Source organism: Kitasatospora sp. NPDC004723 (assembly GCF_040609255.1).
Taxonomy (GTDB): domain Bacteria; phylum Actinomycetota; class Actinomycetes; order Streptomycetales; family Streptomycetaceae; genus Kitasatospora.
Map to the genome: position 1 here is coordinate 1 of NZ_JBEXJT010000008.1, position 115343 is coordinate 115343.

The window sequence follows — 115343 nt, forward strand, 5'->3', positions numbered from 1 at the left end:
AGGCCGGGGCGGCTGGGGTCGCGCAGCGAGTAGGAGCTGCCGGAACCCGTGGTGTTGATGGTCGGGTTCGGGCCGTTCCACTTGGAGTTGAGCGTGCCGGCGCGGGCGTCGTCGTAGCTGTCGACGACCTCGCCGCTGCGGGCGTCGACGAAGACGTGCAGGGTGCTCGGGGCGCTGCCGTTGCTGCCGGTGAGCACGGTCTCCCAGGCGAGCCGGCCGGCGCCGTCCTGGACCCGGACGACCAGGCGGCGGGACTGCACGCCGTCGACCTCGGCCAGCTTGGTGCGCGCGGTCTTCTCCGCGTCGGCGGCGCTGACCAGCGCGGTGGTGGGCACGCCGACCGGGCCGGAGGAGGCGGACTGCAGCCCGCGGACCTTGCCCTGGCCGTCGGCGAGCACGACGGCGTCGCCGCCGACCACCGGCAGGCCCTTGTAGCTGCGCTGGTAGGCGACCGAGTAGAGACCGCCCAGCCAGGGGGTCACGGACTGGCGCTCATAGGTCTCGTCCGGGCCCTTGGCCAGGGCGTCCAGGCCCGCCGCGGCCGCCTGGTCGGCGGCGTTGACGGCGGCGGCCAGGGCGCTGGGCGGCGCCGAGACGGCCGGGCCGGGGTCGGCGGCGGCCTGGCCGACCGCGGTGGCGGTCAGCATGCCGGCCACGACGGCCAGGGTGGTCCCCGCCGTCAGCAATCTGCGTTTCATTCCGAGGCTCCTCGAACGTGGGGGTGCTCGATCGCGGACGGTGTGCCGTCAGGGCGCTCACCGCGGGGCCGTTTGGGGGGCGGCTGGGTGCGGGCGTCCGCGCTCGGGTGCCGGAACCCTCACACGCCGTCATGGCCCGGTCAACGGTCCGGGCGTGCGCTGCGGACGGTTGGCAAGTTCCGTCAAGTGACGTCAGGAACCTTTTCCAGGCCGGGAATTGAGGCCTGACGGGGCGTCCGGGCAGGTCGGAGGCGGCGGCCCGGCCCGGCCCGGGGCGGCGGGGGAGGTCGGGGCCGGCGCCTGGAGAGGTTGAGACCAAAGGGGGAAGAGGTAGAGACCAGTAACCGAAAGTGGTTGAGACCATCTCATGTACGCCGGAGGCCCTCGTCCAGTACCGTCCTCCTCAGCGGACCTCCCTACCGGGAGGGCCCGGAACGCACTCGGGAGGGCAGCCCCGTGCACCGGAACCGGGCGTCGACCAAGCCCGCCGAGGACGAGGCCTGGCGGGCCTTCGGGCTTCGCCTGCGCCAGTGGCGTCGTCGTGCCGGTCTCACCCAGGCCCAGCTCGGCGCCGAGATCGGCTACGACCACACCGCGGTCAGCAAGCTCGAACACGGCACCCGCCGCACCAGCCCCCGGATCGCCGACCGCCTCGACGACCTGCTGCTCGCCGGCGGCGAACTGCGCGACGCCTGCCGGCGCGCCGAGGAGGGCGCGCTGCCCGTACCGGCCGGGCCGCCGGCCGCCCCCGCCCCCGCCGAGCCGCCGACCGCCCCCGGCGACTGGACCCGCGCCCCGCTGCCCGGCCCGCCCGTCGCCGCCCTGGTCCCCGCCCTGCCGCCCGGCCTCGCCCCCCAACTGCCGGTCCGCCTCCCCGACTACGGGCTGCTCTGTCCGCTCCACGACGCCGCGGGCTGCGACGTCCCCCCGCCGGCCGACCTCGCCGTCCTGCACGCCGCCTTCCGCGCCGCCGACCCGGCCGCCGCGCCACCGCTGGACCCCGACACCGTGCACGCCCTCGCCGGCCTGCTCGCCGCCCACCTGCGGGCCGGCGACGGCCCCGGCACCCCCGGCACCGAGGCCGTCGAGGACACCCTGCGCGTCGTCCTGCGCCGCCTGGCCGTGCACCCGGCCGGCCCCACCCGCCGCCCGCTCGCCCGGCTCGCCGGCGAGTACGCCCACGCCGCCGGCGCGCTGCGGATGCAGGACGGCCGCAACGCCACCGCGATGGCCTGCTTCTCCCGCGCCCTCGGCTGGGCCGAACTCGCCGAGGACGCCGCCACCCAGGTCGCCGCGCTCAGCGACATGAGCTTCCTCGCCCGCCTCGACGGCGACCCCGGCGCCGCCCTCGGCTACGCCCACGAGATCGTCCGGGTCGCCCCCGCCCGGCACTGGGCCGGCGCGATGGGCCAGATCGGCCTGGCCCGTGCCCACGCGATGACCGGCGACGTGCGGTCCACCGTCCGTCACATCGCCCGCGCCCGCCACCATCTCGACCACATCGGGGTCCACGACGAGTCCGACGCCGCCTGGCTCTCCATCGCCTCGATGCGGCTGCGGGTCGAGGCGGGCACCGCCGCCGCCCTGCGCGACGCCGCCGCGGCGGTCGACGACCCCCGGCTCGCCCGGCGCGCCGTGCACGCCGCCGAGACCGCGCTCGCCCTGCTCGCTCCCGACCAACTGCCCTCGTTGCGCCTGCTGTTCACCGTCCGGGTGGCCGACTGCCACCTGATCGCGCACGACCCGCGGGCCGCCGCCGAACTGGTCCGGTCGGTCCTGGCGGCGGGCGACGGCGAGGCCGGGCTGCCGCCGCTGGTCCGGCGCGAGCTGGCGGGCCTGCGCAGCCGCCTGGTCGGCCACGGCCTCGCGGGCTGAGCGGGCCGGGGACTCCCGTCACCGCTGCCGGCCACGTCGGGGCTGTCGCGAAGGGGAGCGTTCGGCCGGCGTCCCCGGTTCGATCGGCCTGCTGCTCGGCGGCACCGTCCTGGCCGTCGGCGTGCCGGCGAGGTCCGTCACGGCGAGGACCGGCGGGCCCTGGGCCCCCGAGGACCTTCCGGGCGCGCCCGCCGGGTAGGCCTTCCTTCAGAGGGCGGCGAGGAAGCCGTCCAGCTCGCGTTCGAAGAGGTCGGGGCACTCCAGCGGGACCATGTGCGCGGCGCCGGGCAGGACCAGCTCGCGGGCGTGCGGGGCGCTGTCGGCTATGGCGCGGGCGTTGGCCAGGATGTCCGCGCCGTCCAGTTCGCCGGTCAGGACCAGCGTCGGCGCCCTCAGCTCGCCGAGGCGCCCGGCCGCGCCGGCCTCCCGCGGGCGCCCGGCGCCGAAGCCGGCCGCGTGGCGCAGCACGTTGGCGGTCACCGAGGCGCGCAGCCGCTCCCGCAGCGCGCCGTCCACCTGGGCGGGGGAGCGGTGCGGGCCGTCCGCCCACATCCGCAGGAAGTGCTCCACAAACCGGCCCACGCCCTGCTCGCCGCCGGCGCCCAGTGCGGCGATCTGCTGCTCCGTGTGGTGGGTCACGAAGGGGTCGGTGAACGGTCGTCCGCTGACGCCCGGCGCGGTGAGCACCAGGCCCGCCACGGACGCGGGGTGGGTGAGCGCGGTGTCCAGGGCGATCCGGGAGCCGAGCGAGAGCCCGACCAGTACGGCGCGCGGCACGTCCAGGTGGGCGAGCAGGGCCCGCAGGTCGTCGGGGTGGGCGTAGTCGCCGCCGACGGTGGAGGAGCGGCCGTGTCCGCGGGCGTCGTAGCGCACGACGTGCCGGCCGGCGGCGGCGAGCCGGGTGAACTGCTCGTCCCAGCTGTGCCGGTCCAGCAGGCCGCCGTGCAGCAGGACGACGGCCGGTCCGGCGCCCTCCGCGACCTCGTAGGACAGCTCGCCGTCCGTGACGGGTACGGTGCCGGTGCGCGCTTCGGTCATGTTCCGTCCGCTCCTTGATCGTTCCGGTCGTTTCGATTGCGCTTCTCGGCCGCTCGCTCCAGTTCCTGGAACACCTCGCCGAGCCGGTCGAGCACCCGCAGGGCGGTGGCGACCTCGTCCGGGTCCAGATCGCCGAGGTGGCGCCGCAGCGCTCCGTGCTCGGCTTCCTGGACGCGGGCGAGCACGCTCTCGCCCCGCGCGGTGAGCCGCACCAGCGAGGAGCGCCGGTGCTCCGGATTGGCGACGGTCTCGGCCAGCCCGAGCGCCTTGGCGTCGTTCACCAGCCGCTGCACGGGCTGCCGGTCCAGGTCCAGCGCCCGCGCCAGCTGCGGCACGGTCCGCGGCCCGCCGCGCCGCAGCGCGTCCAGCACCGCGTGCTGCCCGGCGGTCATGCCGGTCCCGGCCAGCCCGCGTTCGACCGCCCGCAGGACCACCCGGTGCACCGGCCACAGCCGCCGGATCACCTCGTGCAGCAGCCCCTCCACGGCCGGACCGCCGCCGTCGACCCCCTGACTGACACTCATGGTGTCATTGTGACATCAACGGTGTCATCCGTGAACCCGCCGCGGCTCACGTGACCGGGATCACGTCTCCTCGAAAACCGGCGGGCCCGTCCGTCCGTCTAGCAGGTGTGAAACGCGCCAAGGCGGCACCGCCGCAGGAACTGGACGAGGAAGGCCTCCTCCGCCGGGTGGCCCGGGGGGACCGGGTCGCCTTCGAGGAGCTGTACCGCCGTACGTCGCCGTGGCTGGCCGTGCGGCTGCGCCGCCGCTGCGCCGACGAACAGATCGTCGCCGAGGTCATGCAGGAGACCTACCTCGCGGTGTGGCGGGCGGCCGGATCCTTCACCGGCACCCGCACCGGCGGCACGGCCGTCGGCTGGCTGTGGACGATCGCCGCCCGCCGCCTGGTCGACGCCTTCCGGCGCCGCGCCCACCACGCCGAGCCGCCGGCCGCCGCCGCCCCGCACCGGGTGGCGCCCGCCGCCGAGGAGGAGGCACTGGTGGCGACCGTCGGCGGTGACGTCGGGGACGCCCTGCGGCGCCTCGCGCCCGAACTCAGGGACGTCCTCCAGGCGATGGTGCTCGACGGACTGTCCGTCCGGGAGACCGCGGTGGTCCTCGGACTCCCCGAGGGCACGGTCAAGACCCGCGCCCGCCGGGCGCGGACCGCGATGCGGGAGGCACTGGCATGAGCAGCACGGAACACGCGTCGGAACGGCTCATCGACGGCTACGCGCGCGGCGCCGCCGGCCTCGCCACCGACGAGGTGTGGGCCCTGGAGGCCCACCTGGAGGCCTGCCGGACCTGCCGCGACCGACTGTCGGCCGCCGTCACCACCGGGGCGCCCGCCGTGGCGGCGCTCACCGAGGCCGTCTGGGACGGGCTCGCCCCACAGCTGGACCGGGCCGTTCCCGCCCGCCGCCGCCTGACCGCCCGTCTCTCCCCGTGGACGACCCCCGCCATGACCCCGTGGCTGGCCATGGTCCTCGCCGTCACCCTGCTCGCCCTGCTGCTGGACCTCACCGGCCCCGGCTCCGGCCGGATCTCCCTGGTTCTGCTCCTGGCCCCCGTCCTGCCGGTCGGCGGCGTGGCGCTCTCCTGGTCCCGCGGCCTCGACCCCGCCCACGAACTCACCGCCGCCACCCCGAGGGCCGGCCTGCCACTGCTGCTGCGCCGCACCGTCGCCGTGCTCGCCGTGGTGATCCCCGCCCTGTTCGCGGCCGGCTGGGCGACGGGGCTGACGGCCGCGCAGTGGCTGCTGCCCTGCCTGGCGTTCACCTCCGCCGCCCTTGCGCTCGGCGGGCTGATCGGCATGACCCGCGCCGCCCTCGCCCTGACCGCCGCCTGGGCCGCCGCCGTGTCCGCGCAGGCCCTGGCCGCCGGCCACACGCCCTCCGTCCTGCGCGCGGAAGGCCTGCCGCAGTGGGGCTGGGGCCTGCTCCTCGCGCTCGGCGCCGTCATCGTCCTCACCCGCCGGGGCGCCTACACCGCACAGGGGCCGAACCGTTGAACCTCCGGAAGAACAGGAGCCGCACGATGCCCGCAGTGAGCACCGCCGACCTCGCCCCCACCCGCCACGCCTGGCAGATCCGCGCGAACGGACTGAAGGTCAGGGCCGGCCGCCGACGGATGGCCGTCGACGGCCTCGACCTGACCCTCGGCACCGGCGTCCACGGCCTGCTCGGCCCCAACGGCGCGGGCAAGACCACCCTCATCCGCGCCCTGGCCACCGTGCTGCGCCCCGCCGGTGGCGAGCTGGAACTGCTCGGGCAGTCCCTGGGCGGGCCGGGCGAGTACCGTGCGCTGCGCCGCCGGATCGGCTACCTGCCACAGGATTTCGGCTACTACCGGCGTTTCACCGTACGGGAGTTCGTCGAGTACATGGCCTGGCTGAAGGAGGTTCCCGCGGCCGACGTCCCGGCCGCCGTGCAGCGCGCCGTCGAGCGGGTCGGCCTGGCCGACCGCGCCGACGAGCGGATGAAGGCGCTGTCGGGCGGCATGGTGCGGCGGGCCGGCATCGCCCAGGCCATCGTCAACGACCCGGCGGTGCTGCTGCTCGACGAGCCGACGGTCGGCCTGGACCCGGCGCAGCGGCTGCGGCTGCGCCAGCTGCTCCAGGAGCTCGGGACGGACGCCTGCGTGGTCGTCTCCACCCACCTCGTGGAGGACGTCGCAGCCGCCTGCACCGACGTGGTGCTCTTCGCCGAGGGCCGTCTGGTCTTCCAGGGCACCCCGGACCGGCTCGCCGCCGCCGGTGGCCCGGAGCACGCGGGCGACAGCCCGCTGGAGCGCGGCTACTCGGCGCTCCTCGCCGCCCCCGCGCCGACGGGGGGTGCCTGGTGAACCTCCCGTCGCGGGTGCTGCGCACCGAACTGCGCCGCTCCGTCGCCCCCTGGGCCGGCGCCGTCGTCCTGGCGGCCGCACTCGCCTTCCTGGAACTCGCCCACGGGCCGTGGTCGACGGGCACCACCCGCTGGACGGCCCAGTGGACGTCCATGGCCCTGTGGACCCGGCACCTGCTGGTGTTCCTGTGGCCGCTCGCCCTCGGCCTCGGGGCCCTCCAGGGGTTGCGCGACCACCGCTCGGGGACCGTCGAACTGCTCGCCACCACCCCGCGGCCGGCCCGCCACCGTGCCGCCGCCCTCGTCGCCCCGACGGCCCTGGCCGTCGCCGCGGCCTTCGGGGTGCTCGTCCTCCTCGGCGCGGTGCGGGTGCTCGCCGGCGGCGCCGCGTCCACCGGCGCCGGCTGGCTGCCGATCTCGCTCGTGGGCGCGCTCGCGCTCGCCGCCGGGGCGGTCCTCGGCGTGGGGGTCGCCCGGACCCTGCCCTCGGCCCTCACCCCGCCCGCCCTGGCCGTCGCCGGCTTCGCGCTCACCAACGTCCTGCGCCAGACGACCGATGCCGCCGTCCCGGCCTCCGCCGTGCCGAACCGGCTCTCGCTCCTGTCGCCGACCGTCGCCGACGTCCGCCAGACCCTCTTCACCCTCTCCGCTCCCGTGCACCTCGGACAGACCCTCTGGCTGCTCGGCCTCGCCGGGACGGGCCTCGCCCTGCTGACCGCCGGCACCCGGCGCGCCCGGCTGCTCGCCCTCACCCCGCTCCTCGCGGGCGCGGCGCTCGCCCTGCCCCTGCTCCCGGCCGACCCGCGCGACACCTACGTCCTCGACCGGGCCGCGACGACGCGGGTGTGCGACGGCCCGGTGTGCGTGACGGCGGCCCACCGGGCCCGCCTCGACGAGCTGGCCGGCCCCGGCCGGGACGCCCTGGGCCTGCTGCGCGGCGCCCTCGGCGACCGGGCACCGGCCACCGTCCACGAGACCACCACCCCGCGCGCCATCGGCGACACACCGGAACGCCCGTACGAGGCACTGCTCGTCGACTTCGACGACGCGGTGATCGGCGCCGCCGGGGGACCGGAGCTGACCCGGGCGCTGGTCGGCCAGGGCATCGCCCCGCTCTGCAGCCCCCGCGGCGACCGGGAGAGCGGCACACTGCCGGAGACGGTCGCCCAGAGCATCGCGGCGGCCTGGGCCCTCGGCGACGAACCGCGGCCGCTCGACGGGACGATGCACCGCGCGCAGGACCAGGCCGAGCTGGCGGCCCCGGCCTGGCGGGCGTTCAGCGCGCTGCCGCCCGCGGAGCAGCGGCAGCGGATCGTCGCCCTGCACACCGCCGCCGTCGCCTGCACGGACGACCCGCTCGACGTCCTGGCCGGCGGTGCGTCCCGGTGAGATGGCCGATCCTGTACGCGCGCTCGCGCCGGCTGCCCGCCGCGCTCGCCGCCCTGGCTCTGTCGGCCGCCCTCGCGCGGCTCGGCGACGCCGACCCGGCGAGCCCGCGGCTGTCCACCCTTCTCCTCGCCGCCGGGGCGATGGCGCTCTCCGCCGGATTCGGCGGCCCGGACCTCGCCCTGGACCGCACCGCCGCCCTGCGCTGGGCACCCCGCCGGGCGGCGCACGTCCTGCTCGCCATCGTGCTCGTCGCCGCCGTGCTGCCGCCCGGCCCCCTCGCCGTCACCGTCCGCGACAGCGCCGGCCTCACCGGCCTTGCCGCCCTCGGCGCCGCCTGCTGCGGGCGCCCCTACGCCTGGCTGTTCCCGTTCACCGGGCTCGCCGCCTCCTTCGTCGTCCCGCCCGCCCCGGACCTCGCGACCCGGATCCTCACCTGGCCCCTCCTCCCGCCCGACGCGACCCCCGCCACTGTCACCGCCCTCACCCTCGCCGCCACCGGCACCGCCGCCTACGCCCTGGCCGGCCCCCGGCGCCGGTGACCTGAGCCGGTGACCTGAGCCGGAGATTCGCCGGCCGGAGCCGGCGGCCCTGCCGGGGATCCGACACCTGAGCGGCGTGCCACCCCGCTCAGGCGTCATGCCCATGAGCATGCCCGCGCCCGGGGGTTGTCCTCCCGGCGGTGACGCGGCCCGCTATAGCCTGTGCGACACGTCCCACCAGGCCCATCCGCACCATCGGGCAGAACCGGCGGGACGGTGGCGTGCGTCCAACGGCTGGACGCGTCAACAGGCGAACTGAGTGGAACGGGCGATGAGCGGCGAGATCTACTTCAGCAACAACTACCGGGACCTGAGCGAGCAGCACGGGACGGGAGCCGGGTTCCAGTTCGAGTTCTCCTGCGCCCGGTGCTACGACACCTGGCGCTCGCCGTTCGAGGCGTTCACCACCGGCCAGATGGCCGGCTGGCTGAGCAGGGGCGTCAGCGCGGCCTGGAACCTGATAGGCGGCACCGCGAGCAACAGCATCTCCAACGCCGCGGACGGCCTGGCCGGTGCCAACTGGGGCACCTCCAGAGACGCTGCCTTCCAGCGGGCGATCAGCAACGCCGAGGCGCACTTCAACCGCTGCGCGCGCTGCACCCACTACGTGTGCGGCCGGTGCTGGAACAGCGCCCAGGGCCTGTGCCTGGGCTGTTCGCCCGATACCGCGGCGGAGGCCGTCGCCGCCCAGCAGCGCGGCCTGAACGACATGGTGTCGCAGCAGGCGTACCAGGTCGGCCAGCAGGCGGGGCAGGCGTACGACGTCACCACTCCGCGCCAACTGGTCTGCCCGCAGTGCCGGGCGGAGTCGCGCGGGACGGCGTTCTGCGGGGCCTGCGGGTTCCGACTGGCGCAGCCGTCCACCTGTCCCGGCTGTCACAACGAGGTGCCGGACGGGTCCGCCTTCTGCCCGACCTGCGGGACGCGCCGCTGACCGGTGCCGACCGCCGTTGACCGGCCGCTCGCGGCGGTCGCGTTGACCGGCCGGTCGGCGCGGCCTTGTCGCGGCTCGGCGGCGTCGACCCGCTGGTGCCCGGAGCGGGAAGTCGGCGGATCCGACGTCCCGCTCCGGGCACGCGGTGCGGCCTCAGCCGGCCGACGGGGTGGGGACAGGGCTCACCGAGGGCGCGCAGCCGGCGGCGCCGAACAGGACGCCGGCCTCCAGGCCGCCGAAGTCACCGCCCGGTCCGGGCTGGGCGGCCGGGAAGTGGAGGAGCAGTTCCCCTCCGGCATCGAGCCTGCTGCGGTCGATGGAGTAGACGGTCCTGCCGTCGCGGGTCGACGCCTCGATGAACACCGGGGACACCGGGGACACCGGGTTCTTTCCCGCGGCGTCCTTGGGAACGGGCGTGACCATCGACTCCAGGGACCCGCAGCCGGGTTCGTCGCCGAAGACCCGGGTGCGGATGCCGAGCCGGTCGAGGTCGCGCTTGAGCCGGCCGGTGTCGACGGGCGTCGTGCTGTCGAGAACGACGATCGTGATGCGGTCGTCGGTCTTCGCGAGCTCGTAGGTGGCGTTGGTGATCCGCTCGAGCGGGCTCGGCGAGGCCGCGGGCGACGTGGTGGCCGGCACGGCAGGCGCCGCCGCGGACCCGCCCCGGCCGGCCGGGTCGCCGGGGAGGGAGCTCAGGGCGATACCCGCCGCCGCGACGGCCAGCCCGACCGGGAGCGCCAGGCGCAGGGCGAGCCCGCGTCGACGGACCGCCGGGGCGGGGAGCGCGTCCTTGGTGAGGGCGTTCATCAGATGTTCCTTCCGTAGGAGGTGGCGGTGCGGGGAGAGCCCCCGGGCCGCCGCGGCCGGCAGCAGCCGGGCCAGCTCCTCCCGCTCGGCCTGCTGGGACAGGCCCTCGGGTGTGGCGTTCATCGGGAAGTCTCCTTCGTCGACCGGGCCGCGAGCGCGCGGCCATCTGTGAACTGTCCGCCGCCGCCCGGGCGTTGCAGCAGAGCTGCCGAACGGGCGGAGCGCTCCGAGCGGGACGTCGCCAACTCGCGCTCCGTCAGCTCACGCAGCCGCGCCCGGGCGCGCGAGAGACGCGAGCGGATCGTCCCCACCGGCCGGCCCAGCGCCTCGGCGACGGCCGCGTGGTCCAGCCCCTCCCACACGCAGAGCGCGAACACCTCCCGGTCGGCCGGGCGCAGCCGCTCCAGCGCGGCCTTGGCCGCGGCGAGCTGCTCCGCGTCCACCAGCCGGCCCGCGACCTCGGCGGCGAAGTCGGGCGTGGCGTCCGGCGGTGGCAGCTTGGCGAGGGTGTTGCGGTGCCGGCGCGCCGCCCGCCGGGTGTTGCGGATGACGTTGGTCGCGATGCCCAGCAGCCAGGGGCACAGGCTCCCGCCCTCCGGCGCCACCCGCTCGCGCAGCCGCCACGCCTCCAGGAAGGTCAGCGACACGATGTCCTCGGCGGCGGCCCAGTCGCCGGTCATCCGGAGCGCATGCCGGTGCACGGCGCCGGAGTGATCCTCGAAGATCTGCCCGAACGTCGCCGCGTCGCCGGCGCGCACCCCGGCGCGAATCGAATTCTCCACAGCCATGCCCTGTCCCCCCGCGCCGCGCCGTTGCCGTGACCCGCGCCACATTCCCTGGCGCCTGTGCCGGGCGCCGGCGAAACCCACTTGCTCCCGAGGACGCGATCACGTTGGCTGGGCGGCATGACCGACCTGCACACCGACCGCCTCCTGCTGCGCCGGTGGCGTGACGCCGACCGCGAACCGTGGGCGGCGATGAACGCCGACCCCGAGGTCCGCGAGCACCTGGGCGAGATCCTCACCCGCGAGCAGAGCGACGCCTCCGTCGCCCGCTTCGAAGCCGACCTCGACCGGCGCGGCTACGGCTGGTGGGCCGTCGAGGTCCGGGCCACCGGGGAGTTCATCGGCTTCGCCGGCCTGGACGACGTCGACGACGGCCTGCCGTTCACGGGCGTGGAGATCGGCTGGCGGCTCGCCCGCCCGGCCTGGGGTCACGGCTACGCCACCGAAGCGGCGCGGGCGGTCCTCGCCTTCGGCTTCGAGACGCTCGCCCTGCCCGAGATCCTCGCCGTCACCACGGCCGGCAACCTCCGCTCCCAGGCGGTGATGCGCCGGATCGGCATGACCACCGACCCGTCCGAGGACTTCGACGACCCCGGCGCGCCCGAGGGTCCGCTGCGCCGCAACGTCCTGTTCCGCATCGCGCCGCCCCGGTTCTGACGGGTCGCTCGCATCACGCGGGTCACTCCGCCGCCGGTCACTCCGCGGCCGGTGGCTCCTCGGCCGTGAGGATCGCCAGCAGCCCGGGGAAGCGCTGCTCGATGTCGGCGCGACGGAGGGTGGCCATCCGGCTGTTGCCCCGGTCGACCTGGCGGACCAGCCCGGCCTCGCGCAGCGTGCGGAAGTGGTAGGTGACCGTGGCCTTGCCGACCGGCAGGGCGAAGGAACTGCACGTGCGCGCGCCGTCCTCGGGTCCGGCGGCCAGCTCCCGCACGACACGCCGCCGCAGCGGGTCGGCCAGTGCCGCCAGGACGCGGCCGAGCTCGATCTCCGCCGTGTCCGGGTGCCCCTCGTCGTCGGGCATCGTCGTCCACCTCCCAGGTATGACTTGCATCGTACCTCCCAGGCCGCCTAACGTCCCGAGGTACGAGATCACTCGTACCTCCCGAAAGGACCCTTCGTGACCCAGCAGCCCTTCACCCTCGTCGGCACCGCCCGCCCCAAGCCCGAACGCGTCGACGACCTGCGCCGGCTCCTGCTCTCCTTCGTCGAGCCGACCCGCCAGGAGCCCGGCTGCCTGGAGTACCACTTCCACGAGGACCGCGACGCCCCCGGCGTCTTCGTCTTCTACGAGGCCTGGCGCAGCGAGGAGGACCTGGACGCCCACCTCGCCCTGCCCCACATGCGCGACTTCTGGGAGCACCGGATGGACTACCTGGAGCAGGACCTGGAGATCCGCTGGCTCACCATGCACAGCCCGTACGAGTCCCCCGAGCGGCGCACCGCCCCGGTACGCTGACGCGATGCTGCTCCCCGCCGTCCCGCGCATCCGTCTGCGGCCGCCGTTCCGGCCGACCGTCGACACGCCGTTCGGCCCGCTCGCCTTCGAGACGGACCTCGGGGACGCCGCCCTCCTCCCGGCGCGGCCCGACGAACTCTTCACACTGCCCGGCCCGGACGGCCGCCTGATCGCCCGCTGGATCCGCCCCTCGGCCCGCGTCGAACTGCTGCTCACCGCGTACGACCCGGAGCTGGACCCCGGGACCTGGGGGCCGCTGACCGACTGCCGGGCGGCTGTCTGGCGGATCGACGCCCGGGTGCCGCTGCGGCGGGTGCGGTTCTCGGCGTCGCTGCCCACTCCGCTGCCCGCCGGCGCCGACTCGGGCTGGGACGGCGGCCAGGCACTGGCCGCGTTCACCGTCGAGGGCGAGCGGACCCGCCTCACCGTCGGCGGTCACGACGAGGAGGCGATCTGCGGGGCGGCCGCGACGCGCGAGGCCCCCCGGCGGTGGACGGCGCTGCTCGACGAGGTGTACGCGCGTTCGTTCACCACCTGGGGTGTCGACGCCGGCGGCGGCCCCGACATGACGTGGACCCTGCCGCCCCTGGAGCCCGGCGACCACTGCGAACTCCCGGTGGTGGCCGCCTGGGCGCCGGTCGAGGACGACACCGCCAACACCTGGTACGCGGTCATGCCGTCCTCGACGGTGGTGCTGCGTCAGGTCGCGGCCACGGTCCCGAACGGCCCCGCGCAGCGGCCTTGATCGACCGCCCGCCCCGGCCCGCCGCGGCAGGCTAGGCTGCGACGATGGACCGCTTGACCGACGCGCCCGAGACCCCCGCCGAGCTTGCCGCGGAGCCGCCCGCCGAACTCTCCGTCGAGCCCGAACTCTCCGTCGAGCCCGAGCTGCCCGCCCCGGCCCGGGTGAACGACTACGACGGCTTCGCCGAGGCGTTCTCGGCGGAGACCGAGAACAACCTCCTCAACGCCTACCACGCCCGGCCCGCGATCCTCGCCCTCGCCGGGGACGTGGCCGGCCGCCGGATCCTGGACGCGGGCTGCGGCTCCGGCGCCCTCTCCGCCGACCTGCGCGAGCGCGGTGCGACCGTGGCCGGCATCGACTCCAGCGCCGGCATGCTGGAGCTGGCCCGCCGCCGCCTCGGCGAGGACGCCGACCTGCACGTGGGCGACCTGGGTGACCGACTGCCCTTCGAGGACGGGGCCTTCGACGACGTGGTCGCCTCGCTGGTGCTGCACTACCTGGAGGACTGGGGGCCGACGCTCGCCGAGATGCGCAGGGTGCTCAGGCCCGGTGGCCGCCTGATCGCCTCCGTCCAGCACCCGTTCGTCGACTACGCGATCCAGAACCCCCGGCCCGACTACTTCGCCACCACCAGCTACACCGACGAGTGGACGTTCGACGGCCGGACCTACCCGGTGACCTTCTGGCGCCGCCCGCTGCACGCGATGACCGACGCCTTCACCGCGGCCGGCTTCCGCCTCACCACCCTCAGCGAACCCCAACCCGACCCGGCCGCCCGTGAGTTGTTCCCCAAGGACTTCCATCACCTCTCGACCAAGATGAGCTTCCTCTTCTTCGTCGTCGAGGTCCCGGAGCCCGTGCGGGCCGTGGCCGACTGACCCCGCACCGCCCGGAACGGGGGGCGGGTCGAGGCCGAAAACGATCGTGCACGACCCGGGCGGTCGCGAAGCCGGGCCTAGGATGTGGGGTGGATCATCGCCCCCAGTGGGAGGTTTCGCACGGATGAGTGGCACGGTCGCCGCGGTCAGCGGCAACGGGGAGTACTCCTTCACCAAGCCGAACCGCGACAGCATCACGCTGCTCGCCGGGCTCGGGGTGGAGGGCGACGTGCATGCGGGGGTGACCGTCAAGCACCGGTCACGCGTCGCGAAGGACCCGACGCGGCCGAACCTGCGGCAGGTCCACCTCATCCACGAGGAGCTGTTCACCGTGGTGGGGGAACAGGGATTCGCCGTGGCGGCCGGGCAGTTGGGGGAGAACGTCACCACGCGCGGCATCGACCTGCTCGGCCTGCCGACCGGCACGCTGCTGCGGATCGGCGCGGAGGCGGTGGTCGAGGTCACCGGCCTGCGCAACCCGTGCCTGCAGATCGACCGCTTCCAGGCCGGCCTGCTGAAGCAGGTCCTCGGCCGCGACGAGGCCGGGAACGTGGTGCGCAAGGCCGGGATCATGGGAGTGGTCCGGGAGGGCGGGCCGGTCCGCCCCGGCGACACGATCGAGATCGAGCTGCCGGAGGGACCGCACCGCCCGCTCGAATGCGTCTGAGGCAGGGCCTGGCGGACGACCTTGGGAACCGGGCGCGCGTAGCCGCGGTCCGCCGGGGCGAGCGCGGTGGCGGGACCGGGCGCGCCGCGACTCCTGGTGGCACGGGCGCCGTTCCCGCGCTGAGCAGCGGGTTTCCCCCGGGCCGCGTCCGGCCCGGGGGAAACCTCAGGTGTTCACGAGGCCGGCTCAGGCGAGCTGCAGGCCCCAGGTGTTGTAGATGTCGACGACCTCGGTCCAGCGGATGGTGGTCCCGCCGCCCCAGCTGTTGATGCCGCGGGCCTGGCGGGTGTCGCCGGTGATGCTGAACACCAGCCCGCCGCTGTCACCGCCCTGGATCGCGGTGTAGCCGCTCACCTGGGTGCCCTCGACGCCGCGGTGGCCGACGCCGTTGCTGCCGGTCCAGGACTTGTCCTGGTCCACGACCTTGATGCCGCACATGACGCCGGTGGTGTAGCCGTCCTGGCAGACGAAGTCACCGTTGTACGAGTACGCCGAGCTGGTCAGCGTCAGGGTGAAGGAGTTGTTGACCGGGCCGTCCCACTCACGGCCGGCCGTCCAGCCGGTGCCCTGGACGTCGATCGCGATCGCGTCCCACTGGTCGGCGCGTGCCACGACGTTCCCGAGGTAGTTCCGGCCGCCGTTCTCCCACCCCGTGTAGACGGAGGCCCCGTCGGAGAAGCAGTGCGCGGCGGTGATCAGGAACGAGCGGTTGTCCGACTTGCGCCGGGTGGGCACGCCGGACGTGCACTTGTGCCCGCTGCCCCAGCCCGCGTCGGTGAGGGCCTCACCCGCGATCCACGCCGGGGTGTCCCGCAGCCGCGACATGTCGGAGCCCTCGGTGGAGGGTTCCAGGACCGTGTCGACGCCGGCCGGGTCGCTCGCGGTCAGTGCCCGGCTCGCAGCCGCCTTCTGCTTGGCGCGCTCGACGTTCTTCACACCGATCCGCAGCCCGCTGCCGTCGGACGGCACGGAGACGCTGTCGAGCTCGTTGCCGTACTCGCCCTTCGCCCCCAGGACGCGATCACGGGCCTCGTGCAGCGCCTGGCGCGTGTACTTGGCCTGCTTGATCCGGGCCAGGTTGGTGTCGATGCTCGGGTCGGCGGCCTTGGCCGCCGCCAGGAACCGCTTCGCCTCGCTCCGGTCGGTCAGGTAGACGTTGACCGTGTGCGCCCCCGCGTTGAGCTCGACACCGGCGTAGACACCGGCCAGATCCGCCTTGCCGACCGCGTCGGCGGCGCTCGCCAGCGCGCGCAGCGGGTTGAGCAGCTTCGCCTGCTCGGCCGGCGCCATCGAGGCGATCTGGATGTCCGACAGCGACGGCAGCGGGCTCGCCGCGAACGCGGAGCCCGGAACCACAGCCGTGACCGTCACCACCGTGGCAGCACTGACCAGGGCAGCCTTCAGCGACCTCTTCATACGTCCCCCCTAGGAGTATCACCGAGTGCGAACGTCTGTTCGCTGGAGGAGAACCTAGCCGAATCGCGCTGCGCGGAGGAGGGGGTTCGGAAAGGTTCCCGGAAGATCCGAGGTGCTCCCCACTTGCCGGAATCTGCCATGAATTGACGGCCATTCATCTATTTCCGGCGATGGGGGAGGGGAGTGGAGCGCAGAGAAAGGCGACGCCCCCCTCCGTCATGGACATGCTGTATTCGCGTTCTCGCAGTTCAGGGCCGACGGGCGGGCTCGGCCATTCCGGCATGTCGATGACGAACACCGCGAGACCGGGTATTTCCGGGCGTGCCGGTTCCCCCACCCGTGGACGCCGGTTCGGCGTGAGCCCTCCGTGAGCAGGAGAGCCCCCGCCTGTGCGACAGTGGATTCCGCTTCGGTGCGCGAATGATGAAACCCGCTACCGCGCAAGGTAGTTGTGGAGGTGCGCGGCGGCGTTCAGCATCGCCAGGCCGCGGTCCGTCAGGCGTTGCTGCCAGCCTGCGAGGGTGGCGGCGAGGGCGCTGGTGCCCCCTGCTGTGCGGATCTGCTCGACGACCGCCGCGATGTCCTGGAGCCGGTAGCCGCCGCGGCGCAGCAGGTGGGCGAGGTCGGCGTCGCGAACGTCGCTCGCGTGGAAGACGCGGTAGCCGGTGGCGGGGTCGCGGGCGGGTCGGAGGATGCCGGCCGCCTCCCAGGTGCGCAGGGTGGCGGGGGTCAGCCGGAGGCGGTGGGCGAGTTCGCCGATGCTGCGGGGGAGGGGGCCGGCGGGGTCTCCGGTGACGGGGACGGTGACGGTGGCGAGGTGGTCGACGGCTGCGCGGACGGCGGTGAGGGTTTCGCGGTCGCGGAGCAGCTGGGTGTGCCCGCCGTGGACGGCGGTCAGGGCGTCGTCGGTGCGCCCGTCGTGCACGGCGTTCATGATCGCGCCGGCGGTCCGGTGCCCGTAGGCCCGCACGAGCGCGAGGAAGGTGCGCAGCGCCGTCGCGTGCAGCTCGGTGTAGATCCGGTATCCGGTGGCCGTCCGCTCGGCGGGCGGGAGGAAGCCGTCCTGCTCGTAGTTGCGGACGGCCTGCGGGGAGAGACCGTGCTCGCGTGCGAGGTCGGCGGGGCGCAGGGTCGTCCGTTTGCTGCCGGGGTTACCGGGGTTACCGGGGTTGCTGACCACTTTGAGACTTTATAAGAGATTCCTCGAGTCGAGAACCGCAAAAGTCTCAACCGCTCTTTCAGAGATACGCTTGAGGCTCATGACACAGGACATCCGAGACTTCCTGCCCTCGTCGTGCGGCCTGGTGGCGTACGGGGAGCCGACGCACCAGGAGCCGGCCTTCGGGCGGGCCCGCAACGAACTGTTCGCCCAGTTGGTCGGGCACGGCTTCCGTTCGATCGTGCTGGAGACCGACCGGGTGGCGGCGCTGACGGTCGATGCCTACGTCCGGGAGGGGGTGGGGTCGCTGGAGGACGTGATGCGGGACGGCTTCACCCACGGCTTCGGCGAGCAGGAGCCGAACCGGCGGCTGGTGGCGTGGATGCGCGAGTACAACCGCACCCGGCCGGTGGAGGAGCGCCTGGCGTTCCACGGCTTCGACGCCCCGACCGAGAACGCCTCGGCCCCGAGCCCCCGCCCGTACCTCGAACACGCCCGTGACTACCTGGGGATCGACCTGGACGTGGTGGCCCTGGTCGGCGACGACGAGTGGTGGAGCCGGACGGAGGCGGTGATGGACGCGGCGATGTCGCCGGGCGCCTCGGCGGAGGCGGACCGGCTGCGGGCGGTCGCCGACGATCTGCTCGGCCGGCTGCACGCCCGCGCGGCGGAGCTGATCGCGGCCACGTCGAGGGCGGAGTGGGAGGTGGCGAGGACGCATCTGACGGCGGGGGCGGGGCTGTTGAGGTATCACCGGCAGGCGGCGCGGCCGATGGAGCCGAGCGATCGGCTCGCGGGGCTGTTGGGGGCCAGGGACGAGATCATGGCCCGGAACCTGCTCGACATCCGGAGCCTGGAGGCCGGGAGGGGTGGGACGTTCGTGTTCGCCCACGACGCCCACCTCCGGCGGAACCCGAGCGTGTGGCGGATGGGAGAGAAGGACGTGACCTGGAACGGAGCCGGCCGGATCGTGGCCGCGTTGGTGGGCGGGGAGGACTACTTCTTCGTGGCGGGAGGCCTCGGCCGGCCGGGACCGTGGCGGCTGGAGCCGGTGGGGGAGGAGCATCCGCTCGCCGACGCCGATCTGCTGCTGGAGGTCGAGGGCGGTGGTTCCGAGGCGGGCTGAGCCGGTTGTCGGAGGCTGCCACTACGGTGAACACCCATGAGCTACGACGTGTCCTTCCTCGACCTGCGCCGGTATCCCCTGTGGGAGGCGATCGCGGCCGACGGCAGCGACCAGCGGACGACCGTTCCGCAGGACCTGGTCGACGCATGGCAGCGGATCACCCCGAGGGCGCTCGAGCTGCTGGGTGACGCGGAGGTGGGCGGGAACGAGCGGTGGCTCGGCCTCGACCACCACGCGTCCGGCCTCCAGCTGTCGGTGCGCGGCGGGGACGTGATGATGAACGTGCCCTACTGGCACCAGGGCGAGCAGGCCGAGCGGGTGATGGCGCTGGTGCACGCCCTGGCCGCGATCGTGGAGGAGGAAACCGGCCTGAGCGCCTACGACCCGCAGACCGGCAACCTCCTCACCGGATCCCCGACTCAGGAGGCCGCCGAGGTGATGAACAGCACCGCCGCCTGGGTCGAGCGTTACTGACGGAGACGGTCGAACTCCCCGGCGCGGGTGGCGCGCCCCGCATGCCCGGACCGGCCTCCACCGCAGCGACCTCTTCGGTGCCCGCCTCGCCGACCCGCGCGACCTGCCCACCCTCCTCAGCCCCGCCCACAACGCCCGCACCCAACAGGCCCCTCGCCACCCTCGGCCGCACCCTCCCCCTCCTTACCCACGGCCAACACGCCGCCCCCTGGCCGGGGCCCTGGAGCAGGAAGTCGGCGGGCCCGACTTCCCACTCCGGGGTCGTTCGCCCTCAGTCGACCGTGAGTGGTTCGTCGGCGGGGCCTTTGGTGTAGTCGTCCACCCACCGGAGCTCGTGCTCGCAGTTGCCGTAGGCGTGGCCACGGGGGTTGAGGCACTGGTAGCGCCAGTAGCCGCTCACCGGTCCGCTGTAAGGCGGCCACCGTGGCACGTCGATGTCGGCCGTGTCGAAGTCGGGGGTGAACTCGGCGATGCCATAGGCGTATTCGAGGCCGTCGAGGCCGTCGAGGTCGTCAGGATCGTCGGGATCGTCGGATTCGTCGTCGGCGGTTCCACGGGCGACGGCGACGGCGATGACGCCTCCGACCACCGCGGCGGCCACGCCGATCAGACGCGCCCGTTCGGCGGGCCTGAGGTTCTTCCACTGGTCGGCGATGCGCCGACCCAGGGGCTTTCTCCTGCCACCTTCCTCCGGCGGCGGGTCGGACGGCGGCTCGGGCGCTGGTGGCTCGTCGGTCATGTGTCGCCCTTCGCGGGGAGTTGCCAGGGCCGCCCAGTCTGCCAGGGCCCAAGCCCCTCCTCACCCACGGTCAACACGCCGCCGCCTGAGCGGGTGTGACCTTCTCTGCGAGGATGGCCGGATGCCGCACTTCACGTCATATGACGGAACGACGTTGTTCTATGAGGTCACCGGGACGGGCCCCGCGCTGCTCTGCCTGGCGGGCGGGCCGGGTGCGGACGTCCGCGACCTCGGCAGCCTCGGCGGACTGGACGCGTTCCGCACGCTGATCATGCTGGACGGCCGGGCCGCCGGCCGTTCCGAAACCCCGGCGGACCGGGCCGGTTGCGCGTTCACCGCGCAGGCCCGCGACCTGGAGGAGCTGCGGGGGCGGCTGGGGATCGAACACCTGGACGTGCTGGCCCACTCGGCCGGCACGCTGACCGCTCAGGCGTTCGCGGCCGACCACCCGGAGAACACGGGCCGGCTCGTCCTCGTCACCCCGGCCGGCCTGGTCTCCCGGGAGGCGGACGAACCGGACGTGGCGGCGATCCGGGCCCGGCGCGCCGCCGATCCGGGCACCGCCGAGGCGGTGGCGGCCGGGGCGGAGCCCTGGCACTACGGCGCCTGGTCGGAGGCGGCGCGTCGGCACCACGAGGCCGGGGGCGACTGGCCGCAGCCGCCGTCGTGGCTGCGCGAGGCCTTCTACGTGCGGCCGGCCTCCGAGGCGGCCGCGGCGACCGAGGCCGCCCGACGGGCCGCCGTGCGGTGCCCGGTACTCGTGGTCGCCGGGGCCGAGGACGGGGTGGCGGGCGTCGACAAGCCGCGCCACGTCGCGTCCTGCTACCCGGCCGGACGCCTGGAGGTGCTCACCGGGAGCGGACACTGGCCGTGGGTCGACGAGCCGACGGCCTTCCGTGGCCTGGTCACCGGCTTCCTGGCCGACTGACGGCGGTCACGGAGCCTCGACCAGGCGGAACGCCAGGCAGACCACGGGGGTGCCGTCCTCCACCCGGCTGCCCTCGCGCTCCCAGAAACCGCGGTGCCCGGCGCGCCACTCCTCCAGCGAGGCGTCGCCCTCCCCCTCCGCCCGGGCATGCTCCCAGTCGACCTCGGCGAACGGCTTCACCTCCACCCCGGTGATCTCGATGACCCCGACGGGCCGTCCGTCGTCGTCCAGCAGCACCAGCCGCTCACCGGGGTGCTCCAGGTCCTCCGCCTCCTCGGCGTACTCCGCCAGCAGGCCGGTGGTGGCGGTCTTCCGACCGGCCAGGGCCAGGGAGTTCAGCTCGGCCCGAAGTCCTCCAGGAGTGCCGAGTTCCATCGACCGCATGCCATTGACCCGTGGCCACATTCCGCCATCGCCCCTTCCGAGTGCCGCCGACCGGTTGATCGTCTCCACCTGACGATAGGGGGTCCGGGGTGGCGGCTGGGGACGAACGCCTCGTTAGATAGGTTAGCCTTACCTAAATCAAGGTGAGAGGAGACGGCCCTGACCAGCACCAGCGCCCCCGCGCGCTTCCTGCTCTTCCCGCTCCAGGTGGTCCGGGCCACCCGGATCACCCCGCACATGGCCCGCATCACCCTCGGCGGTCCCGCCCTCGCCGGATTCGTCAACGGCGGCCTCGACCAGCGGGTGAAGCTCCTGCTGCCCCTCCCCGGGCAGACCGAACCCCTGGTGGTGCCCGAAGGCGAGGAGGAGTTCGGCTGGTACCGGAGCTGGCAGGCCATGGACCCGGCCGTCCGCCCGGTACCGCGCACCTACACCGTCCGCGCGCGGCGTCACGACCCGGACGAGGTCGACATCGACATCGCCGTCCACGGCGACCACGGACCGGGCTCCCGCTGGGCCGTGACGGCGGCGCCCGGCGACCGGGTGATCGTCTACGGGCCGGCGGTCGAGGAGGCCGGCGGCGTCGAGTTCCGGCTGCCCGACGGGGCGGACTGGGTGCTGCTCGCAGGGGACGAGTCCACGCTGCCCGCCGTCGCCGCGATCCTCGGCGAACTGCCCGCGGGCCTGCCGGTGAAGGTCTTCGCGGAGGTCGAGGGGCCGCGGGAGCACGCCTATCTGCCCGCCGGCCGGCCGGGCACCGACATCACCTGGCTGCACCGGGGCGCCCCGGGGACCCCTACCCTCCCCGACGCCGTCCGCGCGGCCGAACTGCCCGGCGGCGCGCCGTACGCGTGGATCGCGGGCGAGGCGGCGGCCGTCCGTGAGCTGCGCCGCCACCTGGTGCGCGAACGCGGCTACGACCGGCGCGCCGTCTGCTTCATGGGCTACTGGCGGCTCGGCCGCACCGAGGACCAGCGCGCCGACGAGCCGGTGGAGGCGGACACGGAGTGAGGCTGGCGCGGAGTGGGGCGGGCACGGCCCGAGCGGCCCGGCGTGGTCGAGTCCGGATTCGAGGAGCGTCGAAGGGCTTTGCCCGGCCGCCCCGCGCGCGGTGAGACTCTTCGAGGCAACCCGCCACCAGGAGAAGTGACCTGAGGAGAGTGTCCGTCATGAGGATCGCGCGTTCCCTCGTTCCCCGCACCGGTGTCGCCCTCGGTGCCGTGCTGATGGCGGCCGGACTGCTGGGCGGCACCGCCGCCCAGGCCGCCGACGGCGCCCCGGCCGCGAGCGCCCCCGCCGCCACCGCTGCCGCCGCGGTGTCCGACGCCGATCAGACCGTCATCCAGGGCACCGCAGGTCTGAACCGCGGCGAGAGCTGGTCCTCGCCCGACGGCAGCACCGTGCTCTTCCAGCAGTGGGACGGGCATGTGGTGCTGTACAAGAACAACGTCGCCATCTGGACGGCCGTCGGCACGTACGGCGTCGGCACCTACCTCTACATGCAGGCGGACGGCAACCTCGTCGCGTACGACGCCGCCATGCGCGCCGTGTGGAACAGCCGGACGCCGTACCACCCGGGCGCCTACCTCGCCATCCAGAACAGCGGCAACCTGGTCATCTACTCGGGCAGCACCCCGCTCTGGTGGTCCAACTACCGCCCCGGCGGCTCCGACCCGACCGACCCCGAGTGCCGCCCGGGCCGCCTCTGCCCGTGACCGCGACCGTGACCGCGAGACGACGCGACCGCGTGCCCGCGTAGCCGGGCAGCCGGGCAGCCGGGTGGCCGGGTGGCCCGGAAGCGCGGCAACCCGAGGACCCGCCCCGCCCGGCCCCCGTCCGGGCGGGGCGGCACCCAGCGCGTCGTGCACTTTGCAAAGTCTCACACTTTGCAAAGTGTAAAGTCCGAGCCCCACCGGTTGCGTTGGCGCGCTGACCTGGAGGTATCCGTCAGAACTTTGCAAAGTGACACTTTGCAAAGATGCGGAGGGGACGGCGGAAGCGGGCGATCGCTGGAGGCCGGTGAAGGCCGGTGAAGGCCGAACCGGCCGGCTTCCGCCACGCCCCTACTGGCGCGGCGGGTCGATCCGGGTGCGGGCCGGGGCGAGGAGGCGGTTGAGCAGTTCGGCACCCTCGGCGGTGTCCAGCGCGACGGGCGCCGCGCCCGTCGGCTTGACCATGGCGGGCGCGTCGCCGCGCTCGTAGAGGATGCAGGCGCTGCTCCCCAGGTCCCGCTTGGACGGCCACCGCAGCCCGTGCGCCCACGGCGCCTGGCCGCGGATCCAGGCCGCCCAACGGCGGGTGCGCGGGTAGGCGTCGGGGGTGGAGTGGATCAGCCATTCGTCCTGGTGGACGGCCGCGAGCTGGTCGAGCGTCATCAGGCCGACCAGCGGGATGTCGCAGGTGGTCTCGATCCGCGACAGCACCCTGCTCCGCACCGCGGCACGCCGGATCCGCCGCCAGCCGCGCTCGTCGAACGGGACGCCGCGCACCAGGGTCTCCATCACCGCCGTCCGCTCGGAGAACCCGGCGTACAGGTACGGCAGGTGGGCGCCGTCGCCCTGGTAGGAGCAGAACCGCCCGCCCTCGTAGTGGGTGTCGGAGGGGTTCGGGTTGAACGCGGTGGCCGGGTACGCCGCCAGGTGCACGCGGTGCAGGACGGTACCGGCGGGCAGGACGTCGCGGTGCGGGGTGGCGCGCACGGTCGGGGCGGGGACCTTCACGTCGGGCATGCCCTCACCACTCCGCGATCTCGGCGCGGGCGGCGGCGAGCAGCGTGTGCTCACCGGCGGTTCCCAGCAGACGGGCGGGCACGGTGTCCAGCCAGGCGTTGGCGCCCAGCCACCAGTCCGCCACGCCCCACGGGTCGTCGTCGGCGTCGAGCAGGCGGTTGACGGCCACGACGACGGGCAGCGGGCGGCCGGAGTCGCCGTCGAACTGGAACGACGGCAGGCGGACGGTGCCCTGGCGGTCGGTCAGCCGGATGAGGTCGGGGTCGGCAGGGTCGTGCCCGCCCGCCCGGTAGTCCGCGGCGGTGACGGAGTCCGCGGCGAGCAGCCAGTCGTCGGCGTCGTCGGGCGGCGCGGGCGGGCCCAGGAGCAGCGCCCCGAGGTTGCCCACGCCGACCGCCAGGGCGCCGGACGCCGTCACGTCGCCGCCCCGGGCGTAGCGCACGTTGTCGTCGAGGAGCTCACGCACCGGGTGCCCGTCGGGAAGGGCGGCGCGCACGAGTCGCTGGACCTTGCGCGCGATGCGCTCCGGATCGCCGCTCGTGTCCGCGGCGAGCGCCCGGAGTCCGGCCCGGGACGGTTCGTCGAGGAGGTCCCAGATCTCGTCCCAGTGCTCACGCAGGGCTGCCAGCACGTCCTCCGGCACCATCGTCCCTCACCCCCGCCCGCTCCCGCTCCCGGCCCGATCTGCCGCGCGCCTGTCGGCCGTCCGCCAGGGTAGCGCGTGGCGGCGTTCCGCGGGCCGTGATCTCGGATTCGCAAAGGCAGGACGGATCAGGCCAGTTCTGCGGCATGATGGTCGTTCAGCAGCACCTCGGGGGCGGTGCCGGTCTGCGAGCGGTCGTTCGTCATGTGGCGTGTTCCCGGTTCGTGCCGCAGGTCACGACTCGCGCCAGGAGGGCGGCCGGTGAGCAGTTCTGCGGGATACGGGTGGTCCTACGTCGATCAGGAGGCTGAGCGCCGGCGGCAGTTGCGCGCCCGGTTGGCCGCCGAGGCCCAGCGCGCCGAGAACCTCCGGAAGGCCGAGGAGGCTCGGGCCGCGCTGCGGGCCAAGCTCAATGAGCTGGGCGAGGAGGCGCAGGGGCTGCGCGGCGAGGCCGGGCGGTTGCGGCGCGCGTACCGGACGGGCCGGGTGACCGTGGAGACGGTCACCGTCCGGGCGGGGGCGGACGAGGCCGAGCTGACGCGGGCGATCGAGCGGGCGCGGGCGGCCAACGCCCGTGCGGCGCGGGAGCTGGAGGAGGCGGTCCAGGACGTCTGGTCGGCGGTGCTGCCGGAGGCGGTGGCCGAACCGGAACGCCCGCGTCCGGCGCGCTCGGGCCTTGGTGCCCCGGCCGATGCCGCCCGCGCGGTGGCGGAGGCCGCCGAGGCCGCCGAGCGCGAACGGGCCGAGCGGATCGAGCGGGTCCGGTCCGGCGCCCTCGTCGAGGCGCAGGCGATCCTGGACCGCGACGTGCCGCGCTGCGACCCGGCCGACCTCGAACGGGTGGCCGGCCTGGTGCGCACCCTGAAGGCGGCCGGCACCGTCTCCGACGTACGGACGACCCTCACCGACCTCGCCGCACTCGTCCAGCACTCGGTGCAGCGCCGCACTCGCGAGGAGGAGCGGGCCGAACTGCGCGCCGCCCTGGTGGAGCTGGCCCAGGACGCGGAGCCGGCCGACCGGGACCGGCTGGTCGCCGACCTCGCCGCCGCCGAGGACCCGGCGTACCTGCGGCCCGCCGTGGAGGCGGCGGTGGCCCGGGCGGACGCGCGCCGCCACCGGGCGCCGGTCGCGGCGGCGCTCGCCGAGGTGCTGCGCGAGCGGGACTACCAGGTGGGCGCGGACTTCGCGGACCTGCTCGCCGAGGAGGGCGAGGTGGTGGTGCCGTTCGGCGATCCGGACCCCGAGCGGACGGTGACACCCGGCACGGGGGAGGCGGACGACGAGCCGCCCGCCGCCGGCTACGGGCTGCGGCTGGTGCTCGCACCGGACCGGGCGACCCTGTCCACGGCGATCGTCCGCCGCGACGACGCCCGCACCGCCGACGGGGAACACGGCGCGCAGGAGGAAGAGGAGCGGGACGAGGCCGTCCAGCAGTGGTTCTGCGACGAGCAGTTGCCCGCCATCGAGGACGGCATCCGGCAGCGCGGCGTCCAGGTGCAGCGGACGTCCGCGATGCCCCCGGGCGTGCTGGCGGCCGGACTCGTCCCGGGCGGCTGGTGGCCGCAGCCGCCGTCCGAGGCCGCGCCGCCGCGCCGCCGTCCGAAGCCGGGGAAGCGCGACGCCAGGACCGAGTCGACCGGCTTCCGCGCCAAGCCGCAGGAGCGCCGCCGTGACCGCTGAGCCCCCTCCTGAGGACCGCGCGGACCTGCGCAAGGACGCCCCGGCGGCGCCGGACGAGGACAACCCCACAGCCGGCACGCCCAGTTGGATCCGCGAGCTGGACATGGCGCTCACCGTCTACCCGCAGGTGCTGCTCACCGGCAACGTCCGCGACCAGTACCTGCTGCCCGACGACCACGCCGCCGGCAGCAGCGAGACGCTCGCGCCGTACAGCCTCGGCGGCGTCGTCGAGTCGCTCTGCGCGGCCCGCGGGTACGGGGCGATCGCGTTTGTCGACCAGGTCAACGACCGTATCGCCCTGCTGCGGCTGAGTGCCACGGTGGAGCAGATCCCGCGGGTGATCCGGGAGTTCGTCGAGCGCGACGAGCGGTGGCGACGCGGCGGCGGCGGTCCAGGGTCGGACGGCTCCGGTGAGGGTGGTTCCGGCGAGGAGGACGACGGTGAGCCCGACATGCTGGACCGTCTGCGCGACGCGATGGTCGCCGTCGTCCAGCACCCCGGCCCGCCGATCGCCCTGGTCGTCCCGTACGCCGGCCGGCTGGGCTCGCCGCAGGCGCCCGTCGCCGGTGAGGCCGCCAGACTCTTCGCCGCCGCCGAGGAGTTGGGCCACACCGCGCGGCCGGTGCAGGGCGCGACCGCGGTCACGCCGTACAACACGGTGGTCTGGGTGGTGGAGCGGCAGGAGGAGCTGCCCAGGGAGTTCGCGGTCGGCAGCCGCGCCCTGCGGGTGATCAACGTGCCGGAGCCGCCGCACGACCAGCGGCTCGCCGCGGCGCGGCACGTGGTCGGCGGACTCGCCCGCTACCAGGCGGCGACCGGCGGACCGTCCCTCACCGCGGAGGAGACCGCGGCGGCGGCCAAGGCACTCGCCAACTCCTCGCACGGAATGGGCAGTTCCGAGGTCATGGCGATCGGCCGAATGGCCCTGGATCGCGGCCTTCCGGTGCAGCGGCTCGACGAGGCCGCCCGCCTCTACCGGATCGGCGTGCTCGACAACCCGTGGGCGACCGCCGAACTGCGCGAACGCATCGTCGACGGTGAGGAGTTCCTCAACAGCAAGGTGATCGGCCAGCCGCACGCCGTCCGTCGCACCCTGGAGATCTTCATGCGCTCGGCGGCCGGGCTCAACGGCGCCCAGGCCTCCAGCTCGCCCAGCCGGCCGCGCGGCACGCTGTTCCTGTCCGGCCCGACCGGAGTCGGGAAGACCGAACTCGCCAAGGGCGTAGCCGAGATGATCCTCGGCAAGGACGCCCGGCCGATCCGGTTCGACATGAGCGAGTTCGCCGAAGAGCACGCCCGCGACCGTCTGATCGGCGCCCCGCCGGGCTTCGTCGGCCACGACGCGGGCGGTGAACTCACCAACGCCGTCAGGGCCAACCCGATGAGTGTGCTGCTCTTCGACGAGATCGACAAGGCGAACCCGCGACTGTTCGACCTCTTCCTGCAGATCCTGGAGGACGGGCGGCTCACCGACGGGCACGGTGCCACCGTCTACTTCACCGAGTGCGTACTGATCTTCACCTCCAATCTCGGCATCACCGCGATGGTGGTGGGCGATCCGCCGAACGGCGGGGCCAAGGCGGGCGGCGACGAGCCCGGCGGCGAGGCGGCGGTCGCGGACGGGAGCGCCGGGCCTCGCACGGTCCGACGGGAACTCAGCCGTCACGACGATCCGGTGGCGGTTCGGCAGGCTCTGCGCGACGCGTTCGACGTCTTCTTCAACGACCAGATCAAGCGGCCCGAGCTGCGCAACCGCTTCGGCGACAATTTCATCCCGATGGACTTCATGCAGGAGAAGTGGGTGCCGCAGATCCTCGACAAGGCCATCGCCTCGGTGGCGTCCCGCGTCCAGGAGGTCCACGGCGCCGCACTCACCCTCTCCGACGACGCCTGGGAGGTGCTGCGGGTCGAGGCCACCCGACGGCTGGACCATGGCGGTCGCGGCGTGCTGACCGCCGTCGAGTCGGCACTGGTCAACCCGCTGGCCAGGGAGATCTTCCGGACCCCGCCCCGGCGCGGCGACCGGATCGAGGTGGTCGCCGTCGAGGGCGACGAGGACGGCGAGGGCTACCGCCTGGAGGTCGAACGGTGGCCGGCCTGAGCGCGGACGGCGCGGACGGCGTGGACGGCGTGGACGGCGTGGACGGCGTGGACGACACGGACAGGCCGGTCATCCCGGCCGCCCTGGTCGCCCAGGTCTCGCGGCCGGTGACCGCGCTCGGCCCCGGCCGGCGGCTCGGCGTCTGGTTCCAGGGGTGCACGCTGGCCTGCCCCGGCTGCATGTCCCGGCACACCTGGGACCCTTCCGCCGGGCGGGAGTTGACGGTCGACCGGTTCGCCGCCCTGTGGCGTGCCGCGCTCGCCGACGGTCTCGACGGCCTCACCGTCAGCGGCGGCGAACCCCTGGAGCAGCCCGTCGCGCTCGCCGCGCTGCTCGCCTCCGCCGACGCGGAGCGCCGCCGGGCCGGAGCCGTGGCCGATCTGCTGGTGTACACCGGCTGGGAGCCGGAGGAACTGGCCGCCGACCCTGCCACCGCCGCCGCCCTGGACGGGGCGGACGCGGTGATCACGGGCCGCTACCGGGCCGGGCAGCCGACCCGGCTGGCCTGGCGCGGCTCGGCCAACCAGCGGCTCGTCACCCGCACGGCGCTCGGCCGTGAGCGGTACGCGCCCTTCCTGGAGCACCGGCCGGAGCGGCCCGAACTCCAAGTGCACGTGAGCGAGGGCGAGGTCCGGGTGATCGGGGTGCCGCGCCCCGGGGACCTGAGCCGGATCGAACGCGACCTGGTCCGGCGCGGCGTGACACTTCGGGAGAACTCTTGGCGACCGTGATCTACCGCTGCCCGGTGGGCGCGCCGGGGGAGTGTCCGACCTCGGCCACCCGGGGGTACTGCCAGGTGCACATGTTCCAGCAGCTGGAACGGTACGACCCGGCCGAGGACACACCACCGCCCTCGCCGCCCACACCGCCTGCGCCAGCCACCTCGCCGGCACCACAGGCTGCACCGCCTGTCGACACCGCGGACCGTGAGCCCGAGCCCGGGCCGGTGACCCGTTCGGCGCGTCCTGCCCGTCCGGCCGGTCCGGCCCGGCAGCCGGTGGTCCGGCTCGCCCTGGTGATCGCCGGGGCTCTGCTGCCCGTCCGCGCCGAGAGCCGGCGCGGGGGCGGCGGACTGGCCGTCGGCCGCGACGAGCCCGAATGCGCCGCCGTCCCCGGCCTGGCCGCCCTCGACCAGCTTTCCCGCCACCACGCCCGGCTGCGTTGGATCGACGGCGCGCTGCACGTCGAGGACCTGGACTCGACCAACGGCACGTTCGTCGACGGCCGCCGGATCACCATCCCGACCCGCGTCTGGCCGGGCGTGCGGCTGCGGTTCGCGCTGGACGTGGACGCCCAGGTGGTCGAGATCGACGAGTTCGGCGCGCCCCGGTGAGCGGGGGACGTGAGGAGGAGAACGGCGCGATGGCCGACATACCGCCGGAGCCGAGCCCGGCCACCCGTAAGCAGGGCGGCGGGCGGGCGAACGGCCGGGGCCGCGCTGCCGGCCGGCCCCCGCAGCCGGACCCGGGGGACGGCGACACCGCCACCGCCGAGAGCCCGCGCACCCGCGTGCAGCGCGGCGCCCCCACCCGCGTCCAGCGGCCGGGTGGTGCCGTCGACCCTGGCGAGCCCGTCACCCCCGTCACCCCCGCCGCCAACCAGGCCGCCGACCCGGCTTCCGACCCGTCCGGCGCCTTCCCCGCCGCCCTCACCGACCGCTACCACCCCCTGGGCCCCGTCGGCTCCGGCAGCGAGGGCACCGTCTGGCACGTCCGCCGCGCCGACGGCGCCGGCGAGGCGGCCGTGAAGGTCGGCAATCCCGGCGTGCGGGCCGACACCGAACTCCTCGCCCACCTCGCCGGCGACCCCGCCTTCCGCCGGCACGTCCCCGAGATCCTCGGCCACGGCCAGGTCGAGCACGCGGGCGCGCTCTGCGACTGGATGGCCATGGAGTACCTCCCGGTCACCCTCGCCGACCACGTCGACGAGCTGCGCACCCGGCGCCGCCTGGACCGGCGCGGCGAGAGCGAGCGGATCATCCGTGAACTGGTGGACCTGCTGGCCTTCTGGCAGAGCACCATCGCGCGCAACCCGGTCGACTTCAAGCCCGCCAACATCCTGGTCCGCCCCGCCGGGACGGACGGCCGCTCCGCCGCCCAGTTCGTGGTGGCCGACTTCGGCGGCGTCGCCAAGCTCACCGCCAGCCGCCGCTTCTCCGCCGACATGCAGGTCACCGTCGCCTACATGGCGCCGGAACAGCTCGCCGGCCACAACCACCCGGCGGGCCCGTGGTGGGCGCTCGGCACCATCCTCTACGAGGTGTTCACCGGTGCCGGCCGCTACCGGCGCGCGGACGGCGGGCTGATCAGCGACGAGGCGCTGCAGATCCGGCTGGTGATGGACGCCGAGGTGGACGTCTCGGCGGTCGCCGACGAGCGCCGCCGACTGCTGCTCCAAGGCCTGTTCACCAAGGACCCCACCGACCGGTGGACCGCGGACCAGGTGCGCGCGTGGCTGACCGGCGGCAGCCCGGAGGTGGTCCGCAGCCGGATCGACCCGCCGCGGCCCGAGCCCGCCCCGACCGCGCCCACGCACCGTCCGATCGCCTTCCGCGGCCAGGACTTCCGCGATCCGGCCGCGCTCGCCGAGGCGCTGCTCGGACGGTCGGCGGACGCGGCGGCATGGCTGGTCAGCGGTGGTGCGCGGCGGCTGCGCGACTGGCTCCGGGACGAGGTGAAGGACACCGTCCTGGACCTGCACTACCTCGAGGACGTCGAACGCGGCACCCCGGCCGACACGTCGGCGGCGGCCTCCCGGGCGGTGCTGGCGCTCGGCGTGGCGTTCACGCCGGAGGCCGTCCCGTACGTGCGGGACCGCCGGGTGGACGCGGCCGGGCTCGCCCGGCTGGCGGGGGAGGCCGACGGGCCGGCGTTCGCCGAGGAACTGGTCACCGCCGGGCTGGTCGGGCTCGCCGCCCGTTTCCACTGCGGGCACGCCGACTGCCCGGAGGGGGCCTGCGCCCGGCTGCTCGGGCTCAGCGGGATGGCGGCCGTGCTGGACGCGGTCGAGCGCGAGGCCCGCACCCTCGGCGGGCGCACCGGTGGTGGTGGGCTGACAGCGAACGAACGGGCGGCCGCGCGGCGCTGGGTGCTGCTGCTCGCCCTCCAGCCGAAGCAGCAGCGGCGTGCCGTCGTCCGGCGGCTCTCCCTGCTGCCGGGCCCGCTGGCGGCGTTGCCCGCGGGGGTCCAGCGGGTGGCCGCCGCCGTCGAGGCAGTGGTGGGGACCGTGGCGGCGCGGGTGCGCGTCGGTGATCGTGACGGGTTCCGGCGGTGGTCGGACCTCAGGCGCCGCGCGCTCGCCGCCGATCCGACGACGGCCGACGGACGGGGCGTGCTCGCGGCGGCGGCCGTGCTGCAGGTGCGCAGGCTCCGGGCAGGCGGCGCAGATCGCGGGCGCGCCCGCGGGGAGCGAAGGGTGGACCTGCGCGCCTGGTGGGGCGGCGCACGCACCGCGCTGCCCCGGCGCGCGGTGGCGGCCGTACTGCTGTTCTTCGCGCTCGGCCTCACGCTCTGGTCGGGGGCGGTGCTGCGGTCCGCCGTCGACTTCGGCGCGGGCGGGCGGCTGCTGCCGGGCGGTCCCTTCGACGGCCCGCTGCGGACGGTCGGCGAGGCCGCGGCGCTGGCGACGTCCGGCCGGCTCGGTGCGGCGCTGGTCGTGGCGGTGGCGGTGGTGGCGTTCCCGGGCCGGGTCGGGCGGCGGATGCTGTTCCTCGTGGTCGCGGCCTCCTTCACCATCGGCTATCTGCACCTCGGACCGCCGATGACGGTGCTCGAAGCGCCGCAGCCGGTGGTCGAGCGGGTGGTCAGGTTCGGTGGCGGAATGGAGAACTGGACGGGCGTCGGCGCGCTGGTGGCGATCGTGCTCGCGCTGTACCTCAACAACCGCCCGGTGACCTGGCTGCTCACCTCCGCTCACGCGGCCTCGGAACGGGCGGCCGGCGACCGTCGGCTCGCCGAGGCCCGCCGCCGCGCCGCCCGCGGGGGCGGGGCCGCCGACTTCCGCGACCGGCTGCTGTTCTGGCTGGGCGGGACCCTCGTGCTGACCCTGCTGCTGTGGTCGGCGGTCGAGGTCCGGATCGCCGTGGTCGACCGGGACCGCCACCTCACGCCGGAGTCCTGGGGCACCGGCCGGATCGGCGCCGCCTACCAGGCCGACTACCTGCTGCTCCTGGCCTTCCTCGCCTTCCTCGCGGCCTGCGCCACCCCCGGCGCGGCCCGCCGCCTCCTCGCCGGCTCCGCGGTCGGCACGGCCGTGCTCGGCGCCTGGCCCCCGCCCCTGGGCCCCTTCGAAGCCCTCCGCATCCCCGTCCTGGGCCCCTGGTTCCGCTCCCTCGCCACCCTCTGGGGCCACGCCGCCTTCTGGGCCGCGGTCCTCCTCATGCTCCCCCTCGCCTGCCACCTCGCCCGCTGGACCACCCGCCGCTTCCCCACCCCCGCGGTGGAGTAGAAAGTCGGACCGGCCGACTTCCCACTCCACCCGCCCGCGCAATCTATGCGCGTAGATGCCCCGGGGGTGGGTGGTGGATGGCCTTCAGAAGTCGGGCCCGCCGACTTTCTGTGCCGCCTGCGCTGGCCCGCGGGTGCGGGTGCGGGTGGCGTGTGGGAGTGGGAAGTCGGGTCGGCCGACTTCCTGTTCCGCCGTGCGCTGTGCGGTGCGTCGCGCCCGCCTGCCGGCGATCGGGCGCTTCGCGCAATCTATGCGCATAGATGCCCCGGGGGTGGGTGGTGGGTGGGATGGAAAAGTCGGACCCGCCGACTTTCTGCTCCGCTTCCGTCGATCCATGTGCGCGCGGGAGCGGGAAGTCGGACCGGCCGACTTTCTGTTCCCGGCTCGGGCTCAGTGCGGGCGCAGGCCGTCGAGGAGGACCGTCAGGACGTGCTTGCGGGCGGCTGGGTCGGGGCCCAGCTGGTCCAGGGCGGTGGTGGTGCCGACGAGGAGGGCGAGGAGTTCGGGCAAGGTCAGCTCGGGGCGGGCGGTGCCGGCGAGTTGGGCGCGCCGCAGGAGGTCGGCCAGCAGCTCGCGGATCGCGGTCGAGGGGGCGCGCAGGGAGGTGTGGACGTCGACCCCCGCCGCCGTGAGTGCCTGGGCGAACGCGTTCTTGCCCGCCGACTGTTCGGCGATCAGCCGGAAGCAGGCGGACAGGGCTTCGGCGGGCGCGGATTCGGCGGCCACCCGGGCCGCCCCGGCGGCGATCGCCTCCAGTCGGCGCACCATCACCGCTTCCAGCAGCGCCTCCTTGGTGGGGAAGTGGCGGAACAGCGTGCCGACCCCGACCCCGGCGGCGCGGGCGATCTCCTCGGTCGGGACGCCGACGCCCCGGGTGGTGAACACCTCGGTGGCGGCGTCCAGCAGTCTGGCCCGGTTGCGGGCCGCGTCCGCCCGGAGCGGGCGGTCCTGAGTGCCGGTCAACTCTCCAACTCCCTTTCCTCGTCGGCGGGAACGGCGGACGTCCGGCCCTGGACAACCGGAGTGGCCAGTCCGTATGGTCTAAACGGAGTCACTGGTCCGGTTCCGGTGGCGCAGATGTCGTTCCGGGGGTTGATCATGTCCGAAACACGCTCGCCGCGCGAGGTCTTCCACGCGCTGCTCGACGGCATCACGGCCGGTCGGTTCGCCGAACTGGCCGGGCTCTACGCCGAGGACGCCGTGGTGGAAATGGTGTTCGAGCCGGTCGGCCCGCGTCGGTTGGAGGGGCGGGCGGCCCTGCGGGAACGTTTTCTCACCGTCGGCGAGCACTCACCGCTGGACCTGGGCGCCCGCAACGTCGTGGTCCGCGCGACGGACGACCCCGAGGTGGTCGTCGGCGAATGGGACTACGACGTCCGCCACCGCACCACCGGGCGGGAGCTGACCGTCGCCAACCTCCAGGTGCTGCGCGTGCGCGACGGCCTCATCGTGCACAGCCGCGACTTCCACGACCACCTCGCCCTCGCCGGCCTCCTCGGCTCCCTGCCGCGACCGGCCGCGCGGTAGCCGCCGCCGTCGGGGTACTCAGCGCGCGAGGATCCGGCGGAGCCAACGGGTCCGGGCGTCGCGGGCGTCCCGGCTGAGCGCCGCCTCCGGCGCGAAGGTGTCGAAGCCGTGGAACGCGCCCGGCCAGACGTGCAGTTCGGCCTCGCCGCCGGCCCGCCAGATCCCGTCGGCGTACGCCACGGCCTCGTCGCGGAAGGTCTCGGCCGACCCCACCTCGACGTAGGCCGGGGGCAGTCCCGACAGGTCCGCGGCCCGCGCCGGGGCCGCGTACGGCGGCAGGTCGGGGGCGCCGTGGAGCCCGCCGAGCGCGGCCCGCCAGGCCGTCGCGTTGGAGGTCCGGTCCCAGGTGTCGTGGCCGGCCGACTGGCGGGCGGAGAAGCTGTCGTTGCGGTCGTCGAGCATCGGGCTCAGCAGCAGCTGCCCGGCCGGGACCGGTCCGCCGCGGTCGCGGGTCAGCAGGGCGAGCGCCGCGGCGAGGCCGCCCCCGGCGCTCTTGCCGCCGACCACGACGCGCCCGGCGTCGATGCCCAGCCGCTCCGCCCGGTCGGCCGTCCAGCGCAGCCCGGTGAAGCAGGCCTCGACCGCAGCGGGGTACGGCGCCGCCGGCGCCAGCGGGTACTCGACGGAGACCACGGCGATCCCGAGCGGCTCCGCCAACTCCCGCAGCAGACGGGGGAGCACGGACCAGGCGTTGCCGGTGATCAGCCTGCCGCCGTGCAGGTAGTACAGCAGCGGCAGCGGGCCGCCCGCCCCGGCGGGCCGGGCGCTTACCAGCGGCACGCCCGACGCGTCGAGCTCCGCCACCTCGAACCGCCCGCCGTCCCGCAGCGCCTCCACGGTGGGGCGGGGGCGGACGGCGGCGTCCCGCTCCTGCCACGCGGCGAGGTTCTCCGGGGTCACCGGCCCCCGTGCCACCGCGCCCGCGGCCGTCAGCGCGGCACTCAACTCCGGATCGAACGGCGGGGGAGCCGCAGCCCCGGCGCCCTCGCCACCGTCCCGGCCGCCGTCCCCCATGAAGACCGCCCGCCCCTCGTCCCGTCGCCCCCGTCGGAGGCCCCGACCGGCCCAGCTTGCCAGGCCGGGCCGCCCGCCACCCCGCCGGAGTGGAAAGTCGGCCGGTCCGACTTCCCACTCCGCCGCCCGGTTCCCGGCCTCGGGGCTACTTGCCCGGCGGGATGTCGTAGATGTGGTCGGGGGTGATCACGCTCGTGATGGCCCGGCCGAGCAGGGTGCTGGGTTCGGAACCCTCGGACGAGATGTCGGTGTTGAGCAGTACGACCAGGGTCGCGCACTCCTCCGGCAGGTAGATGGTCAGGCTCTCGTAGCCGGGCAGCGAGCCGTTGTGGCCGATCCACCCGTTGATGTCGAAGATCCCGAGGCCGTAGCCCGCGCCGGGGACGCCGGTCGGCAGGACGGCCAGGCGCTGGGCCTGGGTGCCGGGCGACAGCAGGGTGCCGGTGGCGACGTCCTTCGCCCAGCGGCCGAGGTCGTGCAGGTCGGAGACCAGCGCGCCCGCCGACCAGGCCCACGAGGGGTCCCAGTGCGTGGAGTCGGCGACCGCGCCGCTGGGGGTCTGGTCGGTGTAGCCGTGGGCGTATGGCTCGGGGAGGTCGGTGCCCCGGGGGAAGAGGGTGCGCCGCAGTCCGCTGGGCTCGGTGATCCGGTCGTGGACGAAGGCCTCCAGGCTCCGGCCGCTCACCCGCTCGACCAGCAGGCCGAGCAGGATGTAGTTGCTGTTCGAATACTGGAACTGCGAGCCCGGCGCGAACTCGTTCTCGTGCTTGTAGCCGTATGCGAGCAGTTCGTCGGGGGTGAAGACGCGGTCGGGGTCGGCGAGGAACGCGTTGACGAAGTCCTCGTCCGAGCTGTACGGGAAGAGGCCGCTGCGCATGTCGAGCAGGTCGCGCACCCGGATCTCCTCGCCGGACGGGACGCCGTCGAGGTACTTCGCGATCGGGTCGTCGAGGCCGATCAGGCCCTCGTCCACCAGCTGCAGCACGGCGGTGGCGGTGAAGGTCTTGGTCTCGCTGCCGATCCGCATGTTCAGGCGGTCGGTCATGGGCGCGCCGGTCTCCTTGTCGGCCACGCCGAACGCCCGCAGGTAGCCGCCCTGACCGGGGATCCACAGGTCGACCTGTACACCGGGGATGCCCGCCTCCCGCATCACCTGCTGGATCGTTTCGTCCAGCTGCGCCTGGAGCTCCGGGCTCAGCTCCCGGGCCTCGGCGGAATCCTCGCCGGCCGTCCTCACGGCCACGGGTGCGGCCACGGGTGCGGCGGCCGGCGCGGCGCCGAGCGTCAGCGGGAGCAGCCCGACGACGGCGAGCGCCGCCGCGCCGAGCGTACGGGCCGGGGAACGTCTTCTCATGGTGCGGGGCCTCTCTGCGGTCCGGAGGGGGGTCTGCTGGGCCGATCGTCGGCGACGGGGGCCCGGCCGACCGCCCACCCGATCCGCAGGCCGGGTGAAAAGACTGATGATCCATCCGATCGGCCCCGCCACCCCTCACCCGCCCGGAGCCGGAGCCGCGGCCGGTTGTCGGGGGTTCCACGCCCCGTGGGACGGTGGCTACGACGCCTGAGGACGCCCGCTCCCGGGTGGCCGGGGCGGCGTCGTCCGGCACGGGTGCGTCCGGTCCGCCGGTGGCCCGGTGGCGGCCCAGGTGGCCAGGGCGGTGAAGTCGGCGGTGGTCAGGCCGGTGCGCGGGTCCACGTGGTGGAGGAGGGCGGGGCCGTCGTGGTGGGTGCGGACCCAGGCGTGGTCCGCGGCGGTGATCTGGTCGTCGACCCAGGCGAACGGTTGGCCGCGCGCCCAGGTGACGATGTCGGGGGTCTTCCAGAACACGCCGTCCGCGGGTTGCGGCCGGGGCTCGGACCAGGTGATGACGGGGAGTGCGGGCAGTCCGAGCAGGGGTGCGAGGAAGTCGTTGGCTTCGTGTTCCCAGGTCGTCGCCCAGACCAGATCGAAGGGCAGTGCGGTGAGGGACGGACCGTGTTCCGGGTTGAGCCAGACGCGCAGGGGTTTGGCGGGTCTGTCGGGCAGTCCGTACGCGGTCAGGCGTCGGCGTTCGGAGGCCTCCCAGTGCGGGGTGAGGAGGCGGTGCGTGGTGTAGCCCTCGGGGCGGCGGTGCGGCTTGGCCGCGTAGGGGTTCAGGGGGCCGTCGACGTCGATCAGCAGCAGCGGCCGCATCGGTCTTCTTTCCTGGTCGGTGCCGTGGTGTTCAAACCACTCGAACGAAGGATCGGACGGGGTGGTTCCGGCGGTTGGCGGCGGGGATTGACAAGGTGTCGGCGGTGCGGTCGCCCGTCGTCCGAGATCGTGGTGCGGGGAGGGGAGGACCGGTGGCGGTGGTGGACGAGGCGCAGGTGCTGGTCGGGCGTGGTCGGCGGCTGCTGGAGGAGTACGACGCGGCGCCCGATCGGCGGCGGGCCGGCCTGGCGCTGTCCGGGGCGCTCACCGCGTTCTCGGCGGCGCGCACCCAGCTGGAGGAGGCGGGTCCGGAGGTGCCGCCGGGGGCGCTCGCCGAGGCGCGCTACCTGGTCGGGCTGACGCTGTCCGTGCGCTACTGGTGGGCCGCCGGACAGCCGGAGTTCGTCGAGGACGAGGAGCTGCGGCCCGCCGTGCTCGCCGAACGGGCCGAAGCGGCGGAGCTGTTGGCGTTCACGATGGCCGCGTTCGACCGGGAGGCGCCGGAGTGGGCGGAGGCGGCGTTCCGGCTCGGGCTGCTGCTGCACGCGCGCTTCGAGGACGGTGCGGTCGTCGGCGTCGCCGACCCGGCGGCCCGCCCGGAGGACCTGGACCGGGCGATCGACCTGCTGCGGCTCGTCTGTCCCCTCCCGGTGCCGTCCGATCCCTGGCGGGCCGAGGCCGGGGACGTCGCGGCGGAGGAGGCGGAGGCCGCGTACGACGCGCAGCACCACGTGGCACTCGTCACCCTCGGCCGCGCCCTCGCCGACCGGGCGGAGCGCGACGGCGTCGACCGCGACGGCAACGACAGCGACGGCGACGACAGCGACCGCGCCGCCGCTGAACGAACGGCTGCCGAAGCCGTGTTGGAGAGTCTGCTCGAACGGGTGTACCCGGAGCCGTGGAGCGAACCCGGGGAGCCGCCGTACCGCCCCGACGCCGAGCCGGGACCGGACGAGGTCGCCGACCCGATCGAGCTGTTGGCCCGGGAACGCCTCGCCCGGCTGCTGCTGGACGGGCCGGGCGACCCGGACGAGCGGTGCACCGAGCGCGCCCTCACCCATCTGGAGGCGATCGCGGCCACCGCCGCGCCGGACTCCCCCTTCCGGCTGTTCGCCGCCCTCCGGCTGGTCGACCTGTACGCCGCCCGGGGCGACGGCGGGGGTATCCGCCCCGAGGACGCCGCGCACCGGCTCGCCCGCCTTCGCGAGCTGCGCCGGCTGCTTCCGCCCGAGCACCCGCAGGGCGGGACCGTGCGCTGGCTGCTCGGCAACACCCTCTCCGCCCTCGCCCGCCGGCGGGGCCACACCGTCAGTGCCGAGGCCCGGGAGGCGGTCGGGGTGCTGCGCGAGGGCGTGGCCGGCATGGCCGAGGACGACCCGGTGCGGCCCCCGTCGCACGCGGTGCTCGGCTCGCTCGTCCACACGCTGGGCCAGCACGACCCGCAGACGTACCGCATCGAGGACGCCGTCCACCACCTCACCCGGGCGGCGGACACCATGGAGGAGGGGGAGCACGGCGTCCTGCGCGGCGAGATCCTCCAGCACCTCGCCGACGCATCCCTGTCGAGGACGGAGTTCTCCACCGACCGGGCCGAGCTGGACCGGGCGATCGACCTGCTCGAGTCCGCCCGCTCCGCCCGCGACCGGCCCTCGGACACCCTGTGGTCGGAGGAGCAGCTGCACGGCTCACTGGCGGCGGCGATGGCCAAGCGGTTCGCGCTCACCAACGCCGTCAGTGACCTCGACGCGGCGATCCGCCACCAGCGCGCCGCGTTCCGCCGGGCGGCGCCGGACGACGTCAACCGGGTGGTCTACCTGGAGAACCTCGCGGGCAGCCTCTACCAGCGCTACCTCGTCGGCGGTGACCACCAGGACCTGGAGGCCTGCCGCCGCTACATCGACGAGGTGGTCGCGCACCTGTCGGTCTCCGAATACCCGGGCGTGGAGCGGCTCCTGGCCACCCAGCGGCCGGCCCTGGAGCGGACCCGGCTGATGCTGGACCTCCAGGTGGCCGTGACGACCGGTGACGTCCCGTCGATGGCCCGGACGGTGGCCGCGCTGGAACCGCTGGTCGCGGCGATCCCCGAGGACGACCCCCTGCGGCTGCTGGCCCTCGGCGACTTCGGCTCGGCCATGTTCGTCCTCGCGCTCCACGGGCCGATGGACATGCTGCCGCGCGCCGTCGCACTGATGGTGGAGGCGGCGGAGCGGACCCCGGCCGGGCACCTGCACAAGGGCATGCTCACCATGCGGGCGGCCAGTGCGCTCGGCGGCCTCGCGCTGTTCTCCGTGTCCGCCGCCTTCTCGGAACGCCAGGTCGAGACCGCGCTGCGGTACCTCGACACCTTCCTCGCCGAAGCGGACCCCGACCCCGCCAGCAGGGAGGGCATCCGTGCCCAACTGCTCCGGGCCGTCCTGCTGATGCTGCGCTACCGTACCGCGCGCCGGCCCGCCGACGCCGTCGACCTGCTGGCCACCGCCGGGGCCCTGCGCGAACGGCTGCGGCGCGGGACGCCCACCCAGGTGCTGGCGGCGGTGAGCCGGCTCACCGCCGACGCCCACCGCGCGCGGCTGGGGCCGGGCGACCGGCGGGCGGGCCGCGAGGCCGGGCTGGCCGGGCTGCGCGAGACGGCCGCGGCCACGCTGCTGCAGGCGGCGGCGGCCCCGGCGCTCGTGGTGGCCCGGGAGAGCGCGGCGCGTGCGCTGACCATCGCCCGGTGGTACCTCGCCGACCGGGAGGAGGAGCCGGATGAAGCGCCGGAGGAGACGCCGCAGGAGACGCCGGACGGGGCGGCGCCCGGCGGCGAGCCGTACCTGCGCGCCGCCGTGGAGGCGCTGGAGCTGGGCCGGGGCCTGGTGCTGCACGCCTCCACCGCCACCACCGACGTCCCGGACCTGCTGCGCACCACCGGACACCCCGAGCTCGCCGACTCCTGGCTGGCCGGTGGCGCCCCCCAGGACGGCCCGGCCGCCGACCCCTTCGACTTCGACGCGTTGCTCGGCCTGCCGGGCACCCTGCTCGACTCCCTGCCCGACGGTGCCGGCATCCCCATGCCGGACGACCTGCGCCGCCGCGCGCTCACCGCGCTCGCCGCCTCCCCGGCCGGGGAGGCGCTGATGGCCCCGCCGCCGCTCGACGAGATCGCCCGCGGCCTGCGCGCGGCCGGCGCCGACGCCCTCGTCTACCTGCTGCCGCCCGGCACCGGGCGCAGCGGCGAGGCGGTGCTGGTCACGCCCGGCGAGGACGGCGCGGGCGCCCTGCACCTGCTGGCGCTCACCCTGGTCCGCGCCGACGCGGTGCGCTCCGCCGGGCGCGGTCCGCTCGCCGCCTACCGGCAGGCGCACCTGGACCGGCAGGCCACCCTGGACGGTCTGCCGCCCCGGCACCCGCGGCGGGTCGCCGCCCGGCGCCGCTGGCGGGCCACCCTCGCCGAACTCTGCGACTGGGCCGGTACCACCGTGCTGCGCCCGCTGCTGCGCCATCCCGCCCTGCGGGCGGCCGTTCACCGCGGCCCGGACGCACCGCCGCGGCTGGTCCTGGTGCCGTTCGGTGAACTCGGCGGCGTCCCCTGGCACGCGGCGCTGCTCAGCAGCGGGCTGCGGGACGGCGGCCGGCCGGTGCGGGCCGTGGAACGGGCGGTGATCTCGTACGCGGCCTCCGCGCGGCAGTTCTGCGAGGTGGTCCGGCGGCCCCGGCTGCCGCTCGCCGAACGGCCGGTGGTCGTCGGCGATCCGACCCGGGAGCTGATGTTCGCCGAGGCCGAGGCCGAGTACCTGCACGCCGCCTACTACCCGCACGGCACGCTGCTCGGCTACGTCGAGGACGCCGAGGGGGAGGGCACCCCGGCGGAGGTGCTGGCCGCGCTGCCCGCGCCCGGGCGGGCCGGGGCGTCCGTCCTGCACCTGGCCTGCCACGCGGTGCCGTCCGGGGAGTCGCCGCTGGACGCCTATCTCGGGCTCGCGCCCGGCCCGCGCGCCGGGGAGCGGTCGGGCCGGCTGCCGGTGGGCGACATCCTGCGCCAGGCCCAGGGCCGCCCGCCGGACTCCCCGGGCGGCCTGGTCGTCCTCGACGCCTGCGTCAGCGACCACACCGGCGGCGACGTGGACGAGGCGCTCACCCTCTCCAGTGCCTTCCTCGCCGCCGGGGCGACGGGGGTGGTCGGCTCGCGCTGGGAGGTGGTGGACGAGATGGTGTGCGTGCTGATGTACGTCTTCCACGGCCGCCTCGCCGCCGGTGACCCGCCCGCCGAGGCGCTGCGCCGCACCCAGCTGTGGGCGCTCGACCCCGACCGTCGCCTGCCTCCGGACGCGCCACCCGAACTCGTCTCCCTCGCCTGCCGTGACCCCGACGCCCTCGACGTCTGGGCGGCCTTCGCCTACCAGGGCAGCTGACGGGGGCACACGGCGGTCGGCGGGCCCGGCGGGCCGGCGGCTCGGGGGAGGGTGGACGGGGTTAGGGAAGGTCGAGGTCCTTGCGCGCCTCGGTGATCTGGCGCAGGATGCCGTGGGCCTCGGCGGTCGTGGCCAGTTCGGTCGCCTCGGCGAGGACGGCTGCGGCGTCCTCGCGCCGGTCCTGCTGGGCGGCGAGGTAGCCGAGGCCGACCAGATTGGCGGCGACACCGGGCAGGAAGCCCAGCTCCCAGCGCAGACGGGTGGACTCCTCCAGCCGTTCGCGGGCCTCGGCGAGCCGCCCGCCGGCGTGGGCGGCGATGCCGAGGTGCCGCAGCGCGTAGGACTGGGTCAGCAGGTCGTCGGCGCCGGTGGCGAGGGCGAGCGCGCGTTCCAGGACGGGGAGCGCGGCGGGCGCGTCGTCCCGGACGACCTGGTGGAACGTTCCGGCCCAGAACAGCGCCTCGCCCTCGCCCCGGGTGTCGCCGAGCTCCCGGTAGAGCGCGGCGGCGCGCTCGAACAGCTCCAGCGCGCGGGGGTCCTCGACCCGGTCCGCCAGGAACCGGGCGTGCAGCAACCGCCCCCGGGCCAGCGCCAGGTCCGCCTCGACCCCGTCCAACCCCTGCTCCGCCGCTGCCAGTCCGCTGCCGTCGCCACCGAACACGGCGCTCTCGTAGTGGAGTTCGGCCTGTTCGATCCGTGTGTCCCTGGTCATGCGCCGATCCTAGGGCTTGCGGCGGAAGAGCGCGGAGAGCGCGCCCGTCCCCGGTGCGTGTGGGGTGCTTCGGGCCGAGCCGGGCCGGGTGGAGACGTTCACGGGGCCTGCGGCGGCGGCACCGTGGGAGCGGCCGGCCGCAACCACCGGTGCTCCGCGAACGTGCGGGTCGAGCCCATCGGCTCCCCGCTGACGGCATCTCGGGAGTGCGGGGAAACGCGCGCTGCTTCGCCAACGGTCCGAGTTGCGGATGCTCGGTGCGGAGCGAAGGCTGGAGAACAGACGTATCGGGTGACTTGCCGGACCGGAAGCCGCACGCGCCGGTGGGACGGACCCCGGCCGGCCGGTGCGGTGGGCAGTCGTCTCCGGACTCAAGGCGATGAGGGGAAGATGGCATGGCAACCTTCGAGACGTCCAACGACGCCGCCACACCTGCCGTCGAGGGAGAGAACACGGCGGGAGGCGACGCGCGTTTCGGGCAGGCGGCACCAACCGGCCGTGGTGTCGTCGGAGTCAGCGCGGCCCACACCGCCGTTGAGGGGAACACCAAGACCGGCTACGGGGTCCTGGGCACCGCGGACGGACCCAACGGCCGCGGTGTTGTCGGCACCAGCATCGAGCAGGCCGGGGTCGTGGGTTCCAGCCGGAATTCCGTCGGTGTATGGGCGGAGACGAAAAACGCGGATCAGCCGGCCTTGCTGGCCAAGAATCCGACCGGATACGCCGGAAGGTTCGAGGGAGACGTCGTCGTCACCGGCACCTTTGTCAATCCGCAGGTGGATCAGCGCCTCACCCAGTTGGAGAACGAAGTGGCCGATCTGCAGAAGACCGTTGCGGTGCTGGTCGGCATGGCGCATCCGCAGGGAACCGGGTGAGGCTTGTGCGCCGGTTGCCTCGCCGGTTGCCTCGCCGGGTTCCGCGCCGGATGCGCAACGTTGAACGCCGAGTTCAGAGTTCGGCGCAGGAGGGCGGGGACCGCTACGTCGTGCGCATGGCGGCGATGGCGGTCATCCGGGCGACGCGGCGGGCCGGAAGGACGGCGGCGGCGAGGCCGGTGAGGACGGTGAGGGCGAGCGCGGCGAGGACGGGGAGCACGGGCGGGCCGCCGAGGGTGCCGAGGGTGGCGGTGACGGAGCGCGCGCCGGCCCAGCCGTAGCCGATCCCGAGGGCGGTGCCGAGCAGGGCGGTGGCGAGCGAGAGCAGCAGTGCCTCCAGGGTGAGCATGCGGCGCAGCCGGCTGCGGGACATCCCGACGGCGCGCAGCATGCCGATCTCGCGGGAGCGTTCGTTGATGCTGAGGACGAGCGCGGCGGCGACGCCGAGGCCGGCGATGACCACGGAGAAGCCGAGCAGGGCCATCGAGATCAGCATCATCCGGTCGAGCAGCGAGCGCAGGCTCTCGGCCTGGGCGGCGGTGTCGGTGACGGTGAGTCGCGGGTGGGTGGCGAGGGCGCGGTCCATGGCGCGGCGGGCGGTGGGGCGGTCGGTGCCGGCGGCGGGGGTGATCCAGACGGTGGTGGCGGGGGCGCCGGGGGCGATCCGATCGAGGGTGGCGGGGGTGACCAGCAGGGTGGCGTCGGTCTGGAGGGTGAACGGGAGGGGGCTGCGGCCGGGTTCGACGCGCAGGGTGGTGTCGGGGCGGCCTGCGGTGCCGGTCACGGTGAGGGTGCGGCCGCCTTCGATGCCGCCGAGGGCGGTGCCGTCGGTCAGCGCGCGGGCGCGGTCGACGTCGTCGGCGGTGGGGTTGAGCCCGGTGGGGTCGACGGCGGCGACCACGGTGTCGCGGCCGTCGACGCGCACGGTGGCCGAGCGGACCGGCGTGACGGAGAGTTCGCGCTCCCCGGCGAGTGCCGCGAGCGCCCCGGCGGGCAGGGCGCCACCACCGGCGCCGTCACCACCGGCACCGTCACCACCGGCGGCCGTCGCGGAGAACACGCCGGGCTGGCGGGCGGAGAGCGCGGGCACCAGCGAGTGGGAGGTGATCGACAGGGCGGTGACCGCGCCGACCATCACGGTCACCCCGAGCAGCAGCGCGGAGCCGGTGGCGCCGGTGCGCAGCGGGTTGCGGCGCAGTTGCTGGGTGGCGAGCCGGCCGGCGGTCCCGCCGAGGCGGCGGGCCGGGCCGCCGAGCAGGGCGACCGCGGCGGGCAGCAGCCGGTGGGCGAGCCGCAGGACGCCGAAGAAGCTCGCGATGGCGCCCACGGTGACGGCGAGCAGCGAGAGCGGCGGCGCGGTGAGCGTGCCGAGCACGACCAGGGCGGTGCCCGCCACCAGCAGGAACACCGCCCACACGGTGGCCCGGACCCGCGCGCCGGTGCCGCCCGCCCCGCCCTGCCCGGCGCCGTGCCCGGTGCCGCCGAGCGCGGCGATCGGCGGGACGGCGGAGGCGGCCTTGGCGGGGCCGCGGACGGCGAGCAGCGTGAGCAGGATGCCGAACAGCGCGGCGAGGGCGCAGACCAGCGGCGAGGGGGCGAGCGAGAGGTGGACCGGGCCGAGGTCCGCACGGGCCGCGACGGCCTGGCCGGCGGTGCAGACGCCGAGGCCGAGCAGCACGCCGGCGGCGGAGGCGCCCGTGCCGAGCAGCAGGCCCTGGCGGCGGATCAGCCGGCGGACCTGGACGCGGTCGGCGCCGATGCAGCGCAGCAGCGCCAGCTGGCGGGTGCGCTGGGCGAGGACGACGGTGAAGGTGTTGCCGACGACCATCCGGGCGACCGCGAGCGCGATCAGCACGAAGGAGAGCGCGGCGACCAGCACCACGCCGTACAGGGTGCCGCTCGACCGGGTGGCGTCCCGCACGGAGACCTCCCGGGTGTGCACCTCGGGCGCGGGGGCGGTGCCGCCGGGCGCCCCGCGCAGTGCCTCGCGCAGCGTCTCGACGGTACGGGTCGGCGAGGTGCCGGGGGAGAGGCGGAGGTCGAGCCGGGTCGCGACGGCGCCGACGGCGTACCGGTCGACGGCGTTCTCCGGGACGGCGATGACGGGGTGTCCGGAGAGGCTGGGCGCGCCGCGGCCGTCGAGGGTGCCGGTGAGCCGGGCGGTGGCGGGCGTGCCGTCGGCCCGGGTGAGCCGGACGTCGGCGCCGGGTCCGAGGCCCAGACGCTGCGCGGTGTCGGCGTCGAGCATCACCTCGTCCGCTCCGGCGGGCCACTGCCCGGACTTGAGCAGCTGCCAGCGCAGGCCGGGGTCGGCGGCGACGGAGCTGACGACGGCGGCCGCGTCCAGCGGGCGCCCGTCGGCGGTCAGCAGTCCGCCGCGGCCGGTGAGGCGCGGGGCGAGCGCGGCGACGCCGGGCACCTGCCGCGCCCGGTCGGCGGCGTTGGTGGCGGTGGCGGCGGCAGTGTCCGGCGTGCCGGCGGCCGGGAGGGTGATCTGCACGTCCCCGGGTCCGACCTCGGCCGCGGCGCTCTGGCTGAACGAGTCGACGAGGGCGCCGCTGCCGCTGACCGAGGCGATGAGGAAGGCCACGCCGAGGGCGATGGCGGCGCCGCTGAGGAGGAGCTGGCGCAGCTGCCCGCGGAGTTCGGCGAGGGTGTGGCGGTAGGTGGTCATCGTTCCCGGTCTGTCCGTGCGCGGCCGGTGTCCGGCTCGTCGTCGCTGGTCACCGGGGGTGTTCCCGATGATCGACTTCGAGCGTAGGAGGCGGGTGACGCCGGTTCGGTAGGCATGAGGTCGTGTTCATGTTCACACCGGCGTCGGAAGGCGGGCCCGCCTGTCTCCTCCTTGGGAGGTACGCCGACCCCGAGGGGCCGGTTGTCCCGGGGCGTCCCCGCTCGTCCCATTGGTCACCCCGGTCCCACCGGCCAAACTGGTCCAGACCATTGACGCTGCAAGGGGGGGCTTCCTAGCATGATCGACGTTGCGGCGGCCATACGGGGGCCCGCCGCCGATCCGCCGAGCGCGCTACTCCCTCCCACCCCGCGGGCATGTGGCCGGGCGTTGTCCGAGACTGCCGTTCCGCCGTGAGGCGAGTGCCGAGGAGTGTCATGTCCACGACCTTCCAGGAGTCCGTCCACGAACCCGGCCGGAGCGCCGAACCCGCACAGGAAAGCGCCCTGACCGTCGGCCAGGAACGCCTCTGGTTCCTCGACCAGCTGGACCCGGGCGACCCCTCCTACAACATCCCGCTGGTGCTGCGCCTGACCGGCGAGCCGTCGACCGCGTCGCTGCGCGCCGCCCTCGACGCCGTGGTGGCCCGGCACGAGGCGCTGCGCACCCGCTTCCCCGCCGAGGACGGCCGGCCCGCCGCCGTCGTCGACGCGCCGACGCCCGTCCCGCTCGACCTCGCCGACCTGCGCGGACGCCCGCAGGACGAGGTGGCCGCCGCCCTCGCCGAACGGGTCAACCGCGGCTTCGACCTCGCCGCCGGACCGCTGCTGCGCGCCGCCCTGCTGCGCACCGGCGAGCAGGAGCACGTGCTCTGCCTCGTCCTGCACCACATCGTCGCCGACGGCTGGAGCCTCGGCCTGCTGCGCACCGAACTCGCCGAGCGCTACGCCGCCCACCGCGCCGGCGGCCCCGCGCCCGAGCCGCCCGCCCCACCCTCCTACGCCGCCCACGCCGCCGCCGAACGCGCCTGGCTGGCCGGGCCCGAGGCCGCCGAGGCGCTCGCCTACTGGCGCGAGCGGCTCGCCGACGCGCCCGCCCTGGACCTGCCGCTGGACCGGCCCCGGCCCGCCGAACCGAGCAGCGCGGGCGCCTTCCACACCCGGATCCTGCGCGGCCTCGGCCCCGAACTCGACGCCTTCGCCCGCGCCCGCCGGCTCACCCCGTTCATGGTGCTGGCCGCCGCCTACCAGGCCCTGCTGCACCGCTGCACCGGCCAGGACGACTTCTGCGTCGGCGTGCCCACCGCCGCCCGCACCACCGTCGACAGCGAACGGACCGTCGGCTACTTCTCCTCCGCGCTCGTGCTGCGCGCCGACCTCGCCGGCGCCCCCACCTTCGACACCCTGCTGCGCCGGGTGCGCACCGACTGGCTCGGCGCGCTCGGCCACGGCCGGGTGCCGTTCGAGCAGCTCGCCGAGGAGCTGCGCCCGGACCGCGACCCGGGGCGCACCCCGCTCTTCCAGACCCTGCTCACCGTGCACACCCAGGACGGCGGCGCCCTCGGCGAGCACGCCTTCGCCGACCTGCGCTGCGTCGAGATCGACGGCGGCCACACCGCCGCCAAGTTCGAACTCGCCCTGGACGTCCGCCCGGACGGCGACGACCTGCAGGCCGTCTTCGGCTACCGCGCCGACCTGCTGGACGAGCCGTGGGCCGTACGGCTCGGCCGCCGCTTCGACACCCTGCTGCGCGCCGCCCTCGCGGCCCCGGACACCCCGGTGCACCTGCTGCCGCTGCTGGACGCGGAGGAACGCGCCGAGGCGGCGGCCGGCTCGGCCGGGCCCGCGCTGCCCGCGCACCCGGCGACCGTGCTCGACGCGATCGACCGGGCGGCTTCCGAGCAGCCGGATGCCTCCGCCGTCGAGGGGCGGGACGCCGACGGACGCGACACCCGGCTCACCCGCGCCGGACTCGCCGACGCGTCGCGCGCCCTGGCCGCGCGACTGACGGCGGCCGGGGTGCGGCGCGGCGACCTGGTGGCGTTCTGCCTGCCGCGCGGACCGCGCGCCGTGGTCGCCATGCTCGCCGCCTGGCGGGCCGGCGCCGGCTACCTGCCACTGGACCCGGAGTACCCGGCGGCCCGGCTCGCCTTCATGCTGACCGACAGCGGCGCCACCGCACTGGTCACGACGGACGGCGCGCCCGTCGAGGGACTGCCGGCCGCCGTGCCGGTCCTCGCCGTGACCGGGGGAGCGGACGCCCCGCCCGCCGCCGCAGCCGACGACGCGGCCGCCGGCCCCGACGACCCCGCCTACCTCGTCTACACCTCCGGCTCCACCGGAACCCCCAAGGGCGTGCTCGTCCCGCACCGCGCGCTCGCCGCCCGGGTCGCCTGGATGCGCGAGGGCTACCGCCTCACCGCCGCCGACCGCGTCCTCCAGTACGCCTCGCTCTCCTTCGACACCTGCGCCGAGGAGGTCTTCCCGGCCCTCGCCGCCGGCGCCACCCTGGTCGTCGCGCAGGCCGGCGCCGCGCTGCCCGACCAGCTCGCCGAGCCCACCGCCGCCGGCCTCTCCGTCCTCGACCTGCCCACCCCGTACTGGCACCAGCTGGTCGCCGACCTCGACGCCACGCCCTGGCCGGCGAGCCTGCGGCTGCTGATCCTCGGCGCCGACCAGGTCCGCCCGGAGGCCGTCGCCGCCTGGCGGGCCCGGTTCGGCGACATCGTCCGGCTGGTCAACTCCTACGGGCCCACCGAGACCACCGTCATCGCCACCACCGCCGACCTCGGCGCGGCCGACACCGCCCGGCGCCCCCCGATCGGGCGGCCGATCGGCGGCACCACCGTCGCCGTGCTCGACCGCCACGGCCGCCCCGTGCCGCCCGGCACCCCCGGTGAACTCGTGGTCGGCGGGGCCGGCGTCACCGACGGCTACCTCGGCCGCCCGGGCGCCACCGCCCGCGCCTTCGTGCCCGACCCGGACGGTCCGCCCGGCGCCCGCCGCTACCGCACCGGCGACCTGGTGCGCCGGCGCGGCGACGGCGCGCTGGAGTTCCTCGGCCGGATCGACGCCCAGGTGAAGGTGCGCGGCTACCGGGTCGAGCCCGGCGAGGTCGAGTCCGCGCTGCTCGCGCAGCCCGGCGTCGGCCAGGCCGCCGTGCTGGCCCGCGCGGACCGCCTGCTCGCCTACGTAGTACCGGAGGCCGACGCCCCCGCCGACGCCCACGCCCCCGCCGACGCCCCCGACCCCGCCGCGCTGCGGGCCGCGCTCGCCGCCACCCTGCCCGGCCACCTCGTCCCCAACGCCGTCCTCGTGCTCGACGCCCTGCCGCTCACCCCCAACGGCAAGCTCGACCACCGCGCGCTGCCCGACCCCGGCACCCGCCCCGAGCTGCGCGCCGCCTACCTCGCCCCGCGCACCGAGGCCGAGGAACTGGTCGCCGAGGTCTGGCAGGAGGTCCTGGGCCTCGACCGGGTCGGCGTCCACGACGACTTCTTCGACCTCGGCGGCCACTCCCTGCTCGCCACCCGGGTCGTCGCCCGCATCCGCGCCGCGGCCGACCTCGCCGTGCCGCTGCGCACCCTCTTCACCCACCGCACGGTGGCCGCCTTCGCCGACGCCGTCGAAGCCGCCCTGGTCGCCGAACTCGACGCGCTGTCCGACGACGACGCCGAGGAACTGCTCGCCGCGCAGGACGCCCTGGAAGGGACCGCTACGCCGTCATGAGCACCGACACCGCCCCCGCCGCCACCCCCTCAGGATCCTCCGCCGGGCTCACCGCGGCCAAGCGCGAACTGCTCAGCCGCCGCCTGCGCAGCCGCACCGCCGCCCGGCAGACGATCGCCCGCCGCGCCGCCGACGCGCCGGTGCCGCTCTCCTACGCCCAGGAACGGCTCTGGTTCATGGAGCAGTTCGCCCCCGGCACCGCCGCCTACAACATCCCGGTCGTGCGCCGGCTGCGCGGCCCGCTCGACGTCCCCGCCCTGCGCCGCGCCCTGGACGCCTCCCTCGCCCGGCACGAGACCCTGCGCTCGCGCTACCCGGCCACCGACGACGGCCGTCCGCTGCTGGTCATCGACCCGCCCGGCCCGGCCGACCTCACCCTCGCCGAGGCCGACGACGCCGCGCACGCCGAACGGCTGGTCGACGAGGCCGCCGCCGTCCCCTTCGACCTGGAGCACGGCCCGCTGCTGCGCGCCCACCTCGTCCGGCTCGCCGCCGACGACCACGTGCTGCTGCTGGTCGTCCACCACAGCGTCAGCGACGGCTGGTCCAGCGAGGTGCTGCTCGGCGAGGTCCTGCGCGGCTACACCGCCCACGTCGCGGGCCAACCCGACCCGCTGCCCGAACTCGCCGTCCAGTACGGAGACTTCGCGATCTGGCAGCGCGAGCGGCTGAGCGGCGACCGGCTGGCCGCCGAGGTCGCCCACTGGGCCCGTGAGCTGGCGGGCGTCGAACCCCTCGAACTCGCCTGCGCCGCCCCCCGGCCGCCGCGCCAGACCTTCGACGGCGCCGGCTACGGCTTCGAGGTCGACCGCGCACTGCTCGACCGGCTGACCGCCCTCGGCAAGCGGCACGACGCCACCGTCTACATGGTGCTGCTCGCCGCCTTCCAGGCCCTGCTCGCCCGGTTCAGCGGCCAGCGCGACTTCGCCGTCGGCTCACCCATCGCCGGCCGACCCGAGCCCGAACTCGAAGCGCTGGTCGGCATGTTCGTCAATGTGCTGGCGCTGCCCGCGCGGCTGGACGGCGACCCGACCTTCACCGAGCTGCTCTGCCGCACCCGGGACACCTGCCTGGAGGCCTACGCCCACCAGGAGCTGCCGTTCGCCCAGCTGGTCACCGAGCTCAAGGTCCCTCGCGACGTCAGCCGCCCGCCGGTCTTCCAGGCCGTGCTCGCCGTGCAGAACTACGCGGTCCAGCGCGAGGCCGCCACCTCCGGCGAACTCCCCGTCGAGGTCGAGCCGTTCGGCGTGCGCGCCAGCGGCACCCGGTTCGACCTGGAGCTGTTCCTCCAGGAGTGGCCGCAGGGCCTGCTCGGCTCGTTCAACTACAACACCGACCTCTTCGCCGAGGCCGACATCGCCCGCCTCGCCGAGCACCTGGGCCGGCTGCTGACCGCCGTCGCCGACCGCCCGGACGCCCCGCTGTCCGCCCTCGACGACCTCCCCGAAGCCGAACGCGCCTTCGAGATCGAGCGGTTCAACGACACCGCGACCGACCGGCCGGCCACCTCCCTGACCGCCCTGGTCGCCGAGCAGATCGCCCGCACCCCCGAGGCCGTCGCCGTCTCCTTCGAGGACGGCGCGAGCCTGACCTACCGTCAGCTCGACGCCGCCGCCGACCGGATCGCCGTCCGGCTGGCCGCCGAGGGGGTCGGACCCGGCAGCCTGGTCGCGATCAGCGCCGAACGCTCGCCCGAACTCGTCGCCGGCCTGCTCGGCGTGCTGCGCACCGGCGCCGGCTACACCCCGCTGGAACCGGGCTACCCCGCCGAACGGCTCGCCTTCCTGCTCGCCGACAGCGCCGCCCCCGTCCTGCTCACCCAGCGCCGGCTGCCCGTCCCCGACGGCTGCACCGCCCGGGTCCTGCTCCTCGACGACCCCGCCGAGTGGCCCAAGGTCCGCGCCAAGACCCCGCGGCCCGCCGGGCCCGCCCCCGACGACACCGCCTACCTGATCTACACCTCCGGCTCGACCGGCCGTCCCAAGGGCGTGCCCAACACCCACCGGGCCATCACCAACCGCCTCCAGTGGATGCAGGACACCTACCGGATCGGCCCCGCGGACCGCGTCCTGCAGAAGACCCCGGCCGGATTCGACGTCTCCGTCTGGGAGTTCTTCTGGCCGCTGATCACCGGCGCCCGGATCGTCCTCGCCAAGCCCGGCGGCCAGAAGGACGCCGGCTACCTGCGCGACCTGGTGGTGCGCGCCGGCGTCACGGTCGCCCACTTCGTGCCCGCCATGCTCACCGTCTTCCTGGCCGAGGACGGCATCGAGCGCTGCACCACCCTGCGCCGGGTGGTGTGCAGCGGCGAGGCCCTGCCACCGGACACCGCACGGGAGTTCACCACCCGCCTGCCCGCCTGCGCGCTCGCCAACCTGTACGGGCCCACCGAGGCCGCCGTCGACGTCTCCTCCTGGGAGTGCGAGGGCCCGCTGCGGGTCGTCCCGATCGGGCTGCCGATCGACAACACCCGCCTGTACGTGCTGGACCGCGCCCTGCGGCCGGTGCCGCCCGGCGCCCCCGGCGAACTCCACATCGGCGGCACCGCCGTCGCCCTCGGCTACCACCGCCGCCCCGGCCTCACCGCCGCCCGCTTCGTCCCCGACCCCTACGGTCCGCCCGGCTCCCGGCTCTACCGCACCGGCGACCTCGCCCGCCGCCGCCCCGACGGCACCCTCGAACACCTCGGCCGGATCGACCAGCAGGTCAAGATCCGCGGCCTGCGCATCGAACCCGGCGAGACCGAGGCCGCCCTGCGCGCCCAGCCCGGCATCGCCGACGCCGCCGTGGTGGTCCGCGAGGACCGGCCCGGCGACAAGCGCCTCACCGGCTACCTCGTCCCCGCCCCCGGCGCCGACGAGCCCGACCCGGCCGCCCTGCGCGCCGCCCTCAAGCGCACCCTGCCCGACCACCAGGTGCCCGCCGCCTTCGCCGTCCTGCCCGCCCTGCCGCTCACCCCCAACGGCAAGCTCGACCGCCGCGCCCTGCCCGCGCCGCGGATCCGCCGCGACGCCGGGGCCGCCAAGCCCGCGACCGAGGCCGAACGGGTGCTCGCCGCGATCTGGGCCGAGGTGCTCGGGCTGCCCGAAGTCGGCACCGACGAGGACTTCTTCGACCTCGGCGGGCACTCGCTGCTCGCCACCCAGGTGGTCGCCAAGGCCCGCAAGCGGCTCACCGAGGCCGGCGCCCGACCGGTCAGCGTGATGGACCTCTTCACCTGCCGCACCGTCCGGGACCTCGCCGCCCTCGCCACGCTCGACGAGCAGGACCGCGGCCCGCGCCGCCTGCTGCACCGGCTCACCCGGCCCGTCCCGGTCGAACGCCGCCGGCTCACCCTGGTCTGCGTCCCGTACGGCGGCGGCAGCGCCGTCGTCTACCAGCCGGTCGCCGACCTGCTGCCCGCCGACACCGAACTGTGGGCCGTCGCGATCCCCGGCCACGACATCGGGGTCACCGAACAGCACCTGCCCTTCGACGAACTGGCCGAGCAGCTGGCCGCCGAGGTGCGCGAGCGGGTCGACGGGCCGGTCGTCGTCTACGGCCACTGCGGCGTCGGCACCGCCCTCGCCGTCGCCACCGCCCGGCTGCTGGAGGCCTCCGGCCGGGAACTCGAAGCCGTCTACGCCGGCGCCCAGTTCCCGTTCGCCAAGCCGCGCAGCAAGGTGCTCACCGCGCTCAGCGGGATCGCCGCCCTGGAGCCGTTGCTCGGCGACCGGGTCTACCTCAACTGGCTCACCGGCATGGGCGTCGACACCTCCGAACTCGACCAGGAGCAGGTCCGGTTCATCGTCGGCAACATGCGTCGCGACTCCAAGGCCGCCGAGGCGTACTTCACCCGCGCCATCGAGGAGGTCGACGCCGGCGCACCCCGGCTGCGCGCCCCGCTGGTCTCGCTGGTCGGTGACCACGACCCGGCCGCCGACTTCTACCAGGAGCGGTACCGCGAATGGCTGCTGCTCGCCGAGCGCTCCGCCGTCGCGGTGCTCGACCAGGGCGGGCACTTCTTCGTCAAGTACCGTGCGGCGGAGGTCGTCGAGGCCGTCACCACGGTGCACCGCGCCGTGCTCGACGGGCGGACCGACACCCTGCCCGCGCGCGGCCCGGACAGCTCCTGGTGGTTCCACGGCGAGACCGGCGCACCGGTCCGCGAGGAGGAGGCCCGGGCGGAGGGGTCCGCTTCGACGGGACCGGCTTCGGCGGGGCCGGCTTCGACGGGGTCCGTTCCGGAGGGTCCGCAGCCCAGCATGGGCCGCTTCCTGGCCGTCGCCGCGGGCCAGTTGGTCTCCATCACCGGCTCGGCGCTCACCGAGTTCGCGCTGCCGATCTGGATCCTGCTGGAGACCGGCTCGATGGCCCGGTACGCGCTCTACGCCGTCATCGCCATGCTGCCCGGCATCGTCGTCGGCCCGCTGGCCGGCGCCCTGGTCGACCGACTGGACCGGCGCAAGGTCATGCTCGCCGGGGACATCGGCGCCGGGGCCACCCAAGCCGCCATGCTGGCCCTGCTGCTGGCGGGACAGCTGCACTCCTGGCAGGTCTACGTCCTGCTCGGCGTGCTCTCCGTCGCCCTCACCTTCCAGCGCCTCGCCTACGCCTCCGCGGTGCCCCAGATCGTCCCCAAGCAGTACCTGGGCCATGCCAACGGCGTCGTCCAACTCGCTTTCGGAGCCGCACAGTTCGTCGTGCCACTGGTCGCGGTCGCACTGCTCGCCGCGATCGGCCTGCGCGGCATCTTGATCATCGACGTGGCCAGCTACACCGTCGCCGTGGGCATCCTGCTGGTGGTGCGCTTCCCGCGCACCCTGCCGTGGACCAGGCGCGAACCGCTGGTGGAGGAGATCAAGCAGGGCTTCGGCTACTCCTGGCGCCAGCGCGGCTTCCGCTCGATGCTGCTCTGGTTCGCCGGCCTGAACGTCTTCCTCTCCCCGCTGTTCCTGCTCACCACCCCGATGGTGCTCGCCTTCTCCGACCTGAACGGCGCCGCCCGGGTCGCCGTCGCCGGCGGCGCCGGGGCCCTGCTCGGCGGCATCGCCATGGGCTTCTGGGGCGGACCGCGCCGCCACCGGCTGCGCGGCATGCTCGGCCTGGCCGCCGTCCTCGCCCTGGCCGGCGCCGTCACCGGCCTGCACGCCGGACTCTGGGTGATCGCCGCCGGCGCGTTCGGGATGTCCTTCGCGCTCTCCCTGGTCAACGGCGTCTACTCGACGATCGTCCAGGTCAAGGTGCCGCAGCGGTTCCACGGCCGGGTCTTCGCGCTGAACACCCTGGTCGCCTGGTCCACCCTGCCGCTCGGCCACGGCGTGATCGCCCCGCTCGGCTCGGCCGTGTTCGGCCCGCTGATGGAGCCGGACGGCGCGCTCGCCCCGGTCTTCGGCCCGCTGATCGGCACCGGACCCGGGCGCGGCATCGCCCTGATGTACGTGCTGTTCGGGCTCGCCATGCTGGTCCTGGTCGCCGTCGGCCTGCGGCTGCCCGCCCTCGCCCGCTTCGACCGCGAGGTGCCGGACGCCGAGCCGGACGACCTCGTCGGCCTGCGCGAACGCGCCCGCGTGGCAGCCGCCCGCGCCGCCGCCCGCAGGACCTCGGACGCCACCCGGGAGGCCGCGTGAACCGCGCCGTCCCCACCGGCCTGGCCCAGCTGCTCGCCCACCGGGCCGCCGCCCACCCCGAGCGGACCGCCGTCGTCAACGGCGCCGACCGGCTCGACTTCGGCGCCTGGCAGGCCCGCTCCGGCGCCCTCGCCGCCGCCCTGTGCGGCGCCGGACTGCGCCCCGGCGACCGGGTCGGCCTGCGCCACGGCACCGCCGACTGGGCGGCCTACGCCGTCGCCCACCTCGCCGTGCTGCGGGCCGGCGGCGTCGCCGTCCCGCTCTCCGACCGGCTCGCGCCCGCCGTCACCGCGCACGCCCTCGCCGACTCGGGCGCGGCGCTCCTGCTGCACACCGGAAGCACCCCGGACGTGCCCGGGGTGCGCACGCTGACCGAGGCCGACGCCGCCGGCCACCCCGCCGAGCCGGACCTGCCGCCCGTCGACCCGGGCGCGCCCGCCCAGATCCTCTACACCTCCGGCACCACCGGCACCCCCAAGGGCGTCACCGCCACCCACGCCAACCTGGCGTACGGCTGCACCCTCGACGAGCGCCGCCGCCCGCTGCGCCACTCCCGGGCCTTCCTGCACGCCTTCCCGGTCGGCACCAACGCCGGGCAGACCATGCTGGTCAACGCGCTCAACGCGCACGCCACCTGCGTGGCCGCCCCGCAGTTCACCCCGCTGCGGTTCGTCCGGCTGATCGCCGAACACGGCATCGGCAGCGTCTTCCTGGTCCCCGCCATGGCGATCGAACTGCTCGCCTCGGCGGCCCTGGCCAAGGCCGACCCGAGCGGCGTGCGGCTGGTCGGCTCCACGGCCGCCGCGCTGCCCCAGCCGGTCGCGCTGGCGCTCAGCAAGGCCTTCCCGCGCGCCCAGATCGCCAACTACTACACCTCCACCGAGGCCGCCCCCGCCCAGATCACCCTGCTGTTCGACCCCGAGCACCCGGACTCGCCCGGGCAGCCCGCCTCGCTCGCCGACCTGCGGATCACCGACGCCGACGGCCGGCCGCTGCCGCCCGGCGAGGCGGGCGAGCTGTGGCTGCGCTCGCCCACCGCGCCGCGCGGCTACCTCGGCGAGCGCGACGGCGCGGTGTTCCAGGGCCGGTGGGTGCGGATGGGCGACCTCGGCCGGATCGACGCCGACGGCTTCCTGCACCTGCTCGACCGGGAGAAGGACGTCGTCAAGTCCGGTGCCCACAAGGTCTCCACGCTCCAGGTCGAGAACGCCCTGCACGCCCACCCGCTGATCGCCGACGCCGCCGCGTTCGGCGTCCCGCACCCCGTGCTCGGCGCGGTGGTCGCCGCCGTCCTGGTGCCCGCCCCGGGCACCGAGCCGCCGACCGCCGCCGAGCTGCGGACCTTCCTGCTCGGCCACCTGGCCGCACACGAACTGCCGGCCACCGTGCTGTTCCGCGAGGCGCTGCCGCGCAACGAGGGCGGCAAGGTGCTCAAGCGCGAGCTGCGCCGACTGGTGGCCGGTGACGGCCCCGTCGCGCCCCCCACCGCCGGCCGGACCCCGACCACCAGCGAGGCCAACCGATGACCACCCCGCTCAGCCCCGCCCAGCACGGCATCTGGCTCACCGAGCAGACCCTCGACGCCGGCGCCGCCTACCACCTCGCCGTCACCGTGGAGTTCACCGGCCCGCTCGACACCGCGGCCCTCGCCGGGGCCTGCGCCCGGGCGGTCCGGCGGCACCCCGTGCTCGCCGGACGGATCGACCCCGACGGCCCCGCCCTGCGGCCCGGGCCCGCGCCCGGGCTGCGGACCGTCGACTGCCCGGCCGAGGACCTGGACAAGCTGCTCGCCGACGAGAGCGCCGCCCGCTTCGACCTCGCGGCCGGGCCGCTCGCCCGGTTCACCCTGTACCGGACGGCCGCCGAGCGGCACGTGCTGCTGGTCACCGCCCACCACCTGGCCTTCGACGGCGAGTCCAAGGACCGGCTGGTCGCCGATCTCGCCGCCGCCCACCGGGGCGAGCCGCTCGCCGCCCCGCCCGCCCTCGCGGTGGCGGACGGCGCGCCGTCCCCCGAAGCCGCCGCCGGATACTGGGCCGAGCGGTGGCGCGAACCCGGTCTGCCGGTCCTGCCCGGGCTGCGGACCGTCACCGACCCGGGCACCGCCCCCGGCACCCTGCCCGGGCCCGGGAGCGCCACCGGGTTCCGCCTCGACGGCGCCCGGCACGCCGCGCTCGTCGCCACCGCCGAGCGCCTGGGCGTCACCCGCTTCGAACTCCTCACCGCCGCCTGGCACGCCCTGCTGCTGCGCTACGGCAACCCGGCGCCGGCCACCGCCGTCGAGCTGTCCGTCCGCCGCCCCGGCGAGCCGGTCGCGGTCGGCCTGGCCGTCAACGAACTCCCGCTGTTCACCGCCCCGTCGGCGGACGCGCCGTTCGCCGACTTCGCCCGCGCGGTGCGCGCCGAACTGCGGGCGCTCTACCCGCACCGGGACATCCCGCTCGGGCGGGCGGTGCGCGGACTCACCCCGCGCACCGCGCTCACCCCGCTGTCCGTCAGCTACCGCCGCCGCCCCGCCGGCACGCCGCGGCCCGACTTCGGCCCCGGCGTCGCCGCCACCGTCCGCTGGATCGGCTTCGCGGGCACCGCCCGCAACCTCGCCCACCTGCAACTCGTCGACTCCGAAGGCTCGTTGGACGTCAGCCTGCAGTACCGGACGGAGGCCTTCGGGCCCGGCGCGGCCGAGCGGATCGCGGGCCACCTCGCCACCCTGCTGGACGGCGCCCTCGCCGATCCCGCGACCCCGGTCGGCGATCTGCCGCTGCTCGGCGCCGACGAGCTGACCGCCCAACTCGCCGCGCCCGCACCGGAACCCGCTCTCGCCCGGGCGACCGTCCCGGCGCTGTTCGCCGCCCGCGCCGCCGCCACCCCGGAGGCCGTCGCCCTGGTCGCCGACGGCACCGCGTACCGCTACCGGGAGCTCGCCCGGCTGGTGGCGCACGCCGCCGCCGCGCTCACCCGGCACGGCGCCGGGCCCGGCACCCTGGTCGGCATCGCCCTGTCTCGTGGACGGGATCAACTCGTCGCGATGCTGGGCGTGTTGGCGGCGGGAGCGGCCTATCTGCCACTCGACCCCGAGTACCCCGCCGACCGGCTCGCCTTCCTGCGCGCCGACTCCGGCCTCACCCTGCGGATCACCCGCGAGCCGTCCGCGCCCGGCGACCTCGCCCCGGGTGACCTCGCGCCCACCGATACGGCCGCGCCCACCGATACGGCCGCGCCCACCGATGCGGCCGCGGACACCGAGGCCGACGCCGACCTGCCCACCGGCCCCTCACCCGAGCACCCCGCCTACGTCCTCTACACCTCCGGTTCCACCGGCACCCCCAAGGGCGTCGAGGTGCCGCACGGCGCGCTCGCCAACCTGCTCGGCAGCCTGCGCGACCACCTCGGCGCCCGCCCCGAGGACCGCTGGCTCGGCCTGACCTCGCTCTCCTTCGACATCTCCACCGTCGAACTGCTGCTGCCGCTCGTCACCGGCGGACGCGTCGTCCTCGCCCCCGAGGGCGCCCACCGCGACGGTCCCGCACTGCTCGACCTGATCGCCCGGGAGGGGGTGAGCCACGTCCAGGCCACGCCCAGCGGCTGGCGGGTCCTGCTGGAGGCGGGCCTCGCGGGGGCACTCCCCGGCGGCCTGACCGCACTCACCGGCGGCGAGGCCCTGCCCGCCCCGCTCGCCGCCGACCTCGCCGCCGCCACCGCCCGGCTGGTCAACGTCTACGGCCCCACCGAGACCACCGTCTGGTCCACCCTCGCCGAACCCGCCGCCCCCGACGGCCGGGTGAGCATCGGCGCACCGCTCGCCAACACCCGCGCCTACGTCCTCGACGAGCGGCTGCGACCCGTCCCGTACGGGCTGCCCGGCGAGCTGTACCTCGGCGGCGCGGGCGTCGCGCACGGCTACCGGGGCCGCCCGGGGCTGACCGCCCGCCGCTTCCTGCCCGACCCCTACGGCCCGCCCGGCGCCCGGATCTACCGCACCGGCGACCTCGTCCGGCGCCACCCGGGCGGCGGACTGGAGTTCGTCGGCCGCGCCGACACCCAGGTCAAGCTGCGCGGCCACCGCATCGAACTCGGCGAGATCGAGGCGCGGTTGGCCGGCCACCCGGCCGTCGCCCAGGCCGCCGCCACCCTGCACGGTCCCGACGGGGACCGCCGCCTCGCCGCCTACGTCGTCCCCGCCGGGACCGCCGCGCCCAGCTCCGAGGAGCTGCGTGCCCACCTCGCGGCCACCCTGCCGGCCGCCGTCCTGCCGGGCACGTACACCGTCCTCGACGCGTTCCCGCTCACCCCCAACGGCAAGCTGGACCGCGCCGCGCTGCCCGAACCGGCCGTCGAACGTGCCGTCGAGCGCGCCGGGTCGGCGGACCCGGGCGGTGCGGGGGAGGAGTCGGACACCGACCCGGACACCGTCGCCGTGCTCGCCGTCTGGCGCGAGGTGCTGCGGCTGGACGACCTCGGCCCCGACGAGGACTTCTTCGACCTCGGCGGCCACTCGCTGCTGATCACCGCGATCGCCGCCCGGATCCGCCAACAGCTCGGCGTGGCGGTCCCGTTGGACGTCTTCTTCGACACCCCCACCGCGCGCGGCGTCGCCGCCGCCGTCACCGACCTGCGTCAGGAGTGAACCCCGTGAACCCCGTGAGCCCTGTGAGCCCCGTGAACCCGGTGAGCAGCACCGAAGCCCCGTACCAGGTGGTCGTCAACGACGAGGAGCAGCACGCCCTCTGGCCCGCCGCCGCCCCGCTGCCCGCCGGCTGGCGCGCCGAGGGGTTCAGCGGCACCGAGGAGGAGTGCGCCGCCCACGTCGACCGCGTCTGGCCGGACATCCGTCCGCTCGGCCTGCGCCGCCGCCTCGCCGAGCGGACCGGTGGTGATGCCCGATGACCGCCCCCGCCGACCTCGCCCCCGTGCGCGCCCGCCTCGCCGAACTGGTCAGCGCCGCCACCGACGGGCAGCTCACCGTCGCCGAACTCCTCGCCTCCGAGGAGTCGTTGACCGCCCTCGGCGTCTCCTCGCTGGCCCTGCTGCGGCTCGCCGACAGCCTGGAGGAGGAGTTCGAGGTGCTGATCGACCTCGGCGACCCCGCCCTGCACGCCGAGGGCCTGACCGCCCTCGCCGCCCGTCTGTACGAGCACGCCGGATGAACGGAGCGACCACCGCCGCCGGCCCCGCCTCCGCAACGGTCCGCACCGCCCCCTCGGCCGTCCCCTTCACCGGAACCCGGGCCGGTCGCGCCCCGCTCACCTGGGGCCAGCGCGCCATCTGGCACGCCATCGGCCGCACCGCGCCCAACGACCACTACTTCAACCTCGGCCGGATCCTCCCGCTCGCCGACCGCGGCGCGCCCGTCGACGGGCCGCGGCTGGCGGCGGCCGTCGCCGCGCTGCTCGGCCGGCACGAGGCGCTGCGCACCCGGCTCGCCCTGGGCGAGGACGGCGAGCCCGGTCAACTCCTCTTCGCGGAAGGGGAGATCGCCGTCGAGGTGTACGAGGAACCCGACCCCGCGCGCACCGACCTGGCCGCCGAGGAGCTGCTGGCCGGGCTCACCGGACGGCGCTTCGACTACACGGGGGAGTGGCCCGTGCGCTTCGGCGCGGTGCGCTGCGGCGGGCGGATCACCCACGCCGTGTTCGCGCTGTGCCACCTCGCCGCGGACGGGCACGGCGCCGAGGTGCTGGTGCGCGACCTGCGGCTGCTGGTCCGGCGCGGCTCGGCCGGCCGGCCCGCCGCCGGTACCCCGTACGACCTCGCGCACGCGCAGGCCGGTCCGGCCGGGCGTCGCCGGGGCGCGGCGGCGCTGGCCCGCTGGGAGGCCGACCTGCGGCGGATGCCGCCGACGATGTTCGCCGAACCGGTGGCCGGGCCGCGCGCGCCCCGGTTCTGGACCGGGCGGCTGGTATCGGCGGCGCTGCCCCGGGCGGTGGACGCGCTCGCGGCCGTCCACCGGGTCAGCGGCTCGACCGTGCTGCTCGCCGCCGCGGCGGCCCTGGTCGCCGCCGACCGCGGCCACCCGTCGGCGGCCATCATGCCGATCGCCGGGAACCGGGCCGCCGCCGACCACCGCGAGCTGGTCAGCACGCTCTCCCAGGACGCCCTGGTCGTGCTCGACCTGCCGGAGGACCTCGACGGCGGAGCCGTCTTCACGGACCTGCTGCCCGCGGCGTGGCGGGCCGCCCTGGCCGGCTACCGGGCCGCCGCCTACGACCCGGTGGAGTGGGACGCGCTGCTCGCCCGGATCGCGCGGGAACGCGGCACCGAGGTGCACCCGTACTGCTGCTTCAACGACATGCGGCTGGTGGAACGGCCGTTGTCGGCCGCGCAGTTGCCGACGGCGGAGGAGCTGGACGGGCTGCGGCGGCGCACCGTGCTGGACTTCCCGGCCACCCAGGAGCTGGTGGCCTGCCGGTACTGCCTGCACCTCACCGGCGACGACTCGGCGCTCACCGTCACGCTCACCGCGGACACCGCCCACCTGCCGCCGGCGGCGATCCACGCCCACCTGCGGGCGATCGAGGAGGTGCTGGTCGCCTCGGCGGCCGGCGACCCGCCCCGGCTCGCGGCGCTGCCCGGGCTGCTGGACCGGTTCACCGACCGCGAGTTCACCGAGCACGGGTTCACCGAGCACGGGTTCACCGAGCACGGGCCCGCCGAGCACGCGCCCGCCGCCGAGCACCGGGACCCGGCCTCGTGACGGCGGCCGGCTCCGACGGCGTCCCGCGTCCGCTGGCCGCCGCCGAGGCGACCTCCTGCGTCCAGGGCGGCCGGCTCCGCTTCCGGCTCGGTGCCCGGGGCACCGCGGGCCGTCCGCTGCGCGGCCGGGTGGTCGTCACCGACGAGGTGAGCGGGGAGGTGCGGCTGAAGGCGGCCCTCACCGGCGTCACCCGGTGGGACCTCGACATCCCCGCGCACTGGCCGAGTTCGCTCTACCGGGCCAGCTTCCACGACGAGCGCCCCGAGCAGCCCGCGCCCGAGCGCGACGCCGAGCACGAGGTGTGGTTCGTCGTGCGCGCCGCCCGCCCCGGCGCCGGCCCCGGCACAGTGGTCTCGATCCCGTTCGCCACCTGGCGCGCCTACCACCGGGCCGGGCAGCCCGGCCGGGGCCTCTACTACGCCGAGCAGCCCGGTCGCGCCGCCCGGGTCCGGCTCGACGCCCCCGGCGGCGGACCGCCGCCCGAGCGCTGGGAGGAGCCGCTGCTGCGCTGGCTGCCCCGGGCGGGGTACCCGGTCGAGTACTGCTCGGGCCTCGACCTGGACGACCGCTCCTTCACCCGAACCCTGTCCCGCTACCGGCTGTTGGTGGTCAATGGGCACGACGAGTACTGGTCCGCCGGCATGCGCGACAGCGTGGAGGAGTTCGCCCGCCGGGGCGGCAACCTGGCGTTCTTCGCGGCCAATACGGCCTGGTGGCAGATCCGGATCGAGGAGGAGCCCGGCGGCGGTCGCTCGCTGGTCTGCCACCGCGACGCCGCCGCCGACCCCGTGACCGCCACCGACCCGCGCCGGGCCACCGTCGAGTGGTCCAGCTCCCCGGTGGAGCGGCCCGAGAACGCCATGACCGGTGTCAGCTTCCGCAACGGCGCCGGAGCCTGGGGCGACGGCATGGCGGTGATCGGCCGCGAGTCCTACACCGTGCGCTTCGCCGACCACTGGGTCTTCGAGGGCACCGGCCTGGCCGACGGCGACGGCTTCGCACGCGGCTCGCTCGGCTACGAGACGGACGCCGCCGAACTCGACTGGTCCGCCGGCGTGCCCCGGGCCACCGGGCGGGACGGCACACCGGGTTCCTTCGCCGTGCTCGCCACCGCCGACCTGCGGCACTGGCGCCGCCACGGACAGGGCGGCTGGGCGACCATGGGCGTGTTCCGGCTCGGCGCCGGCACCGTCTTCAACGCCGCCACCATCAACTGGGGTCGGGCGCTGGGTGATCCGGTGGTCGACCGGATCACCCGCAATGTGCTGGACCGGCTCGGCGGCGCCGCACCGGTGCCGCGCTGGCACACCGTCGGGCGGGCGGACGGCGTCCGCGCGCTCGCCGCCTGCGAGGGACTGCTGTTCGCGGTGGCCGCCGACGGCACCACGCTGCTGCACCGGGAGCCGTCCGACCAGAACCTGCCGTGGACGCCGTGCCCGTCGGCTGAGGGCCCGTCGGCCGAGGGCCCGCCGCCGAGGATCCGCTGCCTCACCGCACCGCGCGAGGCCGCCGGCCCGATCCCGCTGGCGCTGCTCGCCGTCACGGAGGACGACCGCCTCCTCGCCCGCGACCCCGTCCCCGGCCCGGCCCCCTGGACCCCCGTCGGCCGCACCCCGCCCGGCACGGCCGCCCTCGCGATGTGCGACGGCACGCTGTTCGCCGTCACCCCGCACGACGACACCCTGCACCACCGCCCCGCCACCGACCCGAACGCGCCCTGGCACCCCCTGTGCCGCGCGGGGGCCGCCACCGCCCTCACCGTCCTGGGCGGCCGGCTGCACGCCACCACCCCCGCCGGCCTCACCACCCGCCCGCCGACCACCACCCCGGACCCGCCCTTCACCCCCGCCACCCCGTTCCCCCCGACCCGCACCCTCACCTCCTACGCCGGCCGCCTCCTCTCGACCACCCCCACCGGCCACCTCCTCACCCACCCCGGGCCGGGGCCGTCCGGTACGGTGAGGGCGGACGAGAGGAGGGGCGGGGCGGATGTCCACAGTGCCCGGGGACGACGGTCTGAGTGCGGATGAGGCGGTCCGTGCGATGCTGCTCCTCATGCCGAGGGTGGCGGCGCGGTTGAAGCGCACGCCGTTGCCCGAGCGGTTGCGTTCGGCGAATCTGGCGCCCCGGCACCTGTCGATGCTGTCCTATCTGGTGTTCGACGGGCCGATGCCGGTGAACCAGTTGGCGGCGCGCCTCGAGGTGGCGCCGACCACGGTGAGTCTGATGGTGAGCGACCTCAGTCGGCAGGGTGTGGTGGAGCGCAAGGCCGATCCGGCGGACCGTCGCCGCACGATCGTGGCCATCACGGAGGAGCCGGAGACCAGGGCCGCGATCGAAGGCTGGCTGGCCAACGGCGCGGCCTCCTGGCGCAGCGCCTTCGAGCCGCTGGCGCCCGAGGAACGGGCCCTGTTCGTCCGCACCATCGAGGCCTACGAGAACGGCGCCTCCGGCGCCCACGACTGAACCACCCCCGCGACCGGACCGCCCCCGCGACCACCACGCGGTTCGTCGGGCGCGTCCGGGCAACGGGTCCTGGCACGGGACGGCGCGGTGGACGCCGGCGCCGCCCGCCACCCGCACCCCGGGTGGCGGGCACCGCCGCGTGGCGGGTCAGTCCGCCGGCAGGTGCGCGAGCATCCGCTCCATGCCGCCGATCCAGTTGGCCCGCAGCGCCGTGATGGCGCCCGGCAGGTCGTCCGCCAGGAGCTGGCGGGCGATCTCGCAGTGCTCCTCCGACTCGCGGGCCACCGGCTCGTCCTCGGCGACGACCAGGTTCTCGTAGCGCCGCATTCCGGCCTTGACCCGGGTGAGCAGGTCCAGCAGCCGCTCGTTGGCGCAGCCGCTGAGCAGCAGGCCGTGCCACTCGTCGTCGCGCCGGTCGACGGTGGAGTGCGCGGCCACCTGGTCGGGGAAGCCCTGGGCGAGGTCCAGCAGCCGGGGCGCGATGGTCCGCAGGTGCTCCGGGTCGGAGGACTCCAGCGCCAGCGCCTCCAGGGCCGCGACGATGGCGACCAGTTCGCGGAACTCCTTGCGGCTGACCGGCGCGAAACGGAAGCCCCGGCCCTGGCTGCTCTCCAGCACGCCCTCGCCCGCCAGCGCGATCAGGGCCTCCCGCAGCGGGGTGCGGCTGACGCCGAGCTCGGCGGCCAGGACGGCCTCGTTGACGTCGGTTCCCGCCGCGAACTCGCCGCGGGTGAGGCGGTCCATCAGCTCGTCGCGGATCTGCTCGCGCAGCGGACGGCGCTCGATCGCCATCGCGTCCCCCTGACTTCCGGATTGAGGCCCACCTCTTGACCCCCTCCAGTGTACTGCACTATGCATTTTGAATACAAAATGCGGAACGAGATGGAGACGGGGTGGCCGACCCCGGGAAAGGGGCATGGCATGGGCCTGACACGGTTACCGGGTCTGCTGTTCGGCGGCGACTACAACCCCGAGCAGTGGCCCGAGGAGGTGTGGCGGGAGGACGTCCGGCTGATGGCCGAGGCCGGCGTCAACCTGGTCACGGTCGCGGTCTTCTCCTGGTCCCGGCTCGAACCCGGGCCCGGCCGCTACGAGTTCGACTGGCTCGACCGGGTGCTCGACCTGCTCCACGCCAACGGCATCGCCGTCGACCTCGCCACCGCGACCGCCACCCCGCCGCCCTGGCTGGTCCGCGCCCACCCGGAGATCCAGCCCGTCGACGCCGCCGGCACCCGGCTGGAGTTCGGCTCGCGCCAGGGCTACTGCCCCTCCTCCCCGGTGTTCCGCGCCGCCACCGTCCGCCTCGCCCGGGCGATGGCCGAGCGCTACCGCGAGCACCCGGCGCTGGCGATGTGGCACGTCAGCAACGAGTACGCCGACCACACCGCCGAGTGCTTCTGCGCGGAGTCCGCCCGAGACTTCCGACGCTGGCTCCAGGACCGCCACCGCTCCCTGGACGGCCTCAACGCCGCCTGGGGGACGTCCTGCTGGGGCCAGCACTACACCGACTGGACGCAGGTCGAGCCGCCCCGCAAGGCCCCGGGGCCGGTCAACCCGGCCCAGCTGCTGGACTGGCGGCGGTTCTCCAGCGACGCGCTGCTCGCCTGCTTCGAGGCCGAGCGCGCCGTCCTCAAGGAGGTCACCCCGGACATCCCGGTGACCACCAACTTCATGAGCGTGCTACGCGACCTGGACTACTGGACGTGGGCCGCCGGCGAGGACGTCGTCACCGACGACGCCTACCCGGACCCGGCCGACCCGCGCGCCGCGGTCAAGGCCGCGCTCAGCTACGACCTGATGCGCTCGCTGAAGCGCCAGCCCTGGCTGCTCCTGGAGTCCGCGCCGAGCGCCGTCAGCTGGCGCGCGGTCAACGTCCCCAAGGACCCGGGGGTGATGCGCCTGCACAGCCTGCAGGCGCTCGCCCACGGCTCGGACGGCGTGATGTTCTTCCAGTGGCGCCAGGCCAGGTACGGCCCGGAGAAGTTCCACTCGGCGATGCTCCCGCACGGCGGCACCGCCACCCGCCGGTGGCGCGAGACGCTCGCCCTCGGCGCGGACGTCCGGCGGCTCGCCGAGGTGGCCGGCACCGACACCCGGGCCGAGGTCGCGCTGCTGCTCGACTGGGACAGCTGGTGGGGCCTGGAGGCACCCGAGTCGATGCCCTCCGACCGGCTGCGGCTGCACGAGCTGCTGCTCTCCTGGTACGCGCCGCTGCACGCCCGTGGCGTCGCCGTCGACCTGGCCCCGCCGGGGCGCGACCTCGCCGGCTACCGGCTGGTGATCGCCCCCAACCTCTACCTCTGCACCGCCGAGCACGCCGCCGCGCTGGCCGGCTTCCCCGGGCGGCTGGTGGTCGGCCCGTTCAGCGGCGTGGTCGACGCCGCCGACCGGGTGCACGAGGGCGGCGCGCCCGGGCCGCTGCGCGAACTGCTCGGGGTGAGCGTCGAGGAGTGGCGCCCACTGCCCGACGGCGTCACCCAGGAGGTCGTCACAGCGGACGGGACCGCGCTGACCGCCCGCACCTGGACCGAGTGGCTGGACACCTCCGGGGCCACCGAGGTCCTGGCCCGCTACCGGGGCGGCCCGCTGGACGGGCGCCCGGCCGTCACCCGGCGCGGCACCGCCACCTATCTCGGCTGCCTGCCCGAGGACCCGGCCCCGCTGCTGGACGAGCTGCTGGCCGACGCCGGGATCACCGGCGTCACCGGGCCGGGCCTGCCCGCCGGCGTCGAGGCCTGCCGCCGCGGCCCCTACCTCTTCCTGCTCAACCACGGCACCCGGCCCGCCACGGTCCCGCTTCCCGTGGAGACCGGCTTCACCGACCTGCTGACCGGCCGTCCGCTGCCCGGCGGCCCGGTGACCGTCGCACCGCGCGACGCCGTGGTCCTGAAACCCCGACCGACGCCCTGAGGAGTGTGCGTGTCCCACCCCTACATCCCCAACGCGGGGCCCGAGACGCGGGCGGCGATGCTCGCCGAGATCGGCGCCCCCGACGTCGCGGAGTTCTACCGCGACATCCCCGCCGACCTGCGCCTGGACCGTCCGCTCGACCTCCCCGAGCCGTTCGCCGACGAGCAGGGCCTGACCCGGCACGTGCGCGGCCTGCTGGCGCGCAACACCGACCCGGCCGCGCTGCTGAGCTTCCTCGGCCACGGCTGCTACCCGCACTACGTGCCCGCGGTCTGCGACGAGGTCAACGGCCGCGGCGAGTTCCTCACCGCCTACGCGGGCGAGCCCTACGAGGACCACGGCCGCTTCCAGGCGCTCTTCGAGTACGTCTCGATGATGGCCGAACTGCTGGAGATGGACGTCGTCAACGTGCCCACCTACGACGGCTACCAGGCCGCCGGCACCGCCCTGCGGATGGCCGCGCGCCGCACCGGCCGCTCCAGGGTAATGGTCGGCGCGGCGATCGCGGCCGACAAGCTCGCCAAGATCCGCGACTACCTCGCCCCGGACATCGAGGTGCTGCTCGCCCCGGTGGCCGACTCCGGGGAAACGGGCGAGGTGCGGCTCGACGACACCTTCGCCGCCCTCTACCTGGAGACGCCCACCGTGCACGGCGTCGTCGAGACCCGCGGGCGCGAACTCGCCGACCTGGCGCACGGCGTCGGCGCCCTGCTGGTGGTCGGCACCGACCCGATCACGCTCGGCGTGCTCGCCCCGCCCGCCTCCTGGGGCGCCGACCTGGTCTGCGGGGACATCCAGTCGCTCGGCATGCACCCCCAGTACGGCGGCGGCCAGGCCGGGTTCATCGCGAGCCACGACGACGAGCGGCTGGTCGCCGAGTTCCCGTCCCGGCTGTTCGGCATCGCCCCGACCGCGGTCCCCGGCGAGTACGGCTTCGGCGACGTCTCCTACGACCGCACCTCCTTCGCGCTGCGCGAGGAGGGCAAGGAGTGGGTGGGCACCGCCGCCGCCCTGTGGGGCATCACCGCCGGCGTCTACCTGGCGCTGATGGGCCCGCAGGGCATGCGCGAGATCGGCGAGACGATCCTCGCCCGCACCCGGTACGCGATGCGTGCGCTGGCCGCCGCCGGAGCCGTGGTGCGCCACCAGGAGGCCCTGCACTTCCGGGAGTTCGCCATCGAGGTGCCGGACGCCTGGGCGCTGCTCGCCGCCCTGCGCGGCCGCGGCATCCTCGGCGGGGTGCCGCTCGGGCCCCGGGAGGTGCTGGTCTGCGTCACCGAACAGCACTCCGTCGCCGACATCGACACCCTCGCGGCCGCCGTCGCCGAGGCCCTCACCGCTCCCGGAGGCACCGAGTGAGCACGCACGGAGCACCCGAACCGTTCGCCGCCCTGCCGGTGGCCCCCAAGCCCGGCCTGCGCCGCTTCCACCAGGCCCGCTGGGACGAGGAGATCGTCTTCGAACTGTCCCGGCCCGGCCGCCGCGGCGTGGGCGTGCCCGCCCCGGACGCGCCGCTCGTCGAGCTGCCCGAGGGCGTCGCCCGCCGCACCCCGCCCGCGCTGCCCGAACTCTCCCAGAACCAGGTGCTCCGGCACTACCTGCGGCTCTCCCAGGAGACCCTCGGCGCGGACTTCAACATCGACGTCGGCCAGGGCACCTGCACCATGAAGTACAGCCCCAAGGTCAACGACTCCTTCGCCCGTGACCCGCGCGTCGCCGCCCTGCACCCGCTGCAGCCCGAGTCCACCGTGCAGGGCGTGCTGGAGATCTACTGGCGGCTGGAGCAGATCCTCAAGGAGGTCTCCGGCATGGCCCGGGTCTCCCTGCAGCCCGGCGCCGGCTCCGCCGCGATCTACGCCAACATCGCGATGATCCGCGCTTTCCACGCCGCCCGCGGCGAGGGGGAACGGCGCGACCAGGTGATCACCACGATGTTCTCGCACCCCTCGAACGCGGCCTGCGCCAAGGTCGCCGGCTACGAGGTGATCACCCTGATGCCGGACGCCGAGGGCAACCCCGACATCGAGGCGCTGCGCGCCGCCGTCGGCCCGCGCACCGCCGCACTGATGATCACCAACCCGGAGGACACCGGGATCTTCAACCCGCGGATCCGCGAGTTCGTCGACCTGGTGCACGCGGCGGGCGGCCTGGCCTGCTACGACCAGGCCAACGCCAACGGCATCCTCGGCATCACCCGGGCCCGGGAGGCGGGCTTCGACCTGTGCCACTTCAACCTGCACAAGACCTTCTCCACCCCGCACGCCTGCGGCGGTCCGGCGGCCGGGGCGTGCGGCGTCTCCGCGGCGCTGGTGCCGTTCCTGCCCGGGCCGGTGGTCGACCAGGCGGGCGAGTCCTTCACGCTCACCGTCCCGGAGCGCTCGGTCGGCAAGATCCGGCCCTTCCTCGGCGTCACGCCCAACGTGGTGCGCGCCTACGCCTGGGTGATGGCGCTCGGCGCGCGGGGTCTGCGCGAGGTCGCCGAGACGGCCGTGCTCAACAACAACTACCTGCTGGCCAAGGTCGCCCGGATCCCCGGCGCCGGCGTGCCGTGGGCCGAGCGCCGGCGGGTCGAACAGGTCCGCTACTCCTGGCAGCGGCTGACCGAGGAGACCGGCGTGCACTCGGAGGAGATCGGCGTCCGGGCGGCGGACTTCGGCGTGCACTACTGGACCAGCCACCACCCCTACGTGGTGCCCGAGCCGTTCACCCTGGAGCCGACCGAGTCCTACTCCCGGGAGGACCTCGACGAGTACGCGGCGATCCTCGCCCACGTCGCCGACGAGGCCCGCAAGGACCCGGAGTTCGTCCGCGGCGCGCCCTACCGGCAGAGCGTGCACCGGATCGACCCGGCGACGCTGGACGACCCGGCGCAGTGGGCGCCCAGCTGGCGCGCGTACCTGCGCAAGCACGGCGCGAAGCGGCCCGGATGATCGTCGGCCTGATTGTGAACCCGGTCGCGGGCCTCGGCGGCGCCGTCGCCCTCAAAGGCAGCGACGGGGCGGAGGTCCAGGCCAGGGCGCTCGCGCTGGGCGCCGTCCCGCGGGCCCGGGCGCGCGCCGCCGCCGCCCTGCGCGCCCTGCGCGCCCGCCGCCCGGAGGTCCTGGTGCGCACCGTGGCCGGGCCGATGGGGGAGGAGAGCGCGCTCGCGGCGGGCGTGCGGTACCAACTCGCCCACCGGCCGCCCGCGTCGGGCACGGGCGCGGCCGACACCCGGGCGGCGGTGGCGGCGCTCGGCGTGGTGGACCTGCTGCTGTTCGCGGGCGGCGACGGCACGGCGCGCGACGTCCTGGACGCCGGCCCGCGCCCGCCGGTGCTCGGCGTGCCGGCCGGGGTGAAGGTCTACTCGGGCTGCTTCGCGGTGAGCCCGGCCGCGGCGGGCGCGGGCGCCGCCGCCTTCGACGGGCGGACCGTCGAGGCGGAGGTGGTCGACCTCGACGAGGAGGAGCACCGCGCGGGCGGCCCCGGCGTCCGGCTGTACGGGACCGTGCGGGTGCCGGCCGGTCGGGTGCGGCTGAGCGGGCGCAAGACCGGCTCCTCGGCGGCGCCGCCCGGCTCGGCGGAGTCCATCGCCCGGGCGGTGGTGGCGGCCATGCGGCCCGGCACCGCGTACGCGCTCGGGCCCGGCGCGACCACCCTGGCCGTCGGGCGGGCGCTCGGGCTGGAGCTGACGCCGCTGGGCGTGGACGTCGTGCGGGACGGCGCCGTGCTCGCCCGGGACGTCACGGAGCAGCGGCTGCTCACCCTTGCCATGTCACACGTGACGCAGGGCGTGCTGTCGGTGATCGGCGGCCAGGGCTTCGTGATCGGGCGCGGCAACCAGCAGTTCAGCCCCCGGGTGCTGGACGCGCTCGCCGGGGTCACCGTGCTCGCCACCCAGCAGAAGCTCGCCGCGCTCGGCGGGAGACCGCTGCTGGTGGACAGCGGCGACCCGATGGCCGACGCCGCGCTCGCCGGCCACGTCCGGGTGGTCACCGGACACCGTGAATCCGTGCTGTACCGCATCCAGTCGGCAAGTGAGGAGCTCCCATGAACGGCACCAACGGCACCAACGGCACGACCAGCATCCCTGGCACGACCGGCGCCCCCGGCACGACGGGCACCGGAACCCTGCGCAACAAGGTCGCCGTCGTCACCGGCGGTGCCTCCGGCATCGGCCGGGCCACCGCCCGGCTGTTCGCCGCCGAGGGCGCGGCGGTGGTGGTCGCCGACCTCGCGGACGCGGGCGAGGTCGTCCGCGAGATCGAGGCGGCCGGCGGCCGGGCGGTCGCGGTGCGCGCCGACGTCTCCTCCGAGACCGACTGCGAACGGATCGTCACCATCGCCGTCGAGACCTTCGGCGCCCTGCACGTCCTGTTCAACAACGCCGGCATCATCCGCCGCCAGACGGCGCTGGAGATCTCCGCCGAGGACTGGGACCGGGTGATGGCCGTCAACGTCCGCTCGGTCTACCTGATGTGCCGCTTCGCCGTCCCGGCGATGACGCAGGGCGGCTCGATCGTCAACACCGGCTCCGGCTGGGGGTTGAAGGGCGGCGGCAACGCGCTCTCCTACTGCGCCTCCAAGGCCGCGGTCGTCAACATGACCCGGGCCCTGGCGATCGACCACGCCGCCGCGGGCATCCGGGTCAACTCGGTCAACCCGGGCGACACCATGACGCCGATGCTCCGCGACGAGGCGCGCCAGCTCCGGGAGGAGTGGGCGGTCTTCGAGAAGGACGCCGCCGACCGGCCGATGGGCCGGGCCGGCTCGCCCGAGGAGATCGCCGCCGCGGTGCTGTTCCTGGCCGGTGACGCCAGCAGCTACATGACCGGCTCCGCCCTCGTCGTCGACGGCGGCGGCCTCGCCTGACCTGCGCGCCCGTCGTTCCCCCACCCTCATTTCCCTCACGAAAGCCCAGGAGGCACCCGTTGTCCGCTTTCACGAGAAGGTCAGCCCTGGTCGCCGCGGCGATCGCCCTGACCACCGTATCCGCCTGCAGTGGCAGCGGCTCCGGGGGCGTCGCCGGCGGCGGTGACCCGGCCGACGGCGGCAAGGTCACCCTGCGCTGGTCCACCTGGGGCTCGGCCGAGGACACGGCGGTCTTCAAGGCCTTCACCGACGAGTTCGCCAAGAAGCACCCGAACATCACCCTCAAACTGGAGCAGGTCGCCTCCTACGACGACTACCAGCCGAAGCTGCTCACCCAGCTCACCTCCGGGACCGCCCCCGACGTCTTCTACGTCGGCGACGACTACATCGGCAAGCTCGTCGCCGACGGCGTGCTCGCCCCGCTCGACGACAAGCTCGCCGGACCGGACAGCCGCAGCAAGCCCGCCGACTTCTTCGAGGGCATCTATGGCGGCGCCAAGAAGGACGGCGTCACCTACGGCGTCCCCAACGACACCAACCCCGAGGTGCTCTGGTTCGACAAGAAGGCCCTGGCCGCGGCCGGCATCACCGAGGACCCTGCCGCGCTCGACGAGGCCGGCCAGTGGACCATGGCCAAGTACCTCGAGATGAACGCCAGGCTCAAGGCCGCCGGCCTGACCGGCTCGATCTTCTGGAACTGGTACGGCGCCAACTACAGCGTGGTCAACGGCTTCGGCGGCAAGGTCTGGGACGGCGGGAAGTTCGCCGCGACCAGCGACCCGAAGACCCGCCAGGCGCTCAAGACCCTTGCCGACGGTTACCGGGACAAGACCTTCGCCTCCGCCGACCTGCTGCCCGAGGGCAACGGCGCGGCCACCCAGTTCGTCAAGCACAAGGCCGGCTTCTACGCCGGCGGCCGCTGGGTGATCGAGGGCATCGACAAGGGCGGCGACCGCGCGAACTACGACATCGTGCCGTTCCCGTCCGAGTCCGGCCGGCCGATCCCGGGCGCCGTGGCCGCCTCCTACCTGGCCATCAACAAGGACAGCAAGCGCCAGAAGGAGGCCTTCACCTTCCTGACCGAGTTCGTCAGCAAGGAGGGCCAGCAACTGCGGCTCAAGGGCGGCAGCGGCGTGCCGTCCGTCCGTGGCGCCGAGAACCTGGTGACCGACGGCAACTACCCGCCGCACGCCCGGACCTTCCTGGACGTGCGCGACCGGGGCTTCGCCAACTACCCGGACGAGGTCGCCGTCCCCGGCCTGACCAAGGCGATCAACGACCAGCTGATGAGGATCTGGGAGGGCAAGGTCGGCTTCGACGAGGGCCTGAGCCGGCTGCAGACCCTGGTCGACGACATGAAGGGCAAGCAGGGGTGAGCGCCGTCACCCAGGCGACCGACCGGCGGCGGCGCAAGCGCTCCGCCGCCGGGCCGGCCCCCGCCGTCCCCGCCGCCCCCGCCTCGCACGGCGGCCGCGAGCCGCTCTGGCGCCGCCGCGACCGCCGCTGGGCGCTGCTCTTCCTCGCCCCCCAACTGCTCGGGCTGCTGGTCTTCCTGGTCGGCCCGCTCGGCTTCGCCGTCGTCCTGTCCTTCATGCGCTGGGACGGCCTCGGCGACGCCACCTGGGTCGGCCTGGACAACTTCCGCGCCCAGCTGACCGACCCGGAGTTCGGCCGCGCCGTGTGGAACACCGTCAAGATCGGCCTGATCACCGTGCCCGGCGGCCTCGCCCTCGCCCTGCTGATCGCCCTCGCCCTGCACGGCGTGCGCGGACGCACCGCGTACCGGATGGTCTACTTCCTGCCCGTCGTCACCAGCTCGGTCGCGGTCTCGGTGATCTGGCAGATGATCCTCGGCGGCGGCACCGACGGCATCCTCAACGGCACCGTCCACGACCTGTTCGGCCTCACCCTGCCGGACTGGCTGGCCGACCCGGACTGGGTGGTGGTCGCCGTGGCGGTGGTGACGATCTGGTCCTCGCTCGGGCTCAACGTCGTCATCTTCCTGGCCGGCCTCGCCACCATCCCCACCAACCTGCTGGAGGCCGCCCGGATCGACGGCGCCGGGCCGTGGCAGACCCTGCGCTCGGTCACCCTGCCGCTGCTCTCGCCCACCGTCTTCTTCACCGTGGTGGTGTCCGTGATCAGCTCGTTCCAGGCCTTCGACCTCGTCTACGTCCTGGTCAACCCGGACCACAACGAGGGCGCCCAGACCATCGTCTACAAGGTCTACCAGCAGGGCTTCCGGGAGTTCCACTTCGGCCTGTCCAGCGCCGCCGCGCTGCTCCTGCTGCTGCTCACCCTGATCGTCACGGCGGTCCAGTTCCAGGCGCAGAAGCGCCTGGTCCACTACGAGTCCTGAGGCGCCGCCATGACCGTCCGCCACACCACCGCCCCCCGGCAGCTGCTCCTGCACACCGGGCTCGTCCTCGGCGGCCTGCTGATGCTGTTCCCGTTCGTCTGGATGGTGCTGACCTCCTTCAAGGGCGTCGGCCAGATGATCAACGAGCCGCTGTCCTGGCTGCCCTCGCCCTGGCGCACCCGCAACTACCCCGACGTGCTGCGCGAGGTGCCGATCGGGCGGGCCTACTGGAACAGCATGTACATCGCGGCGATCACCGTCGCCGCCACCCTGCTCACCGGCGCCATGGCCGCCTACGCCTTCGCCCGCATCCCGTTCCGCGGCTCCGGACCGCTGTTCGGCCTCTTCCTGGCCACCCAGATGGTCCCGGCCCAGGTCACCATCGTGCCGCTGTACATCATGCTGGCCAAGCTCCAGCTGATCGACTCCCACCTGGCGCTGATCCTGCCCGCGATCGCCAACCCCTTCGCGGTCTTCCTGCTGCGCCAGTTCATCCGGGCCGTCCCGGTCGAACTGGAGGAGGCCGCCCGGATCGACGGCGCCGGCCGCTGGACGATCTTCTGGCGGATCGTCCTGCCCAACATCCGGCCCGGCTTGTGGACGCTCGGCATCATCGTCTTCCTGGCCAGCTGGAACAGCTACTTCTTCCCGCTGGTGTTCCTCAACTCCTCGGAGCTGTTCACCGTCCCGCTGCTGCTCGACTCCTTCAACTCCCAGCGCGGCGGCATCGACTACGGACTCACCGCGGCGCTCTCCGCGATGACCGTGGTGCCGATGCTGATCGCCTTCCTGATCGGGCAGCGCAAGATCCTCGACAGCATGGCCTCCTCGGGCCTGGGAGGGCGCTGATGTCCCCGTCACCCCGGGTCGAACTCGACCTCGTCGAACGGCCGTTCACCGAACGCGGCGCCCGCCTGCTGGTCACCGCCGAACCGGAGCGGGACGGCGGCCTGCGGGTCGCCCGGGCCGCGTACGAGACCCCGCTCGCCGCCACCACCGAACTCACCGGGCTGCGCGTGCACGACGCCGCCGGGCGCCCGCTGCCCGTCGTCCGGGCCACGCCCGTCGAGGTCGCTCTTGCCGGCGGGGTGTCGCTGCTGTTCGCCGACGCCGCCACCCTGGTGCTCACCGGGCACGGCGCGCGGGCGTCCTGGCGGCTGCCGGACGGCACCGCGCGCACCCTCGCGCTCGACGGCTGCCACGTGCTGGCCGGCCCGCCGGGGCGGTGGTCCGCCCCCGCCGTTCGGGCCGCCGCCGAGGCCCGCTGGGCCGACTGGTTCGCCCGGATGCCGGCCGTGCGCCCCGACCTCGCCGAGCGCGCCCGGATGGCCTGGTGGACGCTGGCCGTCAACCTGCTGCCGATCGCCGGACGGGAGGGCCTCGTCCCGTCCAAGTACGGCTACGTCGGCGTCTGGAACTGGGACGCCCTGTTCCACGCCGTCGCGCTGCGCCACGGCGACCCGGCGCTCGCCCGCGACCAGATCCTGCTCGTCCTGGACCACCAGCTGCCCGACGGCCGGCTGCCCGACGTGGTGCACGACCACGGCGTGCTCGCCGACACCACCGACCTGCCGCGCGCCGACCACGCCCGCCTCGCGGAGCACGTCGGCAGCGCCAACGGCGCGCGCCCCGAGCGCGCGCCGGTCCCGGTCACCAAACCGCCCCTGGCCGCCTGGGCCGTCTGGAAGGTCCACGAGACCGCCCCGGACCTCCCCTTCCTCGCCGCCGCCTACCCGCGGCTGGTGCGCGCGCACACGTGGTGGTTCGCCGCCTCCGACCCGGACGGCGACGGCCTGCCCGAGTACCTGCACCCCTACTCCTCCGGCCTGGACGACAGCCCGGTCTGGGACCACGGGCCGCGCGCCGAGCCTCCCGACCTCAACTCCTACCTCGTCCTGGAGGCCGACCGGCTGGCCGACATCGCGGCCGTCCTCGGCCGCCGGGCCGAGGCCGCCCGCTGGCGCGAACGGGCCGCCGCCCACGCCCGGCTGCTGGTCGAACGGCGCTGGGACGGCGCCCGCTTCACCACCCTGGCGGGCGGATCGCCGGTGTCCGTGCGCACCGCGCTCGACCTGATGCCGCTGTTCAGCGGCCGGCTGCCGGCCGGGATCGCCGCCGCCCTGGAGCGGACCCTGCGCTCACCCTCCTTCTGGGGCGGGCGGCCGGTGCCGACCGTGGCCTTCGACGACCCCGCCTTCGACCCGGAGGCGATGTGGCGCGGCCCGGTCTGGCTTAACGTCAACTACCTGCTGGCCGAGGGCCTGGAGCGCTCCGGCTTCCCGGGGACGGCCGCCGAGCTGCGCGAGCGCACCCTCGCCATGGTCCGGGACGGGGGTGGCCTCTACGAGTACTGGAACCCGCTGACCGGCGCCCGCGCGCGCCGTGCGACCTCCGGCTTCGGCTGGTCCGCGGCGCTCTTCCTGGACCTCGCCAGGATCGTCGGATAGTACGACTGTCCCTTTCTCCCTTCATCACCTGACGTACCCTCACTAACCTTCCCCCCGGACGGAGGCCCACCACCACAGAGATGGAGCACCGACCATGCGACCGACCATGCGACCGACCGCGCGACCGACCGCGCGAACCCTGTTCAGGACCACCCTCGTCGTCCTCCTGACCACCCTGCTCGCCGCCGCCGCGGCACTGACCGCCGCCGCCCCGGCCGGCGCCGTCGTCGGCGGCACGGCGGCGGGCGCCGGCCAGACCCCCTACCTCGTCTCCCTTGCGCGCGGCTCGCACTTCTGCGGCGGCGCCCTCCTCGACCCCGGCACGATCGTCACCGCCGCCCACTGCGTCAAAGGCGTGAGCGCCGACGCCCTGACCGTGCGCGCGGGCAGCCTCCAGCACGCCTCCGGCGGCGTCCGCGCCAAGGCCGCCTCCGTCCTGCTGCACCCCTCCTACGACCCGGCGACGCTCGACTACGACCTCGCCCTGGTGCGCCTCGCGGCCCCGCTCGGCGGCAGCGGCGTCGCCGCGGTCCCGCTGCCGGCCCGGGACAGCGACCCGGCGGCCGGCGGCGCCCAGGTCTCCGGCTGGGGCGCGACCGCCCAGGACGGCCCGCTGTCCGCGTCCGCCCGCATCGCCGCCGTCCCCCTCATCACCCGCGACAAGTGCCGCACCGAGTACGGGCCCGCCAACGTCACCGACCGGATGATCTGTGCCGGGGAGGACGCCGGCGGCAAGGACGCCTGCCAGGGCGACAGCGGCGGCCCGCTCGTCGCCGGCGGCGTCCTGGTCGGCGTGGTCTCCTGGGGCCTGGGCTGCGGCCGCCCCGGCTACGCCGGCGTCTACACCCGGATCGGCGCGCTGCGCTCCTGGATCGACTCCCACCGCGGCGGCTGACCCGCCCGGAAACCCGTTGCGCGGACGGCGGAGGGCCGGTGATGATCCGTGGCATGAGCGCCGACCCCGTCCTGCACCCCTACCCCAAGATCTCGGCGCGCGGCGGCGTCGCCGCCTCCGGCGCCCGCGGCTGGGTCGCGGCGGAGAAGGTGCACGGCGCGCACTTCGCCGTCGTCTGCGACCGGGAGGGCGTGCGGCCCGCGAAACGGCGCGAACTCCTCGGCGGCGACGCGCTCGACGACTTCTTCGGCGTCAGCCGGATCTGGCCCGCGCTCGCCGTCGCGGCGGCCCGCCTCGCGGCGGCGGTGCGCGAGGGCTCCGGCCCCGCCGCCGTGGTGACCGTCTACGGCGAACTCGCCGGCGGCGGCTACCCGCACCCGGAGGTGCCCGCCGCCGACGGCGTCCAGCCGGTGCAGACCGGCGTCTGGTACGCGCCGGGGCTGCACTGGCTGCTCTTCGACGCCACCGTGGAGACGGCCGACGGCCGATGCTGGCTCGCCGACCGCGTCCTGCGCGAGGCCGCGACCGCCGCCGGGCTGACCTGCGTCCCCGCCCTCGGCCACGGCGCCCTGACCGCGCTCCAGGAGCTGCCCGCCACCTTCCCCAGCCGTGTCCCCGCGCTGTTCGGCCTGCCCGGGCTGCCCGGCAACCTCGCCGAGGGCTACGTCCTCAAACCGGCCGGTCCCTGGCCGCCCGAGGCCGGTCCCCGGCCGCTGCTGAAGGTCAAGCAGCCGGCCTTCGCCGAGGACGAGCGCTTCGACGGCTCCCGCCCCTACCTGCCGCCACCGGACGGCGCGGCCGGCGTCCCCGCCTGGCTCCTCGTCCAGGCCGCCGCCCTGCTCACCCCCACCCGCGCGGCCGCCGCCGTCAGCAAGCTCGGCCCCCGCACCCCGCCGGACGCCGTCGCCGCCGAGATCGCCCACGACGTCGCCGCCGAACTCGCCGAAGCCCTCGGCGGCCTCCCCGCCCCCACCCGTCTCGCCCTCCGGCGCGCCCTCACCCCCGCCGCCACCGCCCTCGCCCACTTCGACGCCGAGGACCGCCGCACCGCCTGAGCGGCACCGCCTGCCCCGGCGGCCTCCCCACCATCCAGCACCTCCTCGCCGGCCCGGTGCCGAGGACCGGCCCATCGCCGCGCGCGTCGAGCCTCGGCATCCGGGGCTCCACGGCGCGCGTGTGGCCCCGGCGTCGGAGGCCGGGCCGGGAGCACGGTCGAGGAGCCTGGCGGCGCTCGGGAGCAGGAAGTCGGCGGGGCCGGCTTCTGAATCCGCGCCCCGGTCCGCTTCGGCGGGGCGGACCGGGGCGACGGCGGCGGTTCGGGGCGGGCGGGCGCGTCAGGCCCGGGTGGCCTCCGCGTCCTTCCGCTGCGGCGCCGCCGGGGGGCGGGTGGCCGTGAAGACCAGGCGGCCGGCGGGGAGGATGAGCGCGGCCGGGGCGGCCAGCAGGTAGAGGCCCGCGGCGGCCAGCAGGCCGGTCGCGGCGGAGCGGATCGGCGGGTGGCCGCCGTCCAGCAGACCGAAGTAGACGGTGCCGAGCAGCGCCACGCCGGAGGCGGCACCGATCTGGATGGCCGTGTTGACCAGTCCGGCCGCGGCGCCCACGTGGTGGCCCGGGGTCTTCGCCAGGACGGTGGCGATCAGCACGCCCGAGGTCATCGACATGCCGACGCCGCTGATCAGCAGACCGGGGATCAGCTGCCAGGAGTGCAGCCCGGTGCCGTAGCGGACCACCGCGAGGGCGGTGAGACCCAGGCCGAGGGCCAGTACCAGGCAGCCGAGCACCGCGAGCGGCCGGCCGAGCTGCCGGAGTCTGGTGGCGAAGGGGGAGAAGAGGCCGACGCCGACGGCGGCCGGCACCAGGGTGAGCGCGGTGTGCAGCGGGGAGAAGCCGACGGTGCTCTGCAGGTGGACCGTCACGATCACCGGGTACGCGGCGCCGGCGAAGAACAGCACGGCGACCGAGAGCCCGCCGAGGACGGCCCGATCGCGCAGCAGGGCGGGATCGATCAGCGCGCTGTGGCCGCGTGCGACGACAGCGCCCTCGTAGCGGCCGAAGAGCCACAGCAGAGCCGGGCAGGCGGCCATGACGGCGAAGGTCCACCAGGGCCAGTCCAGGGTCCGGCCCTCGACCAGCGGGTAGAGCAGGGCGAGTACGGCGGCGGTGGCGAGGACGAGGCCGCGGATGTCGGTGGCGGTGGCGTGCTCGGAGCGGGAGTCCCGGCAGAGCACTGCGGTCCCGATCAACGCGGCGATGCCGACCGGCAGGTTGACGAAGAAGATCGGCCGCCAGCCGAGGCCGAACAGGTCGGCGTCGAGCAGCAGGCCGCCGAGCAGCGGGGCGCCGACGCCGCCGATCGAGAAGGTCAGCCCGTAGACGGTGGCGGCGCGCTGCTGCTCGACGGGCGGGAACTCCACCCGGAGCATCGCGAGCACCTGCGGCACCATCAGGGCGGCGGAGGCGCCCTGGAGGATCCGGGCGGCGACCAGCATCTCCGGGTTGACGGCGGCTCCGGTGAGCAGCGAGGTGAGGGTGAAGGCGATCAGTCCGGCCTGGAAGACCTTGAGCCGGCCGTGGCGGTCGCCGAGGCGGGAAGCGGTGATCATGCCGGAGGCGAAGGCGAGGGTGTAGCCGGCCATCGCCCATTCGAGCTGGGTGGAGGAGGCGCCGAGCTCGCGGCGGAGAGTGGGTAACGCCACCTGGAGAACCGTTCCGTCGATCAGGTCCATCACGGTGGCCGCCATGGTGACCACCAGGGCGGCCCAGCGGCGGGGGTTGTACGGCGTGGTTGCGGGCCGGGGCACGGGCATGTGAGGCCCCTTCCGGTACTCGGCGGGAGCGGACAGGATGCTTTGCTTTGAAAGCAAAGCTATTGGGCCCGTGAAGAGGTGTCAACGGACGCCCCACCGGCCGGGCCGGGCGCCATACTGGGCGCTCGTGCGTTCGTGGGCTTGCACGTTCATGGGCGCGCGTGTTCGTGCGCTCAGATGTTCATGCGCTCGGGCGTTCATGCGGCCGGACGGGCAGGGGAGGAGCGGCGGGTGGTGGAACGGACGTTGCGGGGAACGGTGGCACTCGCCGAGGCCGTCGTGGAGGTCGGCCACGCCCCGCTCGGGCTGGACGTGCCGGTGGCGGGGCTGGAGGTGTTCGACCGCGCCGAACCCGGGGCGGACCCGGGCACCCTGCTGGTGGCCGTCGGGCTCGACCCGCGCTCGGAGCGGGCCCTGACCCTGGTCCGCGCGGCGGGGCGCGACCGGGCCGCCGGGGTGGTCTTCCGCGAGGAGGGCGCCGGCCCGCCCAACGACGCGCTGCGCACCGCGGCCGACGAGGCCGGCACCGCCCTGCTGTTCCGCCGGACCTGGGCCGACTGGGCACAGCTGATCGGCACCCTGCGGGCCGGACTCGCCGTCGCCGAGGAGGCCGAGGTGGCCAACGTGCCGCTCGGCGACCTGGACGCGCTCGCCGAGGCGCTCGCCGCGCTGGTGGGCGGCGCGGTGACGATCGAGAGCCCCGACTCCCGGGTGCTCGCCTACTCCTCCAACAACCGGGACGTCGACGACATCCGCCGCTCCACCATCCTGGCCCGCCGAGTGCCGGCCGAACGCCGGGCGGCGATGCGCGAGGACGGCTTCTACGCGCTGCTGCGCCGCACCCCGGGCGCGCTGCACCGCCGGGCCGACGGCACCGCCCCCGAGCGCGCGGCCGTCGCGGTACGGGCCGGCGAGGAGGTGCTCGGCTCGCTGTGGGTCGCGCCGACGGGCTGCCCGCTGCCGCCGACCGTCGCCGAGGCGCTGCGGGCGGCGGCCCGCATCGCGGCGCCGCACCTGCTGCACGACCGGGCCCGCCGCACCGGGCAGCGCGAACTGGTGCTGGAAGCGGCACGCGCCCTGCTGGCGGGGCGCGGATCGGCGGACGTCCTGGCCGCCCGCACCGGACTGCCGCCGGCCGAGCCGTGCGCGGTGCTGGCACTCGCCCTCGCCCCCGGGCCGGATCCCCGGCCCTCCGGCGCCGCCCCGGTCAGCGGCGGGCGGCTGGCCCGCTCGGCGCACGCCGCCTGCGCCCGGCGCGGCCACGCCACGGTGGCGGTGGCCGCCGACGGCGGCGCCCGGGTGCTGCTCGGCGGCCTGGAGCACGATCCGCGGCAGGCCGCCGCCCGGCTCTCCCGGCTCGCGGGCGCGCTCGCGCCGGAGCTGTCGGCGGAGCTCGGCCGGCCGGTACGGATCGGCATCGGCGAGGTCCGGGCCGCCCTCGACCGGGCCGCGGACTCCTCCCGCACCGCCGAGCAGGCACTGCGCGCCCTGCGCCTCGGCCGCTCGCCGAACCCGCCGCCCGCCGCCGGCATCGGCGAACTCGCCGACACCGTCGCCCTGCTGACCGCCCTGGACGCGCTGCGGGCCCACCTGGCGCCGGCGCCGGAGAGCTCGGTGGCCCGATTGGTGGCCCACGCGGCGAAACCGGGGGAGGAGGTGCTGCTCGACACCCTGCGCGCCTATCTGGAGCACGCCGGGGACAGCGCCCGGGCCGCCGCCGCCCTGGGGGTGCCCGCCAGCACCTTCCGCTACCGCAAGCAGAAGGCGGAGAAGGTCTGCGGCATCGACCTGGACGACCCGGACGCCCGGCTGCTCGCCCAGCTCCACCTGCGCCTGCTCGCCCTGGACGCCGCCGAACGCGACTGACGCCGCCCGGCGAAACTCGCGTGACCCCACGGACGGCACCGGCCAGACTGACGCCATGACCGGAGCCGCACCGCCACGACTGCTTCGACCGCGCGCCCTGAAGCCCGGAGACCTCGTGGTCATCGCCGCGCTGTCCGGACCGCTGCCGGCCGCGTACGAGCCCAACGTCGAGCGGACGGTGGCGGTGCTCGAACGGATGGGATTCCGGGTGCGCCGGGCCCCGCTGCTCGAAGCGCGCCGGTGCCGCTGGTGGAGCGCGGCCACACCGACGGAGATCGCCGGGGAGCTCAACGGCCTGCTGCGCGACCCCGAGGTGCGCGCGATCGTCGCGAGCGACGGCGGCCAGACGGTGCTCGGCTACCTCGACCTGATCGACGTCGAGGCGGTCAGGGCCGACCCCAAGCCGATCCTCGGCTACAGCGACATCTCCCTGCTGCACCTGGTGCTCCACGCGCGCACGGGCCTGGTCGGGTTCCATGCCGACATGGCCGTGCCCGGTTTCGGCGGCCACTGGCAGTCCGCACCCGCGGCGCGCCGAGCGGAACTGGAGAGGCTCTACACCGGGCTGCTGACCGGCACCGAGGCGATCGGCGCGCTGCCCGCGAGCCCGTCGTGGGAGTGCTGGCGCCCCGGCCGCGCCGAAGGCCGGCTGATCGGCGGGGTGATCAACCGCATCGTGCTCGCCCAGGCGACGCCCTTCGCGCTGCCGCTCGAACGGTTCGACGGCGCGGTGCTGTTCTGGGAGGAGATGGGCGGCCTGGCGTCGTACGTGTGGAGTTATCTGCAGGTGCTGCGGCACTGCGGCATCCTCGACCGGATCGCCGGCATGGTCGTGGGCGTCCCGCACGAGATCGGCGGACTCGAACCCGGCGCCTCCCCGACCCTGCGCGAGATCGTCCTCGACGTCCTCGGCGACCGCGACATCCCGGTCCTGGGCAACGTCGAGTTTGGGCACGCGGGCCCGAACCTGCCGATGCCGGTCGGCCTCCGGGTCGGCCTCGACGCCCGACGGCGGACGCTGTCGCTGCTCGAACCGGCGGTGTCACCGCCCCGCTGAACGTCCGCGCCCCGGACGCGCCCCGGACCGGACCTTCGAGCTCGGCACGGACGTGGGAAGCGGTCCGCTGCCGCCGGTTGTAAGCCCGTGGTCGACTGCGGGGGTCGGAGCGTCATTCGGTGGGCCGATGCCGCCCACCCGCCCCGCGTGACAGCGTTCCGCGCATGGACACCACGCCGAAGGACATCGCGCCGATCGCAGGCCGTACCGGACCGACCCGCCGCCGTCTGCTGGGCGCCGCCCTCGCCTTGAACGTCATCGCGCCGCTGGGCCTCGCCCGCGCCGCCTCGGCCGCTCCCGCCTCGGCCGCTCCCGCCTCCTCCGGTGCCGTCCGCTCCGGCGGCACCGGCTCCCCCGCGCGGCTCACCCTGCCCGCTCCCACCGGCCCCTTCCCGGTGGGCATGGTGCCGCTGCACCTGCGCGACGAGTCCCGGCTCGACCCGAACGCCAGGCCCGGAAGGTTCCGCGAGCTGATGGCCACCGTCTGGTACCCGGCCCGGGTCGCGAACGCCGACGCGTACCCGCTCGCCCCCTGGATGACCGAGGGCGCCCTGAAAGCCTTCCTCGACGACACCGGCTTCCCGCTCCCTCCCGAGCTCGTCCCGCTCACCGCAGGCCACCAGGGCGCGCCCGTCCACCGGAGCGGCCGGCCGCTGCCCGTCGTCCTCTACTCGCACGGTGCGGGCGGCCACCGCGGCGACCACACCATCATGGTGCAGGAGTTGGCCAGCCACGGCTTCGCCGTCGTCACCGTCGACCACACCCACGACGGCATCACCGAGTTCCCGGACGGGACCGTCGTCACCCGGGACGGCGTCGCCCCCGGGCTGTACCCGAAGGACTACGCCGCCGATCTGCTCTTCCTGCTCGAACGTGTCGTCGACCTCGCCGGCGGACGCAATCCCGACGTCGACGTCCGTGCCCTGCCGGCCGGCCTGCTCGGCGGCCTGGACGCCCGGAACATCGGTGTCTCTGGCTGGTCGAAGGGCGGCACCGCCGCCGCCCTCGCCATGGTCGCCGACCGGCGCATCCGCGCCGGTCTCACCCTGGACGGCCGGATGGAGTCGAACCCCGCCATCACCACCGACATCGACCGACCGTTCATGATGATGACCGCCGTCTACGCCCGGGCCACCAGCCCGTACGTCGAGACCTTCTGGGGCCACCTGCGCGGCTGGCGCCTCGATGTCCAGGCCACCGGCGCCCTGCACGTCTCGTACGGCGACAACATGGCGCTGATCCCCCAGGCGGGCAGGCTGATCGGCATGACCGAGCAGCAGATCCAGTCCCAGGTCGGCACCCTCGACCCCGACCGCGGCGCCCTCATCCAACAGGCCTACCCGCGCGCCTTCTTCGACCTCCACCTGCGCAACCGGCACTGCGGCAACCTGCTCGACGGACCGTCGAAGTCCTTCCCTGAGGTCGTGTACCACCCGTAGGCCCGGTACGAGCGGCGGGCGGCCGTCCCGGGGAGAACCACCGCGACCGCGCCATGCCTAGCAGGCGACAGGCGTTTTCCGGCGCCGTTCATTTCTGCCGGCGGGGTCGACAATTCCTAGCACTGCTCCAACTCCCCCGACGTGACCGATTGGCCGCACGCGACGGTGCTCCGGCCCCGGGTTCGCCGTCGGGCACCAACCCGGCGGTTCCGGGGGCGGCGTCCGGGCGGGTGACGCGGGGCCGTGCCCGGAAATCCGCGCCGTGGGACGAAGACGCGGCAGCCGTCCGCCGGGCAGCCTGGTGCCACGCCCGGGCCACCCTGTCCCCGGCCCCGGGCGTCAGGCGGCCCGACCATCCGGCCGCCGCCCGGCCCCCGACCGCCCGACGAGCCCGTGGAGCGCGACACCATGACCCTTCCCCAGCCCGCCACCGGCCCGGGCGCCGCCGGCTCGCCCGCCACCGGCCCGGGCGCCGCCGCCCGCCGCGAACTCGTCCTGCGGGAGGCCGTCCGCCGCCGGCTGCTCGACCCGGAGGATGCGCTGCTCGCCGTCTTCGTCGACCTCGACGGCGTGGCCGCGAGCGTCGCCGAGTTGCACGCCGCCTTCCCGCCCGAGGCCGAGGCGCTGCACACCTTCGCGGCGAAGGCCAACTGCCTGGTCCCGCTGCTGGCCCGGCTGCGCGGGCTGGGCATGGGCTGCGAGGTGGCCAGTCCGGGCGAGTTCGCGCAGGCCCTGGCGGCCGGCTTCGACCCCGCGCGGATCGTCTTCGACTCGCCCGCCAAGACCCGCCGGGAGCTGGTCCGGGCGCTGGAGCTCGGCGCCGCCGTGAACGTCGACAACTGGCAGGAGCTCGACCGGGTCGACGACCTCCTGCGGGCCGGTGCCTCCGCCTCCCGGATCGGCGTGCGGGTCAATCCACAGATCGGCGGGGGCAGCATCGGGGCGATGAGCACCGCCACCCCCACCTCCAAGTTCGGCATCGCCCTGGCCGACGAGGGCAACGCCGAGCGGCTGGTGGAGGCGTTCCGCGCACGCCCCTGGCTCAGCTGGATCCATGTGCACGTCGGCTCGCAGGGCTGCCCGCTGGACCTGATGGCCGAGGGTGTCGCCCAGGCCGTCGCCTTCGCCGAGCGGGTCAACGCCGAGCTGGGTCGCCGCCAGGTGGAGGGCATCGACCTCGGCGGCGGACTGCCCGTCAACTTCGCCGACGACACCACCGCTCCCGGCTACGCCGACTACGTCGGGCGGCTGCGGGCGCACGCCCCGGCGCTGTTCGACGGCCGCTACCGGCTGGCGACCGAGTTCGGCCGCTCGCTGCTCGCCAAGAACGGCTTCACCGCCGCGTACGTCGAGTACACCAAGGAGTCCGGGGGCCGGCGGATCGCCGTCACCCACGCCGGCGCCCAGGTCGCCACCCGGACGGTGTTCATGCCGGACGCCTGGCCGCTGCGGATCACCGCGCACCACCCCTCGGGCGCCGCCAAGGACGGCGGCGACCCGGTGCCGCAGGACGTCGCCGGACCCTGCTGCTTCGCCGGCGACCTGCTCGCCAGGAACCGTCCGCTGCCGCCGCTGGAGCCGGGCGACCTGGTCGCGCTGCTCGACACCGGCGCGTACTACGCGACGACCCACTTCCAGTACAACAGCCTGCCCGAGCCGGCCGTGCACGGTTTCACGGTGGACGCCGGGGGAGCGGTGCACTTCGAGCCGCTGCGCCGGGCCCAGCCGATCGAGGAGCTGCTCCGGCCGGTCGACTGACCCGACTCCGGGTCACGATGCGGTGACGGACGGTCAGAACAGCAGGCGGGAAGGGGTTCGCGGGCGGCGTGGCGCGGGTATCACCCTGCCGCGACCGCCGGCCCCGGCCGCGGTCCGACAGCCTCGGCTCGTTCAAGGAGGCCTCGTCATGACCGCCCGCATCCCCGCCGAAGCCCGACCCCCCGCCGATCCACAGGCCCAGGACGTGCGCACCGTGCGCCGGCTGCGCCTCGGGGTCGGCCTCCTCGGCTTCCTCCTGCCGATCGTGCTGCCCGTCGGCAACAGCCTCACCTCCGCCCGGATCGCCCTGCTCGACTCGATGAGCGCCTCCTACTACACCCATATGCGCAACGTCTTCGTCGGCGGTCTGTGCGCCATCGGCGTCTTCCTCATCTGCTACCGCCACGACCGCCGCGAGGACCGGCTGAGTTCGGTGGCCGGGGTGCTGGCGATCGGGGTGGCGCTCTTCCCCACGGAGCCGCCGGCCTCCGTCACCGCGCACCCCAGCGGTGTCCAGACGGTCGTCGGCGTGCTCCATCTCGTCTTCGCCGCCGGGCTGTTCGGCGTGCTGGCGTACTTCTGCCTGCGGCTGTTCGCGGACTCGCCGGCCACCGGTGGCCGCCGCCCGGCGCGTGACCGGATCTACCTGGTCTGCGGCTGGGTGATCGTGGCGGGCATCGGGGCGGTCGCCGTGGCCGGGGTGCTCCACCTGGCCCGGGACTGGCCGCTGACCGTGCCCTACCTGGGCGAGGCGGTCTCGGTGTTCGCCTTCGGTGTCGCCTGGCTGGTGAAGGCGGAGGCCCTCACCGGCCTCGCGCCCCGTCCCGCCCCGGCCGCCGCCCCCGCCGGTCCCTGACGGCCACCCGGCCCGCCTGCCGGGCCCGGCCGCCCGACCCGACCCAGCGGCGTGCCCGACCCGACCCGGCGGCGCGCCCGGCCCGCCCCGGCCGCAAGCATCCCGCCGATGGCAGGATGCTTGCGGCCGGTGTCGGACCGGCCGGGGCGTGCCGCGGCGCCCATCGGCACCGCGGGGAAGTGGAGAGGGTCCGATGGGCCGCAGGAAGCACCAGGTGGCCGTGCTGGTCCTGGAGGGCGCGAAGCCGCTGGACGTGGGCATCCCCGCCCAGGTGTTCTCCAGCCGGCCGAGCATGCCCTACACGGTGCGGGTCTGTGGCCCGGCGCCCGGGCTGGTGGCCGGCGGTGACGGCCTCTCCTACCACGTGGCCGAGGGCCTGGAGGCGGTCGAGCACGCCGACACCGTCTTCGTGCCCGGGTACCGCGACCCGGCCACCACCGAACCCCCGGCCGCCGTCGTCGAGGCGCTGGTGGCCGCGCACGCCCGCGGTGCCCGGCTGGCCGCGATCTCCACCGGGGCGTTCGCACTGGCGGCCACCGGTCTGCTCGACGGCAAGCGGGCGACCACCCACTGGCACTACGCCAAGATCCTGGCGGAGCGCCATCCGCGGATCCGGGTCGACGAGAACGTGCTGTTCGTGGACGAGGGCGCGGTGCTCACCTCGGCCGGCGCGGCCTCCGGCATCGACCTCTGCCTGCACCTGGTGCGGCGCGACCACGGGGTGGGCCTGTCCAACCACGTGGCGCGGCGGCTGGTGGCCGCGCCCTACCGCAGCGGCGGCCAGGCCCAGTACGTGCCGCGCAGCGTGCCCGAGCCGCTGGGCGACCTCTTCGCCGACACCCGGGAGTGGGCCCTGGGGCACCTCGCCGAGTCGCTGACGCTGGAGGGGCTCGCCCGGCACGCCCGGGTCTCCGCGCGCACCTTCTCGCGGCGGTTCGTGGAGGACACCGGCTACACGCCCATGCAGTGGGTGCTGCGGGCCCGGGTGGACCTGGCGCGCGAGTTGCTGGAGCGCACCGACCTGGGGGTGGAGCAGATCGCCGACCGGGTCGGGCTCGGCACGGGGGCGAACCTGCGGCTGCACTTCCACCGCGTCCTCGGCACCTCGCCCACCGAGTACCGCCACACCTTCGCGGCCCGCTCGGACGGGTGAGCACGCGGGTCCGGACGTCCGCGCCGCGTTCGGTGCCCGATCGGGCAGAGAAGGACCGGTCCCGTCCCGCGGGGGCCCCGGATCGTCGATCGTTGACCTCAAAAGTGGTCTAGTCCATCGCGGTCGGACGGGCCGGTAGGAGTCGCCGTCCGGGACACAGTCACGATCTCGACTCCGCGCCGTCACACCGCATTTGACGATCAGACGGAGAAGCGCGCACCATGCAAAGAGTCTGCCTCGCCCTGCCCACCATGCGTCCCTGTCCCGGCACCATCGTGGACCTCGCCGAGGAGGCGGCCTACGCCGTCGCGAACTTCGGGGTCGAGGTGCACCTCCTCATCCTCGACACCACCGACGCCGCCGGGGTCGCGAAGAACGCGGCGGCCGTGGCCTCCCTGCCCCTCACCCCGGGCGTGTTCGTCCACCACCTCAGCGAGGCGCAGCAGCGGGAGTTCTTCCGCCGGGTGGCCGAGCGCTCCGGTGCCGCCGACCCCGAGCTGCTGCTCGACATGATGCTCCCGCCGGCCGTCGCGTACGGCTCCTGCGTCAACCGGATCTTCCTGGGCGCCGCCGCCCTGGGCTGCACCTCGGCGCACCTGCGCAACGACGACGCCGACTTCCAGGTCCTCGACGGCCGGAAGATCTTCCCGATCCACCACGAGCTGCTCTCGATCGGCCGCCCGGCGGGCGAGGCGGCGGCCGATGTGACCCGCTCCGAACTCGACCCGGCCGACGCGGACATGCCGGTACTGCTGGTCAGCGGCTCCTTCATGGGCGAACTCAACGTGGACATCGGCGAGATCCGCGAGCTGGACCCGGCCGTCTACCGCGACGTCGTGCGCCTGTGGACCCCGCCGGTGTGGCCGGACGAGGACCGCGACGCGATGGTGGACGTCTCGTTCAAGGGCACCGGCACCGAGCCGTTCACCGCCGACGAATCCGTCCTCGGCGCGCCCGACATCTGGAACGTCTTCATGTGCAACGTCGCCCTGGACCACCGGGCCTACGAGGTGCTGCCGCTGCTGCCCTCGATCAAGACCCTCGGCTGCGACTACGCCCTGCTGCACGCCCTGGTCCACGCCCGGATGCCCGCCGTCATCCACAACCGGCACATCGTCAACTACTACACGCCCGAGCGTCGCACGGGCGCCGGCTTCGTTCCCTACCAGATGGGGTTCGTGAAGCTGCTGCTCTCGATGCTGTACCTGTACCCGGTCTACGGCGGGATGATCGACCTCGGCCGCGGGCTGCTGGACGAGCGGCACGGGCTGAAGGTCGAGCCGATCCTCGACCTGGTCCGGGGCAGCATCGACTGGGACCGGGCCGGGAACGAGCACTGCCTGGACGTCCTGGACCGCTCCTACCGCAAGCTGGGCGGCAAGTACGCCGAGCTCGCGGACGTGGTCGCCGGGCAGCGCGAGCAGCTCCTGGACGAGGCGCAGGAGGACGCCCGGCGCTGGGCGGTGCTGATCGAGGCCTGGGCGCCGATGGTGGCCGCCTCCCGCGCGGAGGGGCTCGGCGCCGCTTCGGAGGTCCCGGCCCGGTGATCGAGGACCTCCGGATCCGGCGGCTGACCGACGAGGACTGGGACGCCGTGGTCGCGCTGGAGCACGACGCCTACGCGGCCGACGGCCTGTCGGAGGGCCGGGAGGCGCTGCAGTCCCGTGCCGTCGGCTCGCCGGAGACCTGCTTCGTGCTGGAGCAGGACGGCACGGTCCGCGGCTACCTGCTGAGCCTGCCGTACCCGCCGCTGCGCTGCCCGGACCTCGCCGGCCCGGAGAGCGCGGCGTTCGAGTCGAGCAACCTGCACGTGCACGACCTGGTGATCGCCGAGGACCTGCGCGGCCGGGAGGTCGCGCTGGAGTTCATGCGGTACTTCCGGGCGCGGGCGCAGGAGCTGGGCTTCGAACGGATCTCGATGGTCGCGGTGCGCGGGGCGGACATCCTGCTGCGCCTGCTCGGCTACCGCGCGCACCGCGAGGTGGCCGTCCCCGCCTCCTACGGGCGGCGTGCGGTCTACATGTCGATGCCGGTCTAGGACCTGCTGGTGGCGGCTGTACCCCGGGTGCAGCCGCCCGTGGCGGGATCCTTGCGCTCGATGGCAAGGTGTCTGGCGGGATCCTTGCGCACCATGTCGATCCGGCCCCTGTCCGGGCTGTTCCGATTTTCGGATGATTGAACCGTCATCAAACGGACGGACACCCGGACCACCCGGCACGACCCAGGGAGCCCTCATGACCCGCATCGCCATCAACGGCTTCGGCCGCATCGGCCGCAACACCCTGCGCGCCCTGGTGGAGCGCGGCAGCGAGCTGGAGGTGGTCGCGATCAACGACCTGACCTCCGTCGACTCGCTCGCCCACCTGCTCCGCTTCGACAGCTCGCTCGGCCGCTTCCGTCGCCCGGTCGCGGTCGAGGGGAGCGAGCTGGTCGTCGACGGCCGCCGGATCAAGGTGCTCGCCGAGCGCGACCCCGCCGACCTGCCGTGGGCCGAGCTCGGTGTGGACCTCGTGCTGGAGGCCACCGGCCGGTTCACCTCCGCCGAGGCCGCCCGCGCCCACCTCAAGGCCGGTGCCCGGAAGGTCCTGGTGAGCGCCCCGTCCGACGGCGCGGACGTCACCCTGGCCTACGGCGTGAACACCGACGAGTACGACCCGGCCGAGCACGTGATCGTCTCGAACGCCTCCTGCACCACCAACGCGCTGGCGCCGCTGGCCGCCGTGCTGGACGAACTGGCCGGCATCGAGCACGGCTTCATGACCACCGTGCACGCCTACACCCAGGAGCAGAACCTCCAGGACGGCCCGCACCGCGACCAGCGCCGCGCCCGCGCCGCCGGCGTCAACATCGTGCCGACCACCACCGGCGCCGCCAAGGCGATCGGCCTGGTGCTGCCGAACCTCGACGGCAAGCTCTCCGGTGACTCGATCCGGGTGCCGGTCCCGGTCGGCTCGATCGTCGAGCTGAACACCACGGTCGAGCGCGAGGTCACCCGCGACGAGGTGCTCGCCGCCTACCGCGCCGCCGCCGACGGCCGGCTGAAGGGCATCCTCGACTACGCCGACGAGCCGCTGGTCTCCAGCGACATCACCGGCGAGCCCGCCTCCTCGATCTTCGACGCCGCCCTCACCCGGGTCGACGGCAAGCACGTCAAGGTGGTCGCCTGGTACGACAACGAGTGGGGCTTCTCCAACCGCGTCATCGACACCCTGGAGCTGCTCGCCCGGGGCTGACCCGCTCCGGCCCGCTCCCGAGGACGCCGCCGGAACCGCTGCGGGAACGTGACACGTGTGTTGCGCCCCGTGGCGATCCTCCGGCGGCCCTTGAGCGGCCCCGACCGGTGTGTGACGGTGGACGGCACGCCCGTCCCGTCACCCGCCGGGCGGGCAGAGCCGAAGAAAGAGGACACCGGTGCCGACCCACGACCAGCCCTTGCGGAAACTGGGATTCCTGACCATCGGGCTGTTCGACCCGGCCGACCCGGCCCGCGGCCACGAGTCCACGCTGCAGCTCATCGAACTCGGCGAGCAACTGGGCTTCGACAGTGCCTGGGTGCGCCACCGTCACCTGCAGCACGGCATCTCCTCCCCGGTCGCCGTGCTCGCGGCGGCCACCCAGCGCACCCAGCGCATCCAGCTGGGCACGGCGGTCATCCCGGTCGGCTGGGAGAACCCGCTGCGACTGGCCGAGGACCTCGCCACCACCGACCTGCTCTCCGGCGGACGGCTCAACCCGGGCGTGAGCGTCGGCCGGCCCGGCCACTGGGAGCAGGTGGCCGGGGCGCTCTACCCGGACACCGCCGAGGCCGAGGACTTCGGCTACCGGCGGGTGAGCCGGCTGCTGGGCTTCCTGCGCGGCGAGCAGGCCACCGACTTCAGCGGGGTCGAGGGCATCGAGGTGTACTCGGACAAGGTCCAGCCGGTCTCGCCCGGCCTGGCGGACCGGCTCTGGTACGGCGGCGGGAGCCTGCGCTCCGCCCGCTGGGCCGGTGAGCAGGGGCTCGGCCTGCTCACCAGCAACGTGGTGCGGGCGGAGGAGTCGGAGGACTTCGCCGAGATCCAGCGCTCGCAGATCGTCGCCTTCCGCGCGCACCACCCGCTGGGCGCGCGGGCCCGGGTCTCGCAGGGCCTGGTGGTGATCCCCACCGACAGCGCCACCGCCGGTCAGCGGGCGCGCTACCAGGAGTACGCCCGCAGCCGCACCGCCCGCACCACGACCCCGCAGGGCCCGTCCCGGGTGATGTTCGCCCGCGACCTCGTCGGCAGCTCCGCCGAGATCGCCGAGCAGCTGTACGCCCACGCCGGGTTCCGGGAGGTGGACGAGGCGGTCTTCGCGCTGCCGTTCACCTTCGGCCACGAGGACTACGTGCAGATCCTCACCGACATCGCCACCGTCCTCGCCCCCGCCCTCGGCTGGAAGCCAGCCACCGGCGCCTGAGCCACCGCGCCCGGGCCACCGCGCCCGGGCCACCGTGTCCGGCCACCACGCCCGGGCCGGCGGGCGGTCAGAGGCGCTCGGGCACCGGGTTGCCGACGGCCTCGATCGCCCGCCGCACGGGCACCTTCAGCAGCACGGCGAAGCCGATCACGAAGAACACCAGCAGCGAGATGATCGCCGACCGGTAGCTGCCGGTGACCTGGTAGGCGAGGCCGAACACCAGCGGCCCCATCCAGCTGGTGCCGCGGTCGCTGACCTTGTAGAGGCTGAAGTACTCGGCCTCCTTGCCCGGCGGGATCAGGTGCGAGAACAGCGAGCGCGACAGCGCCTGGCTGCCGCCGAGCACCAGGCCGATCATGCAGGCCAGCGCGTAGAACCAGGCCGGCTGATGGGCCGGCATGAAGTAGCCGAGGGCGAGGGTGACCACCCAGCCGACCAGGGAGCCCAGGATGGTCCGCTTGGCGCCGTAGCGGTGGGCGATCCGGCCGAGCAGCAGCGCGCCGGCGATCGCCACGACCTGTACCAGCAGCACGGCGGTGACCAGTGAGGTCTGGTCCATGCCCAGTTCCTCGCTGCCGAACAGGGAGGCCTGCGAGACGACGGTCTGGATGCCGTCGTTGTAGCAGAGGAAGGCGGCCAGGTAGAGCAGGGTGAGCGGGTGGCGCCGCATGCCGCGCAGGGTCCGGCCGAGCTCCCGCAGGCTGCCGGCGGCGGGCTCGGCCCCGGGCTCGGCCCCGGGCTTGGCCTCGGCCCCGGTAGCGGCCCCGGTCCCGGCCTCGACGGCCTTCGGCGCGTGTCCGGGGAGCACCCCGGCCCGGGACGGCAGCCGGAGCATCGGCACGATGGTGAACAGCGCCCACCACAGGCCCGCCGAGGCCAGGCAGATCCGCACCGCGGTGCCCTCGGAGAGCCCGAAGGCCTCGTGCCCCTGGAACAGCGCCAGGTTGGCGATCAGCAGCAGCCCGCCGCCCGCGTACCCGTACGCCCAGCCCTTGGAGGACACCGCGTCGCGCTCGTCGGGCGAGGCCAGGCCCGGCAGGTAGGCGTAGGAGAGCGCGACCGACACCGCGTAGGCGAGGTTGGCGACGACCAGCAGCGCGCCGCCGAGCAGGTAGCGGTCGCCGTCGAGGAAGAACATGCCCATCGTGGCGGCGGCGCCGAGGTACGCGAAGCCGCCCATCAGCTCCTTGTGCCGCCCGGTGCGGTCGGCGACCGTCCCGGCCAGCAGCATGGCGCCGACCGACAGCAGCACGGAGAAGGAGACCGTGTAGGGGAAGAAGGAGCCGGCCCGGATCGCCAGGCCGAAGGGGTGCACATCGCCGTTGGCGTCGGCGGCCTCCTTGGCGACCGAGGTCAGGTACGGCCCGAGGAACACCGTCAGGACGGTGGCGGAGAAGGCCGCGTTGGCCCAGTCGTTGATGTACCAGCCGACCTGTATGCGGCGCAGTGCGCGGCCGTCGTCGGTGGCGGTCGCCGGGGGCTCCGGCCGGTGGGTCGTGGTGGTCATGGTGTTCCAATCCCCGTGCTGGAGCCGTCGCCGCCGGGGGTCCAGCGGCCGCGCTCGCGGAGGACGTCGCGCAGGACGTCGATGCGATCGGCCATGATGCCATCCACCCCCAGGTCGAGCAGAGAGCGGATGCGTGTGGCGTCGTCCACGGTCCAGACGTGAACCTGCAGGCCCAGGCGGTGCGCGGCGCGTACGAAGGCCCGGTCGACCACCCGCACGCCCCGGTGCCGCTCGGGCACCTGTGCGCAGACGCCGGCCCACGGCGCCCCGTCGCCGCGCAGCAGTGGCCCGGCCAGCGAGCGCAGCCGCAGCCGGGCGACCTCGCGCGGGCCGAGCGAGGTGGCCAGCCGGGGCCCGGCGGCGGCGCGGACGGCGGCGAGCCGGGCGTCGGAGAAGCCGCCGACGCAGACCCGGTCCCAGGCGGAGGTCCGGCGGACGGCCTCGACCAGCGGTCCGACGGCCGGCATCGCCTTGACGTCGATGTTGAAGCGGGCGTCGGGGAAGGCGTCGAGCAGGTCCTCCAGCAGCGGGACCGGTTCGGTGCCGCCGATCCGGGCCTGGCGGACGGTGTGCCAGGGCAGTTCGGCGACCGCCCCGGTGCGGTCGGTGACCCGGTCGAGCCGGTGGTCGTGGAAGGCCACCAGCACGCCGTCGGAGGTGGCGTGCACATCCGTCTCCAGGTACCGGTACCCGAGGGCGACGGCGGCCTCGAAGGCGGCGAGCGAGTTCTCCGGACGGCCGAGGTCGCCGCCCCGGTGGGCGAAGGCGAGCGGCCCCGGGTGGTCGAGGAAGGGATGCATGTGGTGCTCCGTGCGCTGTGCTGCCTGGTGCGTGACATTGTTACACCTACTGTCAAGCTGTAACGCCCGCCGGGGCCGCCGGGCCGCCTATCATGCCGGTGCGGCAGGGCCGGCCCGGCGCCTGCCGCGTCCGTCGCTCACGTACCGCCCGAGAGAGGAGCCCCTGAGTGGGTAGCACTGTCGAGACGCTGGAATTCCAGGCCGAGACGCGTCAGTTGCTCCGGTTGGTGATCCACTCGATCTACTCGAACAAGGACATCTTCCTGCGCGAGTTGATCTCCAACGCCTCCGACGCCCTGGACAAGCTGCGGCTGGAGTCACTGATCGATTCCGGCCTCGACGCCGACACCTCCGACCTCCACATCACCCTGGAGGTGGACCCGCAGGCCCGGACGCTGACCGTCCGCGACAACGGCATCGGCATGAGCCGCGACGACCTCGTGGAACTGATCGGCACGATCGCCAAGTCCGGCACGGCCGGCCTGCTGGAGAAAATCAAGGAGACCGACGACGCCGCCGCGGCGCAGAGCCTGATCGGCCAGTTCGGCGTCGGCTTCTACTCGGCGTTCATGGTCGCCGACCGGGTCACCCTGACCACCCGCCGTGCGGGCGGCGAGGCCGGCACCCGGTGGGAGTCCGACGGCGAGGGCACCTACGAGGTCCAGGCCGTCGACGGCCTGCCCGTGGGCACCTCGGTCACCCTGCACCTCAAGCCCGCCGACGGCGAGGACGGGCTGGCCGACTACCTGGCCGAGTGGAAGATCCGCCAGATCGTCAAGCAGTACTCCGACTTCATCCGCTGGCCGATCCGGATGGCGAGCGAGCACACCGACGCCGAGGGCGCCACCACCCGGCAGGTCGACACCCTCAACTCGATGAAGGCGCTCTGGGCCCGGCCGCGCAGTGAGGTCACCGAGGCCGAGTACACCGAGTTCTACCAGCAGATCAGCCACGACTGGCTCCCCCCGGCCGAGACCGTCCACATGCGCGCCGAGGGCACCTTCGAGTACGAGGCACTGCTGTTCATCCCCGCGCAGGCGCCGTTCGACCTGTTCTCCCGCGACGCCAAGCGCGGCGTGCAGCTGTACGTCAAGCGGGTGTTCATCATGGACGACTGCGAAGCGCTGATGCCCGACTACCTGCGCTTCGTCAAGGGCGTCGTGGACGCCCACGACCTGTCGCTGAACATCTCCCGCGAGATCCTCCAGCACGACCGGCAGATCCGCGGCGTGCGCCGGCGTCTGGTGAAGAAGGTGCTCGGCGCGCTGAAGGACGTCCAGGCCAAGGACGCCGAGCGCTACGCCAAGCTCTGGGAGCAGTTCGGCCGGGTGCTCAAGGAGGGCCTGATCGAGGACGCCGACAGCACCGAGGCCCTGCTGGAGCTGGTGTCGGCCACCTCGACCCACGACCCGGAGCGCTCCACCACCCTGCGCGAGTACGTCGGGCGGATGAAGGACGGCCAGGAGGCGATCTACTACCTGACCGGCGAGGACCGGGCCACGGTGGAGAACTCCCCGCACATGGAGGCCTTCGCCGCCAAGGGCTACGAGGTGCTGATCCTCACCGACCCGGTCGACGAGGTCTGGGTCGAGCGGGTGCCGGGCTTCGACGGCCACCGCCTGCAGTCCATCGCCAAGGGGCAGGTCGACCTCGACGAGCCGGCCGACGGCGACGAGCAGGCCGGGGCCGAGAAGGCCCGGCGCGAGCAGGAGTTCGCCGCCCTGCTGCCGTGGCTCACGGAGGCACTGTCCGGCCAGGTGAAGGAGGTCCGGCTCTCCTCGCGGCTGACCACCTCGGCGGCCTGTGTCGTCGGCGACGCCCAGGACATGACGCCGACCCTGGAGAAGATGTACCGCGCGATGGGGCAGGAACTGCCCCCGGTCAAGCGGATCCTGGAGCTCAACCCCACCCACCCGCTGATCGTCGCGCTGCGGACGGCGCACGAGGCGAACCCCGGGGACCCGGCCCTGGCGGAGGTCGCCGAACTGGTCCACGGCGGCGCGCTGCTCGCGGAGGGCGGCGACCTGCCCGACCCGGCGCGCTTCACCCGGCTGCTCACCGACCGGCTGGCCCGCGGCCTCTGACCGCACCCGTCCTCACCCCTTCGGCCCGTCCGACGACCAGGCCGCACCCCGCGGCCGGGTCGTCGGACGGGCCGTCATCCCTCCTGCGTCACCTCGTCAAAGGGGGGACGAAAAGAAGGCCCTGCCGGGCCGGGGCGGTCGGACGCCGATCGATCCGGACGGGGCGGTCCTCGACCCGGTGCCCGGAGGGCTCAAGGGCGGGCTTCCGGGCGGCTTCGGTGCAGCCCGGCCGGAGCGGTCTTCTTCCGCGCGCGGTAGGCCGCGGCCTTGATCCTGTTGCCGCAGGACCGGCCCCGGGGACGACCCGGACGGCTCCTTCAGGTTCTGCAACCGCCTGGCCGTCGACTTCGGTCTGTAGCGGCCGGCACGTCTCCGGTACCGCCCGCCGGTCCGCCCGCCGCCCGGGTGACCCGGCGGAGCGGCGCGGCCGGGTGCCCCGGGGGCCGGGGAGATGATCGCCGGGTTCACGGGTGCCCACGCCGCCGGAGGCGCACATGCGGATCCTGCTCGTCGCGAGCGCGTACAACAGCCTCACCCAGCGGGTCCACGCCGCGCTGCGGGACCTGCGCCACCCGGTGGAGGTCCACCTGGCCGGGGACGACGGGGCGCTGCGGGCGGTGGTGCGGCGCCACGCCCCGGACCTGGTGGTCGCGCCGATGCTCACGACGGCGCTGCCCCGCGACGTCTGGTCCGCCGTCACCTGCCTGATCGTGCACCCCGGCCCGCCCGGCGACCGGGGCCCGTCCGCCCTCGACTGGGCGATCCACGAGGGGGCCGCCGAGTGGGGCGTGACGGTGCTGCAGGCCGACGAGGTGATGGACGCCGGCCCGGTCTGGGCCTCGGAGCCCTGCCCGCTGCCGCCCGTCGCCAAGAGCGACCTGTACCGGGGCGAGGTGGCCGACGCCGCCGTCGAGGCGGTGCTGCGCGCCGTACGGCGGTTCGCCTCCGGCACCCACACCCCCCGCCCGCAGAGCGGCCCCGACTGGCGGGTGCCCGACCGCACCCGGCCCTACCTGCGCCAGGAGGTGCGGCGGATCGACTGGGCGCACGACACCACCGACACCGTGCTGCGCAAGCTCCGCGCCGCCGACTCCCGGCCCGGCGTGCTGGACGAACTGCTCGGCGCCGAGTGGTACCTGCACGGCGGCCACCCGGAGCGGGCGCTGCGCGGGCGCCCCGGCGAGCCGCTGGCCACCCGGGCCGGCGCGCTGTGCCGGGCGACCGCCGACGGCGCGGTGTGGATCCCCGAGCTGCGCCGGCGCCGCACCCCGGGCGGGCCCGCCACCTTCAAGCTGCCCGCCGTCACCGCCCTCGCCGCGGCCGGGCCCGGCCGGCCGGCCCTGCCCCGGCTGCCGGAGCTGCCCGCGCCGCTGATGCCCGCCGAGGACGACCCGGTCTGGTCCGACATCCGCTACACCGAGCGGGGACCGGTCGGCCTGCTGCGGTTCTCCTTCCCCGGCGGCGCGATGAGCACCGCGCACTGCCACCGCCTGCTCGACGCCTACCGCTTCGCACTCACCCGGCCGACCGCGGTGCTGGTGCTCGGCGGGGGCCGCGACTTCTTCTCCAACGGCATCCACCTGAACGTGATCGAGGCGGCCGCCGACCCCGCGGCCGAGTCCTGGGCCAACATCAACGCCATCGACGACCTGGTCGAGGCGGTCCTCACCACCACCGACCGCCTGGTGGTCGCCGCCCTCGGCGGGAACGCGGCGGCCGGCGGGGTGATGCTGGCACTGGCCGCCGACGAGGTGTGGTGCCGCCGGGGCGCTGTGCTCAACCCGCACTACCGGCTGATGGGCCTGCACGGCTCGGAGTACTGGACCTACACCCTGCCGCGCCGGGTGGGCGCGGCGCAGGCCCGCCGGCTCACCGAACGGGCGCAGCCGGTGAGCAGCGCCGCCGCCCTGCGGATCGGGCTGGTCGACCGCGTCCTCGCCTGCACCCCGCAGGAGTTCGGGCCCGAGGCCGCCCGCCTGGCGCGGCTGACCGCCGCCTCGCCGACCGTGCACGGCCGGATCGCCGCCAAGAAGGCCGCCCGCGAGGCCGACGAGCGCATGCGGCCGCTCGCCGACCACCGTACGGCGGAACTGGCCGTGATGCACCGCCAGTTCTTCGACCCCGAGGCGCCGTACCACGCGCTGCGCGCCGCCTTCGTGCGGAAACTGCCCGCTCCCGCCGCCACGGCGTGACCCGGACGGCCCACCCGGATTGCGGCCGTCCGGCTGCTCCGCCCGGCTGCGTGGACCGGCGGGCCGGGCCGGGGGCTGTTATGACGGTTGTGAGCCACTTCGTCCGGCTCCCAGTTCCGAGGAGGCATCCTCATGGGTGCTGCAGCAACGAGCGCCACCGACACCGGCGTGGTGCACATTCTCTGGATCAACGCGGGCCTCAGCTGCGACGGCGACTCGGTCGCGCTGACCGCCGCCATGCAGCCGAGCATCGAGGAGATCGTCACCGGCGCCCTGCCGGGTCTGCCGAAGGTCGCCGTGCACTGGCCACTGATCGACTTCGAGTGCGGCCCGGTGCAGGGCGCCGACAACTTCGTCGAGTGGTTCTTCAAGGCGGACCGCGGCGAGCTCGACCCGTTCGTCCTGGTCGTCGAGGGTTCCATCCCGAACGAGCAGATCAAGGAGGAGGGCTACTGGTGCGGTTTCGGCGACGATCCGGCCACCGGCCAGCCGATCACCACCAGTGAGTGGCTGGACCGGCTCGCCCCCAAGGCCACCGCCGTGGTCGCCATCGGCACCTGCGCCACCTACGGCGGCATCCACGCCATGGAGGGCAACCCGACCGGCGCCATGGGCGTGCCGGACTACCTCGGATGGGAGTGGAAGTCCAAGGCGGGCCTGCCGATCGTCTGCGTGCCCGGCTGTCCCATCCAGCCCGACAACTTCGCCGAGACCCTGACCTACCTGCTCTACCAGCTGGCCGGCTCCGCGCCGATGATCCCGCTGGACGACAAGCTGCGGCCCACCTGGCTGTTCGGCGCCACCGTGCACGAGGGCTGCGACCGCGGCGGCTACTACGAGCAGGGCCAGTTCGCCACCGAGTACGGCCGGCCGGAGTGCCTGGTGCGGCTCGGCTGCTGGGGGCCGGTCGTCAAGTGCAACGTCCCCAAGCGCGGCTGGATCAACGGCGTCGGCGGCTGCCCGAACGTCGGCGGCATCTGCATCGCCTGCACGATGCCCGGCTTCCCCGACAAGTTCATGCCGTTCATGGACCCGCCGCCCGGCTCGACGGTGTCCACCCGGGCCAGCCGGACCTACGGCTCGGTGATCCGCCGGTTGCGCGGGATCACCCTCGACACGCTCGACAAGGAACCCAGGTGGCGCCACAAGGGGCGCACCCTGACCACCGGCTACCGCCCGCCGCGGTGACCGGACGGGCCGCCGCGCCGTGTGCGCGGCGGCCCCGCCGTCCATCCCCTCCCGCCTCCAGAAGGGCACGACAGACACGATGACGACGACGAGCAGGGCGGCCGGGGACGGCAGCGGCCTGGTGGAGATGTCCTGGGACCCGATCACCCGGATCGTGGGCAGCCTGGGCATCCACACGAAGATCGACTTCAAGCAGAAGAGGGTCGCGGAGTGTTACAGCACCTCCTCGGTCTTCCGCGGCTACAGCGTCTTCATGCGGGGCAAGGACCCGCGCGACGCGCACTTCATCACCAGCCGGATCTGCGGCATCTGCGGCGACAACCACGCCACCTGTTCGGTCTACGCCCAGAACATGGCGTACGGCGTCAAGCCCCCGCACCTCGGTGAGTGGATCATCAACCTCGGCGAGGCCGCCGAGTACATGTTCGACCACAACATCTTCCAGGAGAACCTGGTCGGGGTCGACTACTGCGAGAAGATGGTCCGCGAGACCAACCCGGGCGTGCTGGAGCTCGCCGAGCGCACCGAGGCCCCGCACGCCGGAGACCACGGCTACCGCACCATCGCCGACATCATGCGCTCGCTCAACCCCATCGAGGGCGAGTTCTACCGCGAGGCGCTCCAGGTCAGCCGCTACACCCGGGAGATGTTCTGCCTGATGGAGGGCCGCCATGTGCACCCCTCCACGCTCTACCCGGGCGGCGTCGGCACGGTGGCCACCGTCCAGCTGTTCACCGACTACCTGACCCGGCTGATGCGCTACGTGGAGTTCATGAAGAAGGTCGTGCCGCTGCACGACGACCTCTTCGACTTCTTCTACGAGGCCCTGCCCGGCTACGAGGAGGTCGGCCGGCGGCGCGTCCTGCTCGGCTGCTGGGGCAGCCTCAACGACCCCGACCACTGCGACTTCACCTACCGCAACATGACCGACTGGGGCCGGCGGATGTTCGTCACCCCCGGCGTCGTGGTCGACGGCAAGCTGGTCACCAACGACCTCACCCGGATCAACCTCGGCATCCGCATCCTGCTCGGCAGCTCCTACTACCAGGACTGGCAGGGCGAGGAGCTCTTCGTCACCCACGACCCGCTCGGCAACCCGGTCGACCCCCGCCACCCCTGGAACCAGCACACCATCCCCGCCCCGCAGAAGCGCGACTTCGACGACAAGTACAGCTGGGTGATGTCCCCGCGCTGGTTCGACGGCACCGAGCACCTCGCCCTGGACACCGGCGGCGGCCCGATCGCCCGCCTGTGGTCCACCGCGCTCTCCGGGCTGGTCGACATCGGCTACGTCAAGGCCACCGGGCACAGCGTGAAGATCAACCTGCCGCGCTCGATGACCAAGCCGGAGACCACCTTCGAGTGGAAGATCCCGCAGTGGAGCAACGCCATCGAGCGCAACCGCGCCCGCACCTACTTCCAGGCCTACGCGGCCGCCTGCGCCCTGCACTTCGCGGAGAAGGCGTTGGACGAGGTCCGGGCCGGGCGCAGCCAGACCTGGGAGCGCTTCGAGGTGCCCGACGAGTCCATCGGCTGCGGCTTCACCGAGGCCGTGCGCGGCGTCCTGTCGCACCACCTGGTGATCCGCGACGGCAAGATCGCCAACTACCACCCGTACCCGCCCACCCCGTGGAACGCCAGCGTGCGCGACAGCTACGGCACGCCCGGGCCCTACGAGGACGCGGTGCAGAACACGCCGATCTTCGAGGAGAACCCGCCGGAGAACTTCAAGGGCATCGACATCATGCGGGCCGTCCGCAGCTTCGACCCCTGTCTGCCCTGCGGCGTGCACATGTACGTCGGCGGCGGCCGGACCGTGCAGCAGCTGCACGTGCCCACCGGCCTGAGCGGGCTCACCGCATGACGGCGGAACAGACCGGGCAACGCGTCCAGGAGGCCCTGGACCGGCTGGAGGGGCTCGACGGCGACGGCGCCGGCCGGCAGGCCGGCGAACAACTGGCGCGCGACCTCATGGACTTCTACCACGACGGCCTCGCCCGGATCGTCGCCGCACTGCCCGGGCCCGCCCTCGCCGCGCTGCTGGACGACCCGGCGGTCGCCGGACTGCTCGTCCTGCACGAACTGCACCCCGAGGACACCGGGGCCCGGATCGCCCGGGCGCTGGCCGCGCTGCCCGAACCCGTCGAGCTGGTCGGCTTCGACCCCGCCACCGGCACCGTCCGGCTGCGCCGCACCCGCGGCGGCTGCGGCTGCTCCGAGGAGGACGTCGAGGCCGTGCTCGCCTGCCACGCGCCCGAGGTGACCAGCACGGTGTTCGAACGCGCGCCGCAGCTCCTGCAGATCGGCACCCGCCCGGACACCCCGGCGGGGGCCGCCCGGTGAGCACCCGCCGACTCGCCCGCCCCGGCACCGCCCTGCTGCACCGGCTGCGCGAGCCCGCACCGCCGCAGGCCGAGCGCTGCGCCTTCTGCGGCCAGGGCGTCCCCCCGTCGCACCGGCACCTGGTGGACACCGAGGAACAGACCCTCACCTGCGTCTGCACCGCCTGCGGACTGCTGTTCCGCCGGCCCGGCGCGGCCGGCGGACGCTACCGGCACGTCCCCGACCGCCACCTCGCCGAGACCGGCCACCGGATCGACGAGCAGGCCTGGGCCTCCCTCGGCATCCCGGTCGGCACCGCCTTCCTGTTCCGCAACTCCCGCCAGGACCGGCTCGTCCTGCTCTACCCCGGCCCCGGCGGCGCCACCGAGAGCGAACCCGACGAGGCCGCCTGGCGGAGCGCCCTCGGCGGCAGCCGGCTCGCCGCCGCCCTGGAACCCGACGTGGAGGCGCTGCTGCTGCGCCGCACCGACACCGGGATCCACTGCCTGCTGGTGCCGATCGACACCTGCTACGAACTGGTCGGCCGGCTGCGGCGCTGCTGGAAGGGGTTCGACGGCGGGGCCGAGGCGAGGGCCGAGCTCGACACCTTCTTCGCCCGGCTCGCGGGCCGGGCCCGGCCGCTGGGAGAGGACGGACCCCGATGACCCCGCTCGCCTTCTCCTGCACCGCCGTCCGGGCCGCCGAGCACGCCGCCGGGCCGACCCTGCTCTTCCGGCTGCGGATCACCGCCCCGCCCGAGACCCGGGTGCACGCCCTGGCCCTCCGTTGCCAGCTGCGCATCGAACCCGCCCGGCGCGGCTACGACGAGGCGCAGGCCGGGCGGCTCACCGACCTGTTCGGCGAACGCGCGCGCTGGGGCACCACCCTCAACCCGGTCGAGTTCGCCCAGGTGCCGCTGATGGTCCCCGGTTTCACCGGCTGGACCGAACTCGACCTGCCCGTCCCCTGCAGCTACGACCAGGACGTCGCCGCCGCCCGCTACCTGCGGGCCCTGGGCGACGGCGAGGTCCCGCTGCTGCTGCTGTTCTCCGGCACCGCCTTCGCCGGACCCGGCGGATTCCAGGTCTCCCCGGTGCCCTGGGACCGGGAGGCCACCGTGCGGATGCCGGTTCGGGTGTGGCGCGAGGCGATCGACCGGCACTTCCCGGGCTGCGGCTGGCTGCGGCTGCCCGAGGACGTGATGGACGCGCTGCTCGCCTACCGCTCGCGCCGCGCCCTGCCGACCTGGGAGGCCACCGTGCGCGAACTGCTGGCCGGCGCCGAGGTCGGGGAGGCGGCCCGGTGACCGCCCCCGCCACCGCCTTCACCCCCGAGGTCGAGGCCAGGTTCGCCCAGGCCCGGCAGATCGCCGACGCCGTCCTGTTCGAGGGCTACGTGCTCTACCCCTACCGGGCCTCGGCGGCCAAGAACCGGCTGCGCTGGCAGTTCGGCGTCCTCGTCCCGCCGGGCTACGGAGCGGACCGCGGCGAGCACTTCCACCAGCGCACCGAATGCCTCATGGAACCGCGCCCCGGCGACCGGCTGGCCGTCGAACTGCGCTTCCTGCGGGCGCGGCGGCGCACCGTCGAGCGGGCCACCCGCGGCGGCTACGAGGAGGTCGAGGAGCTGGAGCTCGCCGACCGGGTCCTGGTGCCGTGGGACGAGGGGGTCGAGGACCGCGTCGAACTCGTCGTCGGGGTGGAGGAGTTGGCCGGCGAGGTGGTCCGGCCCTTCCACCTCCCGGCCGGCCGGGAGGTGGAACGGCTGCGCGCGGACGGCGCCACCGTCGGCCGGCTGCTGCGCCGCTGGGAGCGGACCGACGGCCTGCTGCGGCTGACCGCCCGGGACGTCCCCGGACCGTACGGGGTGCGACTGCTGACCGCCGTGGTGGAGAACACCACCGACTGGGCGCCGCGGCCCGAGGACGGGCGGGACGCGGCACTGGCACGCTCGCTGGTCTCGGCGCACCTGCTGCTGGGGCTCGACCACGGCTCCTTCCTGTCGCCGACCGACCCGCCCGAATGGGCCCGGGCGGCCGTGGCGTCGTGCCGCAACGAGCACACCTGGCCGGTGCTGGCCGGCCCGCCCGGCCGCGGCCGGGTGGTGCTCTCCTCGCCGATCATCCTGGAGGACCACCCGGCCATCGCCCCCGAGAGCCCCGGCGCCCTCTACGACGCCACCGAGATCGACGAGATCCTCGCGCTGCGCACCGCCGCCCTGACGGACCGCGAGAAGCGGGAGGCCCGGGGCACCGACGACCGGGCCGGCGCGGTGATCGACCTCGCCGACTCGATGCCGCCCGAGGTGCTGGAGCGGCTGCACGGCGCCGTGCGCGGCCTGCGCGCGATCACCGGCAACGCTCCCGACCGGCCCTGGTGGGACCCGGGCGACGACCCCGAGGTGGACCCGGACCGGGACAAGGTGCTGGTCGACGGCCGCGAGGTCGGCGCCGGCAGCCGCGTCCTGCTGCGGCCCGGACGGCGGCGCACCGACGCCCAGGACCTCTTCCTGGACGGCCGGACCGCCCTGGTGGAGGCCGTGCTGCACGACGTCGACGGCTCGGTGCACCTGGCGGTCACCCTGGAGGACGACCCCGGCGCCGACCTGTGGCGGGCCCAGGGCCGCTTCCGCTACTTCCAGCCCGACGAGATCACCCCGCTGGAGGCGCCGTGACGGAGGGAAAGGCGGAGGGAGAGGCGACAGGGGGAAAGGTGCTGGTCGCCGGGGTCGGCAACATCTTCCTCGGCGACGACGGCTTCGGCGTGGAGACCGTGCGGCGGCTGCGCGAGCACCCGCTGCCGCCCGACGTCGAACTGCTCGACGTCGGCGTGCGCGGGGTCCACCTGGCCTACCAGCTCCTGGACGGCTATCGGATGCTGGTGCTCGTCGACGCCACCGCCCGCGGCGGCGAGCCGGGCACGGTCTACCTCATCGAGGCGGACGCCGGACCGGTGGAGGCGCCCGTGCTGGACGGGCACCGGATGGGCCCGGACGCCGTGCTCGCGCTGCTCGGCACGCTGGCCGCCGGGACGGGCGGCTCCCCGCCCGCCCGGGTCCTCGTGGTGGGGTGCGAGCCGCGGTCGCTGGAGGAGGGGATCGGACTGAGCGCACCGGTGGCCGCCGCCGTCGAGGAGGCGGTCCGGCTGGTCCTGCGGACCGTCGGTGCCCGGGAACTGGCCAAGAGAGAGGTTTCACCGTCATGAGGAAGCTGCTGTGCCTGGCCGTACTGGCCGCCGTCGTGGCGCTGGTCGTGCAGAACCTGGACGACCTGAAGCGCTATCTGCGCATCCGCCGGATGTGAGCGGGGTGTTGGTGCGTCCGGTGTAGTCCCGGGCGCGGCGGCGGCGCGGCTTCGGGCCGCTGCCGCCGCCGCGGCCTGTAATGAGGCCTGTTGCCTCCCACGGCGGGAACGGGGCCCCATGCACGAGATGTCGATCGCGACGGCCGTCGTCGAGCAGGTGGACGCCGCGGCGCGCGCGCACGGCGCGGACGCGGTCGCGCGGGTGCGCCTGCAGGTCGGCGAGCTGGCCGGGGTGGTGCCCGCGGCCCTCGACTTCTGCTTCGAACTGGCCTGTGCCGGAACGCTGGTGGAGGGCGCGGTGCTGGAGACCGAGGCGGTTCCCGCGCGGGCCAGGTGTCTGCCGTGCGCGGGCGAGTGGGCCGTCGGCATGCCGCCCGACCTCGGCTGCCCGCACTGCGCCGCCGGCGGCCGGGTCGAGCTGCTGGCGGGCCGCGAACTGCAGATCCTCGGCGTCGAGTGGGCCGCACGCCCGCCGGGCGCCGGGGCCGGTGCCGGACAGGAAGGCTGAAACCCATGTGTCGCTCGGTGGAACTCCGGCAGGCGGTCCTCGCCCGGAACGACGAGGGGGCCCGTGAGCTGCGCGCCCGGCTGCTCGCCCGGGGCACCGTCGTGGTGAACCTGCTCTCCAGCCCGGGCAGCGGGAAGACGGCGCTGCTGGAGGCCGAACTCGGGCTGGCCCGGGAGCGCGGGATCGCCGTCGCGGCGCTCACCGCCGACCTCGCGACGGAGAACGACGCGGTGCGCCTCGCCCGTTCGGGCGTGCCGGTGAAGCAGGTGCTCACCGACGGGCTGTGCCACCTGGAGACCGGGATGCTCACCGGGCAGCTGGCCGGCTGGCTCCCCGAGGGCACCAGGCTGCTGTTCGTGGAGAACGTCGGCAACCTGGTCTGCCCGGCCTCCTACGACCTCGGCGAGTCGCTTCGGGTGGTGCTCGCCTCGGTCACCGAGGGGGAGGACAAACCGCTCAAGTACCCGACGGCGTTCGGGCTGGCCAACCTGGTGCTGGTGACCAAGGCGGATCTGGCGGCGGCGGTGGAGTTCGACGAGGCCGCGTTCCTGGCCGCCGTCGCGCGGGTCAACCCCGGCGTGGAGGTGGTCCACACCTCGGCCCGTACCGGGCAGGGGGTGGGGGAACTGCTGGAGCGGGCCCTCGCGGTGCTGGACGGCGTGCCGGTCCACCGGCCGGTGATGGCGGGCGCGCCGCAGCACGGGCACACGCACGGGGACGGGCACGGACACACCCACCCGCACGCGCATCCGCACGAGGACGAGGACGAGCACGACCACGAGCACGCGGTCGCGGAGACGTCGTGACGCCGGCTCCGGCACCGGCGGGCCGGGAGCGGCGCCGGGTGGCCGTCAGCGGGCTCGTCCAGGGCGTCGGCTTCCGGCCTTTCGTCTTCGCGCTCGCCACCGAGCTGGGACTCGCCGGCACCGTCACCAACACCGGCGAGGGCGTCCTGGCCGAGGTCGAGGGGGAACGCGCGGCGGTCGAGGCGTTCTGCCGCCGCGTCGCGGGCGACGCGCCGCCGCTCGCCCTGGTCGCCGCCGTCGAGCACACGCCCCTGCCCGCCACCGGCGACCGCGGCTTCGCCATCACCCCGTCCCGAGGCGACGGCCCGCGCCGGACCCTGGTACCGCCGGACACCGCCACCTGCGCCGACTGCCTCGCCGAACTCGCCGACCCGGGCGACCGCCGCCACCGCCACCCGTTCATCAGCTGCACCAACTGCGGCCCGCGCCACACCATCGTCACCGGCCTGCCCTACGACCGGGCCAACACCACCATGGCCGGCTTCCCGCTCTGCCCCGACTGCACCCGGGAGTACACCGACCCCGCCGACCGGCGCTTCCACGCCCAGCCGGTCTGCTGCCACGCCTGCGGGCCCCGGCTCGTCCTCACCGTCCCCGGCCGGCCGGACGTCGAGCGCGAGGCCGCCCTCGACGAGGCCCGCCGGCTGCTGCGCGAGGGGGCGGTCCTCGCCGTCAAGGGCCTCGGCGGCTACCACCTGGCCTGCGACGCGCGGAACGAGGAGAGCGTCACCCGGCTGCGCCTGCGCAAGCGGCGCGGCGCCAAGCCCTTCGCGCTGATGGCCCGGGACCTCGCGGAGATCGCCGCCCTGGCCCGGCCGGGCCCGGTCGAGGAGGAACTGCTCACCGGCCCGGCCCGGCCGATCGTGCTGCTGCGCCGTTCTGGGCGGGTGCTGGACGCCGTGGTGCCCGGCAGCCCCGACCTCGGCGTCATGCTGCCCTACACCCCGCTGCACCACCTGCTGCTCGCCCCGCCCGGGCCCGGGCTGCTGGTGATGACCAGCGCCAACCTGTCCGGTGAGCCCATCGTGACCGACGACCGGGAGGCCCTCACCCGGCTCGCCCCGCTGGTCGACGCCTGGCTGACCCACGACCGGACCATCCACGTCCCCTGCGAGGACTCGGTGGTGCGGGTGGTCGACGGGGAACAGCTGCCGCTGCGGCGCTCGCGCGGCTACGCGCCGCTGCCGCTGCCGCTCCCCGTGCCGGTCCGGCCCGCGCTGGCCGCCGGCGGCGACCTGAAGAACACCTTCGCGCTGGCCGAGGGCGGCTACGCCTGGCTGTCCGGCCACATCGGGGACATGGACGACCTCGCCACACTGGACGCCTTCGACCGCGCGGCGGCGCAGCTGGGGGCCGTCACCGCCGTGCGTCCGGAGGTGCTGGCGGTGGACCGCCACCCCGGCTACCGCTCCGCCCGGCACGCCCGGCGCACCCACCCGGCGGCGCAGGTGCGAACGGTGCAGCACCACCACGCGCACGTCGCCTCGGCCATGGCCGAGCACGGACTGGACGGCCGCCGCCCGGTCATCGGCGTCGCGTTCGACGGCACCGGCTACGGCGACGACGGCGCGGTGTGGGGCGGCGAGGTGCTGCTCGCCGACTACGACGGCTTCCGCCGGTTCGGCCGGCTGGCGTACGTACCGCTGCCGGGCGGCGACGCGGCGGTGCGCCGCCCGTACCGGATGGCGCTCGCCCACCTGTGGGCCGCGGGCCTGCCGTGGACGGCCGACCTGCCCGCCGTCCGGGACTGTCCGGGCGATGAACTGGTTGTGCTTGAGCGTCAGTTGGAGCGTTCGCTGAACTGCGTGCCGACCTCCAGCATGGGGCGGCTGTTCGACGCGGTGTCCGCGCTGGCCGGGGTCTGCCGGCTGGCCGGGTACGAGGCGCAGGCGGCGGTCGAGCTGGAGGCGGCGGCGCTGGAGCACGGACCGGCCGACGGGTACGCCTTCGCGCTGCGCCACGAGCACGGCGTGCTGGTCGGGGACCCCGGGCCGGTGCTGGCGGCGGCGGTCGCCGACCTCGCCGCCGGGGCGTCCGCCGGCCTGGTCGCCGCCCGCTTCCACGTCGCGGTGGCCGACCTGGTCCGCGCCATGTGCCGGGCCGCCCGGGAGGACGGCGGACCGGAGACGGTCGCGCTGACCGGCGGGGTCTTCGCCAACGCGCTGCTCTCCGCCGACTGCGGCCGGGGCCTGCGGGCCGACGGGTTCACCGTGCTGCGCCACCGCCGGGTGCCGCCCAACGACGGCGGGCTGGCGCTCGGCCAGCTGATGGTGGCGGCCCGGGCCGACGGGCCGCACGTCGCTTGAGGGTTGCGAGTGAGAGTTGCGAGTCGAGAGCCGAGTCGAGAGTCGATGGGAGAGAGCGCATGTGCCTGGCGGTGCCCGGCAGGGTGATGGAGATCGCGGAGCGGGACGGCACGCGGATGGCGGTCGTCGACTTCGGCGGCGTCGTCAAGGACGTCTGCCTGGAGTACCTGCCCGATCTGGCGGTGGGTGAGTACGCCATCGTGCACGTGGGGTTCGCGCTGCAGCGGCTGGACGAGGAGTCGGCCCGGCGGACCCTCGACCTCTTCGCCGAACTCGGCCTGTTGCAGGAGGAGTTCGGCGACCCGTGGGAGGCGGCGGCCGGGCCGGCCGGAACGGAGGAGCGGAATTGAGGTACCTGGAGGAGTTCCAGAACCCGGAGCTGGCGGGAGGACTGCTCGCCGACATCCGGGCGGCGGTGACCCGGCCGTGGGCGCTGATGGAGGTGTGCGGCGGGCAGACGCACAGCATCATCCGGCACGGGATCGACCAACTGCTGCCCGAAGAGGTGGAATTGATCCACGGGCCGGGCTGCCCGGTGTGCGTGACCCCGCTGGAGGTGATCGACCGGGCGCTGGCCATCGCCTCCCGGCCCGGGGTGATCTTCTGCTCCTTCGGCGACATGCTGCGGGTGCCGGGCACCGACCGCGACCTGTTCCGGGTCCGCGGCGAGGGCGGGGACGTGCGGGTGGTCTACTCGCCGCTGGACGCGCTGCGGATCGCCAGGGAGAACCCGGACCGCGAGGTGGTGTTCTTCGGCATCGGCTTCGAGACCACCGCCCCGCCGAACGCCATGGCCGTCCACCAGGCGAGGAAGCAGGGCGTGCGCAACTTCAGCATGCTGGTCTCGCACGTACGGGTGCCCCCGGCAGTCGAGGCCATCATGAACGCGCCGGAGTGCCGGGTGCAGGCCTTCCTCGCCGCCGGGCACGTGTGCAGCGTGATGGGCATCGAGGAGTACCCGGCACTGGCCGAGCGCCACCGGGTGCCGATCGTGGTCACCGGCTTCGAACCGCTGGACATCCTGGAGGGGATCCGGCGCACCGTACGGCAGTTGGAGCGCGGTGAGCACACCGTCGAGAACGCCTACCCGCGGGCCGTCCGTCCGGAGGGGAACCCGGCGGCCCGGGCCATGCTGGCGGACGTCTTCGAGGTGGCCGACCGGGCCTGGCGGGGGATCGGCGTCATTCCGGACAGCGGGTGGCGGCTCTCGCCGCGCTACCGCGACCACGACGCCGAGTACCGCTTCGACGTCACCGGGATCACCACCCGCGAGCCCGAGCAGTGCCGCAGCGGCGAGGTGCTGCAGGGGCTGCTCAAGCCGGACCGGTGCGAGGCGTTCGGCACCGTCTGCACCCCGCGCAACCCGCTCGGCGCGACCATGGTGTCCAGCGAGGGGGCCTGCGCCGCCTACTACCTCTACCGGCGGCTGGGCGCGCCGGGCGTTTCCCGGGAGGCGAGCCCCGTTGGCTGACACCGAGACCCTGACGGAGAACCCGGCGGGGACCCCGGCCGAGCCGTCCGCCGCGCCCGACTTCTCCGGGTGGAGCTGTCCGCTGCCGCTGCGCGACCACCCCCGGGTGGTGATGGGGCACGGCGGCGGCGGGGCGCTCTCCGCCGAACTGGTGGCGGGCGTGTTCGCCCCCGCCTACGGCGGCCGGACGCTGGCCGGCCTCGCCGACTCCGCCGTGCTCGAACTCGGCGGCGCCCGGCTCGCGTTCTCCACCGACTCCTACGTCGTGCGGCCGCTGTTCTTCCCCGGCGGCAGCATCGGCGACCTGGCCGTCAACGGCACGGTCAACGACCTCGCCATGAGCGGGGCGCGGCCCGCCTACCTGTCCTGCGGGTTCATCCTGGAGGAGGGGGTGGAGATGGCGGTGGTGGACCGGGTGGCCCGCGCCCTCGGCGCCGCCGCGCGGGCGGCCGGGGTGGAGGTCGTCACCGGGGACACCAAGGTGGTCGAGGCCGGCCGCGGTGACGGCGTCTACCTGAACACCGCCGGTATCGGGCTCGTCCCGGCGGGCGTGGACATCCGGCCGCAGCGGGCGGTGCCGGGCGACGTGGTGATCGTCAGCGGGGACATCGGGCTGCACGGCGTGGCGATCATGAGCGTGCGCGAGGGCCTGGAGTTCGGGGTCGCGATCGAGAGCGACTGCGCGGCTCTCGGCGGCCTGGTCGAGGCGATGCTGGCCGTCACGCCCGACCTGCACGTGCTGCGCGACCCCACCCGGGGCGGGCTGGGCGCGGCGCTCAACGAGATCGCGGCGGCGGCCGGCGTGGGCGTGGTGGTGGACGAGCGCGCCGTCCCCGTGCCGCCCGAGGTGGCCAACGCCTGCGCCGTGCTGGGCCTGGACCCGATGTACGTCGCCAACGAGGGCAAGCTGGTGGCCTTCGTACCGCGCGCGGAGGCGGACGCGGTGCTCGCGGCGGTGCGGGCGCACCCGCTGGGCGCGGGCGCGGCGGTGATCGGCGAGTGCGTGGCCGAGCACCCCGGCACGGTCGTCGCCCGGACGGCGTTCGGCGGCACCCGGGTGGTCGACCTGCCGATGGGGGAGCAGCTGCCGAGGATCTGCTAGGCGGCAGGGCGGGGCGGGCCCCGGCGGACGGCGCACCCGTCCGCCGGGGCCCGCGCTGTCCGGTCGCCCACGAACGGCAGCCGGGGTAGCGTCACTCCTGGTCACATGATCGTCGCGGACCGCATGCCCGGGACGGGGTGCGGGTGGGGGCCGGCGTGGCCCCGCCGTCCCACCCGTCGACCCGACAGGAGTGTTCCACCGTGGCCGTACCCACCGCCTTCGACCAGCAAGCCACCGGATTCAGCCTTCCGCTCGCCTACAACCTGGCCGAGGCCGCCGAACTCGCCTACAAGGACGAGGCCACCATCGAGGCGCAGGCCCGCGAGTGGGGTTTCGACACGGTGCGTCACCATCAGACCCGCTTCACCCCGCCGTTCCCGCTCCAGGACGCCCAGGCCTACACGATGGCCGGCGACCACATGATCGTCACCGCCTTCCGCGGTACCGAGCCCGCCCAGATCCGCGACTGGCTCACCGACGCGACCACCCCGCCCTGGCCCGGACCCGCCCGCACCGGCTACGTCCACTACGGCTTCGCCGAGGCCCTCGAATCCGTGTACCCCGACGTCGCCAAGGCCATCGCCGACCTGCGCACCGACGGGCAGAGCGTCTGGTTCACCGGTCACAGCCTCGGCGGGGCCCTCGCCATGCTCAGCGCCGCCCGGCTGAGCCTGGAGGACCCCCGGCTCCAGGCCGACGGCGTCTACACCTTCGGCCAGCCCCGCACCTGCGACCGGCTGCTCGCCGCCGCCTACGACAAGGGCCTCCAGGGCCGCACCCACCGCTTCGTGCACGACAACGACATCGTGCCCGAGCTGCCCCCGGAGCCCGCGTTCACCCATGTGGAGACGCTGCACCGGATCGACTCCGAGGGCCACGTCCGGGGCAGGAACGGGCTGGTCGGCGCGGTGGGCGACCGGGCGAAGGGCCTGGGTGCCGCCGCCTTCTCCCCGGACGGCGAGGGCATCCGCGACCACCTGATGCGCAACTACCTGGCTGCCCTGGAGAAGGCGCTCGCCTGACGGCGCGGGCGGCGCCGGAGGCCGGCCGGGACTTGACACGCCCCGCGTGCGGTTTCGAGGCTGGGCGGCATGTCGCCGAACCGCCGGCTGGGCCAGGCCCCAGCGATGACCTCCGTGGACGCCGCAGCGCACACCGGGCCGACCGGGCCGACCGGGCCGGAGCACCTCGACGTCCTGATCGTCGGAGCCGGGCTGTCCGGCATCGGCGCCGCCTGTCACCTGCGGCGCGAGCACCCCGGGCGGTCCGTCGCGATCCTGGAGGCGCGGGACGCGATCGGCGGCACCTGGGACCTCTTCCGCTACCCCGGCGTGCGGTCCGACACCGACATGTTCACCCTCGGTTACGCCTTCGCGCCCTGGACCGGCGCGAAGGCGATCGCGGACGGCGCCTCCGTCCGCGAGTACATCCGGCGCACGGCGGGCGAGTACGGCGTGGACCGCCTGGTCCGCTACCGGCACCGGGTGGTGCGCGCCGAGTGGTCCAGCGCCGAGGCCCGCTGGACGGTGACCGCCGAACTCGGCGACCCGGGTGGCCCCGGTGGCGGCGGAGGCGGGACGGTGACGCTCACCTGCCGGTTCCTCTACGCCTGCAGCGGCTACTACCGCTACGACCGGGGCCACACACCCGACTTCCCCGGCGTCGAGGACTTCGCGGGCCGGCTCGTCCACCCGCAGCTGTGGCCCGAGGACCTCGACCACACCGGCAAGCGCGTCGTCGTCATCGGCAGCGGCGCCACCGCGGTCACCCTGGTCCCGTCGCTCGCCGCGCGGGCCGCCAAGGTGACGATGCTGCAGCGTTCCCCCACCTACCTGGTCAGCCTCCCGGCCCGGGACGTCCTCGCCGACACACTGCGCCGGGCGCTGCCGCCGCGCACCGCCAACCGGATCGTGCGCTGGAAGAACATCCGGGTGGGCCTGGCCACCTACCGACTCGCGCGCCGGGCACCCCGGTTGGCCCGCCGGCTGCTGATCGGCGGCGTCCGCCGCAGCCTGCCGGCCGGCTACGACGTGGCGACGCACTTCACCCCGCGCTACGCCCCCTGGGACGAGCGGCTGTGCGCCGTACCGGACGCCGATCTCTTCCGGGCGATCCGCTCGGGCCGCGCCGAGGTCGTCACCGACCGGATCGGGCGCTTCACCCCGGACGGCCTGCGCCTGGAGTCCGGTGCCGAGCTGCCGGCCGACATCGTCGTCACCGCCACCGGGCTCAGCCTGCTCGCCCTCGGCGGGATGCGGCTGGCCGTCGACGGCCGGGAGATCGAGCTCGGCCGGCACGTCGCATACCGGGCGATGATGCTCTCCGACGTCCCCAACTTCGCCTTCACCATCGGCTACACCAACGCCTCCTGGACCCTCAAAGCCGACCTGGTCGCCCGCTACGTCTGCCGCCTGCTGGCCCACCTGGACGGAACCGGGCAGCAGGTGGTCACCCCGGTCGCGCCCGCGACCCTGGAGCGCGAGCCCCTGATCGGCCTGAGCTCCGGGTACGTCCGGCGCGCGCTGGAGGACTTCCCCAGCCAGGGCACGACCGCCCCGTGGCGGGTGCACCAGAACTACCCGC

General features: G+C 74.9%; 93 protein-coding genes and 1 pseudogene (1 of these 94 running past the window's edge). 72 read left to right on the forward strand and 22 right to left on the reverse strand.

Annotation, left to right across the window (positions count from 1 at the left end):
• A pseudogene (locus ABZW10_RS11855) lies at positions 1-698 on the reverse strand (peptidase M28); the annotation flags it as partial.
• A gap of 456 nt (positions 699-1154) precedes the next feature.
• On the opposite strand from ABZW10_RS11855, the gene ABZW10_RS11860 reads away from it, so the two are divergent.
• Positions 1155-2573: a helix-turn-helix transcriptional regulator gene (locus tag ABZW10_RS11860; protein ID WP_355363010.1), complete on the forward strand. Its 1419-nt coding sequence runs from the start codon at positions 1155-1157 to the stop codon at positions 2571-2573.
• A 207-nt stretch (positions 2574-2780) separates the two neighbouring features.
• Here ABZW10_RS11860 and ABZW10_RS11865 read toward each other — a convergent pair whose 3' ends face one another.
• The gene (locus ABZW10_RS11865; RefSeq protein WP_355363012.1) at positions 2781-3611 is read right to left on the reverse strand and encodes an alpha/beta hydrolase; all 831 of its coding nucleotides are present in this window, start codon (positions 3609-3611) and stop codon (positions 2781-2783) included.
• Positions 3608-4135, reverse strand: coding sequence for a MarR family winged helix-turn-helix transcriptional regulator (locus ABZW10_RS11870; protein WP_355363014.1), 528 nt, complete (start codon positions 4133-4135; stop codon positions 3608-3610). The genes ABZW10_RS11865 and ABZW10_RS11870 overlap by 4 nt, the downstream gene beginning before the upstream one ends.
• 167 nt (positions 4136-4302) lie before the next feature.
• Here ABZW10_RS11870 and ABZW10_RS11875 point away from each other — a divergent pair, with 167 nt between their 5' ends.
• The 6 genes from ABZW10_RS11875 (at position 4303) to ABZW10_RS11900 (ending at position 9318) form a co-directional block, all read left to right on the forward strand.
• Positions 4303-4806, forward strand: coding sequence for an RNA polymerase sigma factor (locus ABZW10_RS11875; RefSeq protein WP_355363307.1), 504 nt, complete (start codon positions 4303-4305; stop codon positions 4804-4806).
• Entirely contained in the window at positions 4803-5624 is an 822-nt protein-coding gene (locus ABZW10_RS11880) for a zf-HC2 domain-containing protein (protein ID WP_355363016.1), read from the forward strand. Before ABZW10_RS11875 ends, ABZW10_RS11880 begins: the two co-directional genes overlap by 4 nt.
• Positions 5625-5650: 26 nt before the next feature.
• Positions 5651-6457: an ABC transporter ATP-binding protein gene (locus ABZW10_RS11885; RefSeq protein WP_355363018.1), complete on the forward strand. Its 807-nt coding sequence runs from the start codon at positions 5651-5653 to the stop codon at positions 6455-6457.
• Positions 6454-7845, forward strand: a complete 1392-nt coding sequence (locus ABZW10_RS11890; protein WP_355363020.1) for a hypothetical protein — start codon at positions 6454-6456, stop codon at positions 7843-7845. Before ABZW10_RS11885 ends, ABZW10_RS11890 begins: the two co-directional genes overlap by 4 nt.
• A complete protein-coding gene (locus ABZW10_RS11895) occupies positions 7842-8384 on the forward strand; it encodes a hypothetical protein (protein ID WP_355363022.1) in 543 nt (180 codons plus the stop codon). Before ABZW10_RS11890 ends, ABZW10_RS11895 begins: the two co-directional genes overlap by 4 nt.
• 271 nt (positions 8385-8655) lie before the next feature.
• Positions 8656-9318, forward strand: a complete 663-nt coding sequence (locus ABZW10_RS11900) for a zinc ribbon domain-containing protein (RefSeq protein WP_355363024.1) — start codon at positions 8656-8658, stop codon at positions 9316-9318.
• A gap of 153 nt (positions 9319-9471) precedes the next feature.
• On the opposite strand, the gene ABZW10_RS11905 is transcribed toward ABZW10_RS11900, so the two are convergent.
• Together ABZW10_RS11905 and ABZW10_RS11910 are read right to left on the reverse strand one after the other, a co-directional pair.
• Entirely contained in the window at positions 9472-10248 is a 777-nt protein-coding gene (locus tag ABZW10_RS11905; RefSeq protein WP_355363026.1) for a hypothetical protein, read from the reverse strand.
• Positions 10245-10907, reverse strand: coding sequence for an RNA polymerase sigma factor (locus ABZW10_RS11910; RefSeq protein WP_355363309.1), 663 nt, complete (start codon positions 10905-10907; stop codon positions 10245-10247). The genes ABZW10_RS11905 and ABZW10_RS11910 overlap by 4 nt, the downstream gene beginning before the upstream one ends.
• Before the next feature lie 123 nt (positions 10908-11030).
• Between ABZW10_RS11910 and ABZW10_RS11915 the strand changes: the two genes are divergently transcribed.
• The gene (locus ABZW10_RS11915; protein ID WP_355363028.1) at positions 11031-11567 is read left to right on the forward strand and encodes a GNAT family N-acetyltransferase; all 537 of its coding nucleotides are present in this window, start codon (positions 11031-11033) and stop codon (positions 11565-11567) included.
• Positions 11568-11604: 37 nt separating this feature from the next.
• Here ABZW10_RS11915 and ABZW10_RS11920 read toward each other — a convergent pair whose 3' ends face one another.
• Entirely contained in the window at positions 11605-11931 is a 327-nt protein-coding gene (locus ABZW10_RS11920) for a helix-turn-helix domain-containing protein (RefSeq protein ID WP_355363030.1), read from the reverse strand.
• 96 nt (positions 11932-12027) lie between these two features.
• Between ABZW10_RS11920 and ABZW10_RS11925 the strand changes: the two genes are divergently transcribed.
• The 4 genes from ABZW10_RS11925 (at position 12028) to ABZW10_RS11940 (ending at position 14656) form a co-directional block, all read left to right on the forward strand.
• Complete coding sequence (locus ABZW10_RS11925) at positions 12028-12366, forward strand: putative quinol monooxygenase (protein WP_355363032.1); 339 nt, start codon at positions 12028-12030, stop codon at positions 12364-12366.
• 4 nt (positions 12367-12370) lie between these two features.
• On the forward strand, positions 12371-13111 hold the full coding sequence (locus ABZW10_RS11930) for a hypothetical protein (RefSeq protein WP_355363034.1): 741 nt from the start codon (positions 12371-12373) through the stop codon (positions 13109-13111).
• Positions 13112-13155: 44 nt separating this feature from the next.
• Positions 13156-13989, forward strand: coding sequence for a class I SAM-dependent methyltransferase (locus ABZW10_RS11935; RefSeq protein ID WP_355363036.1), 834 nt, complete (start codon positions 13156-13158; stop codon positions 13987-13989).
• Between the two features lie 124 nt (positions 13990-14113).
• The gene (locus tag ABZW10_RS11940; protein ID WP_355363038.1) at positions 14114-14656 is read left to right on the forward strand and encodes an MOSC domain-containing protein; all 543 of its coding nucleotides are present in this window, start codon (positions 14114-14116) and stop codon (positions 14654-14656) included.
• A 186-nt stretch (positions 14657-14842) separates the two neighbouring features.
• On the opposite strand, the gene ABZW10_RS11945 is transcribed toward ABZW10_RS11940, so the two are convergent.
• Both ABZW10_RS11945 and ABZW10_RS11950 read right to left on the reverse strand, forming a co-directional pair.
• Positions 14843-16072, reverse strand: a complete 1230-nt coding sequence (locus tag ABZW10_RS11945; protein WP_355363040.1) for a hypothetical protein — start codon at positions 16070-16072, stop codon at positions 14843-14845.
• Between the two features lie 433 nt (positions 16073-16505).
• Positions 16506-17252 (reverse strand): TioE family transcriptional regulator, encoded by a 747-nt coding sequence (locus ABZW10_RS11950; protein ID WP_355363042.1) that lies wholly within the window; start codon positions 17250-17252, stop codon positions 16506-16508.
• Between the two features lie 79 nt (positions 17253-17331).
• On the opposite strand from ABZW10_RS11950, the gene ABZW10_RS11955 reads away from it, so the two are divergent.
• Both ABZW10_RS11955 and ABZW10_RS11960 read left to right on the forward strand, forming a co-directional pair.
• Positions 17332-18357, forward strand: a complete 1026-nt coding sequence (locus tag ABZW10_RS11955; RefSeq protein WP_355363044.1) for an erythromycin esterase family protein — start codon at positions 17332-17334, stop codon at positions 18355-18357.
• A 36-nt stretch (positions 18358-18393) separates the two neighbouring features.
• A complete protein-coding gene (locus tag ABZW10_RS11960) occupies positions 18394-18831 on the forward strand; it encodes a hypothetical protein (protein ID WP_355363046.1) in 438 nt (145 codons plus the stop codon).
• A gap of 271 nt (positions 18832-19102) precedes the next feature.
• Here ABZW10_RS11960 and ABZW10_RS11965 read toward each other — a convergent pair whose 3' ends face one another.
• Positions 19103-19570, reverse strand: coding sequence for a hypothetical protein (locus ABZW10_RS11965; protein ID WP_355363048.1), 468 nt, complete (start codon positions 19568-19570; stop codon positions 19103-19105).
• A 121-nt stretch (positions 19571-19691) separates the two neighbouring features.
• Between ABZW10_RS11965 and ABZW10_RS11970 the strand changes: the two genes are divergently transcribed.
• Positions 19692-20498: an alpha/beta hydrolase gene (locus ABZW10_RS11970; RefSeq protein ID WP_355363050.1), complete on the forward strand. Its 807-nt coding sequence runs from the start codon at positions 19692-19694 to the stop codon at positions 20496-20498.
• Positions 20499-20504: 6 nt separating this feature from the next.
• Here the strand turns inward: ABZW10_RS11970 and ABZW10_RS11975 are convergent, their stop codons facing one another.
• Positions 20505-20882, reverse strand: a complete 378-nt coding sequence (locus ABZW10_RS11975) for an ASCH domain-containing protein (protein ID WP_355363052.1) — start codon at positions 20880-20882, stop codon at positions 20505-20507.
• Positions 20883-21089: 207 nt separating this feature from the next.
• On the opposite strand from ABZW10_RS11975, the gene ABZW10_RS11980 reads away from it, so the two are divergent.
• Both ABZW10_RS11980 and ABZW10_RS11985 read left to right on the forward strand, forming a co-directional pair.
• Positions 21090-21893: a siderophore-interacting protein gene (locus ABZW10_RS11980; protein ID WP_355363054.1), complete on the forward strand. Its 804-nt coding sequence runs from the start codon at positions 21090-21092 to the stop codon at positions 21891-21893.
• A gap of 158 nt (positions 21894-22051) precedes the next feature.
• A complete protein-coding gene (locus ABZW10_RS11985; RefSeq protein ID WP_355363056.1) occupies positions 22052-22597 on the forward strand; it encodes a hypothetical protein in 546 nt (181 codons plus the stop codon).
• 348 nt (positions 22598-22945) lie between these two features.
• On the opposite strand, the gene ABZW10_RS11990 is transcribed toward ABZW10_RS11985, so the two are convergent.
• Together ABZW10_RS11990 and ABZW10_RS11995 are read right to left on the reverse strand one after the other, a co-directional pair.
• On the reverse strand, positions 22946-23611 hold the full coding sequence (locus ABZW10_RS11990) for an RES family NAD+ phosphorylase (protein WP_355363058.1): 666 nt from the start codon (positions 23609-23611) through the stop codon (positions 22946-22948).
• A gap of 4 nt (positions 23612-23615) precedes the next feature.
• Positions 23616-24257, reverse strand: a complete 642-nt coding sequence (locus ABZW10_RS11995; RefSeq protein WP_355363060.1) for a hypothetical protein — start codon at positions 24255-24257, stop codon at positions 23616-23618.
• Between the two features lie 258 nt (positions 24258-24515).
• On the opposite strand from ABZW10_RS11995, the gene ABZW10_RS12000 reads away from it, so the two are divergent.
• From ABZW10_RS12000 to ABZW10_RS12020, 5 genes are read left to right on the forward strand one after another with little or no spacing between them, the layout of a single operon-like run.
• The gene (locus ABZW10_RS12000) at positions 24516-25934 is read left to right on the forward strand and encodes a hypothetical protein (protein WP_355363062.1); all 1419 of its coding nucleotides are present in this window, start codon (positions 24516-24518) and stop codon (positions 25932-25934) included.
• On the forward strand, positions 25924-28035 hold the full coding sequence (locus tag ABZW10_RS12005; protein ID WP_355363064.1) for an AAA family ATPase: 2112 nt from the start codon (positions 25924-25926) through the stop codon (positions 28033-28035). The genes ABZW10_RS12000 and ABZW10_RS12005 overlap by 11 nt, the downstream gene beginning before the upstream one ends.
• On the forward strand, positions 28023-28766 hold the full coding sequence (locus tag ABZW10_RS12010) for a 4Fe-4S cluster-binding domain-containing protein (RefSeq protein ID WP_355363066.1): 744 nt from the start codon (positions 28023-28025) through the stop codon (positions 28764-28766). The genes ABZW10_RS12005 and ABZW10_RS12010 overlap by 13 nt, the downstream gene beginning before the upstream one ends.
• Positions 28763-29368: an FHA domain-containing protein gene (locus tag ABZW10_RS12015; RefSeq protein ID WP_355363311.1), complete on the forward strand. Its 606-nt coding sequence runs from the start codon at positions 28763-28765 to the stop codon at positions 29366-29368. Before ABZW10_RS12010 ends, ABZW10_RS12015 begins: the two co-directional genes overlap by 4 nt.
• A gap of 29 nt (positions 29369-29397) precedes the next feature.
• Positions 29398-32481, forward strand: a complete 3084-nt coding sequence (locus tag ABZW10_RS12020) for a hypothetical protein (RefSeq protein WP_355363068.1) — start codon at positions 29398-29400, stop codon at positions 32479-32481.
• A gap of 390 nt (positions 32482-32871) precedes the next feature.
• On the opposite strand, the gene ABZW10_RS12025 is transcribed toward ABZW10_RS12020, so the two are convergent.
• The gene (locus tag ABZW10_RS12025) at positions 32872-33444 is read right to left on the reverse strand and encodes a helix-turn-helix domain-containing protein (protein ID WP_355363070.1); all 573 of its coding nucleotides are present in this window, start codon (positions 33442-33444) and stop codon (positions 32872-32874) included.
• 135 nt (positions 33445-33579) lie between these two features.
• Here ABZW10_RS12025 and ABZW10_RS12030 point away from each other — a divergent pair, with 135 nt between their 5' ends.
• On the forward strand, positions 33580-34008 hold the full coding sequence (locus ABZW10_RS12030; protein ID WP_355363072.1) for a nuclear transport factor 2 family protein: 429 nt from the start codon (positions 33580-33582) through the stop codon (positions 34006-34008).
• A gap of 18 nt (positions 34009-34026) precedes the next feature.
• Here ABZW10_RS12030 and ABZW10_RS12035 read toward each other — a convergent pair whose 3' ends face one another.
• From ABZW10_RS12035 to ABZW10_RS12045, 3 genes are all read right to left on the reverse strand, one after another.
• Positions 34027-35022 (reverse strand): alpha/beta hydrolase fold domain-containing protein, encoded by a 996-nt coding sequence (locus ABZW10_RS12035; protein WP_355363074.1) that lies wholly within the window; start codon positions 35020-35022, stop codon positions 34027-34029.
• 145 nt (positions 35023-35167) lie between these two features.
• The gene (locus ABZW10_RS12040; RefSeq protein WP_355363076.1) at positions 35168-36376 is read right to left on the reverse strand and encodes a serine hydrolase domain-containing protein; all 1209 of its coding nucleotides are present in this window, start codon (positions 36374-36376) and stop codon (positions 35168-35170) included.
• A gap of 198 nt (positions 36377-36574) precedes the next feature.
• Positions 36575-37195 carry a hypothetical protein gene (locus ABZW10_RS12045; RefSeq protein WP_355363078.1) on the reverse strand — a complete coding sequence of 207 codons (621 nt, stop codon included), beginning with the start codon at positions 37193-37195 and terminating at the stop codon, positions 36575-36577.
• Positions 37196-37347: 152 nt separating this feature from the next.
• Here ABZW10_RS12045 and ABZW10_RS12050 point away from each other — a divergent pair, with 152 nt between their 5' ends.
• Positions 37348-41586, forward strand: coding sequence for a CHAT domain-containing protein (locus tag ABZW10_RS12050; RefSeq protein ID WP_355363080.1), 4239 nt, complete (start codon positions 37348-37350; stop codon positions 41584-41586).
• Between the two features lie 61 nt (positions 41587-41647).
• Here the strand turns inward: ABZW10_RS12050 and ABZW10_RS12055 are convergent, their stop codons facing one another.
• The gene (locus tag ABZW10_RS12055; RefSeq protein WP_355363082.1) at positions 41648-42298 is read right to left on the reverse strand and encodes a tetratricopeptide repeat protein; all 651 of its coding nucleotides are present in this window, start codon (positions 42296-42298) and stop codon (positions 41648-41650) included.
• 395 nt (positions 42299-42693) lie between these two features.
• Here ABZW10_RS12055 and ABZW10_RS12060 point away from each other — a divergent pair, with 395 nt between their 5' ends.
• On the forward strand, positions 42694-43173 hold the full coding sequence (locus tag ABZW10_RS12060; protein WP_355363084.1) for a hypothetical protein: 480 nt from the start codon (positions 42694-42696) through the stop codon (positions 43171-43173).
• Between the two features lie 103 nt (positions 43174-43276).
• Here ABZW10_RS12060 and ABZW10_RS12065 read toward each other — a convergent pair whose 3' ends face one another.
• A complete protein-coding gene (locus ABZW10_RS12065) occupies positions 43277-45847 on the reverse strand; it encodes an FtsX-like permease family protein (protein ID WP_355363086.1) in 2571 nt (856 codons plus the stop codon).
• A gap of 434 nt (positions 45848-46281) precedes the next feature.
• Here ABZW10_RS12065 and ABZW10_RS12070 point away from each other — a divergent pair, with 434 nt between their 5' ends.
• Genes ABZW10_RS12070 through ABZW10_RS12110 form a run of 9 tightly spaced genes read left to right on the forward strand, consistent with a single transcriptional unit; the run spans position 46282 to position 64341 of the window.
• A complete protein-coding gene (locus ABZW10_RS12070; RefSeq protein ID WP_355363087.1) occupies positions 46282-49572 on the forward strand; it encodes an amino acid adenylation domain-containing protein in 3291 nt (1096 codons plus the stop codon).
• Positions 49569-55181 (forward strand): amino acid adenylation domain-containing protein, encoded by a 5613-nt coding sequence (locus tag ABZW10_RS12075; protein ID WP_355363089.1) that lies wholly within the window; start codon positions 49569-49571, stop codon positions 55179-55181. The genes ABZW10_RS12070 and ABZW10_RS12075 overlap by 4 nt, the downstream gene beginning before the upstream one ends.
• Entirely contained in the window at positions 55178-56707 is a 1530-nt protein-coding gene (locus ABZW10_RS12080) for a class I adenylate-forming enzyme family protein (RefSeq protein WP_355363091.1), read from the forward strand. The genes ABZW10_RS12075 and ABZW10_RS12080 overlap by 4 nt, the downstream gene beginning before the upstream one ends.
• Complete coding sequence (locus tag ABZW10_RS12085; protein WP_355363093.1) at positions 56704-59808, forward strand: amino acid adenylation domain-containing protein; 3105 nt, start codon at positions 56704-56706, stop codon at positions 59806-59808. The genes ABZW10_RS12080 and ABZW10_RS12085 overlap by 4 nt, the downstream gene beginning before the upstream one ends.
• A 41-nt stretch (positions 59809-59849) precedes the next feature.
• Positions 59850-60068, forward strand: a complete 219-nt coding sequence (locus ABZW10_RS12090; protein WP_355363095.1) for an MbtH family protein — start codon at positions 59850-59852, stop codon at positions 60066-60068.
• On the forward strand, positions 60065-60328 hold the full coding sequence (locus tag ABZW10_RS12095; protein WP_355363097.1) for a phosphopantetheine-binding protein: 264 nt from the start codon (positions 60065-60067) through the stop codon (positions 60326-60328). The genes ABZW10_RS12090 and ABZW10_RS12095 overlap by 4 nt, the downstream gene beginning before the upstream one ends.
• Positions 60325-61875, forward strand: a complete 1551-nt coding sequence (locus tag ABZW10_RS12100) for a condensation domain-containing protein (RefSeq protein WP_355363099.1) — start codon at positions 60325-60327, stop codon at positions 61873-61875. The genes ABZW10_RS12095 and ABZW10_RS12100 overlap by 4 nt, the downstream gene beginning before the upstream one ends.
• Positions 61872-63905: a N,N-dimethylformamidase beta subunit family domain-containing protein gene (locus ABZW10_RS12105; protein WP_355363101.1), complete on the forward strand. Its 2034-nt coding sequence runs from the start codon at positions 61872-61874 to the stop codon at positions 63903-63905. Before ABZW10_RS12100 ends, ABZW10_RS12105 begins: the two co-directional genes overlap by 4 nt.
• Positions 63865-64341, forward strand: coding sequence for a MarR family winged helix-turn-helix transcriptional regulator (locus tag ABZW10_RS12110; protein WP_355363103.1), 477 nt, complete (start codon positions 63865-63867; stop codon positions 64339-64341). The genes ABZW10_RS12105 and ABZW10_RS12110 overlap by 41 nt, the downstream gene beginning before the upstream one ends.
• Positions 64342-64488: 147 nt before the next feature.
• Here the strand turns inward: ABZW10_RS12110 and ABZW10_RS12115 are convergent, their stop codons facing one another.
• A complete protein-coding gene (locus tag ABZW10_RS12115) occupies positions 64489-65133 on the reverse strand; it encodes a GntR family transcriptional regulator (RefSeq protein WP_355363105.1) in 645 nt (214 codons plus the stop codon).
• A 129-nt stretch (positions 65134-65262) separates the two neighbouring features.
• Here ABZW10_RS12115 and ABZW10_RS12120 point away from each other — a divergent pair, with 129 nt between their 5' ends.
• The 11 genes from ABZW10_RS12120 to ABZW10_RS12170 all read left to right on the forward strand — a co-directional run bounded on the left by ABZW10_RS12120 (position 65263) and on the right by ABZW10_RS12170 (position 78855).
• Entirely contained in the window at positions 65263-67251 is a 1989-nt protein-coding gene (locus tag ABZW10_RS12120; RefSeq protein ID WP_355363107.1) for a beta-galactosidase, read from the forward strand.
• 9 nt (positions 67252-67260) lie between these two features.
• Complete coding sequence (gene gcvPA / locus ABZW10_RS12125; protein WP_355363109.1) at positions 67261-68610, forward strand: aminomethyl-transferring glycine dehydrogenase subunit GcvPA; 1350 nt, start codon at positions 67261-67263, stop codon at positions 68608-68610.
• Positions 68607-70181 carry an aminomethyl-transferring glycine dehydrogenase subunit GcvPB gene (gcvPB, locus tag ABZW10_RS12130; RefSeq protein WP_355363111.1) on the forward strand — a complete coding sequence of 525 codons (1575 nt, stop codon included), beginning with the start codon at positions 68607-68609 and terminating at the stop codon, positions 70179-70181. The genes gcvPA and gcvPB overlap by 4 nt, the downstream gene beginning before the upstream one ends.
• Positions 70178-71281, forward strand: coding sequence for an NAD(+)/NADH kinase (locus ABZW10_RS12135; protein ID WP_355363113.1), 1104 nt, complete (start codon positions 70178-70180; stop codon positions 71279-71281). Before gcvPB ends, ABZW10_RS12135 begins: the two co-directional genes overlap by 4 nt.
• Positions 71278-72099 carry an SDR family NAD(P)-dependent oxidoreductase gene (locus ABZW10_RS12140; protein WP_355363115.1) on the forward strand — a complete coding sequence of 274 codons (822 nt, stop codon included), beginning with the start codon at positions 71278-71280 and terminating at the stop codon, positions 72097-72099. Before ABZW10_RS12135 ends, ABZW10_RS12140 begins: the two co-directional genes overlap by 4 nt.
• 59 nt (positions 72100-72158) lie before the next feature.
• Positions 72159-73475 (forward strand): sugar ABC transporter substrate-binding protein, encoded by a 1317-nt coding sequence (locus tag ABZW10_RS12145; protein WP_355363117.1) that lies wholly within the window; start codon positions 72159-72161, stop codon positions 73473-73475.
• Entirely contained in the window at positions 73472-74458 is a 987-nt protein-coding gene (locus tag ABZW10_RS12150) for a sugar ABC transporter permease (RefSeq protein ID WP_355363118.1), read from the forward strand. The genes ABZW10_RS12145 and ABZW10_RS12150 overlap by 4 nt, the downstream gene beginning before the upstream one ends.
• 9 nt (positions 74459-74467) lie before the next feature.
• The gene (locus tag ABZW10_RS12155) at positions 74468-75307 is read left to right on the forward strand and encodes a carbohydrate ABC transporter permease (protein ID WP_355363120.1); all 840 of its coding nucleotides are present in this window, start codon (positions 74468-74470) and stop codon (positions 75305-75307) included.
• Positions 75307-76905, forward strand: coding sequence for a glycogen debranching protein (locus tag ABZW10_RS12160; protein WP_355363122.1), 1599 nt, complete (start codon positions 75307-75309; stop codon positions 76903-76905). Before ABZW10_RS12155 ends, ABZW10_RS12160 begins: the two co-directional genes overlap by 1 nt.
• Before the next feature lie 94 nt (positions 76906-76999).
• Entirely contained in the window at positions 77000-77800 is an 801-nt protein-coding gene (locus tag ABZW10_RS12165) for a serine protease (protein ID WP_355363124.1), read from the forward strand.
• A 53-nt stretch (positions 77801-77853) separates the two neighbouring features.
• Complete coding sequence (locus ABZW10_RS12170; protein WP_355363126.1) at positions 77854-78855, forward strand: RNA ligase family protein; 1002 nt, start codon at positions 77854-77856, stop codon at positions 78853-78855.
• Between the two features lie 279 nt (positions 78856-79134).
• On the opposite strand, the gene ABZW10_RS12175 is transcribed toward ABZW10_RS12170, so the two are convergent.
• Entirely contained in the window at positions 79135-80607 is a 1473-nt protein-coding gene (locus ABZW10_RS12175) for an MFS transporter (protein ID WP_355363128.1), read from the reverse strand.
• Between the two features lie 234 nt (positions 80608-80841).
• Between ABZW10_RS12175 and ABZW10_RS12180 the strand changes: the two genes are divergently transcribed.
• The 10 genes from ABZW10_RS12180 (at position 80842) to ABZW10_RS12225 (ending at position 93173) form a co-directional block, all read left to right on the forward strand.
• Entirely contained in the window at positions 80842-82473 is a 1632-nt protein-coding gene (locus ABZW10_RS12180; RefSeq protein ID WP_355363130.1) for a helix-turn-helix domain-containing protein, read from the forward strand.
• A 55-nt stretch (positions 82474-82528) separates the two neighbouring features.
• A complete protein-coding gene (locus tag ABZW10_RS12185; RefSeq protein WP_355363131.1) occupies positions 82529-83530 on the forward strand; it encodes an LD-carboxypeptidase in 1002 nt (333 codons plus the stop codon).
• A 164-nt stretch (positions 83531-83694) separates the two neighbouring features.
• Positions 83695-84969: an acetylhydrolase gene (locus ABZW10_RS12190; RefSeq protein ID WP_355363133.1), complete on the forward strand. Its 1275-nt coding sequence runs from the start codon at positions 83695-83697 to the stop codon at positions 84967-84969.
• Between the two features lie 408 nt (positions 84970-85377).
• A complete protein-coding gene (locus ABZW10_RS12195; RefSeq protein ID WP_355363135.1) occupies positions 85378-86727 on the forward strand; it encodes a diaminopimelate decarboxylase in 1350 nt (449 codons plus the stop codon).
• 148 nt (positions 86728-86875) lie between these two features.
• Positions 86876-87583, forward strand: coding sequence for a DUF998 domain-containing protein (locus ABZW10_RS12200; protein WP_355363137.1), 708 nt, complete (start codon positions 86876-86878; stop codon positions 87581-87583).
• Positions 87584-87776: 193 nt separating this feature from the next.
• A complete protein-coding gene (locus ABZW10_RS12205) occupies positions 87777-88736 on the forward strand; it encodes a helix-turn-helix domain-containing protein (RefSeq protein WP_355363139.1) in 960 nt (319 codons plus the stop codon).
• A 221-nt stretch (positions 88737-88957) separates the two neighbouring features.
• Positions 88958-90283: a DUF6271 family protein gene (locus ABZW10_RS12210; protein WP_355363141.1), complete on the forward strand. Its 1326-nt coding sequence runs from the start codon at positions 88958-88960 to the stop codon at positions 90281-90283.
• The gene (locus ABZW10_RS12215) at positions 90280-90774 is read left to right on the forward strand and encodes a GNAT family N-acetyltransferase (RefSeq protein ID WP_355363143.1); all 495 of its coding nucleotides are present in this window, start codon (positions 90280-90282) and stop codon (positions 90772-90774) included. Before ABZW10_RS12210 ends, ABZW10_RS12215 begins: the two co-directional genes overlap by 4 nt.
• A gap of 196 nt (positions 90775-90970) precedes the next feature.
• Positions 90971-91969 carry a type I glyceraldehyde-3-phosphate dehydrogenase gene (gene gap / locus ABZW10_RS12220; RefSeq protein WP_355363145.1) on the forward strand — a complete coding sequence of 333 codons (999 nt, stop codon included), beginning with the start codon at positions 90971-90973 and terminating at the stop codon, positions 91967-91969.
• 178 nt (positions 91970-92147) lie between these two features.
• A complete protein-coding gene (locus ABZW10_RS12225; RefSeq protein ID WP_355363147.1) occupies positions 92148-93173 on the forward strand; it encodes an LLM class flavin-dependent oxidoreductase in 1026 nt (341 codons plus the stop codon).
• Between the two features lie 67 nt (positions 93174-93240).
• Here the strand turns inward: ABZW10_RS12225 and ABZW10_RS12230 are convergent, their stop codons facing one another.
• Both ABZW10_RS12230 and ABZW10_RS12235 read right to left on the reverse strand, forming a co-directional pair.
• Positions 93241-94680: an MFS transporter gene (locus ABZW10_RS12230; protein WP_355363149.1), complete on the reverse strand. Its 1440-nt coding sequence runs from the start codon at positions 94678-94680 to the stop codon at positions 93241-93243.
• Positions 94677-95480, reverse strand: a complete 804-nt coding sequence (locus ABZW10_RS12235; protein ID WP_355363151.1) for a glycerophosphodiester phosphodiesterase — start codon at positions 95478-95480, stop codon at positions 94677-94679. Before ABZW10_RS12235 ends, ABZW10_RS12230 begins: the two co-directional genes overlap by 4 nt.
• Before the next feature lie 167 nt (positions 95481-95647).
• On the opposite strand from ABZW10_RS12235, the gene htpG reads away from it, so the two are divergent.
• The 17 genes from htpG to ABZW10_RS12320 form a co-directional block, all read left to right on the forward strand.
• The gene (gene htpG / locus ABZW10_RS12240) at positions 95648-97564 is read left to right on the forward strand and encodes a molecular chaperone HtpG (protein WP_355363153.1); all 1917 of its coding nucleotides are present in this window, start codon (positions 95648-95650) and stop codon (positions 97562-97564) included.
• A 494-nt stretch (positions 97565-98058) separates the two neighbouring features.
• Positions 98059-99756 carry a hydrogenase maturation protein gene (locus ABZW10_RS12245; protein WP_355363155.1) on the forward strand — a complete coding sequence of 566 codons (1698 nt, stop codon included), beginning with the start codon at positions 98059-98061 and terminating at the stop codon, positions 99754-99756.
• Positions 99757-99888: 132 nt separating this feature from the next.
• Positions 99889-100944, forward strand: coding sequence for a hydrogenase expression protein HypE (locus ABZW10_RS12250; protein WP_355363157.1), 1056 nt, complete (start codon positions 99889-99891; stop codon positions 100942-100944).
• Positions 100945-101023: 79 nt separating this feature from the next.
• Complete coding sequence (locus ABZW10_RS12255; RefSeq protein ID WP_355363159.1) at positions 101024-102808, forward strand: nickel-dependent hydrogenase large subunit; 1785 nt, start codon at positions 101024-101026, stop codon at positions 102806-102808.
• The gene (locus ABZW10_RS12260) at positions 102805-103287 is read left to right on the forward strand and encodes a thioredoxin (protein ID WP_355363161.1); all 483 of its coding nucleotides are present in this window, start codon (positions 102805-102807) and stop codon (positions 103285-103287) included. Before ABZW10_RS12255 ends, ABZW10_RS12260 begins: the two co-directional genes overlap by 4 nt.
• The gene (locus ABZW10_RS12265; protein WP_355363163.1) at positions 103284-103931 is read left to right on the forward strand and encodes a DUF5947 family protein; all 648 of its coding nucleotides are present in this window, start codon (positions 103284-103286) and stop codon (positions 103929-103931) included. The genes ABZW10_RS12260 and ABZW10_RS12265 overlap by 4 nt, the downstream gene beginning before the upstream one ends.
• Positions 103928-104572 carry a DUF6084 family protein gene (locus ABZW10_RS12270; protein WP_355363165.1) on the forward strand — a complete coding sequence of 215 codons (645 nt, stop codon included), beginning with the start codon at positions 103928-103930 and terminating at the stop codon, positions 104570-104572. The genes ABZW10_RS12265 and ABZW10_RS12270 overlap by 4 nt, the downstream gene beginning before the upstream one ends.
• Entirely contained in the window at positions 104569-105939 is a 1371-nt protein-coding gene (locus tag ABZW10_RS12275; protein WP_355363167.1) for a hypothetical protein, read from the forward strand. The genes ABZW10_RS12270 and ABZW10_RS12275 overlap by 4 nt, the downstream gene beginning before the upstream one ends.
• Positions 105936-106469, forward strand: a complete 534-nt coding sequence (locus ABZW10_RS12280; protein WP_355363169.1) for a hydrogenase maturation protease — start codon at positions 105936-105938, stop codon at positions 106467-106469. The genes ABZW10_RS12275 and ABZW10_RS12280 overlap by 4 nt, the downstream gene beginning before the upstream one ends.
• Before the next feature lie 216 nt (positions 106470-106685).
• A complete protein-coding gene (gene hypA, locus ABZW10_RS12285; protein WP_355363171.1) occupies positions 106686-107075 on the forward strand; it encodes a hydrogenase maturation nickel metallochaperone HypA in 390 nt (129 codons plus the stop codon).
• 5 nt (positions 107076-107080) lie between these two features.
• Entirely contained in the window at positions 107081-107881 is an 801-nt protein-coding gene (hypB, locus tag ABZW10_RS12290) for a hydrogenase nickel incorporation protein HypB (protein ID WP_355363173.1), read from the forward strand.
• Positions 107878-110187, forward strand: a complete 2310-nt coding sequence (hypF, locus tag ABZW10_RS12295) for a carbamoyltransferase HypF (protein ID WP_355363175.1) — start codon at positions 107878-107880, stop codon at positions 110185-110187. Before hypB ends, hypF begins: the two co-directional genes overlap by 4 nt.
• A 59-nt stretch (positions 110188-110246) precedes the next feature.
• Positions 110247-110537: a HypC/HybG/HupF family hydrogenase formation chaperone gene (locus ABZW10_RS12300; RefSeq protein WP_355363177.1), complete on the forward strand. Its 291-nt coding sequence runs from the start codon at positions 110247-110249 to the stop codon at positions 110535-110537.
• Entirely contained in the window at positions 110534-111658 is a 1125-nt protein-coding gene (gene hypD / locus ABZW10_RS12305) for a hydrogenase formation protein HypD (RefSeq protein ID WP_355363179.1), read from the forward strand. The genes ABZW10_RS12300 and hypD overlap by 4 nt, the downstream gene beginning before the upstream one ends.
• Entirely contained in the window at positions 111651-112760 is a 1110-nt protein-coding gene (gene hypE / locus ABZW10_RS12310; protein ID WP_355363181.1) for a hydrogenase expression/formation protein HypE, read from the forward strand. The genes hypD and hypE overlap by 8 nt, the downstream gene beginning before the upstream one ends.
• A gap of 200 nt (positions 112761-112960) precedes the next feature.
• A complete protein-coding gene (locus ABZW10_RS12315) occupies positions 112961-113782 on the forward strand; it encodes a lipase family protein (RefSeq protein ID WP_355363183.1) in 822 nt (273 codons plus the stop codon).
• 69 nt (positions 113783-113851) lie between these two features.
• Positions 113852-115343, forward strand: the 5' portion of a protein-coding gene (locus ABZW10_RS12320) for an alpha/beta fold hydrolase (RefSeq protein ID WP_355363185.1). It continues 914 nt past the right edge of the window; only the first 1492 of its 2406 coding nucleotides appear in the window; the start codon lies at positions 113852-113854; its stop codon lies beyond the right edge, outside the window.

What these genes read in the sequence shown, in the direction of transcription:
- ABZW10_RS11865 (WP_355363012.1), bottom strand. Translation starts at nt 3,611, where the DNA reads ATGACCGAAGCGCGCACCGGCACCGTACCCGTCACGGACGGCGAGCTG.
- ABZW10_RS11870 (WP_355363014.1), bottom strand. Translation starts at nt 4,135, where the DNA reads ATGAGTGTCAGTCAGGGGGTCGACGGCGGCGGTCCGGCCGTGGAGGGG.
- ABZW10_RS11880 (WP_355363016.1), top strand. Translation starts at nt 4,803, where the DNA reads ATGAGCAGCACGGAACACGCGTCGGAACGGCTCATCGACGGCTACGCG.
- ABZW10_RS11885 (WP_355363018.1), top strand. Translation starts at nt 5,651, where the DNA reads ATGCCCGCAGTGAGCACCGCCGACCTCGCCCCCACCCGCCACGCCTGG.
- ABZW10_RS11900 (WP_355363024.1), top strand. Translation starts at nt 8,656, where the DNA reads ATGAGCGGCGAGATCTACTTCAGCAACAACTACCGGGACCTGAGCGAG.
- ABZW10_RS11905 (WP_355363026.1), bottom strand. Translation starts at nt 10,248, where the DNA reads ATGAACGCCACACCCGAGGGCCTGTCCCAGCAGGCCGAGCGGGAGGAG.
- ABZW10_RS11915 (WP_355363028.1), top strand. Translation starts at nt 11,031, where the DNA reads ATGACCGACCTGCACACCGACCGCCTCCTGCTGCGCCGGTGGCGTGAC.
- ABZW10_RS11920 (WP_355363030.1), bottom strand. Translation starts at nt 11,931, where the DNA reads ATGCCCGACGACGAGGGGCACCCGGACACGGCGGAGATCGAGCTCGGC.
- ABZW10_RS11930 (WP_355363034.1), top strand. Translation starts at nt 12,371, where the DNA reads ATGCTGCTCCCCGCCGTCCCGCGCATCCGTCTGCGGCCGCCGTTCCGG.
- ABZW10_RS11935 (WP_355363036.1), top strand. Translation starts at nt 13,156, where the DNA reads ATGGACCGCTTGACCGACGCGCCCGAGACCCCCGCCGAGCTTGCCGCG.
- ABZW10_RS11940 (WP_355363038.1), top strand. Translation starts at nt 14,114, where the DNA reads ATGAGTGGCACGGTCGCCGCGGTCAGCGGCAACGGGGAGTACTCCTTC.
- ABZW10_RS11945 (WP_355363040.1), bottom strand. Translation starts at nt 16,072, where the DNA reads ATGAAGAGGTCGCTGAAGGCTGCCCTGGTCAGTGCTGCCACGGTGGTG.
- ABZW10_RS11955 (WP_355363044.1), top strand. Translation starts at nt 17,332, where the DNA reads ATGACACAGGACATCCGAGACTTCCTGCCCTCGTCGTGCGGCCTGGTG.
- ABZW10_RS11960 (WP_355363046.1), top strand. Translation starts at nt 18,394, where the DNA reads ATGAGCTACGACGTGTCCTTCCTCGACCTGCGCCGGTATCCCCTGTGG.
- ABZW10_RS11965 (WP_355363048.1), bottom strand. Translation starts at nt 19,570, where the DNA reads ATGACCGACGAGCCACCAGCGCCCGAGCCGCCGTCCGACCCGCCGCCG.
- ABZW10_RS11970 (WP_355363050.1), top strand. Translation starts at nt 19,692, where the DNA reads ATGCCGCACTTCACGTCATATGACGGAACGACGTTGTTCTATGAGGTC.
- ABZW10_RS11975 (WP_355363052.1), bottom strand. Translation starts at nt 20,882, where the DNA reads ATGCGGTCGATGGAACTCGGCACTCCTGGAGGACTTCGGGCCGAGCTG.
- ABZW10_RS11985 (WP_355363056.1), top strand. Translation starts at nt 22,052, where the DNA reads ATGAGGATCGCGCGTTCCCTCGTTCCCCGCACCGGTGTCGCCCTCGGT.
- ABZW10_RS11990 (WP_355363058.1), bottom strand. Translation starts at nt 23,611, where the DNA reads ATGCCCGACGTGAAGGTCCCCGCCCCGACCGTGCGCGCCACCCCGCAC.
- ABZW10_RS11995 (WP_355363060.1), bottom strand. Translation starts at nt 24,257, where the DNA reads ATGGTGCCGGAGGACGTGCTGGCAGCCCTGCGTGAGCACTGGGACGAG.
- ABZW10_RS12020 (WP_355363068.1), top strand. Translation starts at nt 29,398, where the DNA reads ATGGCCGACATACCGCCGGAGCCGAGCCCGGCCACCCGTAAGCAGGGC.
- ABZW10_RS12030 (WP_355363072.1), top strand. Translation starts at nt 33,580, where the DNA reads ATGTCCGAAACACGCTCGCCGCGCGAGGTCTTCCACGCGCTGCTCGAC.
- ABZW10_RS12035 (WP_355363074.1), bottom strand. Translation starts at nt 35,022, where the DNA reads ATGGGGGACGGCGGCCGGGACGGTGGCGAGGGCGCCGGGGCTGCGGCT.
- ABZW10_RS12040 (WP_355363076.1), bottom strand. Translation starts at nt 36,376, where the DNA reads ATGAGAAGACGTTCCCCGGCCCGTACGCTCGGCGCGGCGGCGCTCGCC.
- ABZW10_RS12045 (WP_355363078.1), bottom strand. Translation starts at nt 37,195, where the DNA reads ATGCGGCCGCTGCTGCTGATCGACGTCGACGGCCCCCTGAACCCCTAC.
- ABZW10_RS12055 (WP_355363082.1), bottom strand. Translation starts at nt 42,298, where the DNA reads ATGACCAGGGACACACGGATCGAACAGGCCGAACTCCACTACGAGAGC.
- ABZW10_RS12060 (WP_355363084.1), top strand. Translation starts at nt 42,694, where the DNA reads ATGGCAACCTTCGAGACGTCCAACGACGCCGCCACACCTGCCGTCGAG.
- ABZW10_RS12065 (WP_355363086.1), bottom strand. Translation starts at nt 45,847, where the DNA reads ATGACCACCTACCGCCACACCCTCGCCGAACTCCGCGGGCAGCTGCGC.
- ABZW10_RS12070 (WP_355363087.1), top strand. Translation starts at nt 46,282, where the DNA reads ATGTCCACGACCTTCCAGGAGTCCGTCCACGAACCCGGCCGGAGCGCC.
- ABZW10_RS12075 (WP_355363089.1), top strand. Translation starts at nt 49,569, where the DNA reads ATGAGCACCGACACCGCCCCCGCCGCCACCCCCTCAGGATCCTCCGCC.
- ABZW10_RS12085 (WP_355363093.1), top strand. Translation starts at nt 56,704, where the DNA reads ATGACCACCCCGCTCAGCCCCGCCCAGCACGGCATCTGGCTCACCGAG.
- ABZW10_RS12095 (WP_355363097.1), top strand. Translation starts at nt 60,065, where the DNA reads ATGACCGCCCCCGCCGACCTCGCCCCCGTGCGCGCCCGCCTCGCCGAA.
- ABZW10_RS12100 (WP_355363099.1), top strand. Translation starts at nt 60,325, where the DNA reads ATGAACGGAGCGACCACCGCCGCCGGCCCCGCCTCCGCAACGGTCCGC.
- ABZW10_RS12110 (WP_355363103.1), top strand. Translation starts at nt 63,865, where the DNA reads ATGTCCACAGTGCCCGGGGACGACGGTCTGAGTGCGGATGAGGCGGTC.
- ABZW10_RS12115 (WP_355363105.1), bottom strand. Translation starts at nt 65,133, where the DNA reads ATGGCGATCGAGCGCCGTCCGCTGCGCGAGCAGATCCGCGACGAGCTG.
- ABZW10_RS12120 (WP_355363107.1), top strand. Translation starts at nt 65,263, where the DNA reads ATGGGCCTGACACGGTTACCGGGTCTGCTGTTCGGCGGCGACTACAAC.
- ABZW10_RS12135 (WP_355363113.1), top strand. Translation starts at nt 70,178, where the DNA reads ATGATCGTCGGCCTGATTGTGAACCCGGTCGCGGGCCTCGGCGGCGCC.
- ABZW10_RS12140 (WP_355363115.1), top strand. Translation starts at nt 71,278, where the DNA reads ATGAACGGCACCAACGGCACCAACGGCACGACCAGCATCCCTGGCACG.
- ABZW10_RS12155 (WP_355363120.1), top strand. Translation starts at nt 74,468, where the DNA reads ATGACCGTCCGCCACACCACCGCCCCCCGGCAGCTGCTCCTGCACACC.
- ABZW10_RS12160 (WP_355363122.1), top strand. Translation starts at nt 75,307, where the DNA reads ATGTCCCCGTCACCCCGGGTCGAACTCGACCTCGTCGAACGGCCGTTC.
- ABZW10_RS12165 (WP_355363124.1), top strand. Translation starts at nt 77,000, where the DNA reads ATGCGACCGACCATGCGACCGACCGCGCGACCGACCGCGCGAACCCTG.
- ABZW10_RS12170 (WP_355363126.1), top strand. Translation starts at nt 77,854, where the DNA reads ATGAGCGCCGACCCCGTCCTGCACCCCTACCCCAAGATCTCGGCGCGC.
- ABZW10_RS12175 (WP_355363128.1), bottom strand. Translation starts at nt 80,607, where the DNA reads ATGCCCGTGCCCCGGCCCGCAACCACGCCGTACAACCCCCGCCGCTGG.
- ABZW10_RS12185 (WP_355363131.1), top strand. Translation starts at nt 82,529, where the DNA reads ATGACCGGAGCCGCACCGCCACGACTGCTTCGACCGCGCGCCCTGAAG.
- ABZW10_RS12190 (WP_355363133.1), top strand. Translation starts at nt 83,695, where the DNA reads ATGGACACCACGCCGAAGGACATCGCGCCGATCGCAGGCCGTACCGGA.
- ABZW10_RS12195 (WP_355363135.1), top strand. Translation starts at nt 85,378, where the DNA reads ATGACCCTTCCCCAGCCCGCCACCGGCCCGGGCGCCGCCGGCTCGCCC.
- ABZW10_RS12200 (WP_355363137.1), top strand. Translation starts at nt 86,876, where the DNA reads ATGACCGCCCGCATCCCCGCCGAAGCCCGACCCCCCGCCGATCCACAG.
- ABZW10_RS12205 (WP_355363139.1), top strand. Translation starts at nt 87,777, where the DNA reads ATGGGCCGCAGGAAGCACCAGGTGGCCGTGCTGGTCCTGGAGGGCGCG.
- ABZW10_RS12210 (WP_355363141.1), top strand. Translation starts at nt 88,958, where the DNA reads ATGCAAAGAGTCTGCCTCGCCCTGCCCACCATGCGTCCCTGTCCCGGC.
- gap (WP_355363145.1), top strand. Translation starts at nt 90,971, where the DNA reads ATGACCCGCATCGCCATCAACGGCTTCGGCCGCATCGGCCGCAACACC.
- ABZW10_RS12230 (WP_355363149.1), bottom strand. Translation starts at nt 94,680, where the DNA reads ATGACCACCACGACCCACCGGCCGGAGCCCCCGGCGACCGCCACCGAC.
- ABZW10_RS12235 (WP_355363151.1), bottom strand. Translation starts at nt 95,480, where the DNA reads ATGCATCCCTTCCTCGACCACCCGGGGCCGCTCGCCTTCGCCCACCGG.
- ABZW10_RS12245 (WP_355363155.1), top strand. Translation starts at nt 98,059, where the DNA reads ATGCGGATCCTGCTCGTCGCGAGCGCGTACAACAGCCTCACCCAGCGG.
- ABZW10_RS12250 (WP_355363157.1), top strand. Translation starts at nt 99,889, where the DNA reads ATGGGTGCTGCAGCAACGAGCGCCACCGACACCGGCGTGGTGCACATT.
- ABZW10_RS12255 (WP_355363159.1), top strand. Translation starts at nt 101,024, where the DNA reads ATGACGACGACGAGCAGGGCGGCCGGGGACGGCAGCGGCCTGGTGGAG.
- ABZW10_RS12260 (WP_355363161.1), top strand. Translation starts at nt 102,805, where the DNA reads ATGACGGCGGAACAGACCGGGCAACGCGTCCAGGAGGCCCTGGACCGG.
- ABZW10_RS12270 (WP_355363165.1), top strand. Translation starts at nt 103,928, where the DNA reads ATGACCCCGCTCGCCTTCTCCTGCACCGCCGTCCGGGCCGCCGAGCAC.
- hypA (WP_355363171.1), top strand. Translation starts at nt 106,686, where the DNA reads ATGCACGAGATGTCGATCGCGACGGCCGTCGTCGAGCAGGTGGACGCC.
- hypB (WP_355363173.1), top strand. Translation starts at nt 107,081, where the DNA reads ATGTGTCGCTCGGTGGAACTCCGGCAGGCGGTCCTCGCCCGGAACGAC.
- ABZW10_RS12300 (WP_355363177.1), top strand. Translation starts at nt 110,247, where the DNA reads ATGTGCCTGGCGGTGCCCGGCAGGGTGATGGAGATCGCGGAGCGGGAC.